The organism is Nocardia sp. NPDC003482 (assembly GCF_053588115.1).
In genome coordinates, this window is record NZ_JBSFPI010000021.1 from 1 (window position 1) to 110,124 (window position 110,124).

At 67.3% G+C, this 110,124-nt stretch carries 119 protein-coding genes, 1 tRNA gene, 1 other RNA gene and 3 pseudogenes (1 of these 124 only partly in view); 66 read left to right on the forward strand and 58 right to left on the reverse strand.

Features of this window, described 5'->3' with window-relative positions; genetic code table 11:
* The first annotated feature begins 75 nt into the window (after positions 1-75).
* The 5 genes from ACWDSJ_RS28450 (at position 76) to ACWDSJ_RS28470 (ending at position 3,919) form a co-directional block, all read left to right on the forward strand.
* A complete protein-coding gene (locus ACWDSJ_RS28450) occupies positions 76-843 on the forward strand; it encodes a DUF4129 domain-containing protein (protein WP_450035514.1) in 768 nt (255 codons plus the stop codon).
* Positions 840-1,334 (forward strand): hypothetical protein, encoded by a 495-nt coding sequence (locus ACWDSJ_RS28455; protein ID WP_450035515.1) that lies wholly within the window; start codon positions 840-842, stop codon positions 1,332-1,334. Before ACWDSJ_RS28450 ends, ACWDSJ_RS28455 begins: the two co-directional genes overlap by 4 nt.
* Positions 1,331-2,608 (forward strand): DUF58 domain-containing protein, encoded by a 1,278-nt coding sequence (locus ACWDSJ_RS28460; RefSeq protein WP_450035516.1) that lies wholly within the window; start codon positions 1,331-1,333, stop codon positions 2,606-2,608. The genes ACWDSJ_RS28455 and ACWDSJ_RS28460 overlap by 4 nt, the downstream gene beginning before the upstream one ends.
* Positions 2,609-2,992, forward strand: coding sequence for a hypothetical protein (locus ACWDSJ_RS28465; protein WP_450035517.1), 384 nt, complete (start codon positions 2,609-2,611; stop codon positions 2,990-2,992). It abuts the gene before it with no gap.
* Between the two features lie 102 nt (positions 2,993-3,094).
* Positions 3,095-3,919: an alpha/beta fold hydrolase gene (locus ACWDSJ_RS28470; RefSeq protein ID WP_450035519.1), complete on the forward strand. Its 825-nt coding sequence runs from the start codon at positions 3,095-3,097 to the stop codon at positions 3,917-3,919.
* 69 nt (positions 3,920-3,988) lie between these two features.
* Here ACWDSJ_RS28470 and ACWDSJ_RS28475 read toward each other — a convergent pair whose 3' ends face one another.
* Positions 3,989-4,420 (reverse strand): hypothetical protein, encoded by a 432-nt coding sequence (locus ACWDSJ_RS28475; protein ID WP_450035520.1) that lies wholly within the window; start codon positions 4,418-4,420, stop codon positions 3,989-3,991.
* 26 nt (positions 4,421-4,446) lie between these two features.
* A complete protein-coding gene (locus ACWDSJ_RS28480) occupies positions 4,447-5,481 on the reverse strand; it encodes an alpha/beta fold hydrolase (RefSeq protein ID WP_450035521.1) in 1,035 nt (344 codons plus the stop codon).
* A gap of 233 nt (positions 5,482-5,714) precedes the next feature.
* Between ACWDSJ_RS28480 and ACWDSJ_RS28485 the strand changes: the two genes are divergently transcribed.
* Positions 5,715-6,389 carry an AIM24 family protein gene (locus ACWDSJ_RS28485; RefSeq protein WP_450035523.1) on the forward strand — a complete coding sequence of 225 codons (675 nt, stop codon included), beginning with the start codon at positions 5,715-5,717 and terminating at the stop codon, positions 6,387-6,389.
* A 38-nt stretch (positions 6,390-6,427) separates the two neighbouring features.
* Entirely contained in the window at positions 6,428-7,108 is a 681-nt protein-coding gene (locus tag ACWDSJ_RS28490) for a hypothetical protein (RefSeq protein ID WP_450035524.1), read from the forward strand.
* Here the strand turns inward: ACWDSJ_RS28490 and ACWDSJ_RS28495 are convergent, their stop codons facing one another.
* Positions 7,109-8,521 carry a DHA2 family efflux MFS transporter permease subunit gene (locus ACWDSJ_RS28495; RefSeq protein ID WP_450035525.1) on the reverse strand — a complete coding sequence of 471 codons (1,413 nt, stop codon included), beginning with the start codon at positions 8,519-8,521 and terminating at the stop codon, positions 7,109-7,111.
* An 86-nt stretch (positions 8,522-8,607) separates the two neighbouring features.
* Here ACWDSJ_RS28495 and ACWDSJ_RS28500 point away from each other — a divergent pair, with 86 nt between their 5' ends.
* The 3 genes from ACWDSJ_RS28500 to ACWDSJ_RS28510 all read left to right on the forward strand — a co-directional run bounded on the left by ACWDSJ_RS28500 (position 8,608) and on the right by ACWDSJ_RS28510 (position 10,157).
* Positions 8,608-9,042 carry a MarR family winged helix-turn-helix transcriptional regulator gene (locus ACWDSJ_RS28500; RefSeq protein ID WP_450035527.1) on the forward strand — a complete coding sequence of 145 codons (435 nt, stop codon included), beginning with the start codon at positions 8,608-8,610 and terminating at the stop codon, positions 9,040-9,042.
* Positions 9,043-9,149: 107 nt separating this feature from the next.
* Positions 9,150-9,284 carry a hypothetical protein gene (locus ACWDSJ_RS28505; protein WP_450035528.1) on the forward strand — a complete coding sequence of 45 codons (135 nt, stop codon included), beginning with the start codon at positions 9,150-9,152 and terminating at the stop codon, positions 9,282-9,284.
* A 72-nt stretch (positions 9,285-9,356) separates the two neighbouring features.
* Positions 9,357-10,157 carry a TetR/AcrR family transcriptional regulator gene (locus ACWDSJ_RS28510; protein ID WP_450035529.1) on the forward strand — a complete coding sequence of 267 codons (801 nt, stop codon included), beginning with the start codon at positions 9,357-9,359 and terminating at the stop codon, positions 10,155-10,157.
* Between the two features lie 11 nt (positions 10,158-10,168).
* On the opposite strand, the gene ACWDSJ_RS28515 is transcribed toward ACWDSJ_RS28510, so the two are convergent.
* On the reverse strand, positions 10,169-11,041 hold the full coding sequence (locus ACWDSJ_RS28515) for an NAD-dependent protein deacetylase (protein WP_450035531.1): 873 nt from the start codon (positions 11,039-11,041) through the stop codon (positions 10,169-10,171).
* 29 nt (positions 11,042-11,070) lie between these two features.
* On the reverse strand, positions 11,071-11,313 hold the full coding sequence (mbp1, locus tag ACWDSJ_RS28520) for a microaggregate-binding protein 1 (RefSeq protein ID WP_450035708.1): 243 nt from the start codon (positions 11,311-11,313) through the stop codon (positions 11,071-11,073).
* Positions 11,314-11,432: 119 nt separating this feature from the next.
* On the opposite strand from mbp1, the gene ACWDSJ_RS28525 reads away from it, so the two are divergent.
* Entirely contained in the window at positions 11,433-12,914 is a 1,482-nt protein-coding gene (locus tag ACWDSJ_RS28525; RefSeq protein WP_450035533.1) for a phosphatase PAP2 family protein, read from the forward strand.
* Between the two features lie 169 nt (positions 12,915-13,083).
* The gene (ald, locus tag ACWDSJ_RS28530) at positions 13,084-14,208 is read left to right on the forward strand and encodes an alanine dehydrogenase (protein WP_450035535.1); all 1,125 of its coding nucleotides are present in this window, start codon (positions 13,084-13,086) and stop codon (positions 14,206-14,208) included.
* Positions 14,209-14,300: 92 nt separating this feature from the next.
* Here the strand turns inward: ald and ACWDSJ_RS28535 are convergent, their stop codons facing one another.
* Positions 14,301-14,786 (reverse strand): Lrp/AsnC family transcriptional regulator, encoded by a 486-nt coding sequence (locus tag ACWDSJ_RS28535; RefSeq protein WP_450035536.1) that lies wholly within the window; start codon positions 14,784-14,786, stop codon positions 14,301-14,303.
* Between the two features lie 79 nt (positions 14,787-14,865).
* Here ACWDSJ_RS28535 and ACWDSJ_RS28540 point away from each other — a divergent pair, with 79 nt between their 5' ends.
* On the forward strand, positions 14,866-15,195 hold the full coding sequence (locus ACWDSJ_RS28540; RefSeq protein WP_450035537.1) for an MmcQ/YjbR family DNA-binding protein: 330 nt from the start codon (positions 14,866-14,868) through the stop codon (positions 15,193-15,195).
* Position 15,196: 1 nt separating this feature from the next.
* On the opposite strand, the gene ACWDSJ_RS28545 is transcribed toward ACWDSJ_RS28540, so the two are convergent.
* Positions 15,197-16,180 (reverse strand): ABC transporter substrate-binding protein, encoded by a 984-nt coding sequence (locus ACWDSJ_RS28545; protein ID WP_450035539.1) that lies wholly within the window; start codon positions 16,178-16,180, stop codon positions 15,197-15,199.
* 898 nt (positions 16,181-17,078) lie between these two features.
* On the opposite strand from ACWDSJ_RS28545, the gene ACWDSJ_RS28550 reads away from it, so the two are divergent.
* A complete protein-coding gene (locus tag ACWDSJ_RS28550; RefSeq protein WP_387370589.1) occupies positions 17,079-17,603 on the forward strand; it encodes a cysteine dioxygenase in 525 nt (174 codons plus the stop codon).
* A 10-nt stretch (positions 17,604-17,613) separates the two neighbouring features.
* Positions 17,614-18,006, forward strand: a complete 393-nt coding sequence (locus tag ACWDSJ_RS28555; RefSeq protein WP_450035541.1) for a rhodanese-like domain-containing protein — start codon at positions 17,614-17,616, stop codon at positions 18,004-18,006.
* 242 nt (positions 18,007-18,248) lie between these two features.
* Here the strand turns inward: ACWDSJ_RS28555 and ACWDSJ_RS28560 are convergent, their stop codons facing one another.
* Together ACWDSJ_RS28560 and ACWDSJ_RS28565 are read right to left on the reverse strand one after the other, a co-directional pair.
* Positions 18,249-19,298, reverse strand: a complete 1,050-nt coding sequence (locus ACWDSJ_RS28560; RefSeq protein ID WP_450035542.1) for an aminotransferase class V-fold PLP-dependent enzyme — start codon at positions 19,296-19,298, stop codon at positions 18,249-18,251.
* A gap of 278 nt (positions 19,299-19,576) precedes the next feature.
* Positions 19,577-20,485, reverse strand: a complete 909-nt coding sequence (locus ACWDSJ_RS28565) for an MBL fold metallo-hydrolase (RefSeq protein WP_450035543.1) — start codon at positions 20,483-20,485, stop codon at positions 19,577-19,579.
* 92 nt (positions 20,486-20,577) lie between these two features.
* Between ACWDSJ_RS28565 and ACWDSJ_RS28570 the strand changes: the two genes are divergently transcribed.
* Together ACWDSJ_RS28570 and ACWDSJ_RS28575 are read left to right on the forward strand one after the other, a co-directional pair.
* Positions 20,578-20,961 (forward strand): MerR family transcriptional regulator, encoded by a 384-nt coding sequence (locus ACWDSJ_RS28570; protein ID WP_450035545.1) that lies wholly within the window; start codon positions 20,578-20,580, stop codon positions 20,959-20,961.
* A 66-nt stretch (positions 20,962-21,027) separates the two neighbouring features.
* Positions 21,028-21,732 (forward strand): SDR family NAD(P)-dependent oxidoreductase, encoded by a 705-nt coding sequence (locus ACWDSJ_RS28575; RefSeq protein ID WP_450035547.1) that lies wholly within the window; start codon positions 21,028-21,030, stop codon positions 21,730-21,732.
* Between the two features lie 3 nt (positions 21,733-21,735).
* Here ACWDSJ_RS28575 and ACWDSJ_RS28580 read toward each other — a convergent pair whose 3' ends face one another.
* Positions 21,736-22,311 carry a TetR/AcrR family transcriptional regulator gene (locus ACWDSJ_RS28580; protein ID WP_450035548.1) on the reverse strand — a complete coding sequence of 192 codons (576 nt, stop codon included), beginning with the start codon at positions 22,309-22,311 and terminating at the stop codon, positions 21,736-21,738.
* A gap of 126 nt (positions 22,312-22,437) precedes the next feature.
* On the opposite strand from ACWDSJ_RS28580, the gene ACWDSJ_RS28585 reads away from it, so the two are divergent.
* The 3 genes from ACWDSJ_RS28585 to ACWDSJ_RS28595 all read left to right on the forward strand — a co-directional run bounded on the left by ACWDSJ_RS28585 (position 22,438) and on the right by ACWDSJ_RS28595 (position 25,816).
* A complete protein-coding gene (locus ACWDSJ_RS28585; protein WP_450035550.1) occupies positions 22,438-23,865 on the forward strand; it encodes an MFS transporter in 1,428 nt (475 codons plus the stop codon).
* A gap of 122 nt (positions 23,866-23,987) precedes the next feature.
* On the forward strand, positions 23,988-24,986 hold the full coding sequence (locus ACWDSJ_RS28590) for an isopenicillin N synthase family dioxygenase (RefSeq protein WP_450035551.1): 999 nt from the start codon (positions 23,988-23,990) through the stop codon (positions 24,984-24,986).
* A gap of 65 nt (positions 24,987-25,051) precedes the next feature.
* Positions 25,052-25,816 (forward strand): alpha/beta fold hydrolase, encoded by a 765-nt coding sequence (locus ACWDSJ_RS28595; protein WP_450035552.1) that lies wholly within the window; start codon positions 25,052-25,054, stop codon positions 25,814-25,816.
* A gap of 702 nt (positions 25,817-26,518) precedes the next feature.
* On the opposite strand, the gene ACWDSJ_RS28600 is transcribed toward ACWDSJ_RS28595, so the two are convergent.
* Positions 26,519-27,040: a dihydrofolate reductase gene (locus ACWDSJ_RS28600; protein ID WP_450035554.1), complete on the reverse strand. Its 522-nt coding sequence runs from the start codon at positions 27,038-27,040 to the stop codon at positions 26,519-26,521.
* 127 nt (positions 27,041-27,167) lie between these two features.
* Between ACWDSJ_RS28600 and ACWDSJ_RS28605 the strand changes: the two genes are divergently transcribed.
* The 4 genes from ACWDSJ_RS28605 to ACWDSJ_RS28620 all read left to right on the forward strand — a co-directional run bounded on the left by ACWDSJ_RS28605 (position 27,168) and on the right by ACWDSJ_RS28620 (position 31,291).
* Positions 27,168-28,127, forward strand: coding sequence for a DMT family transporter (locus ACWDSJ_RS28605; protein WP_450035555.1), 960 nt, complete (start codon positions 27,168-27,170; stop codon positions 28,125-28,127).
* A 77-nt stretch (positions 28,128-28,204) separates the two neighbouring features.
* Positions 28,205-28,924, forward strand: coding sequence for a methyltransferase domain-containing protein (locus ACWDSJ_RS28610; RefSeq protein ID WP_450035556.1), 720 nt, complete (start codon positions 28,205-28,207; stop codon positions 28,922-28,924).
* A gap of 127 nt (positions 28,925-29,051) precedes the next feature.
* Positions 29,052-30,563 (forward strand): mannitol dehydrogenase family protein, encoded by a 1,512-nt coding sequence (locus ACWDSJ_RS28615; RefSeq protein WP_450035557.1) that lies wholly within the window; start codon positions 29,052-29,054, stop codon positions 30,561-30,563.
* On the forward strand, positions 30,560-31,291 hold the full coding sequence (locus ACWDSJ_RS28620; RefSeq protein WP_450035559.1) for an HAD family hydrolase: 732 nt from the start codon (positions 30,560-30,562) through the stop codon (positions 31,289-31,291). The genes ACWDSJ_RS28615 and ACWDSJ_RS28620 overlap by 4 nt, the downstream gene beginning before the upstream one ends.
* On the opposite strand, the gene ACWDSJ_RS28625 is transcribed toward ACWDSJ_RS28620, so the two are convergent.
* Positions 31,214-31,687, reverse strand: a complete 474-nt coding sequence (locus ACWDSJ_RS28625) for an SRPBCC family protein (protein WP_387368682.1) — start codon at positions 31,685-31,687, stop codon at positions 31,214-31,216. The two genes, ACWDSJ_RS28620 and ACWDSJ_RS28625, sit on opposite strands and share 78 nt — an antisense overlap.
* 160 nt (positions 31,688-31,847) lie before the next feature.
* Complete coding sequence (locus ACWDSJ_RS28630) at positions 31,848-32,909, reverse strand: glucose 1-dehydrogenase (RefSeq protein ID WP_450035561.1); 1,062 nt, start codon at positions 32,907-32,909, stop codon at positions 31,848-31,850.
* 133 nt (positions 32,910-33,042) lie between these two features.
* Here ACWDSJ_RS28630 and ACWDSJ_RS28635 point away from each other — a divergent pair, with 133 nt between their 5' ends.
* The 3 genes from ACWDSJ_RS28635 (at position 33,043) to ACWDSJ_RS28645 (ending at position 35,044) form a co-directional block, all read left to right on the forward strand.
* Positions 33,043-34,170, forward strand: coding sequence for an NAD-dependent epimerase/dehydratase family protein (locus ACWDSJ_RS28635; RefSeq protein WP_450035563.1), 1,128 nt, complete (start codon positions 33,043-33,045; stop codon positions 34,168-34,170).
* A 101-nt stretch (positions 34,171-34,271) separates the two neighbouring features.
* Positions 34,272-34,835 carry a hemerythrin domain-containing protein gene (locus ACWDSJ_RS28640; RefSeq protein ID WP_450035565.1) on the forward strand — a complete coding sequence of 188 codons (564 nt, stop codon included), beginning with the start codon at positions 34,272-34,274 and terminating at the stop codon, positions 34,833-34,835.
* Between the two features lie 26 nt (positions 34,836-34,861).
* Positions 34,862-35,044 (forward strand): hypothetical protein, encoded by a 183-nt coding sequence (locus tag ACWDSJ_RS28645; RefSeq protein WP_450035567.1) that lies wholly within the window; start codon positions 34,862-34,864, stop codon positions 35,042-35,044.
* On the opposite strand, the gene ACWDSJ_RS28650 is transcribed toward ACWDSJ_RS28645, so the two are convergent.
* Complete coding sequence (locus tag ACWDSJ_RS28650) at positions 35,041-36,333, reverse strand: diguanylate cyclase domain-containing protein (RefSeq protein ID WP_450035569.1); 1,293 nt, start codon at positions 36,331-36,333, stop codon at positions 35,041-35,043. The genes ACWDSJ_RS28645 and ACWDSJ_RS28650 overlap by 4 nt on opposite strands.
* 30 nt (positions 36,334-36,363) lie before the next feature.
* Positions 36,364-37,173, reverse strand: a complete 810-nt coding sequence (locus ACWDSJ_RS28655; protein ID WP_450035571.1) for an SAM-dependent methyltransferase — start codon at positions 37,171-37,173, stop codon at positions 36,364-36,366.
* 116 nt (positions 37,174-37,289) lie between these two features.
* Between ACWDSJ_RS28655 and ACWDSJ_RS28660 the strand changes: the two genes are divergently transcribed.
* Genes ACWDSJ_RS28660 through ACWDSJ_RS28675 form a run of 4 tightly spaced genes read left to right on the forward strand, consistent with a single transcriptional unit; the run spans position 37,290 to position 39,112 of the window.
* A complete protein-coding gene (locus ACWDSJ_RS28660; RefSeq protein WP_387368670.1) occupies positions 37,290-37,436 on the forward strand; it encodes a ribbon-helix-helix domain-containing protein in 147 nt (48 codons plus the stop codon).
* 25 nt (positions 37,437-37,461) lie between these two features.
* Positions 37,462-37,809, forward strand: a complete 348-nt coding sequence (locus tag ACWDSJ_RS28665) for a VOC family protein (protein WP_450035574.1) — start codon at positions 37,462-37,464, stop codon at positions 37,807-37,809.
* Positions 37,806-38,645 carry a class I SAM-dependent methyltransferase gene (locus ACWDSJ_RS28670; RefSeq protein ID WP_450035576.1) on the forward strand — a complete coding sequence of 280 codons (840 nt, stop codon included), beginning with the start codon at positions 37,806-37,808 and terminating at the stop codon, positions 38,643-38,645. Before ACWDSJ_RS28665 ends, ACWDSJ_RS28670 begins: the two co-directional genes overlap by 4 nt.
* Before the next feature lie 50 nt (positions 38,646-38,695).
* Positions 38,696-39,112 (forward strand): ester cyclase, encoded by a 417-nt coding sequence (locus ACWDSJ_RS28675; protein WP_450035578.1) that lies wholly within the window; start codon positions 38,696-38,698, stop codon positions 39,110-39,112.
* Here the strand turns inward: ACWDSJ_RS28675 and ACWDSJ_RS28680 are convergent.
* Positions 39,109-39,894 carry a DinB family protein gene (locus ACWDSJ_RS28680; protein WP_450035580.1) on the reverse strand — a complete coding sequence of 262 codons (786 nt, stop codon included), beginning with the start codon at positions 39,892-39,894 and terminating at the stop codon, positions 39,109-39,111. The genes ACWDSJ_RS28675 and ACWDSJ_RS28680 overlap by 4 nt on opposite strands.
* 96 nt (positions 39,895-39,990) lie before the next feature.
* Here ACWDSJ_RS28680 and ACWDSJ_RS28685 point away from each other — a divergent pair, with 96 nt between their 5' ends.
* The gene (locus ACWDSJ_RS28685) at positions 39,991-41,211 is read left to right on the forward strand and encodes an oxygenase MpaB family protein (protein WP_450035710.1); all 1,221 of its coding nucleotides are present in this window, start codon (positions 39,991-39,993) and stop codon (positions 41,209-41,211) included.
* Positions 41,212-41,425: 214 nt separating this feature from the next.
* Positions 41,426-42,205 carry a DUF6319 family protein gene (locus tag ACWDSJ_RS28690; RefSeq protein WP_450035582.1) on the forward strand — a complete coding sequence of 260 codons (780 nt, stop codon included), beginning with the start codon at positions 41,426-41,428 and terminating at the stop codon, positions 42,203-42,205.
* Here ACWDSJ_RS28690 and ACWDSJ_RS28695 read toward each other — a convergent pair.
* Positions 42,202-43,683: a diguanylate cyclase domain-containing protein gene (locus ACWDSJ_RS28695; RefSeq protein ID WP_450035584.1), complete on the reverse strand. Its 1,482-nt coding sequence runs from the start codon at positions 43,681-43,683 to the stop codon at positions 42,202-42,204. The two genes, ACWDSJ_RS28690 and ACWDSJ_RS28695, sit on opposite strands and share 4 nt — an antisense overlap.
* Before the next feature lie 405 nt (positions 43,684-44,088).
* Here ACWDSJ_RS28695 and ACWDSJ_RS28700 point away from each other — a divergent pair, with 405 nt between their 5' ends.
* Both ACWDSJ_RS28700 and ACWDSJ_RS28705 read left to right on the forward strand, forming a co-directional pair.
* Positions 44,089-45,804, forward strand: coding sequence for a sodium:solute symporter family protein (locus tag ACWDSJ_RS28700; protein ID WP_387368656.1), 1,716 nt, complete (start codon positions 44,089-44,091; stop codon positions 45,802-45,804).
* A 12-nt stretch (positions 45,805-45,816) separates the two neighbouring features.
* Positions 45,817-46,074: a hypothetical protein gene (locus ACWDSJ_RS28705; RefSeq protein WP_450035586.1), complete on the forward strand. Its 258-nt coding sequence runs from the start codon at positions 45,817-45,819 to the stop codon at positions 46,072-46,074.
* A 55-nt stretch (positions 46,075-46,129) separates the two neighbouring features.
* On the opposite strand, the gene ACWDSJ_RS28710 is transcribed toward ACWDSJ_RS28705, so the two are convergent.
* The 7 genes from ACWDSJ_RS28710 to ACWDSJ_RS28740 all read right to left on the reverse strand — a co-directional run bounded on the left by ACWDSJ_RS28710 (position 46,130) and on the right by ACWDSJ_RS28740 (position 52,232).
* Positions 46,130-46,732: an SMI1/KNR4 family protein gene (locus tag ACWDSJ_RS28710; RefSeq protein ID WP_450035588.1), complete on the reverse strand. Its 603-nt coding sequence runs from the start codon at positions 46,730-46,732 to the stop codon at positions 46,130-46,132.
* A 47-nt stretch (positions 46,733-46,779) separates the two neighbouring features.
* Entirely contained in the window at positions 46,780-47,988 is a 1,209-nt protein-coding gene (locus tag ACWDSJ_RS28715; RefSeq protein WP_450035590.1) for a hypothetical protein, read from the reverse strand.
* A 29-nt stretch (positions 47,989-48,017) separates the two neighbouring features.
* Positions 48,018-48,611 (reverse strand): MspA family porin, encoded by a 594-nt coding sequence (locus ACWDSJ_RS28720; protein ID WP_450035592.1) that lies wholly within the window; start codon positions 48,609-48,611, stop codon positions 48,018-48,020.
* Between the two features lie 141 nt (positions 48,612-48,752).
* Positions 48,753-49,223: a DUF1360 domain-containing protein gene (locus ACWDSJ_RS28725; protein WP_450035593.1), complete on the reverse strand. Its 471-nt coding sequence runs from the start codon at positions 49,221-49,223 to the stop codon at positions 48,753-48,755.
* 88 nt (positions 49,224-49,311) lie between these two features.
* The gene (locus ACWDSJ_RS28730) at positions 49,312-49,998 is read right to left on the reverse strand and encodes a hypothetical protein (protein ID WP_450035594.1); all 687 of its coding nucleotides are present in this window, start codon (positions 49,996-49,998) and stop codon (positions 49,312-49,314) included.
* A 130-nt stretch (positions 49,999-50,128) separates the two neighbouring features.
* Positions 50,129-51,589, reverse strand: a complete 1,461-nt coding sequence (locus ACWDSJ_RS28735; RefSeq protein ID WP_450035595.1) for a PepSY-associated TM helix domain-containing protein — start codon at positions 51,587-51,589, stop codon at positions 50,129-50,131.
* Between the two features lie 214 nt (positions 51,590-51,803).
* Positions 51,804-52,232 carry a hypothetical protein gene (locus ACWDSJ_RS28740; protein ID WP_450035596.1) on the reverse strand — a complete coding sequence of 143 codons (429 nt, stop codon included), beginning with the start codon at positions 52,230-52,232 and terminating at the stop codon, positions 51,804-51,806.
* Between the two features lie 85 nt (positions 52,233-52,317).
* Here ACWDSJ_RS28740 and ACWDSJ_RS28745 point away from each other — a divergent pair, with 85 nt between their 5' ends.
* On the forward strand, positions 52,318-52,467 hold the full coding sequence (locus ACWDSJ_RS28745) for a hypothetical protein (RefSeq protein ID WP_450035598.1): 150 nt from the start codon (positions 52,318-52,320) through the stop codon (positions 52,465-52,467).
* Between the two features lie 70 nt (positions 52,468-52,537).
* Here the strand turns inward: ACWDSJ_RS28745 and ACWDSJ_RS28750 are convergent, their stop codons facing one another.
* From ACWDSJ_RS28750 to ACWDSJ_RS28760, 3 genes are all read right to left on the reverse strand, one after another.
* Entirely contained in the window at positions 52,538-54,196 is a 1,659-nt protein-coding gene (locus ACWDSJ_RS28750; protein ID WP_387368635.1) for an acyl-CoA synthetase, read from the reverse strand.
* A gap of 171 nt (positions 54,197-54,367) precedes the next feature.
* On the reverse strand, positions 54,368-56,035 hold the full coding sequence (locus ACWDSJ_RS28755) for an acyl-CoA synthetase (RefSeq protein ID WP_450035600.1): 1,668 nt from the start codon (positions 56,033-56,035) through the stop codon (positions 54,368-54,370).
* 113 nt (positions 56,036-56,148) lie between these two features.
* Positions 56,149-56,487, reverse strand: a complete 339-nt coding sequence (locus tag ACWDSJ_RS28760) for a hypothetical protein (RefSeq protein ID WP_450035602.1) — start codon at positions 56,485-56,487, stop codon at positions 56,149-56,151.
* Between the two features lie 180 nt (positions 56,488-56,667).
* Between ACWDSJ_RS28760 and ACWDSJ_RS28765 the strand changes: the two genes are divergently transcribed.
* A complete protein-coding gene (locus ACWDSJ_RS28765) occupies positions 56,668-57,585 on the forward strand; it encodes an HNH endonuclease (protein WP_387368629.1) in 918 nt (305 codons plus the stop codon).
* 165 nt (positions 57,586-57,750) lie between these two features.
* Here ACWDSJ_RS28765 and ACWDSJ_RS28770 read toward each other — a convergent pair whose 3' ends face one another.
* Complete coding sequence (locus ACWDSJ_RS28770) at positions 57,751-58,989, reverse strand: acyl-CoA dehydrogenase family protein (protein WP_450035603.1); 1,239 nt, start codon at positions 58,987-58,989, stop codon at positions 57,751-57,753.
* 27 nt (positions 58,990-59,016) lie between these two features.
* Positions 59,017-60,408, reverse strand: coding sequence for an acyl-CoA dehydrogenase family protein (locus ACWDSJ_RS28775; RefSeq protein WP_387368611.1), 1,392 nt, complete (start codon positions 60,406-60,408; stop codon positions 59,017-59,019).
* Between the two features lie 261 nt (positions 60,409-60,669).
* Between ACWDSJ_RS28775 and ACWDSJ_RS28780 the strand changes: the two genes are divergently transcribed.
* Positions 60,670-61,446, forward strand: coding sequence for a hypothetical protein (locus ACWDSJ_RS28780; protein WP_450035605.1), 777 nt, complete (start codon positions 60,670-60,672; stop codon positions 61,444-61,446).
* The gene (locus ACWDSJ_RS28785; protein WP_450035606.1) at positions 61,362-62,411 is read left to right on the forward strand and encodes a glycosyltransferase family 39 protein; all 1,050 of its coding nucleotides are present in this window, start codon (positions 61,362-61,364) and stop codon (positions 62,409-62,411) included. The genes ACWDSJ_RS28780 and ACWDSJ_RS28785 overlap by 85 nt, the downstream gene beginning before the upstream one ends.
* A gap of 1 nt (position 62,412) precedes the next feature.
* Here ACWDSJ_RS28785 and hisN read toward each other — a convergent pair whose 3' ends face one another.
* Both hisN and ACWDSJ_RS28795 read right to left on the reverse strand, forming a co-directional pair.
* Positions 62,413-63,198: a histidinol-phosphatase gene (gene hisN, locus ACWDSJ_RS28790; RefSeq protein WP_450035607.1), complete on the reverse strand. Its 786-nt coding sequence runs from the start codon at positions 63,196-63,198 to the stop codon at positions 62,413-62,415.
* A gap of 257 nt (positions 63,199-63,455) precedes the next feature.
* Positions 63,456-64,046: an NADPH-dependent FMN reductase gene (locus tag ACWDSJ_RS28795; RefSeq protein WP_450035608.1), complete on the reverse strand. Its 591-nt coding sequence runs from the start codon at positions 64,044-64,046 to the stop codon at positions 63,456-63,458.
* 146 nt (positions 64,047-64,192) lie between these two features.
* Here ACWDSJ_RS28795 and ACWDSJ_RS28800 point away from each other — a divergent pair, with 146 nt between their 5' ends.
* From ACWDSJ_RS28800 to ACWDSJ_RS28845, 10 genes and pseudogenes are all read left to right on the forward strand, one after another.
* Positions 64,193-65,050: a helix-turn-helix domain-containing protein gene (locus ACWDSJ_RS28800; protein WP_450035610.1), complete on the forward strand. Its 858-nt coding sequence runs from the start codon at positions 64,193-64,195 to the stop codon at positions 65,048-65,050.
* Between the two features lie 62 nt (positions 65,051-65,112).
* On the forward strand, positions 65,113-66,231 hold the full coding sequence (gene prfB, locus ACWDSJ_RS28805) for a peptide chain release factor 2 (protein WP_387368601.1): 1,119 nt from the start codon (positions 65,113-65,115) through the stop codon (positions 66,229-66,231).
* Positions 66,232-66,368: 137 nt separating this feature from the next.
* Positions 66,369-67,229 carry a mechanosensitive ion channel family protein gene (locus ACWDSJ_RS28810; RefSeq protein WP_387368599.1) on the forward strand — a complete coding sequence of 287 codons (861 nt, stop codon included), beginning with the start codon at positions 66,369-66,371 and terminating at the stop codon, positions 67,227-67,229.
* Positions 67,230-67,423: 194 nt separating this feature from the next.
* A complete protein-coding gene (gene ftsE, locus ACWDSJ_RS28815) occupies positions 67,424-68,113 on the forward strand; it encodes a cell division ATP-binding protein FtsE (RefSeq protein WP_387368597.1) in 690 nt (229 codons plus the stop codon).
* Positions 68,113-69,018 (forward strand): permease-like cell division protein FtsX, encoded by a 906-nt coding sequence (ftsX, locus tag ACWDSJ_RS28820; RefSeq protein WP_387368595.1) that lies wholly within the window; start codon positions 68,113-68,115, stop codon positions 69,016-69,018. Before ftsE ends, ftsX begins: the two co-directional genes overlap by 1 nt.
* Positions 69,019-69,356: 338 nt before the next feature.
* A pseudogene (gene recQ, locus ACWDSJ_RS28825) lies at positions 69,357-71,228 on the forward strand (DNA helicase RecQ); the annotation flags it as partial.
* A 725-nt stretch (positions 71,229-71,953) separates the two neighbouring features.
* Positions 71,954-72,184 carry a hypothetical protein gene (locus ACWDSJ_RS28830; RefSeq protein WP_387368593.1) on the forward strand — a complete coding sequence of 77 codons (231 nt, stop codon included), beginning with the start codon at positions 71,954-71,956 and terminating at the stop codon, positions 72,182-72,184.
* A gap of 83 nt (positions 72,185-72,267) precedes the next feature.
* Positions 72,268-72,513, forward strand: coding sequence for a hypothetical protein (locus tag ACWDSJ_RS28835; RefSeq protein ID WP_387368591.1), 246 nt, complete (start codon positions 72,268-72,270; stop codon positions 72,511-72,513).
* Positions 72,514-72,742: 229 nt separating this feature from the next.
* Positions 72,743-72,816, forward strand: a tRNA-Arg gene (locus ACWDSJ_RS28840).
* Positions 72,817-72,950: 134 nt separating this feature from the next.
* The gene (locus ACWDSJ_RS28845) at positions 72,951-73,598 is read left to right on the forward strand and encodes a slipin family protein (protein ID WP_450035613.1); all 648 of its coding nucleotides are present in this window, start codon (positions 72,951-72,953) and stop codon (positions 73,596-73,598) included.
* A gap of 168 nt (positions 73,599-73,766) precedes the next feature.
* Here ACWDSJ_RS28845 and ACWDSJ_RS28850 read toward each other — a convergent pair whose 3' ends face one another.
* Entirely contained in the window at positions 73,767-74,645 is an 879-nt protein-coding gene (locus ACWDSJ_RS28850) for an SDR family oxidoreductase (RefSeq protein ID WP_450035614.1), read from the reverse strand.
* 84 nt (positions 74,646-74,729) lie between these two features.
* On the opposite strand from ACWDSJ_RS28850, the gene ACWDSJ_RS28855 reads away from it, so the two are divergent.
* From ACWDSJ_RS28855 to ssrA, 4 genes are all read left to right on the forward strand, one after another.
* Positions 74,730-75,293 (forward strand): TetR family transcriptional regulator, encoded by a 564-nt coding sequence (locus tag ACWDSJ_RS28855; protein ID WP_450035615.1) that lies wholly within the window; start codon positions 74,730-74,732, stop codon positions 75,291-75,293.
* Positions 75,294-75,352: 59 nt separating this feature from the next.
* Positions 75,353-75,826: an SsrA-binding protein SmpB gene (gene smpB, locus ACWDSJ_RS28860; RefSeq protein WP_387368583.1), complete on the forward strand. Its 474-nt coding sequence runs from the start codon at positions 75,353-75,355 to the stop codon at positions 75,824-75,826.
* On the forward strand, positions 75,823-76,665 hold the full coding sequence (locus tag ACWDSJ_RS28865) for an EamA family transporter (RefSeq protein WP_450035616.1): 843 nt from the start codon (positions 75,823-75,825) through the stop codon (positions 76,663-76,665). Before smpB ends, ACWDSJ_RS28865 begins: the two co-directional genes overlap by 4 nt.
* A 138-nt stretch (positions 76,666-76,803) precedes the next feature.
* Positions 76,804-77,174, forward strand: a transfer-messenger RNA (tmRNA) gene (gene ssrA, locus ACWDSJ_RS28870).
* 874 nt (positions 77,175-78,048) lie between these two features.
* Here ssrA and ACWDSJ_RS28875 read toward each other — a convergent pair.
* From ACWDSJ_RS28875 to ACWDSJ_RS28930, 12 genes and pseudogenes are all read right to left on the reverse strand, one after another.
* A pseudogene (locus tag ACWDSJ_RS28875) lies at positions 78,049-78,858 on the reverse strand (recombinase family protein); the annotation flags it as partial.
* Positions 78,818-80,332, reverse strand: coding sequence for a tyrosine-type recombinase/integrase (locus ACWDSJ_RS28880; protein ID WP_450035618.1), 1,515 nt, complete (start codon positions 80,330-80,332; stop codon positions 78,818-78,820). The gene ACWDSJ_RS28880 and the pseudogene ACWDSJ_RS28875, both read right to left, overlap by 41 nt.
* Positions 80,329-80,712: an excisionase family DNA-binding protein gene (locus tag ACWDSJ_RS28885; protein ID WP_450035620.1), complete on the reverse strand. Its 384-nt coding sequence runs from the start codon at positions 80,710-80,712 to the stop codon at positions 80,329-80,331. Before ACWDSJ_RS28885 ends, ACWDSJ_RS28880 begins: the two co-directional genes overlap by 4 nt.
* 47 nt (positions 80,713-80,759) lie before the next feature.
* Positions 80,760-81,101 carry a helix-turn-helix domain-containing protein gene (locus tag ACWDSJ_RS28890; RefSeq protein WP_450035621.1) on the reverse strand — a complete coding sequence of 114 codons (342 nt, stop codon included), beginning with the start codon at positions 81,099-81,101 and terminating at the stop codon, positions 80,760-80,762.
* 261 nt (positions 81,102-81,362) lie between these two features.
* Positions 81,363-81,710, reverse strand: coding sequence for a hypothetical protein (locus ACWDSJ_RS28895; RefSeq protein ID WP_450035622.1), 348 nt, complete (start codon positions 81,708-81,710; stop codon positions 81,363-81,365).
* Between the two features lie 84 nt (positions 81,711-81,794).
* Positions 81,795-82,814, reverse strand: coding sequence for a DNA-methyltransferase (locus ACWDSJ_RS28900; protein WP_450035623.1), 1,020 nt, complete (start codon positions 82,812-82,814; stop codon positions 81,795-81,797).
* Positions 82,811-83,833 (reverse strand): replication-relaxation family protein, encoded by a 1,023-nt coding sequence (locus ACWDSJ_RS28905; protein ID WP_450035625.1) that lies wholly within the window; start codon positions 83,831-83,833, stop codon positions 82,811-82,813. Before ACWDSJ_RS28905 ends, ACWDSJ_RS28900 begins: the two co-directional genes overlap by 4 nt.
* Positions 83,830-86,016, reverse strand: coding sequence for a type IV secretory system conjugative DNA transfer family protein (locus tag ACWDSJ_RS28910; protein WP_450035626.1), 2,187 nt, complete (start codon positions 86,014-86,016; stop codon positions 83,830-83,832). Before ACWDSJ_RS28910 ends, ACWDSJ_RS28905 begins: the two co-directional genes overlap by 4 nt.
* A gap of 382 nt (positions 86,017-86,398) precedes the next feature.
* On the reverse strand, positions 86,399-86,548 hold the full coding sequence (locus ACWDSJ_RS28915; protein ID WP_450035627.1) for a hypothetical protein: 150 nt from the start codon (positions 86,546-86,548) through the stop codon (positions 86,399-86,401).
* A 50-nt stretch (positions 86,549-86,598) separates the two neighbouring features.
* Positions 86,599-86,889 (reverse strand): hypothetical protein, encoded by a 291-nt coding sequence (locus ACWDSJ_RS28920; RefSeq protein WP_450035628.1) that lies wholly within the window; start codon positions 86,887-86,889, stop codon positions 86,599-86,601.
* Complete coding sequence (locus ACWDSJ_RS28925) at positions 86,889-87,176, reverse strand: hypothetical protein (protein ID WP_450035629.1); 288 nt, start codon at positions 87,174-87,176, stop codon at positions 86,889-86,891. The genes ACWDSJ_RS28920 and ACWDSJ_RS28925 overlap by 1 nt, the downstream gene beginning before the upstream one ends.
* A gap of 90 nt (positions 87,177-87,266) precedes the next feature.
* On the reverse strand, positions 87,267-87,569 hold the full coding sequence (locus tag ACWDSJ_RS28930) for a hypothetical protein (RefSeq protein ID WP_450035631.1): 303 nt from the start codon (positions 87,567-87,569) through the stop codon (positions 87,267-87,269).
* Between the two features lie 165 nt (positions 87,570-87,734).
* On the opposite strand from ACWDSJ_RS28930, the gene ACWDSJ_RS28935 reads away from it, so the two are divergent.
* Positions 87,735-88,292 (forward strand): hypothetical protein, encoded by a 558-nt coding sequence (locus ACWDSJ_RS28935; RefSeq protein ID WP_450035632.1) that lies wholly within the window; start codon positions 87,735-87,737, stop codon positions 88,290-88,292.
* Positions 88,293-88,328: 36 nt separating this feature from the next.
* Complete coding sequence (locus tag ACWDSJ_RS28940) at positions 88,329-90,155, forward strand: hypothetical protein (protein WP_450035634.1); 1,827 nt, start codon at positions 88,329-88,331, stop codon at positions 90,153-90,155.
* A gap of 321 nt (positions 90,156-90,476) precedes the next feature.
* Here the strand turns inward: ACWDSJ_RS28940 and ACWDSJ_RS28945 are convergent, their stop codons facing one another.
* Together ACWDSJ_RS28945 and ACWDSJ_RS28950 are read right to left on the reverse strand one after the other, a co-directional pair.
* Positions 90,477-90,674, reverse strand: a complete 198-nt coding sequence (locus ACWDSJ_RS28945) for a hypothetical protein (RefSeq protein ID WP_450035635.1) — start codon at positions 90,672-90,674, stop codon at positions 90,477-90,479.
* Between the two features lie 2 nt (positions 90,675-90,676).
* On the reverse strand, positions 90,677-90,946 hold the full coding sequence (locus ACWDSJ_RS28950; RefSeq protein ID WP_450035637.1) for a hypothetical protein: 270 nt from the start codon (positions 90,944-90,946) through the stop codon (positions 90,677-90,679).
* A 119-nt stretch (positions 90,947-91,065) separates the two neighbouring features.
* Between ACWDSJ_RS28950 and ACWDSJ_RS28955 the strand changes: the two genes are divergently transcribed.
* From ACWDSJ_RS28955 to ACWDSJ_RS28970, 4 genes are all read left to right on the forward strand, one after another.
* Entirely contained in the window at positions 91,066-91,533 is a 468-nt protein-coding gene (locus ACWDSJ_RS28955; protein WP_450035638.1) for an NUDIX hydrolase, read from the forward strand.
* A 2-nt stretch (positions 91,534-91,535) separates the two neighbouring features.
* Positions 91,536-92,462 carry a carbohydrate kinase family protein gene (locus ACWDSJ_RS28960; protein WP_450035640.1) on the forward strand — a complete coding sequence of 309 codons (927 nt, stop codon included), beginning with the start codon at positions 91,536-91,538 and terminating at the stop codon, positions 92,460-92,462.
* 53 nt (positions 92,463-92,515) lie between these two features.
* Entirely contained in the window at positions 92,516-92,803 is a 288-nt protein-coding gene (locus ACWDSJ_RS28965; RefSeq protein WP_450035641.1) for a hypothetical protein, read from the forward strand.
* A gap of 132 nt (positions 92,804-92,935) precedes the next feature.
* On the forward strand, positions 92,936-93,067 hold the full coding sequence (locus ACWDSJ_RS28970) for a hypothetical protein (protein WP_450035642.1): 132 nt from the start codon (positions 92,936-92,938) through the stop codon (positions 93,065-93,067).
* A gap of 62 nt (positions 93,068-93,129) precedes the next feature.
* Here ACWDSJ_RS28970 and ACWDSJ_RS28975 read toward each other — a convergent pair whose 3' ends face one another.
* The 3 genes from ACWDSJ_RS28975 to ACWDSJ_RS28985 are packed head-to-tail and all read right to left on the reverse strand — an operon-like array spanning position 93,130 to position 95,614.
* Entirely contained in the window at positions 93,130-93,783 is a 654-nt protein-coding gene (locus ACWDSJ_RS28975) for a hypothetical protein (RefSeq protein ID WP_450035643.1), read from the reverse strand.
* Positions 93,784-93,788: 5 nt separating this feature from the next.
* A complete protein-coding gene (locus ACWDSJ_RS28980) occupies positions 93,789-94,934 on the reverse strand; it encodes a radical SAM protein (protein ID WP_450035644.1) in 1,146 nt (381 codons plus the stop codon).
* Positions 94,931-95,614, reverse strand: coding sequence for a hypothetical protein (locus tag ACWDSJ_RS28985; protein ID WP_450035646.1), 684 nt, complete (start codon positions 95,612-95,614; stop codon positions 94,931-94,933). The genes ACWDSJ_RS28980 and ACWDSJ_RS28985 overlap by 4 nt, the downstream gene beginning before the upstream one ends.
* A gap of 290 nt (positions 95,615-95,904) precedes the next feature.
* Between ACWDSJ_RS28985 and ACWDSJ_RS28990 the strand changes: the two genes are divergently transcribed.
* Positions 95,905-97,251, forward strand: coding sequence for an XRE family transcriptional regulator (locus tag ACWDSJ_RS28990; RefSeq protein ID WP_450035647.1), 1,347 nt, complete (start codon positions 95,905-95,907; stop codon positions 97,249-97,251).
* Between the two features lie 2 nt (positions 97,252-97,253).
* On the opposite strand, the gene ACWDSJ_RS28995 is transcribed toward ACWDSJ_RS28990, so the two are convergent.
* The 4 genes from ACWDSJ_RS28995 to ACWDSJ_RS29010 form a co-directional block, all read right to left on the reverse strand.
* Positions 97,254-98,072 carry an alpha/beta hydrolase gene (locus ACWDSJ_RS28995; RefSeq protein WP_450035648.1) on the reverse strand — a complete coding sequence of 273 codons (819 nt, stop codon included), beginning with the start codon at positions 98,070-98,072 and terminating at the stop codon, positions 97,254-97,256.
* 154 nt (positions 98,073-98,226) lie between these two features.
* The gene (locus ACWDSJ_RS29000) at positions 98,227-99,258 is read right to left on the reverse strand and encodes a UvrD-helicase domain-containing protein (RefSeq protein WP_450035649.1); all 1,032 of its coding nucleotides are present in this window, start codon (positions 99,256-99,258) and stop codon (positions 98,227-98,229) included.
* Positions 99,245-100,840 carry an ATP-dependent nuclease gene (locus tag ACWDSJ_RS29005; protein ID WP_450035650.1) on the reverse strand — a complete coding sequence of 532 codons (1,596 nt, stop codon included), beginning with the start codon at positions 100,838-100,840 and terminating at the stop codon, positions 99,245-99,247. The genes ACWDSJ_RS29000 and ACWDSJ_RS29005 overlap by 14 nt, the downstream gene beginning before the upstream one ends.
* A 348-nt stretch (positions 100,841-101,188) precedes the next feature.
* Positions 101,189-101,482, reverse strand: coding sequence for a helix-turn-helix domain-containing protein (locus ACWDSJ_RS29010; RefSeq protein ID WP_450035652.1), 294 nt, complete (start codon positions 101,480-101,482; stop codon positions 101,189-101,191).
* Between the two features lie 83 nt (positions 101,483-101,565).
* On the opposite strand from ACWDSJ_RS29010, the gene ACWDSJ_RS29015 reads away from it, so the two are divergent.
* Positions 101,566-102,003 carry a DUF488 domain-containing protein gene (locus ACWDSJ_RS29015; RefSeq protein WP_450035654.1) on the forward strand — a complete coding sequence of 146 codons (438 nt, stop codon included), beginning with the start codon at positions 101,566-101,568 and terminating at the stop codon, positions 102,001-102,003.
* A 12-nt stretch (positions 102,004-102,015) separates the two neighbouring features.
* Here the strand turns inward: ACWDSJ_RS29015 and ACWDSJ_RS29020 are convergent, their stop codons facing one another.
* Positions 102,016-102,699, reverse strand: coding sequence for a DUF899 domain-containing protein (locus ACWDSJ_RS29020; protein ID WP_387368577.1), 684 nt, complete (start codon positions 102,697-102,699; stop codon positions 102,016-102,018).
* 152 nt (positions 102,700-102,851) lie between these two features.
* On the opposite strand from ACWDSJ_RS29020, the gene ACWDSJ_RS29025 reads away from it, so the two are divergent.
* Together ACWDSJ_RS29025 and ACWDSJ_RS29030 are read left to right on the forward strand one after the other, a co-directional pair.
* Positions 102,852-103,682 carry a hypothetical protein gene (locus ACWDSJ_RS29025; RefSeq protein WP_450035655.1) on the forward strand — a complete coding sequence of 277 codons (831 nt, stop codon included), beginning with the start codon at positions 102,852-102,854 and terminating at the stop codon, positions 103,680-103,682.
* A gap of 9 nt (positions 103,683-103,691) precedes the next feature.
* A complete protein-coding gene (locus tag ACWDSJ_RS29030; RefSeq protein WP_387368571.1) occupies positions 103,692-103,880 on the forward strand; it encodes a hypothetical protein in 189 nt (62 codons plus the stop codon).
* A 1-nt stretch (position 103,881) separates the two neighbouring features.
* Here ACWDSJ_RS29030 and ACWDSJ_RS29035 read toward each other — a convergent pair whose 3' ends face one another.
* The 4 genes from ACWDSJ_RS29035 to ACWDSJ_RS29050 form a co-directional block, all read right to left on the reverse strand.
* Positions 103,882-105,468, reverse strand: a complete 1,587-nt coding sequence (locus ACWDSJ_RS29035; protein ID WP_450035712.1) for a putative glycoside hydrolase — start codon at positions 105,466-105,468, stop codon at positions 103,882-103,884.
* A 438-nt stretch (positions 105,469-105,906) separates the two neighbouring features.
* Entirely contained in the window at positions 105,907-106,668 is a 762-nt protein-coding gene (locus ACWDSJ_RS29040) for a 3-hydroxyacyl-CoA dehydrogenase (protein ID WP_450035657.1), read from the reverse strand.
* A 136-nt stretch (positions 106,669-106,804) separates the two neighbouring features.
* A complete protein-coding gene (locus tag ACWDSJ_RS29045) occupies positions 106,805-107,236 on the reverse strand; it encodes a type II toxin-antitoxin system Rv0910 family toxin (protein ID WP_450035659.1) in 432 nt (143 codons plus the stop codon).
* 21 nt (positions 107,237-107,257) lie between these two features.
* Positions 107,258-108,124 (reverse strand): serine hydrolase, encoded by an 867-nt coding sequence (locus ACWDSJ_RS29050; RefSeq protein WP_450035660.1) that lies wholly within the window; start codon positions 108,122-108,124, stop codon positions 107,258-107,260.
* Positions 108,125-108,244: 120 nt separating this feature from the next.
* Between ACWDSJ_RS29050 and ACWDSJ_RS29055 the strand changes: the two genes are divergently transcribed.
* From ACWDSJ_RS29055 to ACWDSJ_RS29065, 3 genes and pseudogenes are all read left to right on the forward strand, one after another.
* Positions 108,245-108,940, forward strand: coding sequence for an ABC transporter ATP-binding protein (locus tag ACWDSJ_RS29055; protein WP_387368563.1), 696 nt, complete (start codon positions 108,245-108,247; stop codon positions 108,938-108,940).
* Positions 108,937-109,707: pseudogene (locus ACWDSJ_RS29060) on the forward strand (ABC transporter permease); the annotation flags it as partial. The gene ACWDSJ_RS29055 and the pseudogene ACWDSJ_RS29060, both read left to right, overlap by 4 nt.
* Positions 109,708-110,099: 392 nt before the next feature.
* Positions 110,100-110,124 carry the start of a TIGR03557 family F420-dependent LLM class oxidoreductase gene (locus tag ACWDSJ_RS29065; RefSeq protein ID WP_450035661.1) on the forward strand. The gene runs 929 nt beyond the window's last position, so the window shows 25 of its 954 coding nt (coding positions 1-25); it begins with the start codon at positions 110,100-110,102; the stop codon falls past the right edge of the window.

A 110,124-nucleotide genomic window follows, 5' to 3' on the forward strand; every position in this document is an offset into this window, starting at 1 on the left:
CGTATTCGCGGACCTGGGTGGTCTCGCACTGGCTGGGCAGCCCGGGCCGGCGCACCCCGGTCCGCGGCGCCGCTGGTGGCCCTCGCGGCCATCGCGGGTCTGACGATCGTGGTGGCGCTCGCGGGTTTTCTCCGACGGGTCCGCCACGACCCACCGGAAGGCGCTGTGCCGCAATCGGATCGGGCCGCGCTCCCGCGCCCCACCCGCAGGCAGCTGGTGGCCGCGGTCGGCGTGGCGCTGGTACTCGCCGGAATTGCTTGCGCGGCACCGTTTCTCGGGGTGCGGGTCCCGTGGGCCGAACGACCGGCGGTCACCGAGCGGAGCGCGGACCCGACGGGTACGGCGGTCCGCGAACGCCCGGACCCGGTCCCGCCCCCGCACACGGACCTCGCCGAGGCCGGCATCGCGGCGGGCGCGCTCGGGGTGCTCGCGCTCGCCGGTCTCGGCATCGTGACGGTCCGGTCCTCCCGGCGGCGGACCGACGCGGCCGCGGATCCGTCGCACCACGACGCGCACGAGGTCGTGCGACGGGTGATCGAGCGGGGACTCGACCAGGTGCGGCAACCCGATCAGGACCCGCGGCAGGCCATCATCGCCTGCTATACCCAGATGGAATACGCGGTCGCGCAGGCGGCGCGGACGGTGTTCAGCGCGTCCGACACGGCCTACGAGGTGCTGGCCAAGGCGGTGGACGTGGGCGCGGTGCAACCGCAGATCGCCTCGGAGCTGGTGGATCTGTTCGCCGAGGCTCGTTACAGCGAACACCCGATGACCGACCTGGACCGGGCCACCGCGGCGGCCCTGCTCGCCGGAATCCTCGACGACCTGGAGAGCCGGACATGAGGTTGGCATCGACGCTGTGGACGGCGATCGTGGTGGTCGCCGGCGCCGAGTCGATCGCGTTGCTGATCGCGCGGCCGCTCCTGCTGCCGGTGAGCGGATGCGCGCTGGCGGCGGCGGCGTTTCTGCTGGGCCGCGAGATCGCCCGTCGCGCACCGGAACCCGAGTTGGACACCGCCGAGACGACCGTCGTGGAGCAGCGCCTCGCGCGGGTGGCGACCCTGGCCGCCCGCGCCGACGGCACCCGGGGCGACTGGGATCGCCATGTGCGCCCGTTGGTCTCGCGCGAATTCGAGTTGACCCTCGGCGTCCACGCCGGCGATCGGAGCGCCGCCGCGCGCGAGATCGGCCCGGGGTATTTCGGATCGGAGCTGTGGCGGTGGGTCGATCCGGCGAATGTGGCCGGGCCGCACGGCGACCGCGACGCACCCGGACCGGGCCGTGACACGCTGTGCCGCATCATGGACCGTCTGGACGGGCAGCCGGTGTCATGAGCGACCGGTTCACCTCCGACACCGCGCGCGTCCGGTGGCGGCTCTCCGCCGCGGCCGTCGCCGTCATCTGGTGCGCCGGAACGGTTTTCGCCATGGCCGTCGCGCTGAACCGCCCGCAGCTGGTGGTCTTCGCCGCGCCGCTGGCCGGGGTCGTGCTGGCCGCGCAGTGGCGGCCGCCCGAGACCGTCGTGCGCGTCGTGGCCGACCCCGCCGACGATCTGGGACACGGTATCGCGCACTGTTTCGAGACCGACACGATCGTCGTGCGGCTGCGCCTCGTGTCCGGCGGCAATCCGGGCGGGGTGGCCCTGGAACTGCCGGTGGTCGAGGGCCTGCGCTCGCGGGTGATCGACGAGGAGGCGGCGCGGACGACGGTGGTGCGGGTCGAATGCGTTCGCTGGGGCCGCCACCGGCTCGCGGTGCGGGTGCACGCGCGCGCGAGATGGGGTCTGCTGCGCGGCGCCGAGGTCGTGCGCCCGATCGAGGTGCGGGTGTTCCCCCGGGTGCACCCGCGGCGCTTCGATCCGGTGCGCTCCACCCCGGCGGTGCTGCGACATTCCGGGACCCACCCCTCGAACCGGTCGGGTTCCGGCGTGGAATACGCGGATCTGCGCCAATTCTCGCCGGGCGACAGCCTGCGGACGATCAATTGGCCGGTCAGCGTGCGGCAGGGCAGCCTGTACGTCACCGACCGCCGCGTCGAGCAGTCCGTGGATCTCGTGGTGCTGCTCGACACCCACGCCGGGCCCGACGGTCCCGTCGCGCGCGCACACGATCGGTCGGTGCGGGGCGCGGTCGAGATCGTGGCGAACGGGCTGCGCAGCGGGGATCGGGTCGGGCTGGTCTGCCTGGGCGCGGACGTGCGCTGGATCGAGGCGAAAGGCGGCCGCTCCCAATACTTTCGGGCGCTGTCGATGATCCTCGGCGTCGACGACGCGGGGGCCGCCCGGTGCTCGGGTTCGCTGCCGCCCCGCGCCGCCGCGCCGCCCGGTGCCATCGTCATCGCCTTCTCGACGCTGATCTCCACCGCGTTCTTCCTCGCCCTGATCGAACTGCGCAAGCGTGGTCATCCGATCGTGGTGGTCGATGTGCTCGCGGGCGCGGATCTGATCCGGCCGTCGGATGATCCGCTGTGCCGCAAGCTCTGGGACTTCGAACGCCGGGGCATGTATCGGGACATGCGCAGCTCCGGGCTCGAGGTGGTGGCCTGGCCGCCGGAACACGCGTTGACCGAGGCGCTGACAGCGCGCGGGCCACGCCGGGGGAGGCCCTAGATGGCGATCGGCCCCGTGCTGTCCGTCCTCGCCGTCGCGCTCGCCGTCGCCGGGCTGCGGTACCGGATCGTCGCGATCGCCGCCGTGGTCTGCCTGGCCGCGGCGCTCACGCTGTCCGGGCACGTCGATGTGTGGACCTACGCGGCGGCCGGGGCGGCCGCCACGCTGTATCTGGTGCTGGCGCACGGCGGTTCGCGCCGTTCGGCGGGCCGGGACGTCCTGGTTCCCATCGCCGCCGCGCTGGCCACCCTGGTGACGGCCCTGGCGTTCGTCGTACCGATCCGCCTGCCCTGGCTGGGGGCCGTCGCCCCGCCCGCGGTCCTGCTGCTCATCGCGCTGCCGTTGCTGGCCGGGGGAACCGACGAGGACCCGCGCGACCCCTGATCCGATTACGTCGAACCGACCGTCACCCGACGGACGCCGCCGGTCACCCTCGCGACGCACAGTGGACGGCATCATCCCACTCGCTCGAAGGACGGAAAACCCATGGCCCCCAACGAATCCCGTCGCACCCGGGTAGTGTTTGCGCTCGCGGCAGCCGTCGCCGCGGGCGGCCTGGCCGTCGCGTGCACCGCGAGCACCACCGAGGCGAATCCGACCCCGGACGGCCCCCGGCCGACGGTCGTCCTCGAACACGGCGCGTTCGCCGACGGTTCGAGCTGGAACGACGTGATCGAGAAGCTGCGCGCCGACCACTATCCGGTCGTGGCCGCCGCGAACCCGCTGCGCGGTCCGGCCGCGGACGCCACCACCCTGCGCGCGCTCATCGATCACCTAGACGGGCCCGTCGTCCTGGTCGGCCACTCCTACGGCGGTTCGGTGATCAGCGCGGCGGCGGCGGGCAGCGACAAGGTGAAGGCGCTCGTCTACGTCGCCGCCTTCCTGCCCGCGCCCGGTGAGACCGCGCTGGAGCTGACCGGCCGCTTCCCCGGCTCGACCCTGCCCGCCGCGCTGGATCCGGTGCCCTACAACGGAAACGGCGGCGCGGGCACCGACCTCTACATTCAGCGGGACAGGTTCCGCGACCAGTTCGCCGCCGACGTCCCCGCCGATCGGGCCGCCCTGATGGCCGCGACCCAGCGCCCGATCGCCCGATCCGCGCTCGAGGAGCGGGCGACCGCGGCCGCGTGGACCGAGAAGCCCAGCTGGGACGTGATCACCACCGAGGACCGCAACATCCCCGTCGCGGCGCAACGCTTCATGGCCGAGCGCGCGCACGCCCACGTCACCGAGGTCCCCGCCTCCCATTCGGTCGCCGTCTCCCACCCCGATCGGGTGGCCGAGGTGATCGAGGCGGCCGCCCACTCCTGAACACCTGGCCGGACCGCGAAAACCCGCCCCCTGCAAGACTTCTCGCGGGGGCGGGTTTCGTGTCGAATGTCAGCGCACGGCGCGCAACGGCCCCCGGAAGGACTTGCGCAGCGACGACGGTCCGACCAGCGGGAGCAGCGCCGCCAGCAGTCTGCCCCGCAGCGTGGTCGGGGTCCGGGTCAGCTCGATGTCGACGCGGCTGCCGGTCGCGTCGGGGGAGGCCCGGAAGACCCAGCCGCCGCCCGCGCCGAACAGCTTGGAGTCCAATGTCGTCACGGTCACCGTGTCCCCGGCCGGATCCCACTCGTAGCGCGCCCGTTCCCACGCCGCCGCGGTGCCCTCGGTGACCTCGGCCCAGCCGTCGCCGCGATCGTGCACCACGAAGTGCTCGGCGTCGATCGACGACCAGGCGTCCGGGCGCCCGGGCCCGAAGTCGGTGAGCACGCGCACGACCTCGGCGGGGGTCAGCGTGGACAGCAAATGGAAACGGACGGTGGTCATGGGAAGCGCTCCTTCGGAATCGGTGGTCACAGCTGGTCGGCGTCGATTACGGCCCGCGCGAACGGATGCGGCGCCTCCTGCGGGACGTTGTGCCCGATGCCGTCGAGGACGCGGTGCTCGTACTTGCCGATGAACTTGGCGCGGTAGGCCGCCCCGTCCTCGGCCGCCCCGTCGAAGTCGCTGCCGATGGTGATGGTCGGGACGCCGACGGTCGCGCCGTCGAGCCGCCGCTCGTACTCGTCGTACCGCGGTTCGCCCGGCGCGAGCCCGAGCCGCCACCGATAGTTGTGGATGACGATGTCGACGTGGTCGGGGTTGTCGAAGGACGCGGCCGTGCGGTCGAAGGTGGCGTCGTCGAATGTCCACGCGGGCGAGGCGCGTCGCCAGATCAGCTTGTTGAAGTCGTGCCGGTTGCGGCTGTAGCCCAGCCGCCCGCGCTCGGTCGCGAAGTAGTACTGGTACCACCAGCCGAGTTCGGCCTCCGGCGACAGCGGCTGTTGATTGGCGGGGATCGAGCTGACGAGATATCCGCTCACCGATACGAGCGCCTTGCACCGCTCCGGCCACAGCGCCGCGACGATGTCGGCGGTCCGCGCGCCCCAGTCGTATCCGGCGAGCACGGCCTTGTCGATACGCAGCGCGTCCATGAGGTTCACGAGGTCCTCGGCGATCGCGGTCTGCTGACCGTTGCGCACGGTCCCCGGCGACAGGAACGTCGTCGGCCCGTACCCCCGCAGATACGGCACGATCACCCGGTACCCGGCGGCGGCGAGCAGCGGCCCGACGTCGGCGTAGCTGTAGGCGTCGTACGGCCAGCCGTGCAGCAACACGACGGGTTGTCCGGTGGTCGAACCGAATTCGGCGTAACCGACGTTCAGCACCCCGGCATCGACGTGTTCGATCGGGCCGAGCGTGGTGTGCAGTCCCGCACCCGCGCGCGGGTCCGCTCCCGGCGCGGGCCGTGGTTCGTCGTCGGCGCAGGCCGCGAGCGACCCCGCCGCCAATCCGGCGGCGCCCACCGCCAGCGCCCCGCCGAACAGTCCTCGTCTGCTGAGTGTCATCGCGCCTCCTGCCACCTGTCCGCATGCCGTGGATCCGGGCCGATCCACCGCACCGACGTTATGGCGCACCGTCGCGCCCCCGCGTCCGTCGGATGACGTAGTCGACGACGGTCGTCCGGGCTCGGCCGCCGGAATCCGGGGCGAGCGTCCGGCCACCGGTCCCGGATACCATCGGTGCCGACTGCGGTGAGCGCCGCACGGCGGCAAGGGAACACGAGGAGGGCCGAGCGGCGATGCGGAGCGCGTTTTTCGGGAACTTGGATCAGGGACAGCCGGGGCAGTTCGCCCTGCAGAACTCGAAGATGCTGCGGGTGCAGCTGAACGGGGACGTGTTCGCGCGGCAGGGGTCGATGGTCGCGTTCCAGGGGCAGATGGACTTCCACTATCAGGGCGCCGGGGGGATCGGGAAGTTCATCAAGAAGGCGCTCACCGGCGAGGGTGTGGAGCTGATGCGGGTGTCGGGGCAGGGGGCGCTGTTCCTCGCGCACGACGCGCACGACATCCACCTGTTCTATCTGGAGAACGAGGGCATCACGGTCAACGGCGAGAACGTCCTCGCCTATGAACCGCACCTGGACTCCGACATCAAGCGGGTGCAGGGGGCGGGGATGGTCACCTCCGGTCTGTTCAACACCACGCTCACCGGCACCGGCTGGGTCGCGGTCACCACGCACGGCGCGCCCGTGCTGCTCGACGCCGGGCGCGCGCCGACCTTCGCCGACGGGCAGTCGGCCGTCGCCTGGAGCACCAGCCTCCAGGTGGGCGTGAACCGGACCTTCAAGGTGGGCGCGCTGATCGGGCGCGGCAGCGGGGAGGCGGCGCAGCTCGCCTTCCGCGGTCAGGGTTTCGTACTCGTGCAGGCCAGCGAGGGGCCGACGGTGCCGCCGCACACCCACGCGGGCTCGTAGTTTCCTGGCGGGCAAGGCAATTCGATAACGTTGATCGAGTGATCCGCACGTTCCTGGTGTTGCCGCTCGATGCCGCCCCCGCCGAATCGGACCTCGCCGCGTACCTGGAATCGCAACAGCCGCTACCCGTCTCCGACGACGACCCGTCCGCCGCGATCCGCTCGACGGTCGAGGCGTGGAACCGGCAGGTGGTGCTGGCGGGCCGCGGCGAGGCCCTGATCCGCTGTGACCCCGCCGGAACCATTGTCCGCGTACGGATTCCGCACCAGTTCCTCGCCCGCGTCCTGCCCCTCCTGCGCGACCACGCCCGCCCCGCCGCCTTCTACGACGCCGACCGCCGCACCCTGCACCGCTTCGGCCCCCGCCGCCCCGCCACCCTCCGCATCGACGATCACCCCGTCGCCCGGACCATCGCCCTGGACGAACTCCGCTCCTACATCGAGACTTTGACCACCCCCCAGGTCCTCACCGTCACCAAACCCGACGAGGACCCCGCCACCTTCATCCAGACCTACCCCACCCCACCCGAACCAACCGAAACCCCCACCTACACAGTCGAAATCAGCGACGCCTCCGCCGCCCGCCGCTACCGCACCCGCCTCGACACCCCCACCATCGTCGCCGACCTCATCTGGGACTGGCTCGACGCCCGCTGGAACCGCCTCTACCAACACACCTGGCGCCTCGACCCCTCCGCCCGCGACACCCACCTGCCGTGATCACGGACGAGTCCGCTGATTGCGCCGCAACTCCGTCGACACCGCCGCCCCGACGAGGGACAGTGCGGCGATGGCGCCGAAGGCCAGGTGGTAGCCCGACAGGGCGGCCCAGCCGGAAAGGGCTGCGCGGGAGAGGATTACCGCGACGATCGCCACTCCGACCGCCCCGCCGATGCGCTGGAGGATGTTGACGAAGGCGGCGGCGTCGGGGAGTTGGTCGGGGCGGACGGCGGCGTAGGCGGCGGAGACCAGGGGCATTCCCGACAGCGCCGTGGCCACGCCCGCCGCGAACAGAAGCGCCTGCACCACAACGGGATTCGCGTCGGCGGGGAGGAAGGCGAAGGGCAGTAGGGTGGCGGTCACCGCCAGGCCGCCGCAGATCGCCACCGCGCCGCCGCCGATGCGGTCGGTGAGGCGGCCGCCGAGGGGAAGGGTGATGACGCCGCCCGCGCCGAAGGAGATCAGGGCGACGCCGGTGCGAATCAGGCCGTAGCCGTGCAGTTCCTGGAAGTACAGCGGGAGCAGCACCATCACCCCGAACATGGCCGCGCCCGCGAAGAAGCTCGCGGCATTGGCGGCGGCGAACACCGGATCGGCGAACATGCGCACATCCAGCAGAGCGCGCGCACTGCGCACCGACCGCGCGACGAAACCCGCCACCCCCACCGCGCCGAGCGCCACCGGCAACCACACCGACACCGCCCCCACACCCCCGCGCTCACCGATCTCCGACAACCCGTACACCACCGCCGACACCCCGCCCCCGGCCAGCACCAACCCGAGCACATCGAACCCCTGCCCGGCCACCCCCTTGCCCAGCGGCAGATACCGCAGCCCGAGCCCCAACCCGATCAACCCCAGCGGAATATTGATCAGGAACAACCACTCCCAGCCCCAGTGCGCCAGCATGAGCCCGCCCACGGTCGGCCCGATCGTCGGCGCGCCGACCACGGCGATCCCGACCACGCCCATCGCTCGGCCCATCCGCCGCGGCCCCGCCGCCTGACCGAGGATGGTCTGCCCGGCCGGAAGCATCACCCCGGCGGCGAGCCCCTGCAGAATCCGCAGCGCGATCAACCACCCCGCCGACCCCGCGAGCGCGCACAGCCCCGACGTCACCGTGAACGCCACCAGCGCCCCGATCCACAACCGTCCCACCCCGACCCGGCGGGCCAGCCAGCCGCAGACCGTCAGCGAAACCCCCAGTGCCAGTAGATAACCGCTGGCGATCCACTGGATCGTGGCCAGATCGGCGCCCAGATCCGCGCCGATCTCGTGCAGGCCGATGTTCACCAGCGAGGTGTCGAGCATCCCCATCACCGCCCCGAACACCACGACGGCGGCGGTGCGCCACACGTGCGCCGGAATCGTGTCGGACGTGGGGGACGCGGTGTCCGTGCGCGTCTGCGTCATCGGACCCCTCCTTCACTTTCGATTGAGCAACCCAATTGCGGAGAGTAACAATGATTGGGCTACTCAACAATAGTTAGAATCGAAAGGTGACCGAAGACCGCGAGCTGCACCCACGTGGACTGCTGCGCTACCCGACCTATGCCCTGGGCAAGCTGCACAAGGCCATCCACGCCGAGGTCGGCACCTCGCTGCGCGAGCACTGGGTCCTCACCCACCTCGCCGAACGCAGCGAGATCTCGCAGCAGGAGATGGCCGAGGCGCTGAGCATCGACCGCAGCGAGGTGGTCCGCCTCATCGACGCGCTCGAGAAGGCGGGCCTGGTCACCCGCACCCGCGATCCGGAGGACCGCCGCCGCTACCGCCTTGCCATCACCGCCGCGGGCCAGAAGCTGCGCGCCGAGACCGACACCCGGATCGAGGCGGCCACCGACGGCGTCCTCGCCCGCCTCACCCCCGCCGAACGTCGTACCCTGCACCGCCTTTCGCTCAAGGCCCTCGGCTTCGACGACGAGAACCTCTGAGAAGCGGCGGACGTGGCGCGCGCCACTGTCGGCCACGCCGCTGTAATGACGAATCCGGGGTAGTCGCCTTGTGACGGAACCACACTCGAATTCGAAGGGGGCCTGTCATGGGTGCGACCCACGCGTTTCGGCAAACCGGCGGGGAGGCGCCGGATCTCGACACGCCACGCTCGGCGCGTCAACTGCTCGTCGTCTGGGTACTGCTGGTCGCGACGGCGGCGACGCTGCTGGTGCTGCTCTGAATAACAATGGAAACGTTCCTCCGTTAACGATGGAATTAACGTCGCTAACGGGGTGGTGTTACCGTTGAAAACATGGACACCGTTCGGTCCGCCGCTGCGGATAACACCCGGGAGCGCATCATCGCCGCGGCCATCGAGCTGCTGGCGGAGGGGGGCCGCGACGCCGTCTCCACCCGCGCGGTGAGCGCGGCCGCCGGAGTGCAGGCGCCGACGATCTACCGGCTGTTCGGCGACAAGCAGGGCCTGCTGGACGCGGTGGCCTCACACGGCTTCCGGGCCTACCTGAACAGCAAGACCGCGGTGAACAAGGATCTCGATCCGGTCGACGATCTGCGCGCGGGCTGGGACGCGCACGTCGAATTCGGCCTGGCCAATCCGGCCCTGTTCGCCCTCATGTACGGCGAGGCGCGGCCCGCGGAGTCGCTGCCGCCCGCGGCGGTCGCGGCGCTGAAGGTGTTGGGCCGCAAGGTCAAACGGGTCGCCGAGGCCGGGCGCCTGCGGGTCGAGGAGGAACGCGCCACCCACCTGGTCTACGCGGCCGGACTCGGCACCACCCTCACCCTGATCTCCATGCCCGACGAGGCCCGCGATCCGGCGCTGTCCGAACTCACCCGCGAGGCCATCGTCGCCGCCATCACCGCCGACGCCCCGGCGGCTCCCGTCGCGGGCCCGATCGGCGCGGCCGTCGCTCTGCGCGCGGTGCTACCCCAGACCAACGCCCTCACCGACGGCGAACGCAGCCTCATGGAGGAGTGGCTCGATCGCATCGCGGGCCGCCCCGACGCCGCCAAACCCCGTCGCGCGCACGGTATCTCGCCGCGCGAGGTCACGGCGCCCACGCGGCGGGGGGCCGTGCTGCCCACCCCGCGCTGAGGTGCTCTCGCCTACGCGGGTACGGAAACTCTTGCGTCCCAACCGGATCGGTCCAGGACCCGCGCCAGACCGGTGAGCATCGCCGAACACCCGTTGTCCAGCTTCAGGGTGGCGTACTCGTCGCCACGGGTGGGACCGCGGTTGATCACGACGACCGGGCGACCCGTCTTCGCCGCGTGCCGGACGAAGCGCAAACCGGACATGACGGTCAGCGAGGATCCGGCCACCAGCAGCACCTCGGCGTCGTCGACCAGCTCGAACGCGGCGGCGACGCGCGGCTTGGGCACGTTCTCGCCGAAGTACACGATGTCGGGTTTGAGCATGCCGCCGCAGCGGGCGCAGTCGACCATCCGGAAGGAGGCGGTGTCGGTGAGCACCGCGTCGGCGTCGGGCGCGACCTCGAGTCCGTCGGTGATCGCGGCCTCGGCGAATCCGGGATTGGCGGCCTCGAGCCGGTCCGCGAGCGACATGCGCGAGACGAGCCCGTCGCAGGACAGGCAGCGCACCCGCGCGTAGGTGCCGTGCAGATCGATCACCCGCCGATGTCCGGCCTTGGTGTGCAGCAGGTCGACGTTCTGGGTGATCAGGCCGCCGATCACGCCGAGCCGCTCGAGGCGGGCCAGCGCCCGGTGACCGTCGTTGGGGCGGGCGGCGTCCATGCGCCGCCAGCCGACGTGGTTGCGGGCCCAATACCGTTGCCGGAACACGGGATCCGCGACGAACTGCTGATAGGTCATGGGCGTGCGCGGCGGCGAGCCGGGCCCGCGATAGTCGGGAATTCCGCTGTCGGTGGAGATTCCCGCGCCGGTCAACACCGCCACGCGTCGGCCGACGACCAGATCGGCCAGCCGATCGAGGCCGGGTAGCCGGGAGGGATCGCACATGAGACCAGCGTACGACCCCTCCGATCCGGCTACCGATCCTGGAAACCGGCCTGCCGCGCCTTGTTCACCTCGGCCTCGGTGCGGGCCTTCTCGGCGGCCGCCTCCTTCGCGGCGGCGGTGCGCTCGGCCTCGGCCTTGTCCTGCTGGGCGCGTCCCTCGCCCTTCAGATTCTCGTTGCCGGTGATGATCCCGGCGACCTCCTTGGCCTTGCCCTTGACGTCCTCGACCACGCCCTCGACGGCTTCCCGGGGTCCACTTCCGTGCTGGGACACTTCCACCTCCGAAATCGGAACTACACGAGACGTTTCCGGCTTACCCGCCGCGCCGCCGTCGAATCGGGCGGCGCGCGTCACAGCCGGGGCGGCGCGATCGGGCCGGTAGGGTCGATTCGGTGAGTGGCTGGTTGCGACGCAGATTCTTCCTGGTGGGCCGATGGGATCGGGCCGTGAGCGCCGGTGTCGCGCGGCTGCCGGTGACCCCTTTCGACGAGGGCATGAAACGGCTGACGCATACGGCGGATCACGGCGTGCTCTGGTTCACCGTCGCCGCGGTGCTGGCGAGCCGCAAGGGCGCGCCGCGCCGGGCCGCCGTGCGCGGTGTGGCGTCGCTGGCCGGGGCGAGCTTCGTGGCCAATGCCGTGTTGAAGTCGGTGTTCGCGCGTCGCCGCCCCGCCGCCGAACTGCTGCCCGAGCGGCGGCGGCTGGTGCGCAGGCCCACCTCGTCGTCGTTCCCGTCCGGGCACAGCGCCTCCGCGGCGGCGTTCGTCACCGCGGTCGCCATGGAGTCCCCGCGCAGCGCGGTGGCGGTCGCGCCGCTGGCCGCGACGGTCGCCTACTCGCGCGTGCACACCGGGGTGCACTGGGGTTCGGACGTGCTCGTCGGCGCGTCGGTCGGCGTGGGGGTGGCCCTGGCGTCGCGGCGCTGGTGGCCGCTGCGCGAATCGGCCACCCATGCCCGTCCGGTGCGCGAGGTGCCGCGGCTGGTCGACGGCAAAGGGCTTGTGCTGCTGGTGAATCCGAACTCCGGCGATCCCGGGCAGGATCCGGCCGACGAACTCGCCGCGGTGTTCCCGGCCGCGCGGATCCTGCGCACCGAACCCGACCGCGACTGCGTCGAGCAGTTGGAGCAGGAGCTGGCCGAACGGACCGAGCACACGGCGGCGATCGGCGTCGCGGGCGGCGACGGCACGGTGGCGGCCGTGACGGGAGTGGCGCTGCGCCACGGGCTGCCGCTGGTGGTCGTGCCGACCGGAACCCTCAATCACTTCGCCCGCGATGTCGGCGTGGACACCGTCACCGAGGTCGCCGCGGCCACCGAGGCGGGCGAGGCGGTGTCGGTGGACGTGGCCAGCGTGCGACTCGACGGGGGCGAACCGCGCTGCCTGATCAACACCGCCAGCGTCGGCGCGTATCCCGAACTCGTGCGCCTGCGCGAGCAGTGGGAGGACCGCTGGGGCAAGTGGCCCGCCTTCGCCGCGGCGCTGCTGGTGACGCTGCGCCGGGCCGAGCCGATCCGGATCCGATTCGACGAGCGCTGGCACGACGTGTGGTTCCTGTTCGTCGGCAACGGGCCCTATCACCCGCACGGCGCGGTGCCCGCGTTCCGGCCGCGCATGGACTCCGGGCTGCTCGACATCCGTTGGCTGCGTGCGGATCTGCGGTTCTCCCGCGCCCGCGCGATGATCGCCCTGCTGCTGGGCGCGATCGGGCACAGCAACGTCTACGGCGAACGCATCGTCCGGGAGTTGACCGTCGATCTGTCCACTCCGCAGGCGCTCGCGACCGATGGCGAGGTGGTCGGCGAGGCGCGTCGTTTGAGGTTCGGGGTCGCCGGGTGCCTGGCGGTCTATCACCAGCACGAGCCGGGGGACTGAGGCCCGGCCCGAAGATGCTTCGGCCGCAAGCCCTTCGACACCGACGATTTCGATGATTCGAATGATCGAGCGGCGCGCCTGAGAATTATCTTCGAGGAACTGGACCGCTCGCCGCACGAAATTCATACTCGCTTCCGAGACCCTTCCGACCGGAACACGAGGAGCGCAGGTGAAGATCGGGATTCCCCGCGAGGTGAAGAACCACGAATACCGCGTGGCGTGCACGCCCGCGGGCGCGCGCGAGCTGGTGTCGCGCGGGCACGAGGTGTTCGTCGAGTCCGGGGCGGGTGCGGGTTCGGCCTTCGACGACGACGCCTACACCCTGGTCGGCGCGCGGGTGCTGCCGACCGCGGCCGAGGTGTGGGCGGTCGCCGATCTGGTGCTGAAGGTGAAAGAGCCGGTGGCGCAGGAGTATTCGCGGCTGCGCGAGGATCAGGTGCTGTTCACCTATCTGCATCTGGCCGCGTCCGCCGAATGCACCGATGCCCTGCTGGCCTCGGGCATCACCGCGATCGCCTACGAGACCGTCACCGGCCGCGACGGTTCGCTGCCGCTGCTGGCCCCGATGAGCGAGGTCGCCGGTCGCCTCGCCCCGCAGGCGGGCGCCTACCACCTGATGCGTTCGGGCGGCGGCCGCGGCGTGCTCATGGGCGGCGTGCCCGGCGCGCGCCCGGCGAAGGTCGTGGTCATCGGGGCCGGGGTCGCCGGCCGCAATGCCGCCGCCGTCGCGGTCGGCATGCGCGCCGACGTGACCGTCCTCGACCTGAACATCGCCCCGCTGCGCGACCTGGACGCCCAGTATCAGGGCCGGGTGCGCACGGTCGTCGCCAACGCCCAGGAGGTCGAGAACCGCGTCCGCGAGGCCGATCTGGTCATCGGCGCCGTCCTCGTCCCCGGCGCCAAGGCCCCCAAACTGGTCTCCAATTCCCTTGTGGCGCAGATGAAGCCGGGTTCGGTCCTGGTCGACATCGCCATCGACCAGGGCGGCTGCTTCGCCGACTCCCACCCCACCACCCACGACGACCCCACCTACCGCGTCCACAACTCGGTCTTCTACTGCGTCGCCAACATGCCCGGCGCCGTTCCCTACACCTCGACCGTCGCCCTCACGAATGCCACTCTGCCGTACGTGATCTCGCTCGCCGACCGAGGTTGGCGCGCGGCGACCGCGGCCGATCCCGGGCTGGCGTCGGGGTTGAGCACCCATCGGGGGCTGCTGCTGTCCGAATCCGTCGCTGCCGCACATGGTTACACGGCGCATTCGGTGTCCGAGGTGGCGGCTGTCGAGGGGTGACTCCGGTTGGCGAGATGGCCTGTGCCGCTGAGGGTTCGGCGGTGGTCACCGTGCGATACCGTTCGTGCGAATGGCGGGGTGGTCGGCCCGGTTCAGGTGCGGGTGGGTGGGGTGCGGGGGCGGACGTGTTCGAAGATGAGGATGGTTTCGGTGCGGGCGACGGCGGGGTGGGCGCTGAGGTGTTCGAGGACGAACAGGCGGAGGGCCTCGGTGTCGGCGGTGGCCACGTGCACGAGGTAGTCGTCCGCCCCCGCGATGAAGTAGACGTTGAGGACCTCGCCGAGGGCGGCGAGGCGTTCGCCGAAGGCGGCCAGTTGCGGGCGTGCGTTGGCGTGCACCCGGACCGAGATCATCGCCTGGAGGCTGCGGCCGAGGGCGGCGGGGTCGATGTCGGCGTGGAAGCCGCGGATCACCCCGCGCTCGACGAGCGCGCGTACCCGGCCCAGGCAGGTCGACGGCGCGATCCCGGCCGCGGCGGCCAGCGCGTTGTTGGTGATGCGGCCGTCGCGGGCCAGCTCCTCGAGCAGGATGTGGTCGATCTCGTCGAGCGCCGGGCGATTGTTCCTCACCCGGCCCAACGTACCGAACGTGATTCGGCCCAGCGCGGGCCTCGAGGAATTATCTTCGCGGTGGCCCGGGTCTGGAAAGATTGCCCGGGTGAGTGCCACCGGCGATGATGTTCGTAGTCTCGCGTTGTCCCTGCCGGAGACGACGGAGCAATTCCAGTGGGGGATGCCGACTTTCCGGGTCGCGGGCAAGCTGTTCCTCACGCTGCCGGAGGAGGAGTCCTCGATGGCGGTGCGCTGCCCGATCGCCGACCGCGACGAACTGGTGCTCGCCGAGCCCGACAAGTTCTGGATCGCCCCGCACGAGGCCGGCAACGCGTGGGTGCGGGTGCGGCTGGCCGCCCTCGACGATCACGACGAACTCGCCGACATCGTGCGCGATTCGTGGCAGCAGGCCGCGCCCCGGCATCTGGTGCAGTGAGCTACCCGGTCTTCTTCGGCAGGCCCGGCGGGTTGATGCGGGTCTCGGTGACGGCCTCGCTCTTCAGGCCCCAGTGCTCGAGCACCTTCTGGTAGGTGCCGTGCTCGATGGCGTATTGCAAAGCCTCGTGAACCGGTCCGATCAGGCCGTTGTCCTTGCGGGTGAGCACCGCGATCTCGGCCTGTAGGGCATCGCCCGCGCCGGAGAAGTTCGCCACGATCTTGGTCTGGTTCGCCGTCGCGACGTGATAGACCGCGACCGGGTTCGGGCCCAGGTAGCCGTCGAGCCGATGCGAGGCCAGCGCGAGATAGTAGTCGGTCGCCTGCTGGTAGTAGGCGATGTCGATCTTCGGCAGCCCCTCGGCGACATTGCGATCGTTCCACTGCACCAGCAGCTGCTCCTGATTGGTCCCGCTGCCGACGCCGATCCGCTTGCCCGCCAACGACTTCCGGTCGGTATAGGTCCAGTTCGCGTCCTTGGCCACCTCGAGCGCCAGATTGTCGAGCCGATAGGTCGCGAAGTCGTACTTCTCCTTGCGCTCCTCGGTGACGGTCACATTGGAGATGAAGGCGTCCACCGCCCCGGAATCGATCGCCACGAAGTTCTGCGCCCAATCCGCCGCCCGCAGTTCGACTTTCAGCCCCAGCGTATCCGCGATCAGATACGCGAAGTCGACCTCGGACCCGATCAACGTCCGATCATCATTGGCGAAGAACCGCAGCGGCCCACCGGTATTCGCCGCCCCGGTGACAATCAGCGTCCCCCGATCCCGAATAGCCTGCGGCACCTTAGCCGCGATAGCGTCCACCTTCTCCCCCCGCACCCGCCCCGGCTGCTGCGGCGTCAAATCAAACGTCTGCCCATTGACCGCCCGAACCTCGGTCTCCGGCTCCGACCCCCCACACCCCCCAACCACCAACGCCGCCGTAACCAGCGCGACAGCAACCACCACCGCGCGGCGACGACCCCTGCGATTTCCGAACATGACCACGCCCTCCTACCACTAAGGCGAGGAAACCCCCACGCCCAAACCAACTTCGGCGACCGTAGGCCCTCCCCACCCCCATGTCCCCCCTCTGACTCGCCCTGAATCCAATCCTTGTAGTCCCCACCCCCACCCCATACCCGAATTCGCCCCGCTTCCAGCGCCTCTCAACCCCAGCACCCCATCCAACGCCTCCCAATGCAGCGCCGCACAACCGACGACCTCACAACCAAGGGCCTTCTCACCGAGGGCCTCCTCACTCAGGGTTTTCTCGCCGAGCGCTTCCCCACCGAGGACCTCCCAACCGAGGGTCTTCTCACGGAGGGCCTCCTCACTCAGGGTTTTCTCGCCGGGCGCTTCCCCACCGAGGACCTCCCAAATGAGGGCCTTCTCACCCAGGGCCTTCTCGCCGAGCGCCTCCTCATCGAGGGTTTCCTCACCCAGGATCTTCCTCGCCGAGCGCTTTCCCACCAAGGGCCTCTCAACCCAGGGCCTCCCAACCTGGGGCGAGCCTCGCAATCCAGGACCCCCCAATGAGGGGGCCTCCCAAAAGGTGCGGCTTCCGTGGTCCGGGCAGCCCAGCCGCACCCCCTATTCGAATCCGCACCCGTTGCAGGGCTCTACAAACGGTGCGGATCCCAACAAGGGGTGCGGCTGCGTTGCCACCCTCGAGGGACGGCCACCTCGGAGAAGCCAGCCGCCTCACCGTGCGCGAACACAGCCGCACCCTTTATTCGGATCCGCACCCTCTGCAGGGCTGTGCAAGGGGTGCGGATCCCAACAAGGGGTGCGGCTGGGGTGCGCGGTGGTTTCGCTCACGCTGATCGTGGAGGGTGGCAAGGGGGCGGTGGGGGAGCAGAATTCGTGGGAAAAACCAGTCGACCGAGGCAGGAGCGCAGTGACCACGTCGGTGCCGGTGAATCTCAAGCACGCCAAGGACATTCATCCCGCGGTGGATGTGCCGTGCTTACACGAGGCGATCCGGCCGGAGCGCACTCTCTGGTCGCCCGCCGAGCTGCACGAGCTGGTCGGCGAGGTTGCCACCACCCTGGCGACGCCGCTACTGGATCTCGTGCGCTTCGATCCGACCCAGCGTTGGTGGGCGCGGCTGGCGCTGACCATGGGCGTTGAGCTGTGGTTGCTGTCGTGGGCGCCGGGCCAGGGCACCGAACCGCACGATCACGGCGGCGCATCTGGAGCGTTCGCCGTCACCATCGGCGAGCTGCACGAGCGGTACCTGCACGCGGGCGCGACCCCGCGCACGGCGACCTGGTCGGCGGGCGATACCGTGGCCTTCGGCCCGCAGCGCGCCCATCAGCTCGGCAACGCCACCACCCGCCCCGCCGCATCGGTGCACGCGTACTCCCCGCCCCTGCGGCCGGTCCGCGAGTACCGCGAGCTGACCGATTTCACCGGACTGTGAAGGAGCCCCCGTGACCGCCGAGGACCTCCTCGCCCGCGCCCGCGCCCGCCTGCTGCGCGTCGACCCGCAACAGGCCGCCGCCCTGCAATCCGACGGCGCCCTGCTGATCGACCTCCGCCCGCACGCGAATCGCGCGGCGGAGGGCGAGATCCCCGGCGCGCTCATCGTCGAACGCATCGTCCTGGAATGGCGCCTCGACCCCACCGGCGACCACCGCCTCCCCGGCTTGGCCCCCGACACCCCGGTGGTCCTGATCTGCAACGAGGGCTACGCCTCCAGCCTCGCCGCGGCCGACGCCCAGCACCTTGGGCTCACCCATGTCACCGATGTGATCGGCGGTTTTCGAGCATGGCGGGCCGAGGGGCTGCCGGTGGTTCCGGGAGGGTCTCCGGCGATACCGTAATTCATTCTGCTTCAAGGGAGTTCGGCTCCCTACCGCGGTTTCGGTCCTGGTAGCCGCATGTAACATTGTCGTTGTCGACTGGTCGATTCAGTACTGTGCCTAGGCTTTCGGAGCCCAGTAGTCGGTCTCGTCGCGGATGTGGAAAGAGCGTCGCCGATTCCTAGTTGCCCCAAGGCTTTTGGTCCCAGGGCCTACGTCGTAGATCCCGTCGCGTGTATGGATCGGAAGCCGCAGCCGCCGAATCAACGCTGCGCCAAGGCTTTCAGTGCTCGATCCACATCATCGGACCCATTGTGAATATGGAACGAGAACCGCAACCCCCCATCCCGCGCCGAGGTGATGATGCCGGAATCATCCAGCCGCCTGGCGAATTCGCCCGCGCCCGGAAGCGTGACGATAGGGGAGTCGCCCGGAACCGGCGTCAGCCCGAGATCGGCCAGCCCGCGACGGAATCGGTCGGCGAGGGCACGATCGTGGCGCCCGACGGCCTCGACGGTCAGCTCCTCGATCAGGCTCAGTCCCGCGACGGCGGCCACCACACCGAGCCAGTCCGGGGTGTCGTCGAAGCGGCGAGCCGTGCGCGCGAGTTGTTGTGGCGCATACATTTCCGCCCACTTGTCCGCGGCCGCGTACCAGCCCGGCGTCACGGGCCGGACGACGTCGGCGAGGGCGGGTTGCACCGCCATCAGGCTCACGCTGCGGGCGCCCAGCAGCCATTTGAACGTCCCGCAGACCCAGAAGTCCGCATCGTCGAACCGCAAGGGCAGCCACCCCGCGGCCTGCGTGGCATCGAGCAGCAACCACGCGTTGTGCGCCCGCGTCGTGGCGCGCAACGCGGCCGGATCGATGGCCCGCCCGTCCGCCGACTGCACGACGCTCGTCGCCACCAACGCCGTCCGCGGCCGCACCTCCTCGGCCAACCGCTCCAGCGGCACCGCCCGCACGCTCAGATCCCCGCGATACCGAAAGGGATTGGGCACCGAGGCGAACTCCCCCTCCGGAACCAGCACCTCCGCCCCCGGCGGCAACGCGGCCGCCGCCGACCCCACCAGCGACCCCACCCCGTGTCCCACCGCCACATCCGCCCCCGTCGCCCCCGTCAACAATCGCGCGAACGCCGCCCGCAACCCATCCACCTGATCATCGTGAACCGACGGAGCCCCCGCCCCGACCGCCCACCGCTCGGTGACCTCCCGCACCGCGGCCAGCCCCCGCTCCGGCGGCAACCCATAAGACGCCGTATTCAGATAGACACTCTCGACCCGAAACTCGCCACCCGCCAACGCATCCATCCCCGAAGTCTGACCCCACCCCACCCCCACCGTCCATAGCCACCCCACCCCCAATGGCCTGCAACCCAGCCGCACCCCTTATCCGGATTCGCACCTCTTTCAGGGCCCCCCAAGGGGTGCGGATCCGAATAAAGAGTGCGGCTGGGTTGCCCCCCACCAGTGGGCGTGCGCATTTGGTGGCCAGTGGGCCATCGCAGCCGCACCCCTTGTTCGAATTCGCACCGGGTGCATGGCTTTACAACGGGTGCGGATCCGAACAAGGGGTGCGGCTGGGTTGGTCAGAGTTGGTGGGCGGCGGTGTGGTCGTGGGTGGGGATGATGCGAACGTGGGGCCGGGCGAGGTGGAGGCGGTGGAGGGTGTGGTAGGTGGCGTCTCGGTCGTGGTCGGCGAAATTGCCTGGGTAGGCGGATTTTTGGCGGATGTCGTCGATTTGGAGGTGGTGCCAGGCGGCGTCGCCGGCGAGGAGGATCCAGCCGGTGGGGGTGTGGGCGAGGATGCCTATGCTGCCGGGGGTGTGGCCGGCCAGGTCGACGAGGGTGACGCTGGCGTCGCCGAACAGGTCGTGGCTGCGGGGGAAGGTGAGGACGGGTGGGCCGTCGAGGTCGTAGCGGATCAGGGGGCGGTCGCGCAGGGAGTCGCGGACGCCGCCGACGGGGGCGACGGCGCCGGACATGATCCAGTCGTGTTCGGGGCGGTGCAGGTGGACCGGGAGGTTCGGCAGGTCGAGCAGGCCGCACACGTGATCCCAGTGGGCGTGGGTGGGGAGCGCGAAATCCGGGACGATCGATCCCAGCGCGTCGATCGTGGGGATGGTGTCGGCGGGTGGGCGCACGGCGACGCGCAGCACCGCGGGGAGTTGAGCGATGGCACGGTGCTCGGCGGCGCGGCAGACGGCCGGGTCGACGACGAACGTGGCCTCGGGATGCCGAATCACGAACGAGGTCAACGCGTTCGCGATGCGCCGCGGCCGGAAGCGGCCCTCGACCACCGCGCCCGTCGGCACCCACCGCGGGGTCTGCGGGAGCGCGGTCACCGTCACCGTCACCGAGGCGGCGGGCAGACCGGCGTTGGTGATGGACCGCAGCAACCGCTCGTCGGGTCGCCGCGACCGCGCCATGCCGGATACGAAACCCACTGCGGCCCCGCAACATTCGAGCAGTGAAGGACGGCGCACCGGATCGGACATGAATCCTCCTGTTCTCCACCGGCAACCTGGACCGTCGCCGGGAACCGTGGCACCGTAATACTTCAGGTCGACATGAAGTAAAGAGGTGGACCATGACCGAAGCGTTCAAGATCGGCGACGCCGCCGCCGAACTCGGCATCGAGGCGCACGTGCTGCGGCACTGGGAATCGGTGGGCCTGCTCACCCCCGCGCGCACCCCGTCCGGGCACCGCGCCTACGACCGCGACACCCTCGATCGCGCCCGGCTCGTCCGGACCCTTCAGCGCGCCGGGATGTCGCTGCCCGAGATCCGCGACCTGTCCCGCGCCGACCCGCCCGACCGCCTCGCGCTGGTCGCCGCCAAACGGGCCGAACTGCACACCCGGCTCACCCTGCTGCGAGCCACCGATCGCTTCCTCGCGCACGTCCTGGAATGCCGTCACCCGGTCATCGCCGACTGCCCGGACTGCGCGACCTTCGCCGGTCGCCGGGATTAAGTTGAGAAGAGGCTCAATTTACCGCTACGCTCCGAAGTCGAGATACCACTCAACTTTGGAGAGCATATGTCCGACAACAAGACCGCGGTAGTGATCGGCGTCGGCCCGGGCCTCGGCATGTCCATGGCCCACCGCCTCGGCCGCGAGGGTTTCCGCGTGGCGCTCGTCTCCCGCAACGCCGCGCGGCACGAGAGGTACCTCGCCGAACTCGCCGCCGCGGGGATCGAGGCCACCGCCCACGCCGCCGACGTCACCGACGCCGACGCATTCGACCGGGTGCTGGCGCGGCTGGGCGAGGTCGACTTCGCCTACTACGGTCCCGGACCCACCGATACCGTCATCGTCCCGATCGCCGAAATCGACGTTCCCACAGCGCAATCCGCGTTCACCTGGGTCTGGCCCGCCGTTCGACTCGCGCACGCCGTGCTACCCGGGATGACGCGTCGCGGCCGCGGCGGCTTCGTGATCGCCGGGGGACTGTCCAGCGTGCGGCCCATGCCCATGCTCGGGCAGCTGGCCCTGGCCGCCGCGGCCCTGCGCAACTACGCCCTCACCCTGCACGCCGCCCTCGCCGACAAGGGCGTCTACGCGGGCACACTCACCATCGGCGGCTTGGTCGAACGCGGCGACATCCATGCCATGGTCACCGCCGACACCGCCAAAGCCGCTGCCGCGCAAGGACATACGCTCGATCCGGATCGCATCGCCGACGCGGCGTGGGAACTCTACCGCGCCCGTGACCGCGCCGAACGGGTCTTCGACGCGCTGTAGGACTCAGCGCTTGGTGGTTCGCAAACCGTCCATGGCGACGGCCAGCAGGCGGTCCGCCGCCTCGCGCCCCGCGGATTCGCACGACGCCCCGATGCCGTGACCCAGCCGCAGAATGTCGCGCGGTTCGACATCGGACCGCACGACGCCCGCCTCCTGGGCCGGTTTGAGCACGGCCGCGGCGGCCTCGCCGACCAGCGACGAGCAGAGCCGGAACGTGGGGGAGCCGTGATCGATGGCGGCCTTGAGGGTGAGCGCGAGACCGCGCTGGTGCCAGACGAAGTCGATCTGGGCGTGCATCCACTGCTCCAAAGCCTCATCGGGCGGACACGTTTCGACCAACTCGTAGGCGCGCTGGGCGAGCCCCTCCACGGCCGAGCGGTACACAGCCTCCATCAGCGCCTCCCGATTGGGGAAGTGCCGGTACAGCGTGCCCGCGCCCACGCCCGCGCGGCGCGCGATGTCGTCCAGTGGCGCCTCCGGACCGTGTTCGGAGAAGGCTTCCCGCGCGACCGCCACGATGCGCTCGTAGTTGCGCCGGGCGTCGGCGCGCATGGGTCGCTGCGTCGGCGATGCGTCCACTGCTCCTCCACTGGAAACGGATGAACTCTCCGCTTAGTCTTGCGTAACCGGAGGTCTTCTCCATATGCTAACTCCATCGGAAACGGAGAATGTCTCCGTTTGATTCCTCGACCGCTGGAGCCCCCTTTGACCACCACCACGCTCAGTGCCCCGCCCCGCGCGGACACCGGCTCACCCCGGGTCCGCCCGGGAATCGCGCTGGTCACGCTGCTGACCTGCCAGCTCATGATCATCCTCGACGTCACCGTCATGAATGTGGCGCTGCCGCGCATCCGCGCCGATCTCGACTTCAGCCCCACGGGACTGTCCTGGGTCATGGACGCGTACACCCTGGTGTTCGGCGGACTGCTGCTGCTCGGGGGTCGCGCCGGGGACCTGTTCGGCCGCAAACGGCTGTTCCTCGCCGGAACGGTCGTGTTCACCGTCGCCTCCCTCGCGGGCGGTCTGGCGCCGACGGCCGGGTGGCTGATCGCGGCCCGGGTGGCGCAGGGGATCGGCGGCGCGATGGCCGCGCCCAACACCCTCGCCCTGCTGACCACGACATTCACCGAACCCAAGGCGAGAATCCGGGTGCTCGCGCTGTTCTCGGGCATGTCCAGCGCCGGATTCGCGGTCGGCCTGCTGCTCGGCGGGCTGCTCACCGAATGGCTGAGCTGGCGGTCGGTGCTGTTCATCAATGTGCCCTTCGGGCTGGTCGTCGTCGCGCTGGCGCTGCGCTATCTGCCCGACGCGCCGCGCCGGCCCGCGGCGCTGGACCTGCCCGGCGCGGTGACGGCCACCGCGAGCGTGGGCGCGCTGGTCTACGGCTTCATCAGCGCGGCGACCGACGGCTGGGGCAACCTCACCACCGCGTTGTCGCTGAGCGCCGGGGTCGTGTTGCTGCTGGCGTTCCTGGTGGTGGAGCGGCGGGCCGCCGCGCCGCTGCTGCCGCTGCACCTGTTCGCCGACCGCTCCCGCGCCGCCGCCTACGCCAATATGTTCCTCGGGCCGATGGCCGGGATGTCCATGTTCTTCTTCCTCACCCAGTACCTGCAAGAGGTGCGTGGAATGAGCGCGCTCGCAACGGGTTTCGCGTTCCTGCCCACGGCCGTGCTCATGTTCGCCATCATCCGTCTCATTCCCCATCTGCTGCCGCGCTTCGGCCCCAAACCGCTCACCGTGATCGGCACCCTCGCGATGCTGGCCGGACTGCTGCTGTTGACCCGGCTGACGACCGACAGCGGCTACTTCCCGCTCCTGCTGGCCGCGATGGTGTTGATGGGCTGCGGGATCGGGTTGGCGTTCTCCCCGCTGAACGTGATCATCATGGCCACCGTGCCGCCGGCCGAGGCCGGTGCCGCCGGGGGCGCGCTGCAAACCTTGCAGCAGACCGGCGGGGCGCTGGGTCTGGCCATCCTGGTGACGGTCTTCGGCACCGCCGCCCGCTCGGCCTCCGGTTCACCCGCCCAGGTGCTGGTCAGCGGAACCACGGCGGCCTTCGCCACCGCGGCGGTGATCGCGGTTCTCACCTTCCTGGTCGCGCTCACCTTCCCGAAGGTGCGGCAGCCGAACTGACTGGGGCGCAGCGGGTTCCGACGCGCAGATGCACCGGAACCCGCTCCCGCCGAGGCGGTCCGTCCGAATCAGCCCGAGCGCAACCCTGTCCGAGACTCGTCCCCGAACCCTAGGATCCGCCCATGACCGCCCGTCTGCCGCTCATCGACATCTCCCGATTCCGCGGTCCGGATCGGGCCGAGTTCCTCGCCGAACTCCGCGCGGCCGCACATGAGATCGGATTCTTCTACGTCGTCGGCCACGGCGTGCCGAAGTCGTTGACCGACGGCGTCTTCGAGGTGGCCCGGGAATTCTTCGCGCTACCGCTGGCGCAGCGGCGCGAGATCGACAATGTGCGCTCGCCGCAGTTCCGGGGCTACACGGTCACCGGCAACGAGTACACCGGCGGTGCGCCGGATCGCCGCGAGCAGATCGATATCGGCCCCGAGCGCGAGGCCCTCGAGCTCGGCCCCGACGATCCGCCCTGGCTGCGTCTGATCGGGCCGAACCAGTGGCCCGCGGCGCTGCCGCGATTGCGGGAGATCACCCTCGCCTGGCAGGCCGAGGCGCTGCGGGTGAGTCGAGAGGTGTTGCGGGCCTTGGCCGCCGCGCTCGGACAGGACGAGGGGTACTTCGACCGGTGGTTCGACGAGGAGGCGTCGGCCCACGTGAAGATCATCCACTACCCGGGCCGCGCGGCGGGGGAGTCCGATCAGGGCGTGGGCGCGCACAAGGACTACGGGTATCTCGCGCTGCTGCAACAGGACGAGGTCGGCGGCTTGCAGGTGCAGGGGCCGGACGGGTGGATCGACGCCGTGCCGGTGCCCGGCAGCTTCGTGTTCAATATCGGCGAGATGCTCGAAATCGCCACGGGCGGTTACCTTCTCGCGACGCGGCATCGGGTGGTGAGCCCGCCCGCCGGGGTGGACCGGTACTCGGTGCCGTTCTTCCTGGGCCCGCGCTTGGACGCGGTGGTCGAACCGCTCACGCTGCCACCGGAATTGGCGGCGCGCGCCCGCGGGGTCAGCGACGAGGCCGACAATCCGCTGCACGCCCGGTACGGCGAGAACGCGCTGCGCGGCTGGCTGCGGTCGCATCCGGAGGTGGCGCGGCGCTGGTGGTCGGCTTCCCTCCCCTCGTGATCGGCGGCTGATACCGTCGCGGGGGATTGTCCGGCGGGATCGGGGCCAGCGTGCGCGGTGAACAGTTGAACGACGGTCTGTCGGTGGTGGCCGTGGGGTCCGGGCCGCCGCTGGTGGTGCTGCCCGGTCTGGGGCAGGGCGCCGATCTGTCGGTGCGGGTGCCGCGCGTGGCCGCCTGGTCCAACAGCGCGCTCGCCACCGGACTGAAGCGCCGGATCCATCTCATCCATCGTCCCGTCGCCCCGCCCGCAGATATGACCGTCGCCGATCTGGCCGGATGGCACGCCACCGCGCTGGCCGAACGGTTCGGCGAACCGGTGGATGTCATGGCCGTCTCCGGCGGCGGCATCACCGCCCTGCAATTGGCCCTCGACCACCCGGAAGTTGTTCGCCGCCTTGCCCTCTGCGTCACCGCGAGCACCGTCAGCGAGCACGGCAAGCGCGAACTCCGCCACATCATCGAGCGCGAGGGCCTGGGCCGATCCGCCGCCCGCAGCGGCAGCCGCCTCATCGCCGACGGCCCACTCCGGCTCCTGACCCTCCTCAACTTCCTCACCCGCCGCAGCCGTCCCCGCGCCCCCGGCGAAGCCGCCCTCGTCTACGCGGTACAGGACTGGGACGTCACCGACCGCCTCCCCGAGATCACCATCCCCACCCTCCTGATCGGCGGCTCCCGCGACACGATCTTCCCCCCGGAGTTGGTGCGCCGCACCGCCTCCGCCCTCCCCGACGCCCGCCTACTCCTCCTACGCGGCCGAAGCCACACCTCGGCCCTCTTCGACCCACGCACGAAGTCGGCCATCGCGACCTTTCTGAATCAGCAGGTGTGAAGGGCCATTCGCGCGGGGGACCGCTCAGCCGGGTGCGAGCGGCCGCTCGCGCGCGAAACTGGGCATCAGCCGGGTGTGAGCGGCCGCTCACGCGGAACTCGGCATCAGCCGGGTGTGGGGGCCGCTCGCGCGCGGAACTCGGCATCGGCTGGCTGTGAGGCTGCCGCTCGCGTGGGGGACTCGGCCGAGTGTGAGAGGGTCGCTCGCGCGCGGAATTTGGGATTAGCGGGGTGTGAGGAGCCATTCGCGCGGGGGGACTCGGCATCAGCCGGGTGTGAGGGGTCCGTCGCCCCTGAAGGTTCCGGCCAAGTGATGCGCCGCAGGTTTGTAGACGACAAGGCAGGGGCGGCGAAGGCTTGGCCGCCTGCTGCTTCGATGACGGCGACTGCCTCGTCGGCGCGATCCTTGCGCCCGGCGTAGCCGACGACGACGGCGAAACCATCGGCGGTCAGGCCGATGGCGTTCCCGCGCAAGGGCCAGGCCCTGGCGCTGTCCTACACCAAGGGCGTCGGCGGCACCCGCGCGGACGTCATCAAGACCACGCTCCACTCGCGCGAAACTCCGCATCAGCCGGTGCGAGGGGCCACTCGCGCAACTCGGCGTCAGCCGGGTGCGAGGGGCCATTCACGCGCCGAGCTCGGCGTCAGCCGGGTGTGAAGGGGCTACTCGCGCGGAACTCCGCATCAACCCGGCTGTGAAAACTCACTTGCGCGCGTAACTCCGCAGCACGAAATCGTCGCGCCCGTTGCCCGAACGCCGGTTGCCGATCGTGTACGTCATCATGAACCGATCGGCCGGGATCACGGGTGCGTGCGCGTCGCCCGGGTATTCGGACTGGACCTCGGTGACCGCGATGACCGTCGCGACATCCAGTGCGCCGCTGAAGGTTTCGGCGCCACCGAGCACCCAGACCTCCTGCGGATCAGTGAGGGCGAGGGCCTCGTCCAGGGAGCCGGCGCGTTCGGCGCCGTCGGCGAACCAGTCGGGGTCGCGGGTGAGAACGATCTTGCGGTTGTGCGGGAGGGGACCGAACAGCTCCGGCAGTGCCGCCCATGTCTTGCGGCCGATGACGAGGGCGGAGTCGGAGACGGTGTCCAGCACGTGTTGGCGGTACTCGGGCAGGTCCCAGGGGATGTGGCCGTCGGCGCCGAGGACGCCGTCCCGGGTCTGGGTCCAGATCAGTCCGACCGTGCGCTTGCTGGTTTCGATCCATTCCGAACTCATACGTCCAGCGTAATAGGTAGTTGCCGGTGCTAACTTTCTCGAGAGAACGCCGGGAATGCTGTCGTACCCGTCCGGCATAGTCCTTTCGTGTGGACGGAATGACGGCGCGAGCGGGCGGGGTGCGGGGATGACGCGACGCGGGTGGGTGCTGTTTCTCGCGATGGGGGTGATCTGGGGTGTGCCCTATGCCATGATCCGCGTCGCCGTGCGCGACCTCGATCCGGTGGTGGTGGCGGGCGGGCGGACCGCGATCGGGGCGCTGCTGCTGTTGCCGATCGCGCTGTCGGGCCGTTCGCTCGGTCCGGTGCTGCGGCGCTGGCCCTGGCTGCTGGCCTACACCCTCGTCGAGATCAGCGGGCCGTGGCTGCTGCTCGGGCACGCGGAGACGCGACTGAACAGTTCGACGGTCGGGCTGCTGGTGGCCGCGGCGCCGCTGGTGTCGATCGTCGTCGTCACCGCCGCGGGATTCGAGCCGTTCGACGCGCGGCGGCTGGTCGGCCTGCTCATCGGGTTGGGCGGGGTGGTCGCCCTGGTCGGGCTGGATCTCGATCTGTCGGACCTCGGGGCGTTGGCGGCGGTCGGGGTGACCGCGGTGGGTTACGCGGTCGGCCCGATCATCGTCAACCGCAAGCTCGCCGATCTCCCGCCGATGGGCGTGGTGACCGCGTCGCTGCTGGCCGCCGCGCTGATGTACGCGCCATTCATGGCGTGGCGCTGGCCCGCCCGGGTCACCGCGCCCGCGGCCTGGTCGGTGCTCGGGCTGGCCGTGCTGTGCACGGCGACGGCCTTCCTGCTGTTCTTCGCGCTGATCGGTGAGGTCGGCCCGGCGCGCGCCACGGTCATCACATACCTCAACCCCGCCGTCGCCCTCGCCATCGGCGTGACCATGCTCGGCGAGCCGATCACCGCCGGAATGTCCCTCGGCTACCCCCTGGTCGTCCTCGGCTCCATCCTCGGAACCCTCCGCAGCCCAGCCGCACCCCTTGTTCGAATCCGCACCCCCTTCAGAGGTACGAAAAGGGTGCGGATCCCAACAAAGGGTGCGCCTGGGGGTGAGCCGGAGGTGGTGGACGACAGGGCGGGGTGAAACGGCTGGTTCGGGAGTGCGCGCGGGGGTACCCGGCAGCTGGTGTATGCCTGTCCCGCTGTGAAGGAGGACCCGCGATGACCCTGCCGTTCACCGAGATGTCCCCGCGCCGTTGGCAATTGCGCGACGAGCAGTTGACCGGGGCGGCCGAGGAACTGCTCCGGCACGACGAACGGGTGCGCGGGCTCGAGGTGAGCGTGGAATTCGATCGCGGGGTCGCGCATGTGACCGGGCGGGTCGACGAACCCCGCCAGCTGCTGACCGTGCGCGAACTGGTCGGCCGACTCGCGGGCGTGCTCGCGGTATGGGACCGGGTGCGAATCGACGGCACCGAACCCCGCGTCCTCGACGTCGGTTGCGGCGGCACCAAACAATATCCGGGCAATATCGGCATCGATATGCGTCCCGCGCCCGGCGTCGACGTCGTCGCCGATCTGCAATACGGAATCCCGTTCGCCGACAACAGCTTCGATCGGGTATTCGCTGTCCATGTGCTGGAACATCTCGTCGATTTCCTGCCGCTGGTCGACGAATGCCATCGGGTATTGCGTCCCGGCGGGGTGCTGCACGTCCTCTCGCCGTGGTGGCGGTATGTGAACGCGGTGGCCGACCCCACCCATGTGCGGCTGCTGGACGTGCAGACCTTCAAGGGCATCTGCGCCCGCCCGGACAGTGATCGACGCTGGTATCCGCTGCACGCGAGCTGCGACGGCGCGAGCGTGTTCGCCGATCTGCAACCCCTGGAGCCGGACGCGGAGGCCCCCTCGGACCGGCAATTGGCCCGCTTCTTCGATTAACCGCGCACCGCTAGGAAATCGTCAAGACCCTCGCGAGGTCTTCCTCACCGAGGCTACCGTCTGGAAAGTTGCCGAGTCAGTGTCGACGGGCGACGAAATCCCTTCGACAACAGACGGAGGCTCGCGCATGCGCACGGCACGCGATACCGTTGTCGCCGAACCGGATTCGGTTCCCCGACTCACCCCGGAACGATTGCCCACCCTGCCGCCGGGCGTGCGGCGGCCGCCCTTCCGCCCCGCCGAACTCGGCACCGGAATCGTGCACCTGGGTTGCGGCGCCTTCCACCGCGCCCATCAGGCGCTGATCACCCAGCACGCCATCGCCGCCACCGGGGACCGCCGCTGGGGCATCGCCGCGGTCGCCATGTCGCGGCCCGACATCGTGAAATCCCTTCGCGCACAAGGCAACCTGTACACCGTCCTGCTCCGCGAGGGCGACCGCGTCCGCGCCGAATCGGTCGGCGCGATCCGCGCGGCCGTGCACGCCCCCTCCGATCCGCTCGGCGTCGCCCGCCGCATCGCCGATCCCCGCGTGCGCGTGGTCACCCTGACCGTCACCGCGAGCGGCTACTGCGTCTGCCCGGCCACCGGCCGCCTCGACGCGGACTGCGATCCCGTGGTCCACGATCTGCGCCGCCGCCACGAGCCGTACAGTCCGATCGGCATCCTCGTGGAGGGCCTGGCCGCGATCCGTCGCGGCGGCGGCCGCCCGCCGACCGTGCTCAGCTGCGACAATATGGCCGCCAATGGACACCGATTGCGCCGGGCCGCAATCGAATTCGCCGCCCTGCGCGACGAACGGCTCGCCGACTGGATCGATCGCAACGTCCAATTCCCGTGCAGCGTCGTGGACCGCATCGTCCCACCGGCCACCGCCGCCGACATCGCCGTGACCCGGACCTGCCTGGGCGGCCTCGAGGATCGCGTCCCCGTCTGCGCCGAGCCGTATCTCGCCTGGACCATCGAGGACTTCGACGGGGAGCGGCCCGCCTGGGAACTCGGCGGCGCCGAATTCGTCACCGACGTCGCCGACCGGGAACGCGCGAAACTGCGGCTGCTCAACGGAACCCATCTGCTGCTGGCCTATCTCGGCGGCCTCGCCGGGCACGCCACGGTCGCCGACGCCTGCGCGGATCCGTCCCTCGGCGCGCTCGCCCACCGGTTCCTGTGCGCCGAACAGGGACCGACGGTCCGGCTGCCGGAAGCCGAAATCCGCCGTGCCGCGGACCGATTGCTGCGTCGTTTCCGCAATCGGGCCATCCGTCACGACCTGTCCCGCGTCGGCCGCGACGGCTCGGACAAACTCTTCCCTCGGATCGTCGCGCCCATGCTCGACAACATCGCCGCGGGCCGCCCCACCCCGATCGCCGCACTGGTCATCGCCGCCTGGATCCACGGATTCGCCTCCGCCACAGCCCCACTGGATCACCGCGCCGCCGACCTGATCGAACTGGCCCGCGTCCCGGATCCGCATCGCCGGGCGAGCGCGGTCCTGGCCCGAGGCGATATCTTCGGCGAGTCGCCGGATCACGCGCGGGTGCGCGCGGTCGGTGACGCGCTGGCCGAGCTGGCCCGCGACGACCTCACGACGGTCGTGCGCCGACGGCTCGGACCCGACTGGGAAGGGAGTGACCGATGAGCGCCGACGCACCCGTGCGGGCCGTGGTCTTCGACATGGACGGACTGCTACTGGATTCCGAACGGCTGGCCCTGGAATCGCTGACCCTGGCCGGGGCCGAACTCGGCTACGACATGCCGGTCGAGTTCTGCCACAGCCTGATCGGCATGCCCGCCGACCGCTGCCGGGAACTGACCGCCGCCGCGTTCGGCGCGGCCTTCCCCCTCGAGGACTACTTCGCCCGGCACGAGACCACGCTCGCGGGCCTGGTCACGGCGGGCCGCCTGCGCACCAAACCCGGTGTGCCCGAACTGCTGGACGCCCTCGACACGCGCTCGATCCCGCGCGCCATCGCCACCTCCTCCGGCCGCGAACGCACCCGGCACCACCTGACCGCCGCCGGACTCGCCGACCGCTTCGACGCGGTGGTGACCCGCGCGGACGTCAGCCGCGGCAAACCGGATCCCGAGCCCTACCGCACCGCCGTCGCCGCGCTCGGCGCGGATCCGGAACTCACGGTCGCCGTGGAGGATTCGCCCAACGGACTGCGCGCCGCCCACGCCGCGGGACTGCGCTGCCTGCACGTCCCCGATCTGGTCGCCCCCACCGACGAGACCCGCCGCCTGGCCCACCGCGCCTTCCCCGATCTGCACGCGGTGCTGGACTACCTCTCACCCCTGCTCGACGAGCCGTTTGACGGCCGCGAGATGGGCGTCGTGCCAGGCGTTTCCGTCGAACAGGTCCAATAGCGGGCGCGGGACACGGGATTCGACGTCCAGGGCGGTGACCATCGAACGCCGCAGCAGCTGCCGCCGGTCGTCGGTCTCGGTCACCGAGTAGATGACGGTCATGGTCGCGGTGAACCCGCCCAGATGCGCGGCCACGGGCGTGCGGGAACTGATCACCCAGCGGGTCGGGCGGCGGCAGCTGTCGACCCGCCAGCGCACCGTGAGGGTGTCGCGGTCGCAGGCGATGGTCTCGGTGAAATCGTCGTTGGCGGCGGCCGGTCCGATGGCGTCCCGCTCGACCTTCAGGCTGACCGGATGGGTGTGCGGCCACCGGTCGGGGTCGGTGACGGCGTCGAAGATCGCGGCGGGGGGAGCGGAGATCGCGAGCTGGGATCGAGTCTGGAAGATCCGGGGCATCGTCAACATCTCGCACGATTCGCCCGCGGGCGGCAACGGACGGGAACGGAAGTCTGCGGGCCGCGGTTGTGACATATCGGAGAAGCGCTGGTGACGCGGGCCGCGCGCGGCACACAGCGGGATCTAGGGGGATGAGCGCGGGCTAGGGGGAGGATTTGTCTCACATGTGAACATCGTCCAGGGCCACAACAAGTTTCACATCGCCCTGCTCGGCCTGGAATCCGGCGGGTATCTTGTCGAGCCCGATCCGCCGGGTGACCAGCGCTTCCAGCCAGTGCGGATCGGCCGCGGCGAGGGCCTCGACGGCCTGGTGGTAGTGGTCGTGGCTCGCGTTCACCGACCCCACCACGACCTCGTTGTCCAACACCATGGTCCGGTTCACCGCCCCCGCGTCCACGGTCAGCGTCCGCCCGCGCGGCGACACGCCCGTGAGACAGACGATGCCGGTCGGGCTGGTGTGCGCGATCATGTCGAACACCACCTGCCCGACGCCGGTGGCCTCGATGACGACGTCGGGGTCGAGCCGGTCGGCCACCTCGGCCGGGTCGTCGTGGTGATAGGTCGCGCCCAGCCGGCGCACGAGGTCGGGTTTGATCCCGTCGGTGACGCGGTCGAGCACGTGCACGTCGAGCCCGCGCTGCGCGCCGATCATGGCCGCCAGCAGGCCGATCGGTCCCGCACCCGTGATCAGCGCGCGCTCGGGCGCGAAGTAGCTGCGCTGCCCGATGCGGTCGATCTGGTCCCACGCCTTGGCCACGACGCTCGTCGGTTCGGTCAACACGCCGGTGCGTTCCAGCTCCGGCGGCAGCCGCACCGCGTAATCGGTTTCCACACACCACAATTCGCTGCCGTAACCGTCGGCGTCCTTGATGCCGCGCTCGGTGTAGCGGCCGTTGCGGCACATGTCGAAGCGGCCGTGCGCGCACGCCGAGCACGGCACCGGATCCGGGCGGCGCACGATCCCGACGACCAGATCGCCCGCGGCGAATCCGCTGTCCGCGGGCGCGTGCTCGACCCGGCCCAGCGACTCGTGCCCGAGGACCAGATACTCGCGGCCCGCCGGGGCCCAGCCGTAGTCCCCGGCGGCGATCTCCCGGTCGGTGCCGCAGACGCCCAGCGCCAGCCCCCGCACCAGCAACTCACCTGGCCCGGGCCGCGGATCCTCGACCTCGCGGACGGCGAGCGAATCCGCCTTGCCGGGAACGATTGTCAACGCGCGCATGTCTCGGCCGCCTCCGGATTCGGTTGCTCACGGAAGCGTCCGCTTCCTCAGCCGGGTCGTTCCCGGGGACGAATGGACGCAAACCCGGGGGGTAGGCCGCGAGGAACGGCCCGGTCGATGACAGGAGGCGAGCATGCGTGTCGTGGTGACGGGCGCGACCGGCAATGTCGGCAGCGCGGTGGTGTCGGCGCTGCTGCGGGAGCCGCGCGTCGAGTCGATTCTGGGGCTGGCCCGGCGCGAACCGGCCCGGCCCGCCGACAAGACCGAATGGGTCGCCGCCGACGTCCGCTGGGACGATCTGACCGAACTGTGCCGCGGGGCCGACGCGGTGATCCATCTGGCCTGGATGATCCAGCCGACGCGGCGGCCGCTGGACACCTGGCGCACCAATGTCCTGGGCAGCGCGCGGGTGTTCCGGGCGGTCGCCGACGCCGGGGTGCCGAACCTGGCGTACTCGTCCTCGGTGGGCGCGTACTCGCCGGTGCGCGACGACCGTCCGGTCGACGAGAGCTGGCCCACGCACGGCTGGCCCGCGGCCGCCTACACGCGGGAGAAGGCGTATGTCGAACGCCTGCTGGACGGCTTCGAACGCGCCCACCCCGACCGCCGCGTGGTGCGGCTGCGGCCGGGTTTCATCTTCCAGCGCGCCGCGGCCAGCGCCCAACGCCGCCTGTTCCTGGGCCCGCTGCTGCCCAATCCGCTGGTCCGGCCCGGTGCGATACCCGTCGTTCCCGACGTGCCCGGGTTGCGGTTCGACGCCGTGCACGCCGCGGACGTGGCCGAGGCGTTCCGGCTCGCGGTCACCGGCGACGCGCGCGGCGCGTTCAATGTCGCCGCCGATCCCGTCGTGACCCCGCGGCGGCTGGGTGAGCTGCTGCACGCCCGGGTCGTGCCGGTGCCCGCGCGCGCCGCCCGCGCGGCCGTCGCGGCGGCGTGGCGATTGCGCCTGGTACCCGCCCCGCCCGAACTGTTCGACGCGTTCCTGCACCTGCCCCTGCTCGACAGTGCCCGCGCCCGAACCGAATTGGGCTGGACCCCGCGCTTCGACTCCCTCGACGCCCTCACCGCGCTGCTCGACGGCCTGCGCACCGGCGCGGGCGCGGACACCCCGCCGCTCGCGGCGACCGCCGGCGGACCGCTGCGTGTCGACGAATTCCGTTCCGGCGCAGGCGGTTCCGATATCACCGATCGCCGCCGCGGCGTACCGCCCAGCGACGGCACCGAATACGTTCCCGGCCTCGCCTCCGGCGCACCCGTCTGAGGACCCGTCGGGCGGCGAAACCGTTTGCCCCCGCCCGCCCCGGGTAGGGCGACGAGGGGGCGGTCTCAGCCCGGCCGCCCGTTCCGACCAGGAGGTACGAAATGGCACATCGCATCGACAGCACCGCCGACGTCGTCGAATTCCTGCTCGAACAGCACAACCGGATCAAGCAGTTGTTCGCCGAGACCGCCGACGCGGCCACGTCCGAGGAGCGGGAGCGGAAGTTCTACGAGCTGCGTCGCCTGCTGGCCGTGCACGAGACCGCCGAGGAGGAGATCGTGCACCCGCGTGCCCGCAAGGTCATCGACCACGGCTCCGACATCGTCGACGCCCGGCTCGCGGAGGAGAACAAGGCCAAGCGCGCCCTCGCCGAGCTCGAGAAGGTCGACGTGAACTCCCCGGAGTTCACCGTCGCCCTCGCGAAACTGCGCGACGACGTGATCGACCACGCCGGGCACGAGGAGAGCGAGGAGTTCCAGCAGCTGCGCGCCCAGCTCGATCACGAGGATCTGGAGCGGATGCGCGGCATCGTCGAATTCGCCGAGAAGACCGCGCCCACCCGCCCGCACCCGGGCGTGGAATCGCCCGCGGCCAATATGCTCGCCGGGCCGTTCGCGGCCATGCTCGATCGCACGCGCGATCTGATCGCCAAACCGCGCGGCTGACAACCAATTTCGGTACGGAGGTCACTATGTCGATCCGGGAAACCATCCGGGACGGATTCCAGCGGCTGAAGGCGAATCTCGCCGGGCCGTCGGGTCGCCGCTCCGACGTCGGCGACGAACACGGTTCGGTCACCGCGGAGCCGCGGGGGAAACAGGAGCCGGGCGAACCGGAGTCCTCGCCGCGCGGCATCGGCGGAATGGACTTCTAAAGTCCTTGCGGGGAGCGCGGTCTCGGCCGCTGCCGCCGCGACTTGTCGCGGTACATGGCCTTGTCCACGGTGTGCATGAGGTCGTCGACCGCCTCGGGCCGCCGCGGCACCAGCGTGGTCCCGGCCGACGCGCCCACCGAGATCGCTTGTCCCGCAATGGTGATCGGCTCGGTGAGCGCGGACAGCAGCCGCGCCGACAGATCCACCAGCCGATCCTCGTCGGCGCAGTGCTCGACCAGCACGATGAACTCGTCGCCGCCCAGCCGCGCCACCAGGCCGTCGCCGCCCGCGGCCGCGCGCAGCCGGGCGGCGACCACCGCGAGCACCTGATCGCCGACGGTGTGGCCGTAGTCGTCGTTGACCTCCTTGAACCCGTCCAGGTCCAGGTAGCACAGGCCGATCGGCGGGGTGGCGTGCGCGAGCCGGTCGAAGAACAGCATCCGGTTGGCCAGCCCGGTGAGATTGTCGTGATGCGCGTCGTGCCAGAGCCGATCGGCCAGCGCCTTGCGTTCGGTCACGTCGACCGCGACCCCGATCAGGAAACGCATCCGGCCCTCGGCGTCGTGGACCGCCGACATCGACAGGTCGATGGTGGTGTGGCTGCCGTCGGGGCGGCTGATCTCGGTTTCCATCCGGAACCGGTCGTTGACCCCGAGCAGCAGCTGCTGGAACTCCCCGAACGCGGGCCCGAGATTGCCCACGCCGAGGATGTCGACGACCGTGCGCCCGGGAATCCGCTCGGCGGGAACGCCGAGCATATCGGCGAAGGCGGCGTTCACCTCGAGCACGGTTCCGGTGCGCACGTCGATGGTCCCGATGCCGACCGAGGCCCCGGCGAAGATCGCCTCGAACCGGGCCTCCGACAGTTGCCGCTGCTTCTCCGCCTCGCGCACGGCGGCCAGGGCGGCGGTGAGCGTCGACTCCTGTTCGGACAGCGCCGCGGTGCGCAGCGCGGCGGTGAATCCGGCGGCGAATTCGGCCGCGAGGGTGATCGCGCGCTCGCGCACCCGCTCCCGATCGGCTCCGGACGGGCACCCCGCCGCGACCAGATCCCGGCAGATGAACGCCACCGACCGGCTGACCGCGGCCTCGTCGCGATAATTGACGGCCACCAGCGTCGACGCGGCCAGCCGGGCCGTCTCGACGCCGTCGTCGGCGGTCAGCGCCGCGAGCAGTTCGGCCGCGAGCCCGGCGAGCACGGACTCGATCTGGGTGCGGGTGAGAGTCGGCGCCACGATGCCGTCGAGCGCGTCGGCCCAGCGCGCCGCCAGCTCCTTCGCACTCGACATCGGTCCCTCCGCCTCCTCGGTGGCCCCGGCTCAGACTCTTCGTCCGACGCCCGCCAAACCCAATGAGCGGCCGGGTGTTTCGTGTAGGTCGCGCTCGGACTCCGGATGCCACAGCGGCAGTTCGACCACGCCGGGCTCCACCAGTTCCCAGCCGTCGAACATGGCGGTGATGGCCGCGCGATCGCGGAACCGGATGCCGACGCGGGTCACATTGGCCGAGTTCGCGCCGAGTTTGGCCGCGTCCTCGGGCCGCTGCGCGGAGGTCAGGTGCGAGATGGCCACGTACGAGCCGACGGGCAGCGCCGCGCGCAGGGCCCCGACCATCGCCGCGGGTCGCTCGTCGTCCTGGAGCAGATGCAGCACCGCGACCAGCAGCAGCCCGACCGGCTGGGAGAAGTCGATGAGCCCGGTGTCCCCGGCGAGGGTCAGCAGTTCGTCCGGTCGGCGCAGATCGGCCTGGATGGCCCCGGCGCGATCGTTGCCGCGCAGGATCGTCCGCGCGTGCGTCACGGCCACCGGGTCGATATCGGCGTAGAGCACCCGGATCTCGGGGTCGAGCGCCTGGGCGACCTCGTGGACGTTGCCCGCGGTCGGAATGCCCGAACCGACGTCGAGGAACTGCCGGATGCCCGCGGCGGCCAGATACCGGACCGCGCGGCGCAGGAACGCCCGGTTGCTCAGCGCCAGCCGCGGCAGGTCCGGAACCAGCTTCCGTCCCATCGCGGCGGCCTGGCGGTCGATCTCGAAATTGTGCGAACCGCCCAGCAAGGCGTCGTACATCCGCGCCGGGCTCGCCTGTGTCATATCCACGCCCTCGGGCGCCCACGCCGGCCTGTCCACTCGAAACCCCTCTGATGTTGCTGTACCCGAGCATCCTAGTCGCGCCGCGGACGGCCGGGAGCGGCGACGCGTCGGTGCCCTAGCCATTAGCTTGCTAGGATGCTAGCATCGGCCGCGTGGGCGACGAGGAAGTGAAGCAGTTCAACGTCTACCTGCCGATCGGACTGATCAAGCGGGTCAAACATCACGCCATCGAGCACGGCACCTCGCTGTCGGCGCTGGTCGCCGACGCGTTGCGCGCGTATCTGGACGCCCACGAATGACCGAGCCGACAGTTGGAGGATCACCATGAGCACCGAGGGCTTCGAGGCCGTCTTCGTCGAAACGCACAATTGGGGAAAGTCGGCCCGGTTCTTCCAGGCCCTGGGCTTCGAACCGGAATTCACCACCGACCACAACTCGGGCCTGTTCCGCAACGGCGACGGCCCGTACCTGTTCATCGCGGAGGTCCCCCCGACCGAGCCCACCGGGGTGCGGTGCGTGCTGAAAGTGGCCGACGCGCAGGCATTCTCGGTCGACGGGGACGTCGAGGTGGTGCAGCCGTTCACCGAAACCCATTACGGCACACAGGAGATGCTCGTCCGCGACCCCGACGGGAACGTCTGGAACCTGCAAGCGCCGGGGAAGCAGCCGTGACACCCGACAACACCGCCGTCCGCACCGCCCTGTGGCGGGCCCTGCACCTGCTCGTCGACGCGCCGCCGCCCGTGCTGCGCGACGAGATCGGCCTCGCGCTGGCCGCGCCCGATCCGGACTGGCGGCGGCGTCCCGATATGGACCCGGAGGGAACGCGACGCACCCGCGCGAGCATCGTGGGCCGGGCGCGCTTCCTCGACGATCTCGTGGCCGAGCGGGCGGCCGCCGGGGTGGACCAGTACGTCGTGCTGGGCGCCGGGCTCGACACCTTCGTCCAGCGCAATCCCGAGATCGCCGCGCGGACAACGGTATTCGAGATCGACCAGCCGGAGACCCAGCAATGGAAGCGGCGGCGGCTCGTCGAACTGGGCTACGGCGTTCCGGATCGGTTGCGGCTCGTCCCGGTCGATTTCGAGACCGACGACTCCTGGCGGGATCGGTTGCTGGACAACGGCTTCGATCCGCGACGCCCGGCCGTGGTGTCGTCCACCGGGGTCAGCATGTATCTCACCCGGACGGCCATCGCCGCCACCCTGCGCCAGATCGCCTCGCTCGCACCGGGTTCCACGCTCGCGATGACCTTCCTGCTCCCCATGGACCACCTCGATCCGGAACTGCGCCGGGAATTCGAACCGGCGCTGCGCGGGGCTCGGGCGGCGGGAACGCCCTTCATCAGCTTCTTCACCCCCGAGGAGATCGTGCGCCTCGCCCGCGAATCGGGCTTCCGCACGGCCGAGGTGGTCAGCGGAACGGATCTGGCCGCCCGCTACTTCACCGGCCGCGCGGACGGCCTCGCGCCGCTGCGCGGCGAGGAGTTCCTGCTCGCGACCACCTAGCGGACCGCGCCGCTTCTGGCTAGAGTCAGCTAAAGCCAGAAGGAGGATCGATGATGACGACGCGGCGGGCCTACGACGAGGTGCAGCGCACCTGGAGCGCTCAGCGCTGGGACGACTGGGCGGCCACCTGCGCCCCGGCCTACGAATTCGACACCGGCTCCGGCCTGCGCCTCGACCTGGCGGGCACCCTGGCCTGGAACCGCGCCTGGTTCACGGCCTTCCCGGACTACACCGAGGAGATCGTCGCGGTGCACGTCACCTCCGACACCGCCGTCGCGGAACTGTCCGGGCGAGGCACCGCCACGGCCGAATTCGCCTTGGGCGGAAGGACTCTGCTGCCCGCGACCGGCCGCGTCTTCGAACTCGCCTACGCCAAGGTGCTGATCTTCGACGCCGAGGGCAAGGTGGTGCGCGACCGGCAGTACCAGGACCGGCTCGGGCTCTACCTGCAGCTGGGCGTCGGTTAGACCAGATTGATCGAATCCAGCACGCGCGCACCGAGTTCCGCGTCGCCCGTCACCGCGACCGCGCACGCGCGCCACGGCGTCCGGCGCGTGCTCCACTGCGGGAACTCCGGGGCCAGCCCCGCGATGTGGGCGGCGGCGCCGGTGGCCTGACCGGGGCGCACCCGCAGGCGGCCGCCACGGGGTTCGATGCGCCAGGTGCCGCCGCCCTGTCCGGTCAGGGTGAGGGCCACGGGGGCGTCGAGCCAGCTCAGGGCCTCGCGGTGCGAGCGGGCGAGCAGGGTGGTCAGCCAGACCAGGACCGTGCGCATGCGGTGCGGATCGGTCGGCGGGGGTTCGCGGTCCACGGCGGGAGCGATGTCGTGGCGCAGATGGATGTGCCAGTCCGCGACGAACATCGCGGGCACGAGACGCAGTGGGTACCAACCCAATTCGCCGAGGGGGAGGCGGATCAGGCCGGGTCCGGGGGCGGTCGCGACGCGGAGGGCGCGGCAGGCGCGTTCGCTCCAGCGGGCGTAGTCGTCGAGCAGGTGTTTGGTGCTGTGCGAGCGGGCCTCGTCGACCCACTGGTCGTTGAGGCGTTCCAGATCGCGGCTGGTCATGACCGCGGCGAGGGCCGGGGTGACCAGGGCGCGGGCCGCGGTGGTCAGGTGGAGGACGACGTCGCCGATCGACCAGCCGGTCGCGGCGCTGGCCGCCGCCCATTGCGCCGCGTCCAGGTCACGGCAGAAATCGAGCACCGCCCGGCGTTCCTCGCGCATCGCGAGCAGATGCGGCGAACTCATCGACCGGACGTTACCGGCTCGGGAGGGGAAACGGGCATCACCGACACCGCATTGACGCAATGAGAGAAAGTTGGATACATTCTTTCAGTGGATACAGTGTCGAATCCCACCGTTCCGCGCCGGCATCCGGCGACACCGCGCAAGGTGCCGGGGCTGCGTCCGTTCGCCGTCCTGCTGGGCATCGGACGGCCCGACGCCCAGCGGTGGCGGGAGCTGGGGGAGGCGCTGCTGATCGGCGACGAGCCGATGGACCGGCTCGTCGAGTGGATGTCCGCCGAGGGCATGGCGCACACCCGCCCGCTGTTCGAGCGGGCGCTCGCCGAGGGCGTCGACGCGGTTCCCGACGCGCCCGAACCGCTGCGCGCGTTCTTCCTCCGCTACGAGACCCCGCCGGACTGGGTGGACTGGGAGCGAATTCGGCGCGCCGAGAAGGTGCTTCGCGTCGGCGGCACCGACGGGCTCTACATCGCCCGCGACGTCGCGCTGCTGGGCGGCTATCTGGCCTCGGGCTTCAACAAGACCCTCATCCGCACCGGCGCCCTGGAGAAGGGTCCGGCCAAGCGCTTCGCCGAGACCATGCAGTGGGCCCTGGACGTCGCCTCCGACGACGGGATGCGCCCCGGCGGGCTCGGCTACCGATCGACCCTGCGGGTGCGGCTCATCCACGCCCTCGTGCGCAGGCATGTGGCCGCGCTGCCCGACTGGGACGAGGCCGAGTGGGGCGTGCCCATCAATCAGACCGATATGGCCGCGACCCTCGTCGGCGCGCTCATCTCGCCGTTCGTGGGCGCCATGCCGATGGGCATCGTGCCCGCGCCCGGCGATCTGGACGCCGCCGCGCACCTCACCCGCTACGTGGGCTGGCTGATCGGCGTGCGAGAAGACTGGCTGCCCAACGGTTTCCGCGACGCGGTGCGCATCCTCTACCACTCCATGTGCGCCATCACCAATCCCGACGAGACCACCGCGCAGCTGGCCATGCCCATGGGCGACGACCCGCTGGGCTGGCACTACCGCAATCTGGCGGGGCTGCGCGGGCGCGTCGCGCGCGCCCAGCACCTGTCGATCGCGTCGGCCTTCCTCGGTCCGAAGGCGATGCGGCAACTCGGTCTGCCCGCCTACATGCCGCCGTGGTATCCGCTGCTGCGGATCCCGGTCAACCTCACCCGAAGCGGTGCCGCGTTGTTGCTGCCCGGCGGATTCGAGCGGGCGGCGGTGCGCGGACGGCGGGAGCAGGAGGCGTTCCTGCGCACCCTCATCGGCGAGCGCGACGCCGTGATCGGCGACTCCGCGCAGCACGTGACCCACGCCGCCTGAATCCCTTTCGGGGACGGACAAATCCGGCAAGTGCGTACGCGAGACCGTTTCCACGCCTAAGATCCTGCTGGGCCGAACGGCGCGAACGACCGGGTAACCCAACGGTTGCCGTGGTGGGCGGCGCGGTGCCGCGGAACCGGGCGATGTGGACTTGTCGGTGGCATGGGGCATGCTCTTGACACGCAGCTGTCTACGAACCCGCCCGGAGTGCACCATGTCGTCCCGTCGAACCAAGCCAGACCCGCTGTCGGACACCGAGATCCGGCGGATCGCCGCGGAGATCGCCAGCGGCCGTCCGCCGATGGTGTGGTTCACCGCGGCGGCCGTCGGCGTGCCCGAGGGACGATCGGGAAAGGTGGTGGCGCTCGGCGAACCGGCCGAGGGCGACTTCCTCCAGGTCCGTCCCACCGGATCCAAGGACGTGCTGTCGTTCTCGCCCACCGAGGTGACGCTGACCAAACCGGCCCGCCGCACCCCCGCGGCAGCGCAACCGCCCGCGAAGCAGACCAAGGCAACAAGGAAGGACACCGCTGTGACCCTGCCGTCGACCGTGCCCACGTCCGTCGCCCCGGCGCCGACGCCGCCGAGCCCCGCTCCGGCCGAAACCGCTGTCGCCGAGCCGAAATCGGCCCCGAGCGCGCCCGCCACCGCGGCGGCCGACAAACCCGCGCCCAAACCCGCCCCCGCCCGGCCCAAGGACAAACCCGCCACCGGCGCTCGCAAGACCAAGACGGTCGAGGTCACCGTCACCCTGTCCGGCACCGCCGACGGCGAGTGGACCGTCGACGTGGTCAACGGCAAGAAGCGCACCGTGCGCGGTCTGGCCGTCGCCGGTTCGGCCGTCGCGCAGGCCGCCAAGCTGCTGCACCCCGAAGTGGCCGAGGTGGTCGACTCGGTGCTCGAGTCGGTGCGCTCCACCCAGCGCGCCAAGGTCGAACAGTTGCAGGCCGAACTCGAACAGGCCCGCAGGATGCTCGACGAGCTGTCCGGCTAACCGGCGTCGCGCACCGCGGCGTCGCGCCGCCAGCCCCGCCGTGCCGCCTCGACGGGTTTGGGGTGGGGCGCGTCGTCGTGGAAGGCGTAGCCCAGCCCGTACGCCTTCGCGTGGTACATGGCCGAATCCGCCTCGCGCAGTAGGTCGTACACGGAGCGCTCGTCGCCGCGCGGGCCGTCGCAGGCGATGCCGATGCTGGCGCTGACCGACACCTCCCCGATGCTGAGTTCGAACGGGGTCGCGAAGGCGGCCAGCAGGCGTTCGGCCAGGACGGTCGCCGCGGCGCGGTCGGCGGCGGCGAGGACCACGAACTCGTCGCCGCCGTACCGCGCGGCGGCGTCGTCGCGGGGGATGATGCGCCGAATCCGGGCCGCCGCGTTGGCGATCAGCTCGTCGCCGACGCTGTGGCCGTGCGTGTCGTTGATCGCCTTGAAGCCGTCCAGATCGAGGAACAGCATGGCCAGCGCGTGCCCGACCCAGTGCTCGCGATTGCGGCCGGGGGTGCGCAGGAGGGCCGAGCGGTTGAGCAGACCGGTGAGCATGTCGTGGTCGGCCTGATACTGCGCGCGGCGCTCGCTGCGGGCGCTGCGCAGGATGGCCCGTTCGCTGCGCACCAGCACCCCGATGAGCAACACCGCCAGCAGCGACGACACCACCAGCCGATCGATGCTGCCCAGCCGCGAACCCACGCTCGGCACCAGCGAGGCCACCACCAGCGCCACCGCGATGACGCTCGCCCGTCGCCGCGACTGCTGCGCGAGGATGCGCCGCGGCCGCCCCAGGGTCACCATCGTCGGATGCAGTGCCGCCAGCCCCAACAGGACGTACGCGATCAGCATGGGCGGCAACACCATTGGGGTGTCGGCCCGCAGCGTGCCCGCCCGGACCAGGCCGCGGACCACATCGGCCAGCAGCAGCGCCAGCAGGCTCAGATGCACCAACCGCAGCGAGATCTCCGAGCGGCTCGAGGCCACCACCGAATGGGTGACCAGCGTGAGCAGCAGGGCGTCGAGCACCGGATAGGCCGCGCCGAGCAGCACCGACGCGGTCGGTGCGCTCGCGTCGTGCAGCACCGGCGAGATGAGGAACGTCCACGACGCCAGCAGCGCGCCCAGTCCGATGAGCCCGGAATCGAGGAGCTGGTCCGGCGTGCAACTGTGGCTGCGGCGCGGGCGCAGCCACAGGAACGCCGCGACCCCTACGCCCGCGTACCCGGCCAGGGTGGCGGCGTCGGCGATGGGATGGGCCGGGCCGTCGATCCGATCGCGCGGCAGCGCGCCGAGCGCGAACAGCGCGGCCGAGGCGGCGAGCGAGTACCAGGCCGCGGGTACCGGCGGCCGATACCGGCGCACGCCGATGGCGATCACGGTCAGCGTCGCGAGCACGACGAGGGCGGTCACGGTTCTGGCGCCACCGTCGTGGATCGGCGGTAGGGCCAGGTGGCTGGTGCCGACCACGGGTGTTTCGTCGAAAAACATCGCGCCCCCCTTGTCCGCTCCGTGAATCCTGCACAGCGACTTTCACGTTCGCGCGTTCGACGACGTGCCCTTTCGTCGCGAACGTGATCCGAGAGGTGGTGTCCCCACAGACGCGGCGACGGTCGAACCGTCGTCAGAATCTGGACAACCGACTTGATCATGTCACGAAAACCCGCGCGGCGGGGCCGATTTCCCATCGACACGCCTGTCGTTCCGGATGGAAACGTCTGGCGGGTCGCGGGTTTCGATCCGGCCGGGCGGGGAATGCTCCTCCCGGCATCGACGACATCGTCGCGGACACGCTCGACGGGGGAACGAACTGGCCCTGTGAGCGCTAACAACCCGCTAGTATCCGGACGACGACCCGACCGGTCGTCCGATTGATCCCCCCGACAGGAGAGCTGTATGCCGCCCGCTGCTGCGCCCCCAGGTCTTTTCGATACGGTGCTGGCCGAAGGCGCCACCCTGCGGCTGGACGCCGCACCCGTCGACTATGTCCTCGTCGCAATCTATTTCGTGTTCGTGCTGGGCATCGGCCTGCTGGCCCGGCAACGGGTGTCGTCGAGTATCGACTTCTTCCTGTCCGGCCGCTCGCTCCCGGCCTGGGTGACCGGCCTGGCGTTCATCTCCGCCAACCTCGGCGCGGTCGAGATCATGGGCATGTCCGCCAACGGCGCCCAGTACGGCATGCCGACCATGCACTACTTCTGGATCGGCGCGGTTCCGGCCATGCTGTTCCTCGGCGTGGTGATGATGCCGTTCTACTACGGCTCCAAGGTCCGCAGCGTGCCCGAGTTCATGCGGCGGCGCTTCGGCACCGGCGCGCATCTGGTGAACGCCGTCAGCTTCGCGCTCGCGCAGGTGCTGATCGCGGGCGTGAACCTGTATCTGCTGGGCTCGATCGTGAACGTGCTGCTGGGCTGGCCGCTGTGGGTGTCGGTGATCGTGGCCGCGGTGATCGTGTTGTCCTATATCACCCTCGGCGGGCTGTCGGCGGCGATCTACAACGAGGTGTTGCAGTTCTTCGTGATCGTGGCGGCGTTGCTGCCGCTCACGCTGGTCGGCCTGCACCGCATCGGCGGCTGGGGCGGCCTGACGGACAAGGTGACCGCGCTGCCCGACGGCGATCAGCAGATCCACTCCTGGCCCGGCAACGAGCTGTCCGGCTTCTCGAACAACTTCCTGTCGGTCATCGGCATCGTGTTCGGTCTGGGCTTCGTGCTCTCGTTCGGCTACTGGACGACCAACTTCGTCGAGGTGCAGCGCGCGCTGGCCACGCATTCGATCTCCGCGGCCCGGCGCACGCCGATCATCGGCGCGTACCCGAAGATGTTCGTGCCCTTCATCGTCGTCATCCCCGGCATGGTCAGCGCGCTGCTGGTGCCGCAGATCCGCGACTACAAGGCGACCGGTCAGGGCGACGTCACCTACAACCAGGCGTTGCTGTATCTGATGAAGGACGTGCTGCCCAACGGTCTGCTCGGCGTGGCGCTGGCGGGTCTGCTGGCGGCGTTCATGGCCGGTATGGCCGCGAACATCTCGGCGTTCAACACGGTGTTCAGCTACGACCTGTGGCAGCAGTACGTGGTCAAGGACAAGCCGGACGGCTACTACCTGCGCATCGGCCGCCTGGCGACGGTCGGGGCGACGGTGATCGCCATCGGCACCGCGTTCATCGCCGGGAACTTCTCGAACATGATGGACTACCTGCAGACGCTGTTCTCCTTCTTCAACGCGCCGCTGTTCGCCACGTTCATCCTCGGCATGTTCTGGAAGCGGATGACCCCGACCGCCGGTTGGGTGGGCCTGGTCTTCGGAACCCTGTCCGCGGTGGTCATTTTCGTGCTGCACCAGTCCGACGTGTTCCACCTGTCGGGTCAGGGTTCGAGCTTCCTCGCCGCCGGCGTGGCGTTCGTGGTCGACATCGTCCTCAGCGTCGTCGTCAGCCAGGTCACCGCCCCCAAACCCCACGCCGAACTCGTCGGCCTGGTCTACTCCGAAACCCCCAAGGCCCAACTCACCGACCCCGACGCCGCGTCCCTGCCCTGGTACCAGCGCCCGGTCCTGCTGGCCGGAATAGCCCTGGTCATCGTCATCGCGCTGAACATCTTCGTCGGATAAGGAAGTGACGCAATGCTTTTCGACATCCGCACCATAGTCGGCACCCTACTCGGCCTCTACGGCCTCATCCTCCTCGTCACCGGCCTGGTAGCCGACGACGCCACCGACCAGGCCCGCTCCGGCGGCTGGAACACCAACCTGTGGGCGGGGGTGGGCATGCTCGTCGTGGGCGTGGCCTTCCTGGCCTGGGTGCGCTTGCGTCCGGTGAAGGAGTTGGTGCACGCGGCTCCGGAGAAGCCGGAGGAGCCTACGGCGGAAACTGCTGTCTGACAGGCGAATTCGAGAACGCGGCGGGCGGGTGCCCGTCGCGTTCTCGCTCGACGCCCTATCGAAGACGCTCGATTCTACGCTGGATGAAAGTTTTCAGATCGTCGTAACGTGCGAAATCACCGTGTGAGAACTCGAAGACCGGCATGCCGGGAACATCCGCATCCGATGTCTGCAAGACGATGAAGTACGCATCGCCGTCGACCGACCCGCCGATCACGATCAACCGCTCGAGCGAGTCGACCCCTACCTCGGCTGGAGTGAACTCGCCCGCATCGAGAAACGTCGAAAAGTTCTGCGCTGCCCGGGAATCCCGGCTCACCTGCTCCACGGGAAAGAAGTCGCTGGCACTCGCGAACGATTCCCATCCGTTCACGTGCCGCAACCACTGCGTGTACTGCTGATCGAACCGCACCCCGAGCCTGCTCTGCGCCTCCCGGATCGCCGCATCGCTCGCGGGCGGTCCCGGCCGGGTCAACAACCACGGCTTGTCGTTCCCCTGGGCTTTGTCCCGCTCGTACTTGTCGCGTTGCGCCTTACTCAGCTCATCGATCGCGACCCGGCACCAGTCGTCCGCGGGCACCGCCTGCGTCGGATGCGTGGTCGAACACGCCGCGGCGACGGCCGCGACGAGGAGCAGCGATGTCCGGATGAGGCGCACTACTCGTCTCCTTCCCAGACGGAACACGTTGCGCGAGTTCATGTTATTCAGCCCCCGTACGGTGGCGCGGTCGCGAGGTCGTAGGGTCCTTCGGCGGGTTCGCAACCGCTGGGTCCCCACGTTCCGGGGACGAACCCGATGGCCCGATACCCGTAGGGGTAGGTCCTGGCTTGGGCGCCGATGGAGGAATTCAACTTGCTGTCCATCGCCTCCCAACGATATGGCTCGGCCTTTCCCGGAAGAGGGCCCGACCACGTGGTGTCGGGAACGTGCCCGGCGACCGCGCCGTTGGGAAATTGGACCGGATCGACCGGGTACTTGCCCGGATTGGTTTGACGTTCCCTCCTGGCCGCGTCACCGGCGTCGTCCCCGAGTTTGCTTCCGCTGACCGGTATGCGGATCGCCGGATACCCCTGATGCCGAATGTAGTCGTTGGCCCCCGTGATGTATCGGTCACGCTGCTGGGTGATGGGCGGCGTGACCGGTTCACCGTTCTTGTAGCACACGGGCACCAGCCCCTCGCAATCCTTGGACCGATTCTTGCCGTCGCATTGTGCGTTCCTGTCCCGGCGGAGGAATCGGTCGCGATAGACCCGGTACCACTCGGCGCGGGTCTCGTTCCAGACCTGCTGCTTGATCTGATCCTTGTTGCCGAAGCAGGTCTTGTTGAGGCCGTTGACCCTATCGATGACATCGCGGACGTACGGATCGTCGGGACCGAGTTCGGCCTCGAGTGGGCCGACGATCTCGGTGACGACCTCGTGTACCTCCTCCGGACTCAGAATCCGCAGTCCGGGGACGCCGCAGGCCGGATGGATGAACGGTTCGACCAGTTCTCGCGGATTCGGCGGCGACTCCGATCCGCAGGGCGCGTTGGGCGGATGCCCCGGCAGCGCGGGCGGCACATAGCCGGGAACGGGGATGATCGCCTTGCACGCGTCCGGGGCGGGTTGGGCCGGTGGCGGGGTCAATGCCGCGGCCGGCGGCTGGGTGGGCGTGGTGGTCGGCGCGGACGGTTGCGGAGTGGCGAGGGACGGCGGGGTGAGCTGAGGCGACGGCTCCTCGATCTCCGGGAAGTTGCCCCAGCAGGGCCAGCCCGGATGCAGCTCCTGCCATTGCGGGCAGGGAACATAGGGGTTGATGGGCCGTGCCTCGGCCGCGGGAATTCCGTTGCCGTGCAACACCGAAACGATTCCGGCGACCAATGTCACGACGGCCAGCGCGATGCCGAGGCGACGCCGGAGGAGGGCGCTCACCGCCGATCCGATCGGGCGCATCGCTCGCCTCAGAGATAGATCGGGTCGCCGTAGACCGCGAGCGAACTGTCCGCGGTAGGCGTGGAGATGCTGACCTGAGCGTAGGAACGCAGACTGACGGGACCCATGCAGCCGTCGATCTTGATATGGACCTCGTCGGAGGAGATGGACGCGTGACGGCCCGCGAGCGGTTTGGTGGCGAACGGAATGTCGGTGATCGTGCCGGGCTTGAGGTAGACCGTCGGCGAGATCGACGCGCTCGCACCGACTCCCGAGGTGATGCCGATGGAGATGTTCGGGCCGATGGCCAAACCGATTGCGGCGCCGCTGGTCACGTCGACCTGGCAGCCGATCTGATAACCGAGGGCGAGCGTGCCGGAGTTCACCGGTGCGCTGCCCATACCGTCGACATCCGCGACCGCCTTCAGGCTCACGAAGCCCTCTCGGGTGAACGGCGTGGCCGCGAGATTCGGATAGCGGTCCAGGTTCTCACTCGTTTTCGTGACCCGCATCTGCCAGCCGTCGTCGGTGACGACCTCCCGGGACTTGTCGGTCAGCGGTTCGGCGACAGCGGAGCCGCTCGCGACGAGACCCGCGAGGACGCAGGACAGCGCACCGGTCAAACCTGTTTTCGCACAACGAATACGCATGCAAGCCCCCCGAAACAGCCTGTGCTACAGACGAATCCCCCCGAGAAGACCGCCCCTTCCGCTACGGAACGGTAGCATGACCGGGCGGCGAGGGCCAGAACCTCGTTCGGGTTCTCAGCCCTCCGCCACCCGCTGCGCGGTCGCATAGGCCAGATGCAGGAAATCCGCCCCCGCCAAGGCGGCCAGCCCGTCCACCAACAATCGCGTGGTCCGCGGCGCGAACACATGGCCGATCGTCATCGCCGTCACCACCCACACGTCGAAACAGAACGGGCAGGTCAGAAGCTCGCCCAGGCTTTTCTCGACTCCGGAGTCCGCTTTCGGCTCGTCGTTGACCTCGCCCGGGCCGCCGTCGTCGGCGCGGCGGGCGACGGGGGCGCGGAGGGGTTCGGTGACGGCGGCCTTGGTGACCAGGCGGGAGAGTTTCTGGGCGGCAACGGCGGTGGTGAAGATTTCGCGGAGGGTCATGGCTCGGGGGAGGGGGCGGCCGGTGAGGTGGACCGCTGCGGCGGTCGCGAGGACCAGGGCGGCGTAGACGGTCATGACGAGGCGGTAGCCCGCCAGGCTCGCTCGGTCGTCGCGCACGGATGGGCCTCCTTCGGTCGGCAGCGTCCTCCGGTCCCGGCTTCCCCGCGTGGCTCGCGTGAAACCGGGACCGGGGGATCCGGCGGGGTCAGCGCGCGGGGAAGGGCTGGTTGATCGTCGTGAAGTACTGCGCCGCCGCGGCGATCGCGATGGGGGCGGTGACGAACAACTGGCCCAGCAGGGTGCCGAGGGCGCCGATGGCGACGATGCCGCCGAGGCAGCCGACGACGGCGGCGGGGACGAACGGGCCGAACATGCCGACGAGGGTGGCGGCGGCGACCGTGGCGCCCGCGATTCCGCCCAGGACGCAACCGATTCCGGCCCCGCCGATGCCGCCGACGAGGGTGCCGATGGTCGCGCCCGCGCCGATGGTGCTGGTCATCCGGCTCCACGCGGCCTGTTCCCGCTCGTACGGGGTCTTCCAGGGCGCGCTGTCCTCGAACGGGAGCGCGACCGGGCGGTAGACGGCGTGCGCCGGGTCCAGGCGCGGGGTGAGGGTGGCCGTGCGGTCGGCGATGTCGGCGGCGATGGGGAAGACGAAATCGTCCACGCGGAAGGACAATTCGGTGCCAGCGAGGACGGTGCCGTCCTCGGCTCGGATCGTGAAGACGCCGTCGTCCGCCGCCAGGGAGCCGGAATCGATTGCGACGGTGGTGGATTCGCCGTCGAGGGTCAGGGCGTAGCCGACCGCGCCGTCGGTCGCCGCGCTCGCCGTACCGGTGGTGGTGATCGCCGCGCTCAGGGCGGTGGCCGTGGCGAGCAGGATGGTGCGCATAGGAAGGGAACCTCTTGTGTGTCTGGGTTTTTCGATGTTTGCTGTGGGAATGCCGACGCGCCCGAATCCGGGCATGCGGCGGCACCTCGTCGTCCCGCTCATCGGGCGGGAACGACGCGGAGATCTCCGGCTAACTCGTGGCGGCCCGCCCCCTGATCGCGCCCACGAGCACGTCCACGATCAAGAACCCCACCAGGCTGACGCCGACCAACGGCGCGAACCACCCGACCAGCACGGCCGCCGCCGCGACCGGCAGCACCACGACCACCGGTGTCCGCCGCAACACCCCGCGGCGCGGCGCCCGTCCCACCGCGAAGCCGTCGCGAGTCGGCCTGCGCCGCCACCACATCAGATAGCCGCGTACGATCACCGTGAGCAACGCGACCATCGTCACCAGCAGCAGCAGCTGGTTCGCGAGCCCGAACAGCAGACCCATGTGCAGCGCGATACCCCAGTTGGTGAGCTTGGCCATGAGCGGCCAGTCCGCGTACCGCAGCGTGTCGACCACCGCGCCGGTCGCCCCGTCGACCGCGATGGCGTCCTGGGTGTACTGCCCGGACAGGCGGCGCTCCTTGGCGACGAAGGCCACCCCGTCGCTCGCGGGAATCGAGATCTCCAGCGGTCCGCTCACCTCGTGCTCGCGCGCGACCGCGAACACCTTGTCCAGCTGGGCGATTCGCTCCGCCGACGCGGCGGTCGGCATGGAATGGCCGCCGTGCTCGGCGTGTTCGCCGCCCGTGCCGTGCGGGGCCGGTGCGCCGGGCAGCGCGCTCGACACCGCGGGAGTCGTCCAGCTCAGCCGCGCGCGCAGCGTATCGATGTGCGCCCCGGCGTAGGTCGACCACGTCATGCCCGTCGCGGACAGGAACAGCACCGGCAACAGCACCCACATGCCCACGGCCCCATGCCAATTCAACGTCCGGCGGCGACCGTCGTGGGAGCGGTCCGGCCGCAGCAGCCAGCCCACCGAACGCCGTTCCCGCCGCGACCGCACCCGCCGCCACCACAGCACCAGCCCGGCGAGCGCGACGATCCACAACCACGACGCCGCCAGCTCGCTGTAGAGCCGCCCGGGCTCACCCAGATGCAGGCTCCGATGCAGTTGATCGATCCAGGTGCGCATCGGCAGCGCCCCGGAGCTGCCGTAGACCACGCTGTCGCCGACCGGTCGCGCGGTCGCGGGATCGACGAACACCGCGCGCCGCTCGGATTCGCCCAGCGACGGATCGGTGAACAGCACGCGGGTGGTGTCTCCCGAATTCTGGGCCGGGGCCACCGCGTTCAGCGCGAGGTCCGGCCGGGTGGCGACCGCCGCCGCGACCTGGTCGGCCAGCGGCCGCGCGGGACCGCTCGAATCCACGTGCAGCAGACCGCGATCCACGATCGACTCCAGCGTGGGCGCGATCGAGTACAACGCCCCGGTGAGGGCGGCGACGAGGATGAACGGTGCCACGAAGACACCGGCGTAGAAGTGCAGTCGCAGGGCCAACGCCACGAAGGCGTTGCGCGGCTTGGTTTTCGGGGTACCGGAGGGTTCCGGCGACGGCCGCGACGATTCGTCGTCGACGGCCGGATTCTCGATGATGCTCAAGGGTGATGCTCCTGTTCGAGGGCACCCGTCGGCGCGCGTCGTCCGGGGACGACGCGTGGTTCCGGCAGACGACCACCGGCGTACCCGAGGGACGAGCCGACGACGCCGATGCGAGCGAGCGCCGATGCCCCTCAGGACTCACCGGCGGCACCGGCGGCGGCCGCCGTCGACGACGCGCGCGAAAACCGTTGCTACGGACGGGTGTTGAATGAATTCAGACTCGAACGGAACGCGGCGGCCCGCGCGTGCGGAAGGTGTCGGCCGCGAGGATCCGCAGCACGACCCGATCCCGATGCACCGGCCGCGGCCGCGACGGCCCCTCGGCCGGAATCCGCGGCAGCCCCGGCAGCACGCGCCTCAGCACGGCCGTACCGATCCGATAGGCGGCCTCCGCCCCGAGGATCACCACCGCCGCGCACACTGCCGCCACCACATGCGCCCCGAGCATCGCCGGACTCCACAGCGACCGCTCGTGCGGCATCGACATCATCCCGACCGACAACGCCGCATGCCCGAGCGCCTGCCCCGCCACCAGCGCGCCGACCAGTCCGAACGCCGAATCCCGCAGCCGCCCCACCCCGGCCACCGACGTCCCCACGACGGCCGCCACGGCGACGAGCAGCGCGACCGTCGTCGACGACACCCCCATCCCCCCGGAGGCCCACCCGTGCGCCGCCACGGCCAACGCCCCCGAAACCGCCCCGGCCGACCCACCGCGCAGGTGCGCCGTGGCCGAAACGACCCCGGTCGCCGACGTCCGACGCGTCGGCGCAGTCGCCGAAACGACTCCGGCCACCGAGGTCCGACGCGTCGGCGCGATCGCTGAAACGACCCCGGCCACCGACGTCCGGCGCGTCCGCGCCGACGCCCGCTGGTAACCGGGGTCGATTCTCACCCGCTGATGATAACGGACTGCTTACGCCGTAAATCCCACTCGCTCGGGAGCGGTCAGTCGGCGGCGACCTCCATCTCCACCAGCGGCTTGCGCAGCAGTTTCCCGGTGGCGTTGCGCGGGAGTTCGTCGAGGAAGATCACCTCGCGGGGGACCTTGTAGCGGGCCAGGTTGGCCTTGACGTAGTCCTTGATCTCCTGGGCGTCACGGGAGCTGTCGGGGGCGGGAACGACGAAGGCGCGCAGGCGTTTTCCGAATTCGCGGTCGTCCACGCCGACGACGGCGGCCTCGAGGACGTCGGGCCGGTTGGCGATGAGGTGCTCGACCTCCTGGGGGAAGACGTTCTCACCGCCGGAGACGATCATGTCGTCGTCGCGGCCGTCGATGAACAGCAGCCCGTTCTCGTCGAAATGGCCCACGTCGCCGGAGGACATCATGCCGTCGACCGTCTCCTTGGTGCGGCCGTCGGTGTACGCCTTGAACGAATGCGCGTTCTCGATGAAGATCGTGCCGGTCACATGCGGCGCGGTGATGCGCTTGCGGTTCTCGTCGTAGAGCGCGAGCCGGATGCCCACCGGCGGTTTACCCGCGGTGCTCGGCGCGATACGGAGATCCTGCGGGGTGGCTACGGTGATGATCGCGCATTCGGTGGAGCCGTAGACGTTGTAGAGCACGTCGCCGAAGTAGTCGAGGCTGCGGGTGACCACGTCCGGCGGAATCGCCGAACCCGCCGCGAAGATCATCCGCAGCGACGACACGTCGTACTTGGCGAGCGTCTCCGCGGGCAGATCGAGCATGCGCTGCAACATGGTCGGCACCACGACCAGCGAGGTCGCCTTGTGCTCGGCGATATTGGCGAGCGTCCGCTCCGGATCGAACCGGCGCTGCTGGAAGATCATCCGATTGCCCAGGGCCAGGCCGAGGGTGAACTGCGACAGGCCGGTCGCGTGGAAGACCGGCGCGGCCACCACCATGGAACCGTTGCGCGGCAACGGGATTCGATCGAGGAACTGCGCCGAAATGAACGGGCTGACCTTCTCGCGCGGCGCGCCCTTGGGGGTGCCGGTGGTGCCGCTGGTGAGGATGACCATGCCGCCCGGCTTCTCCGGTGCGGGCATCGGAGCGCCCGACTGCCCGGCCATCAGCGAATCCAGCGTCGGGGTCGCCGGATCCACGCCGTCCTGCTCGTCCACCCAGGTCAGGATGCGCGGGATGTCGGCCGGGATGGCGCTCATCAGCTCCACGAACTCGCTGTCGTGCAGCACCGCCTTGACCTTCTCGCGGGCGGCGACGTCGGCGAACTGCGGTTTGGCGAAACCGGTGTTCATCAGCACCGCGCGCACCCCGAGCTTGCCGGTCGCGGTCAGGGCCAGCACCATGCCCCGATGATCGCGGGCCAGCAGCGCCACCACGTCGCCCTGCCCGAGGCCCTGCGCGGCCAGCGCGCGGGCGAGTTGGTTGGACTTCTCGTCGACCTCGCCGAAGGTCATCTCGCCGTGCTCGTCGAGCAGCGCCGGATTGTTCGGGGTCAGTTGCGCGGCGTGCATGAGCACCCCCGCGAACGGGCCGTACTTGCCGACATTGAGCGCCGAGCGCAGCGCGTGATCCGGCCGCAGGGGATTGAACAGGCCGCGCTTGCGCATGGCGTTGACGCTCAGCGCGAGATCTCCGGCCTTACGGAGCGCAGTGCTTGCTGACGGAAGGACAGCTGACATAGGTACAACCTTCCGCGATACCGCCGGGGGTGGCTGGCGGACCGCAACATCGAGATCCAGTGCAGCGCTAACCCTAGCAAGCACCGCGGTCCGGCTGTGGTCAGCGTCTCTGTAACCGAGAGTAGCGCTATTACCCCGCCGCGATGTGATCCCGAGCCCGTGGCCCCTATCTCATTCCGGGCCGCGCTCCGCCGGAATGCGGTACTCGATCAGCTCGCGGCGCAGCAGTTTCCCGGTGGCGTTGCGCGGCAGGTCGTCGAGGAAGACCACCTCGCGCGGCACCTTGTAGCGGGCGAGGTTGCTCTTGACGTAGGCCTTGATCTCCTCGCCGTCGGGGGTGGCGCCGGGTTCGGGAACCACGAAGGCGCGCAAGCGTTTTCCGAATTCCGCGTCGTCCACGCCGACCACCGCGGCGTCGAAGACGTCGGGACGCTCGAGCAGCAGGTTCTCGACCTCTTGGGGGAAGACGTTCTCGCCGCCGGAGACGATCATGTCGTCGTCGCGGCCGTCGACGAACAGCAGACCGTGCTCGTCGATGTGCCCGACGTCGCCGGAGGACATGAAGCCGTCGATGATCTGCTTGTGCCGCCCGTCGGTGTAGCCCTCGAAGGGCGCGCCCGAGCGGATGAAGATGCGGCCGGGCACGTTGCGCTCGTGGACGCGGCGGTCCTGGTCGTCGAATAGGGCGACCTCGCAGGTGATCGGCGCGCGGCCCGCGGTGCCCGGCGCGAGCGCGAGGTCCTTCGGATTCGCCACGGTCGCGATCGCGCATTCGGTCGAGCCGTAGAGGTTGTAGAGGACGTGGCCGAACGCCTCGGTGGCCCGGACGGTCAGCTCCGGCGAGAGCGCGGAACCGGCCAGCAGCACGGTCTTCAGCGCGGACAGGTCGTATTTCGCGCGGATCTCCGGATCCAGCTCCACCATCCGATGCAGCATGGTCGGCACGGCGACCAGCATCTCGACCTTGTGCTCGGCGAGCAGGCGCAGCGTCTTCTCGGCGTCGAAGCGGCGGGTCAGCACGACGGTGTTGCCGTAGCCCGCGGCCGCGAGCCAGGTCGCCAGGCCGGTGCTGTGGAAGATCGGCGAGACGATCATCATCATGCCCTGGTGCGGGAAGGGGATGCGGTCGATCATCTGCGCGGTCGACAGCGGCGAGATCGTGCTGCGCGGCGCGCCCTTGGGCAGGCCGGTGGTGCCGCTGGTGAGGATGATGAAGCCGCCGGGCGCGTCGGGCAGCGGCAGCGGTTCGGTGGAGTTCGCGGCGATGAGACCGTCCGCGGTGACGGCGTTCTCGGGCAGCTCGACGCCCTCGTCGACCCAGGTCAGCACGCGCGGCAACTCCGGCGGCAGCGCGTCGAGCAGGCCGATGAACTCGCTGTCGTGCAGCACCGCCCTGACCTTCTCGCGCTGGCACACCTCCGCGAACTGCGGTTTGGCGAACCCGGTGTTCATCAGCGCCAGCCGCACCCCGATCTTGCCCGCCGCGACCATCGCCAGCAGCAGCCCCCGATGATCCCGCGCCAGAATCCCGATCACCTGCCCCGGCTCGATCCCCATCCCCCGCAGCCCCCGCCCGAGCGCCGTCGACCGCTCGTCCAGCTCCCGATAACTCATACTCCCGAGCTCATCGATCAGCGCCGCCCGCCCCGGCCACACCCGCGCCGCATGCCGCACCATCGTCGCCTGCGGCCCCAACACCTTCACCTCTTTGACGGTCCGCAACGTCTCCGCCGGATTCCCCAGATCAATGAACCGCCGCTGCTGCAACACCGCCAGCCCCCGCACCGTCTCGACCCCCAGCGCCACCCTGCGCCCCAGCCCACCCAGTACAGAAGCCATCTCGACCACCTTCGACACCACCACTTCCTCCGCCCTTCCCCAGGGCCGTGTGGTGTGGACGGTAGCAGGGGAGTGTGACGAGGGATACAGAAATTCGGCCAACTCGGGCGGCCTCAGCTCCAGGGATGGTGGGGTGCGCCCTTGACTCGGCGGACGCCGTCCCGGTCGTTCAGCCAACTCGTGCGCCGCCGCACGAACGACAGGTCCGTCTGCTCGTGCTCCGCCGCGCGGAGGATCCTTGTCCCCTCCTCGTCGGTCAGGCGAGTGAACCACGAGGTGAGATCGTCGACCCCGCTCGCCCAGTCGGTGTACTCGTGGAACCGATACAGCCAGTAGGCCGCGCATGCGGTACACCGTTGCAGTGCCGCGAGATCATGGCTCGACTCCGACAGCGTGCGGATCCGAACGAGCCGCGGCTCGCGACAGCAGTCGAGGAAACTCGACGAATTCATAACTCCCCCACCAGATTCTGTCCAGACTTTCGGTCCCGAGAACAACCTACTGCCACTGGCACCGGTATGAACCACAATCGGGAATGTCCATGGGAGAACGATTGTGGGCCGCGGAAGGCGCCTCCGTAGGCTCAACCCCCGAGAAGATCTGCGCGAAACAGCTCGAGCGAAAGGGGCGGCATGAAGGCGTGGGCGCTGCTGTCGAATCAGGACGACCGCACGTGGGAGAGCAACGAGGGCTACGAGGACGTACTGGGTTCGCAGTACGCCTATGACAGCGGCGTGGCGAACCATCTGAAAGTATCGGTCGGCCACATCGTCGTGCTCCGGAATTCGACTGTGGTGCATGGTGTCTCGCGGATCGACCGGATCGACTCCGGTCCCGGAACGAAGGTGCGGTACAGCTGCCCGAAGTGCGGCCGAACCGGTTATGTGAAGCGGACGACCAGGACACCGACGTTTCTGTGCCGGCACTCCGATTGTCGACACACGTTCGATGAGCCCCGGCGAGTGGACGTGCCGGTGATCAAATACGTGGCGAGCTATGGCGCGCAATGGGAACCGCTGGACGGTGCGCTGTCGTTCGCTGCCATCGAGCCGGCACTGGATCGTGCGCAGCAGAATGCAATCCGCTCCTGCGATGTCGAGCGACTCGAAAAACTGCTGGCCGGCGTTCGCGCGGTCCTTCCGCCGGCGCCCGCAGTGCGGACGACTCCGCCGAAGGGTGGGCACCGGACCGCCATGGTGAAAGTCCGTAACGGCCAGGCGGCGTTTCGCGAGCAGTTGCTCCAGATGTACGGCCTCGTCTGCGCGATTACCGGGCCGTGTCCGGCGCCGGCGCTACAGGCCGCCCACCTTCGCGAGTTCGCCAAACACGAATCCCACGATCCCGCTGATGGACTGCTGTTGCGATCCGATATCCACCAGCTGTTCGACGCTGGGTTGTTGGCAGTCGATCCGACCACGATGAAGGTTGTGATCGCCCCGTCCCTCGCGCGGTATGCGAATTACAAAGCGCTGGAGGGAATTTCGGTCGCCCAGGGTGTCTACGTCCCTGCTCTGGCCGACCATTTCAACGAGGTGACTGCCAGCTGGTAGCGGCGAAATCGGGTTTGTTCGCTTGCGGCAGCATCTGTGCGTACGCGCATCTGCCCATGACAGTTGCGGTTCGACGTGGTGACGGCCATGGCCGGCGGCGGGTATCGAACGAGAAACCGGTGCCGGCGCTGAAGCGCGCTTGCACCGGTTCCCGTGTCCCACAACCTACTTCAGCTTGTCGCTCCCCAGCCCCAGCACGCGCCGGGCCACGATCAACTGCTGGATCTGCTGCGTCCCCTCGAAGATGTCCAGAATCTTCGAGTCCCGGCTCCACTTCTCCAGCAGCGAGCGCTGCGAATAGCCGATCGTGCCGGCCAGTTCCACGGCCTTGAGGGTGACGTCGGTGCCCATGCGGCCCGCCTTGGCCTTGGACATGGAGGCTTGCAACGAGTTGGGCTTCTTGTTGTCGGCCATCCAGGCGGCGCGTAGGGCCAGGAGGTAGGCGGCCTCCCAATCGGCTTCCATGCGAAGGAATTCCGCGGCGGCGGCGTGTTGGTCGTTGGCGGGCTTGTCGTAGTCGATCTCGACGCCCGCGTCGGACAGGACCTTGCGGAGTTCCTCGAGGGCGGCGCGGCCGACGCCGATGGCCATGCCCGCGACGAGGGGACGGGTGTTGTCGAAGGTCTGCATGACCCCCGCGAACCCCTTCTCCACGTTGACTTCCGGGCTGCCGAGGATGTTGTCCTTCGGGATGCGGCAGTCCTCGAGGCGCAGCTCGGCGGTGTCGGACGCCTTGATGCCGAGCTTGTGCTCGAGGCGGGCGACGGTGAGGCCGGGGGCGTCCCGCGGCACGACGAAGGACTTGATGGCGGCGCGGCCCGCGGACTTGTCGACCGTCGCCCACACCACGATGTGGGTGGCGCGCGACCCGGCGGTCACGAAGATCTTGGTGCCGTTGAGCACCCACTCGTCGCCGTCGAGCACCGCAGTGGTGCTCACGGCCGCGGAGTCGGAGCCGAACGACGGCTCGGTGATGGCCATCGCGGCCCACACCTTGCCGAACCGCGACAGCTGCTCGTCGGTGGCGACCGCGGCGATGGCCGCGTTGCCCAAACCCTGATAGGGGATCGACAGCATCAGGCCGACGTCGCCCCACGAGGTCTCCAGGGCGTTCATGAGCGCGGACATGTTGCCGCCGTTGGTGTTTCCGAGCAGCTCGGTGGCGTGCCCGTTACCCGCCTCCGCACCGGCCTCGGCCTTGCGGCCGCCGGTGGCGCCGCTGATGTCCTGGGTGCCCGAGTCGGCCAGACCCTCGACCATGGCGGCCATGGTGTCCAGCTCGACCGGGTACTCGTGCTCGGCGAGGTCGTACTTGCGCGAGATCGGGCGGAAGATCTCCTGCGCGACCTGATGGGCCTGATTGGCGCTGGCCCGCAGCTTCTTGGGGAGTTCGAGGTTGATCATGGCAAATCTCTCCGTAGTGAAGTGGGGTCAGACCAGGACGACGCCCTCGGCCACGCCGACGGCCCGCAGATCGCGGTACCAGCGCTCGACCGGGTGCTCCTTGGTGTAGCCGTGGCCGCCGAGCAGCTGCACGCCGTCGAGGCCGATCTGCATGCCCTTGTCGGCGGCGAACTTCTTGGCCAGCGCGGCCTCGCGGGCGAACGACAGCCCCTGCTCGGCGCGTGAGGCGCCGCGCAGCGTGATCAGCCGCAGGCCGTCCAGTTCGATCGCGATATTGGCGACCATGAACGCCACCGCCTGCCGATGCGCGATCGGTTCGCCGAACGCCTCGCGTTCCTTCACATAGGGGGTCACGTAGTCGAGCACGGCCTGCCCGGTGCCCACGGCCAGCGAGGCCCAGCCCAGCCGGGCCAGCCGCACCGCGTCGGCGTAGTCCTCGGCGCGCTGGTCGGCGTCGGCGTCGCCCAGGATCGCCTCGGTGGGGACCGCGACATTGTCCAGGATCAACCGGCCCAGACCCGCCGCGCGCAGACCCATGCTCGGATCCGCCTCGATCACCACACCCGGGGTGTCGGATTCGACCACGAAAAGCGCTGGGCGGCCGTCGAGTTCGGCGCCGACGATGAACAGTTCGGCGTCGCCCGCGGCGGGCACCAGGGACTTCACGCCGTTGAGGCGGTAGCCGCTGGGGGAGCGAGTCGCCTTGGTCTGCAACGCGAACGGATCGAACAGCGCGCGCGGCTCGGCGAGCACCACCGAGGACTGCGGCACGTTCTCGCCGGTGTAAGCGCTCAGGTAGGTCTTCTGCTGGGCGTCGCTGCCCCACTGCGACAGCGCGACGGCCACGCCGGAGGGGGCCAGGATCGGCAGGGCCAGACCCATGTCGCCGTGCGCGAGGGCCTCGGCGACCAGCGAATTGGTGACCGCGCCGCGCTCGGTGGCGGCGCCCTCGAGCTCCTCGGGGACGTTGATGAGCGTGATGCCCAGTTCGGCGGCGCGCTCGAGCAGATCGCGCGGCGCCTTGGCCGCGGCGTCGGCCTCGTAGGCGGCCGGGCGCAGGATCTCCTCGGCGAACTCGCGCACCGTCTCGGTGATCATCTGCTGCTCGTCGTTCGGCGTCAGGTCGAAGTAGTCCTTGCCGCGAGACTCGTTGGCGGGCAAGCGCTTCGGCTTACCGCCACCGGCGACCTTGCCGAACGCGCGGGTGGCCGCGCCCAGCGTCCGGAAGCCGGTCTTGGTGCCCTCGTAGGTGATTCGGTCGATGGGCTTGCGCAGCTTGTACTTCTCGGCGAGCTCCGACCCCGTGATGGTCGTCATGACCCGCATGGCCGCGCCCATCCAGTCGCGCTTCTGGGGGTTGAGGCCCACGGCCGAATCCGGACGTCGCTTCTCCGCGGTGTCTCGAGTGCTCATAATCACCAGTCTTCTCGGGTGGTGGGTGATCGGTCCCAGCATCTTACTGTCGAGTAAGGCTATCTTACTCCAGAGTAAGAACGCCGTCGAGCGGCAGCATACACACGGCGATCGGCGGGCGACCAAATCGTGTTACGACGTGCGCTGTTCCAGGTATAGCCGGGGAGCGACGCTCCTAACAGCCCGTGCGGGGGCAAGGGCTTCGGTTGGGGGGTACAGCCCCCCAACCGCCGGGCGCGAACCCGCCCTCGCCGATACCGTGAGCGGGTGCTCGCGCGCGTGGGCACGCTCGCCGCCGATCCGATGCGGCGTCGGGAGTACGGACGGCCCGCGGTTGGCGCGTGGATCACGGCTCGCGTCGGGAGGACGGACGACGGCTGGCGGCGGGGGCAGTGGACCATCCCCGCGTCGGGAGCACGGCTCGTGGCGGGGCAGTGGACCATGCTCGCGTCGGGAGGATGGCCCATGGCTCGCGGTGGGTGCGTGGACCACGGTTCGTGTTGGGCGGGCCACGCCTCGTTGCGGGAGTGTGGATCACGGTTCGCGTTGGGCGCGGACGAGGGCTCGTGGCGGGAGTGCGATGTGTATTGGGTAGCGGCGCTGTACGTGCTGATCGAGCTGGCCTTCGCTGACCGGTACGGCTATCACCGCGACGAGCTGTACTTCCTGGCCGCCGGGCGGCATCTCGACTGGGGATACGCGGATCAACCGCCGTTGGTGCCGGTGATCGCGCGGGCGATGGCGGCGATCGATCCGAATTCGCTGGTGCTGCTGCGGTTTCCGGCGATCCTCGCGGTGGCCGGGGTGATCGTGTGCACGGGGTGGATGGCCCGCGAATTCGGTGGTGGTCGTGGGGCGCGGGCGCTGGCGGCGGGGGTGATGGGGATGTCGATGATCCTGGTGGGCGCCGGGCATCTGATGGGACGACCGCCTTCGACCTGTTGGCGACGGCGGGGATCGTGGTCGCGCTGCTGCGGGTGCTGCGCGCGGACGGGGATCCGCGGTGGTGGCTCGTGGTGGGCGCGCTGGTTGGGGTCGGATTGATGAACAAGGCGCTGCTGGTGTTCCCGGTGGTGGGGCTGGTGGTGGCGTTCGTCGTCTGTGGGCCGCGAAAGATGTTCGCCACCAGGTACTTCGCGCTGGCCGTCGGGATCGGGCTCGTGCTCTGGGCGCCGTATCTCTGGTGGCAGGCGCGGCACGGGTGGCCGCAGTGGGCGTTGAGCCGGGCCATCGCGGGCGGGTCCTCGGGGACCTCGAATTCGCCGCTCGAGTTCGTGCTGGTGCAGTTGGTGCTGGCGGGGTTGTTCGCGGTGCCGGTGTGGGGGTACGGATGGTGGCGGTTGTGGCGGGAGCCGCGGTATCGCGGGTTCGCCGTCGCTTATGTACTGCTGTTCGTCGTCTTCCTGGTGACCGGTGGGAAGGGCTACTACCTCGCCGGAATGTACCCGGTACTGGTGGCGGCCGGGGCGGTGCCGTTCGCGGCGTGGCTGGGCGCGCATGGGAGGGCGTGGGTCGCGGTGGTTCCCGCGGGGTTGGTGAACGCGGCGATGGCCGTGGTGTTGTTCCTTCCGGTGTTTCCCGTTGCGGCGCTGGCGCATTCACCGATCGTCGCGGTGAACTACGACATGGGTGAGACCGTCGGCTGGCCGGATCTCGTGGCGCAGGTGGCCGCGGCGCGCGCCCGGTACGCACCGTCGGCGGGCCTGCTGACCGCCAACTACGGTGAGGCGGGCGCCCTCGAAAGGTTCGGCGCCGCATACGGTTTGCCCACTCCGCGCAGCGGCCACAACTCCTACTGGTGGTGGGGTCCGCTGCCGGACGCCGAGCCCGTTCTCACCGTCGGAATCGACGCCGAGCGGCTCACGGCCCTGTGCGCGGACCTGCGCCCGGCGGGTCGCCTGGACAACGGACTGGATCTCGACAACGACGAACAGCACGCGCCGTTGTCCGTCTGCACCCCGCGCGTACCGTGGGCGACCGCGTGGCCGCGAATGAAGGGCCTGGGCTGACTCAGGACCGCAGGCGAGTCAGAACCTGGTCGTGCACAAGGCCGTTGGTGGCGACGGCACTGCCGCCGTGCGGGCCGGGGGTGCCGTCGAGCGCGGTGAAACGCCCGCCCGCCTCGCGGATCAGGATGTCGAGGGGGGCCAGATCCCACAGGGAGACCTCCGGTTCGGTCGCGATGTCCACCGCGCCCTCGGCGAGCAGGCAGTAGCCGAAGAAGTCGCCGTAGCCGCGCGTCCGCCACACCTCGTCGGTGAGGCCGATGAGCTGATCCCGCAGCCCGAGATCCCGCCAGCCGGACAGACTGGAGATCGCCAGGCTCGCCGCGCTCAACTCCCGCACCGCCGACACCGAAATCCGCCGCGCCCCTTGGGTTTCGAACCGGCTCCACGCCCCCTCGCCCGCCGCGGCCCACCACCGCCGCGCCAGGGCCGGGGCGCTCACCACGCCGACCACCGGAATCCCGTCCTCCAGCAACGCGATCAGCGTCGCCCACACCGGCACCCCGCGCACGAAGTTCTTCGTCCCATCGATCGGATCGATGACCCACTGCCGCCCCCGGAACTCGGCGTCGCCCCCGAACTCCTCGCCCAGCACGGCGTCCCCCGCCCGCTCCCGCCCCAGGCTCGCCCGCACCGCCTCCTCCACCGCCAGATCCGCGTCCGACACCGGCGTCAGATCCGGCTTGCTGTCCACCTTCAAATCCAGCGCCCCGAACCGCCCCCGCGTGATCCCATCCGCCTCATCGGCCAACCGCAGCGCCAATTCCAGATCCGAGGTGTATCGCGTCACGGGGCAACCTTATTGCCCTTCGCTGCGCTCAGGGACAGGGGGAGTGGCGGCCGGGACATGGGAAGTGGCGGCCGGGACGTGGGAAGTGGCGGTCGGGACATGGGGGAGTGGCGGCTGGGACGCGGGGAGTGGCGGCCGGGACGTGGGGAGTGGCGGCCGGGACATGGGAGGCGGCAGGTTGGGACGTGGGGAGCGGGAGGTCGGGTAGTGGGACCGGAAGGCGAGGCGTACTGGGCCGGGGCGGGACACCAGCCGGATTACGCGACGGTCTGACGGGCCGCGGACAAGGCTCGGGCCCACCATTCGAGTTGGTCGAGCATGGTGGTGGCCGCGTCCTCGGGGCCCGCGGGGGCGTGCAGGTTGCCTTCGGGGTCGAAGAGTTCGTAGTAGCGGGGGAAGGCGACGTAGTCGCGGAGGGTGTGGGCGTTGAGTTCGTTGAAGATCTCACGCAGGTGGGAGATGGCGTAGAGGCCGCCGGTGAGGCCGCCGTAGCCGACGAAGGCGATGGGCTTGCGGTCCCATTGGGTGTAGTGCCAGTCGATGGCGGTCTTGAGGGAGGCGGGGTAGCTGCGGTTGATGTCGGGGGTGACCACGACGACGGCGTCGGCGGCGGTGAGGCCCTCGGTGAGGGCGGCCATATCGGCGGGGCGGACGGGGTCGGGGTCCACCTTGGGGGAGGTGGCGGGCAGGGCCAGGGGCAGCGTCGCCTCGGCCAGGTCGATGACGGTCACCTCGAATCCGGCGTGGCGGCGCGCCCGCTCGGCGAACCAGCGGGCGACCACGGGGCCGAAGCGGCCCTCCCGGACGCTGGCCACGATGATCGCGAGACGCAATGGGCTGGTGGACATTTCGAACTCTCCTCGGTCGTAACTCGGCGATCGGTCGATCGCTCGGGATCGACTCTGCCGCCGCGCGAACCCGGCAGGGAGCCCGCGTCGAGAGTGGTAGTGACAGGGCTACGCTCCGGGTCCCCGGCTCGAGTTACCTTCGAGACGTGAGCGACAACGATCTGGGCGTGTTCCTGCGCAATGTGCGCGAACAGGTCACCCCCGCGCGGGTCGGCCTGCCGACGGGACCGCGCCGCCGCACCCCGGGCCTGCGCCGATCCGAACTCGCGACCCTGGCGGGCGTCAGCGTCGAATACCTCACCCGCCTCGAACAGGGCCGTGACCGCCGCCCCTCCGCGGCCGTGCTCGGCGCGCTCGCCGAGGCCCTGGACATGACCCCGGCCCAGCGCGTGCACCTGCACCGTCTGGCCAAGGGCGCCGAACCCGGCTTCAACTGCACCGGCGCCGCCGCACCCAATCGCGTTGTGCGCCCGCCGATTCGGGCCCTGCTCGACCAGCTCGAACCCGCCCCGGCCGCGGTCCGCAACCGGCTCGGCGAGGTGCTGGCCTGCACCGACGGCTATCGCCGCCTGGTCGGCCCGACCGGTCAGCTCGACGGCGGCCTGCCCGCCAACTTCCCGCGCTACCTGTTCACCGATCCGCGCGCCCGCGAGGTCTATCCGGACTGGGACCATCTGGCCGACAAGACCGTCGCCACTCTGCGGCAGGGCCCGTACCGATCCATCCCCGAGGTGGTCGCGCTCATCGAGGAACTCACCCTCACCGCGGGCAAGGCGTTCGCCGACCGGATCGCCACAGTCAACGGCCTGCCCGACCCCCACGGCGTCACCCGCATGAACCACCCCGAGGCGGGCCCGCTGCGCCTGTCCTACGAACGCCTCGATCTCTCGGCCGACGACGACCAATACCTCCTGGTCGACCTGCCCGCCGACGACGCCACCGCCGCCGCGCTCGACGCCCTGATCGGCCGTCGTCCCGGTGGCCTGCGCGCGGTCTCGGGCTGAGCCCCCGGCACGGGCTCGCCGTATTTCACCGCAGCCCAGGCCGACCGGTAGATTGGAGCATCGTGCATCCTGACGTCGCCGCCGATCTCGCCCAACTCGACACCACCCTGAAGACCGTCGAGGCGGTCCTCGATGTCGACGAGCTGCGCCGCCGGATCGACGAACTGGAGCAGCAGGCCGCCGACCCCGATCTGTGGAACGACCAGGAGCACGCGCAGCGGGTCACCAGCGAGTTGTCGCACGCCCAGGGCGAAATGCGCCGCGTCACCGACCTGCGCCAGCGCCTCGACGATATGCCGGTGCTCTACGAACTCGCCGAGGGCGAGGAGGGCGAGGCCCGTGCCGCGGCCCTCGCGGAGGCCGACGCCGAACGCGCGTCCCTGCGCGCCGATATCGAGGCGATGGAGGTCCGCACCCTGCTGTCGGGCGAGTACGACAAGCGCGAGGCGTTGGTCAACATCCGCTCCGGCGCGGGCGGCGTGGACGCCGCCGACTGGGCCCAGATGCTGATGCGCATGTACATCCGCTGGGCCGAACGGCACAAGTACCCCGTCGAGCTCTACGACACCTCTTACGCCGAGGAGGCGGGCATCAAGAGCGCCACCTTCGCGGTCAAGGTGCCCTACGCCTACGGCACCCTCTCGGTCGAGATGGGCACCCACCGCCTGGTCCGGATCAGCCCCTTCGACAACCAGGGCCGCCGCCAGACCTCCTTCGCCGAGGTCGAGGTGCTGCCCGTCGTCGAGCAGACCGACCACATCGACATCCCCGAATCGGAGATCCGCGTCGACGTGTATCGCTCCTCGGGCCCCGGCGGCCAGAGCGTCAACACCACCGACTCCGCGGTCCGGATCACCCACATCCCCACGGGCATCGTCGTGACCTGCCAGAACGAGAAGTCCCAGCTGCAGAACAAGGTCTCGGCCATGCGCGTGCTGCAGGCCAAACTGCTCGAGCGCAAGCGGCAGGAGGAGCGCGCCGAGATGGACGCCCTCAAGACCAACGAGGGCGCGTCCTGGGGCAACCAGATGCGCTCCTACGTCCTGCACCCGTACCAGATGGTCAAGGATCTGCGGACCAACTACGAGGTCAACAACCCCACCGCGGTACTCGACGGCGATATCGACGGGTTCATCGAAGAAGGAATCCGGTGGCGCATGCGACAGGGCGACGACCAGTAATTCCGGATCGACAAGGCGAATATCGGGTACGGCTACCGTATGCAAGATCACGGCACTATCACGGCGTGTGGGCGAGCGGGTCTCCGTAGTAGCCTGTCAAGCGTGCTTTTCGGCGAGGGAAAGGTCTCGGTGCGGGGATGATCGCGGATCTCGCTGCCGCCGGAGACGACGGCGGAGTAGTCACCTGGTTGCGCGGCAACGGCCTCGAGGTCGTGCTGCTGGTCGTCGGCGCGATGCTGTTCAGCCGCTTCGCGACCTACGTGCGCGACCGGATCACCCGCAAGATCGACGCGGGCTTCCAGAGCAGCGATTCGCTGGTCCGCTCCGAGGCGGCCAAGCATCGGCACGCGCTCGCGCAGGTGATCACCTGGGTGCTGCTGTCGATCGTGTACTTCCTGGTGGGCCTGGAAGTGTTGCGGCGCTTCGGTTTCACCGTCAGCGGGCTGGTCGCCCCGGCCGCGGTGCTCGGCGCCGCGCTCGGCTTCGGCGCGCAACGTGTGGTGCAGGATCTGCTCGCCGGATTCTTCCTGATCACCGAGCGGCAGTACGGATTCGGTGATGTGGTTCGCATCGCCGTGACCGGACAGCCCGACCCCGCCGAAGGTACGGTGGAGGACGTCACGTTGCGGATCACCACCCTCCGCAACGCCGACGGTGAGGTGATCACGGTGCCGAACGGCCAGATCGTGAAAGTCACCAATCTGTCGAAGGATTGGGCTCGTGCCGCGATCGACGTCCCGGTACCGGCGACCGCCGACATCACCAAGGTCAACGAGATCCTGCACGACGTGGGCGCCAAGGCGTTCGAGGATCGCAGGCTCAAATCCCTGCTGCTCGACGAGCCCACGGTCATGGGTCTCGAGGACCTCACGGTCGATCAGATGAACATCCGCATGGTTGCCCGCACATTGCCGGGCAAACAATTCGAAGTTGGGCGTGAGCTGCGGGTTCGGGTGGCCGCCGCGCTGCGCCGGGAGGGAATGAGTGAAAACGCGTAGGTCGACGGCGATCCTCGTTGCCGTCTGGGTCGTCACATTTGTGCTGTATCTGTTCGTCAAGCCCACCGCGTCGACGCACTCCGGCTTTCCGCCGATCACGAATTCGATTACGCAATCGGTGATCTCGCCGACGCCGGGCCGATAACCGTCGGGTCACGGGGAGCCGCCGGAAAAGCTGGTTACACTGGCTCCCCGTGATCACCCTGCGGAACGTCACCAAGTCGTACAAGACCTCGACGCGACCCGCGCTGGACAGTGTTTCCGTCGAGATCGGCAAGGGCGAGTTCGTCTTCATCATCGGACCGTCCGGTTCGGGCAAGTCGACGTTCATGCGGCTGTTGCTGAAGGAGGAAGCGCCCACGTCCGGCGAGGTCCACGTCGCCGACTTCCGGGTCGATCGACTACCGGGCCGCCGGGTGCCCAAGCTGCGGCAGCGCATCGGCTGCGTGTTCCAGGACTTCCGGCTGTTGCAGCAGAAGACGGTCGAGCAGAACGTGGCGTTCGCGCTCGAGGTGATCGGCAAGAACCGCAAGTTCATCAACCGCGCGGTGCCCGAGGCGCTGGATCTGGTCGGCCTGTCCGGTAAGGCGGACAGGTTGCCGAGCGAATTGTCCGGCGGTGAGCAGCAGCGCGTCGCGCTCGCGCGGGCGTTCGTGAACCGGCCGCTGGTCCTGCTCGCCGACGAGCCCACCGGCAACCTCGACCCGGAGACCAGTCAGGACATCATGACGCTGTTGGAACGGATCAATCGCACGGGCACCACGGTGCTGATGGCCACCCACGACAACCACATCGTGGACGCCATGCGCCGCCGCGTGGTCGAACTCGACCGCGGCCGCCTCGTGCGCGACGAGGCCACCGGCGTGTACGGGGTGGGCCGGTAATGCGGATCAGCTTCCTGTTCGGCGAGGTCTTCAACGGCCTGCGCCGCAACGTCACCATGACCATCGCGATGATCCTCACCACGGCGGTGTCGCTGACCATGCTCGGCGGCGGTCTGCTCGCGGTGCGGATGGCTGACAAGACCGAGCAGTACTTTCTGGATCGGCTCGAGGTGCGGCTGTATCTGACCGAGGACGTCTCGGCGTCGGATCCGGACTGTTCGAAGGATCCGTGCAAGACGCTCATGTCGGATCTGAAGGCCATGCCCGGCGTGGAGACCGTGCAGTTCCTCAATCGCGACGACGCGATCCGCGAGGCCAAGGAGAAGACCTTCAAAGACCAGCCGGAACTCGCCCAGTACGTGAGCGAATCCCCGCTGCCCGCCTCGCTGCGCGTGAAGATGACCGACGCGGCCGACTACCCGCTGATCTTCCAGAAGTTCCAGGCCCGCCCCGGCGTCGGCTTCGTCCGCAACGACAAGGACATCGTGGACCGCCTGGTCAGCCTGTTCGACGGCCTCCGCAACGCCGCCTTCGGCTTGGCCGTCCTCCAGGCCGTGGCCGCCCTGCTCCTGATCGCCAACATGGTCCAGATCGCCGCCTTCACCCGCCGCACCGAGGTCGGCATCATGCGCCTGGTCGGCGCGACCCGCTGGTACACCCAGCTCCCCTTCCTCCTGGAAGCCGTGGTCGCCGCCCTCACCGGCTCCGCCCTGGCCTTCCTCGGCCTCCTCATCGCCCGCCCACTGGTCATCGACCGCGCCCTCGGAGACCTGTTCGCCTCCAAGGTCTTCCCCCGCATCACCGGCGACGACATCGCCATCGTCACCCTGACCATCGTCCCGGTCGGCATAGCCTTCGCCGCCCTCACGGCCTACGGCACGCTGCGCTACTACGTCCGCGAATAGCCCAGGCCCGCTTCGTCTCCGGGGTGCCATCCCATGCGCTGGGCACTCCAGGCACTGGCACCGCAGGCGCGAGCACTTCAGTCGCGGCGCCCCAGGCTGTGGCTTCAACCCAGGTGCGGGCATCCAGGCTGTGGCGGCAACCCAGCCGCACCCTTTTTTCGAATCCGCACCCTTTGCATGGCCCTGAAACGGGTGCGGCTCCGAACAAAGTGTGCGGCAACTCCAGCCGCACCCCTTGTTGGGATCCGCACCCCTTGTAGTGCCCTGAAGGGGGTGCGGATGCGGACAAAGGGTGCGGGTGTGGATGAGGGCTTTCGCCGGGGCGGGAGATCCGTAGGATGGCCAGGGTGAGTTTCCCCGAGACGCTCGAGACGGCCGCCGATGACTCCGGTGCGGGTGCGAAACCCGATGCGGCACATCAGGTTCTGCGGAAGGTGTTCGGTTACGACACCTTTCGCGGGCTACAGCGCGAGATCGTCGAGCAGGTGGTGTCCGGGGGTGACGCGCTGGTCCTCATGCCGACCGGCGGCGGTAAATCGTTGTGCTATCAGATCCCCGCGCTCGTGCGGCCCGGGGTGGGCGTGGTCGTCTCGCCGTTGATCGCGCTCATGCAGGACCAGGTCGATGCGCTCAACGCGCTGGGCGTGCGCGCGGGCTTCCTGAACTCGACCCAGTTCCCCGACGAACGCCGCACGGTGGAGGCCCAATTCGTCTCCGGCGAACTGGATCTGCTCTACCTCGCGCCCGAACGGCTGCGCCTGGAATCCACGCTGAACCTGCTCGATCGCGCGAAGGTCTCGGTCTTCGCCATCGACGAGGCGCACTGTGTCTCCCAGTGGGGCCACGACTTCCGGCCCGACTACCTCGGCCTGTCGGTGCTGCACGAGCGCTGGCCCGACGTCCCCCGCATCGCCCTGACCGCGACGGCCACCGAGGCCACCCGCAAGGAGATCGCCGAACGGCTCGACCTCACCGGCGCCAAGCATTTCGTCGCCAGCTTCGACCGCCCCAACATCCAGTACCGCATCGAACCCAAGAACCGCCCCGAACAGCAACTGCTCGCCTTCATCCAGGCCGAGCACCCCGGCGACGCGGGCATCGTCTACTGCCTGTCGCGCAACTCGGTGGAGAAGACGGCCGAATTCCTCACCCGCAACGGCGTTCCCGCGGTCCCGTACCACGCCGGGCTCGACAATCGCACCCGCGCCACCAACCAGGCCCGCTTCCTGCGCGAGGACGGCCTCGTCGTGGTGGCGACCATCGCCTTCGGCATGGGCATCGACAAACCCGACGTGCGCTTCGTCGCCCACCTCGACCTGCCCAAATCGGTCGAGGGCTACTACCAGGAGACCGGCCGCGCCGGCCGCGACGGCCTGCCCTCGACGGCCTGGATGGTCTACGGCCTCGCCGACGTCGTGCAACAACGCAAACTCATCGACAACTCCGACGGCGACGCCGCCCACCGCCGCCAACTCCAACTGCACCTGGACGCGATGCTCGCCCTGTGCGAAACGGTCCAATGCCGCCGCACCCAACTCCTGGCCTACTTCGGTCAGCGCGGCGAATCCTGCGGCAACTGCGACACCTGCCAGACCCCACCCGAATCCTGGGACGGCACGGTCCCCGCCCAGAAGGTGCTCTCCGCGATCCTGCGCCTGAAACGCGAACGCGGCCAGAGCTTCGGCGCGGGCCATCTCATCGACATCCTGCTGGGCAAGTCGAGCCCGAAGGTGTTGCAGCACAACCACAACGAACTCAAGGTCTTCGGCGTCGGCGCGGACCTGCGGGATACCGAGTGGCGCGGCGTCATCCGCCAGCTCCTCGCCCAGGGCCTGCTGGCGGTGCAGGGCGAGTACGGCGTGCTGACCCTCACCGAAACCAGCGAGGAGGTGCTGTTCCGCGGCCGAACGGTCATGCTGCGCCGCGAGCCGGAACGCGCCAAACCCGCGAAGGTCTCGCGCACCAAGACCGCCCGCGCCGCGGTCGAACTCGCCCCCGGCGACGCCGACCTGTTCGAGCGATTGCGCGCTTGGCGAGCGTCGGTGGCCAAGGAACAGGGTGTTCCCGCCTACGTCGTCTTCCACGACGCCACACTGCGCGAGATCGCCGCCCGCAAGCCGCGGTCCCTCGCCGAGTTGGGCACGATCAGCGGAATCGGTGAGAACAAGCGGGCCAAGTACGGCGAGGGTGTGCTGGAGACCGTCGGAAGTGGCGCGGACTCGCCCTCGGCCTCGCGGATGGCGGTGGGGGACTCTGGCTCGCGCTCGGTATCCGAGACGGGAAGCCAAGCCTCGAACTCCCGGTTGGGGCGGAGCGAGATGCCCTCGCCCGCAGAGTCGTCGAATGTGGCCGCGAGTGAGACTCGAATGGTGCAGGACGAGTTGCCCACGCCCGCAGGGCTTTCGGATGCGGACAAGCGTGACGCTCGAACGGGGCAGCGCGATATTTCCACATCCACGGGGTCCTCGGATGCGGCCGGGCGCGGGGCTGCAGGGCGTGTCCGGGCGACTGGGGGCCACGCGGATGACCGTGCGGCTCCGACCACGGGCGACGCATCGGCATCTCGGCGGCAACATCAGGCCGGAGCCGCGGGGAGTGCGGCCCGAGCCGGGCAGCGACCGGGTGGCTCCGCATCGAGCGGGGCCGCTGGCACCCGGGCGGCGTCGGGTGGACGCGGCGCGTCCGCGCGCACCGGGTCGCGATTCGCGGCGGCCGAGGACGTCCCACCGCCTCCGGACAACTGGGACCACGAGCCGCCCCCGGATTGGGACTTCGAGCCGCCGCCGGACGATATGTACTGATCGCCGCGAAAACGGTTGCGGGGGAGCGCCTTCCGGCGGATCCGCTCGAAATGGACATCCGACCGAGTCGAAACCTCGAATCGGCCCCGCTGAACTGCGTGTATTCGCGTCTTCTCTGCGGGTACCGTGGTGGTATGGCGCCCGGTGACGACGAGGTGATCCTGGGGGACGGTCTTCCCGTGGACCGTGCCGTCTTCACGGTGTCCATGCCCGCGGCCGAGCCGGTGGTCACCACCGACCCGCCCGCCAAGCGACGGGTGTGGTCACGCAAACTGCTCGGCGGTCCGCGCATCTCGACCATGCTGCTGGCCTCCATCTGGGTCGCCGCCCTGGTGCTCTATCTCCAGGTGCGGCCGGGCGGATAGACGACGGGGGAGAAATGTTCGACACACCAATCGCGCGGTCCGAATCCCGTACTCGCGCAACCCGCTCCGGATAGCGTGCGGCCATGCACGATCATCATGCCCGCAACGACGATCGTTCGGATCAGTCCTCCGACTCCGGCTCCGGCGGCGACGGCCCCGACCTCGTGCGCGTCCGAGCGCGGCGCGTCGACGGCACGGTGGACGCGGGCTGGCTGCGCCCGCAGCACCAGCAGCCGCATCGCGGCCGCCCGCGGGCCTCGACCGTGGCCCTGGTGCTGATCTTCATCGCCGTTCTCCTGGCTTATCTGGAACTTCGGCCGAACGGTTGAGGGCTGCCGGGCCCTTCCGGGAGCCTTCTCGTCACCTCCTTGTCATTGGGCTATTCGTGATCGACCCACCTGGTCCGAACCGGTATCCGCGCGGTCTCTTGCCCAGGGGTGGCTCGTTCGCGGCGCGACTGCGGCGGAAAATCACTGGCACCGAAAGCCGTTGAGCCCGTATCTTTTCGACCGTGGCCGTCATCGAGGGGCGCACCGGAATCTCCGGCCCGCGTTCCCCGTGTCGGAAGCGGCCATGCCATTGGTTGGCGCAGACCTCCTAAGTCTGTCGGGGTTCAAATCCCTTCCGACGCGCCCTGTTCCGATCCTCCGCCGGTGTCGCGGCTCTGCGGGCTCTCCGCCTCGTGCGGGGGACGCCCCCGCCGCGGCATCGTGATCGGGACAGGGCGTGTCCGCGCCGAACCTGTTGTGGGGGAAGGAGTTTCACTGTGCACGTTACTGTCATGGATTGGGAGCGCGCGCTCCTCTACCGCGACGGCAAGCTCGACAAGGTGCTCGAGCCGGGCCGCCACCGCTTCGATCAGCGCCGCAGCACGCTGGTCAAGGTCGACATGCGACCGCGCCGGTTGCAGGTCGGCGGTCAGGAACTCCTCACCCGCGACGGACTGTCCCTGCGCGCCAGCTTCGTCGCGGCGTGGTCGGTGACCGACCCGGTCGCCTTCACCATCGGTGCCCAGTACCCGGAGAACGTGCTGTACTCCGCGGTACAGGACGTCGCTCGCGACAAGGTCGCCGCTCACACCCTCGACGATCTGATCGCCGATCGCGACCTGCTCTCCGGCGCCGACGAGGTGGCCGCGGCCGTCGCCGAACTGGGCATGGCGGTGACGAGCGTGCGCGCCCGCGACCTCATGCTCCCCGGCGAACTCCGCAAGGCCGCCCTGGAGACGGTGCTCGCCAAGGAGCGTGGCCGCGCCGACCTCGAGCGCGCCCGCGCCGAGGCCGCCGCGCTCCGCTCGCTCGCCAACACCGCCCGCCTGCTCGAGGAGAACCCGACCCTGCTCCGGCTGCGCACGCTGCAGGTCGCGTCCACCCCGGGCACCCAGGTGGTGCTCGACCCGCGCGATCGCGCCTGACCCGCTCGGCCCGGCTGTCCCACGACCGCCGGGCCGGGCGACAGCCGCAACTCGCTACAGCCGATCCAGTCGTTGCCCGGTCCGTCGCGATTCGCTGGTCCGTGCGCCAATCGGATTGGCGACTTGTCGATCTCGAATCGACTGCGGCGCAGCGCCTTCCGACCCGGACTACTGCTGAAAGTAATGCCCCTGCTCCAGATCCTCCAGCAGCCCCGGGTGCGTCGGCTTCCACCCCAGAGTCTCGATGGCGGTCTCGTTCGACGTGGCGGCGTCCAGCGAGAAGAACCCGCCGATCCACCCGAAATGCTCGAACGCCTTGTCCGGCGCGACGGAGACGACCGGAACATCGAGATGACGGCCGATCACTTCGGCGATCGTGCGGGTGGGAATACCCTCGTCCCCGACAATGGGCAGAACCGTTGCCGCGGGCGCCGTTTCGAGAGCGAGACGGAACCCCACCGCCGCGTCGAGCCGATGCACGGCGGGCCAGCGGTTCTCGCCCTCGCCGATGTAGCCGGAAACGCCTCTCTCCCGGGCGACTCTGATCAGCTGCGGGACGAAACCGCCGTCGCCGATATCGTGCACCGAGGGCGGCAGCGCGACCACCGACGATCGGACGCCCCGGGCTCCGGCCGCCATCACGGTCCGCGCGCTGGCGACCCGCGGCCCGGCCGGTGACGTGGGCGCGGCCTGGAGGTTCTCGCGCAGCACCAGCACGCCGGAGGCGATGGCCAGCGGACGATCCGATCCGGCGAGCACCTCGGTGAACGTCTCGACCGCCCGCAGATCGATGGCCGCCGATTTGTCGAAATTGTCGAAGTCGTGGACGAAGGCCAGGTGGATGACGCCGTCGGCCTCGTCGGCGGCCGCGCGCAGCACGTCCAGATCCTCGAGCGAACCGCGCCGCACCTCGGCTCCGGCGGCCGTCAACGCCTGAGCGGAGGCCTCCGAGCGAGCGAGCCCGACCACCTCGTGACCGGCTCGCAGCAATTCCGGAACGACGGCCGAACCGATGAAACCGCTTGCGCCCGTGACGAATACACGCATGATGAACCCTTCCAGAAGTTGATGTCAGTCGCTGTCGTCAGCGTAGCACCCATGTCAGTCGCTGTCATCAATTAAGATCGAGGCATGAGTCGATGGGAGCCCAACTCTCGTGGCCGGCTCGAACAGGCGGCGTTGGAGCTCTATCGCGAACGCGGGTTCGACCGGACCACGGTGTCCGATATCGCCGTGCGCGCGGGGCTGACCGAACGCACCTTCTTCCGGCACTTCGCGGACAAGCGTGAGGTCCTGTTCGGTGGTCAGGAGAACCTGCGCGAGGTCCTGGTCGGCACGATCGCCGAGGCCGCGGAGTCCGCCACGCCCCTCGAGATCGTCGCGGCGGCGGTGGTCGCGGTGGCCGAATGGATGCAGGAGGGTCGCGCGCACGCGTTGCGGCGGCGCGAGGTGATCGTCGCCAATCCCAGCCTGCAGGAACGTGAGCTGGCCAAACTCCTCACCCTCGGCTCGGCCACGGCCGACGCGCTGCGCGCCCGCGGGGTCGGCGACCTCGAGGCGATTCTCGCCGCCGAGATCGGCGTGGCGGTCTTCCGCGTCGCCTTCGAACGGTGGTTGGACGATCCGAGCGCCCGTGATTTCGCCGACCACGTGCGGGAGGCCTTCGACCATCTGCGCGCCGTCGTCGACGCCTGATCCGCCCTCGGCGAACGCGCGGAATATTCGATTGCCCCCGCCACTTATTGTTGGTCGTTATGAAGGAGAAGGGGCGCAAGGTCATCGCCACGAACCGCAGGGCGCGGCACAACTACACGATCCTGGAAACCTACGAGGCCGGGGTCGCGCTGGTCGGTACCGAGGTGAAGAGTCTGCGCGAGGGTAAGGCGTCGCTCGTCGACGCCTTCGCCACCATCGACGACGGCGAGGTGTGGCTGCGCGGACTGCACATCCCGGAGTACGGGCACGGGACCTGGACCAATCACGCCCCGCGACGCACCCGCAAACTGTTGCTGCACCGCCGCGAGATCGACAAGCTCACCGGCAAGACCAAGGAGTCCTCGCAGACGCTGGTACCGCTGTCGATGTACTTCTCCGACGGCAAGGTGAAGGTCGAACTGGCCCTGGCCAAGGGCAAGCAGGACTACGACAAGCGTCAGGACCTGGCCCGCCGCACCGCGGAGCGGGAGGTGACACGCGAGCTCGGTCGCCGGATCAAGGGCATGCGTTGACCGCTGTCCTGCTGGCCCTGCTCGCCGCGGTCGGGTACGGGGTGAGCGATTTCGTGGGCGGGGTGGCCGCGCGCCGGGTCGCCGCCCTGCGCATCGTGATCGTGTCCTATCCGCTGTCGGTGCTGCTCATGCTCGTGATCGCGCCGCTGGTCCCGGCGCGGATGGATGTGGTCACGCTCGCGTGGGGCGCCGCCGCGGGCGTGGCGAGCGGGCTGGCCGTGTGGTGGTTCTACGCGGCCCTCGCGAGCGGTCCGATGTCGGTCGTCTCGCCGCTGACCGCGGTCCTCGTCGCCGGAGTTCCGGTGGTGATCGGCCTGCTGTCCGGCGAACGCGCCGACCTCGCTGCCTATATCGGCATCGGATTCGCGGTGGTGGCCGTCGCGCTGGTGAGCAAGGAATCGCCCGGCGAGGAGCGCGACCTGCGCTTCGACGGCCGGGTCGCGCTGCTGACCCTCGGCTCGGGCCTGGCCTTCGGGCTGGCGTTCGTATTCCTCCACGAGTCGTCCGGACCGGCCGGTCTGTGGCCGCTGGTGTCCTCGCGCGCGACCGCGACGGTCGTCGTCTGGGTCGCGGCGCTGGCCACCGGCGACTTCCGCGCGCCGAGCGGCCGCCCGCTGCGCTTGGCCGCCTATGTGAGCGTGCTCGACGTGATCGCCAATGTGGCGATGCTCTACGCCTTCCACGGTTCGCTGCTGTCGCTGGTCAGCGTGATCGGCTCGCTGTATCCGGCGGCGACCGTCCTGCTCGCGATGGTATTGCTGGGCGAGCGCGTGGGCCCGCTGCAACGGGTCGGCATGGCCCTCGCCCTGGGCTCGGTCGCCCTGATCGCCACGGCGTGAAAGCCGGTGCGCCGGAACGACAGTGGCCCCTCCCGTCCACGCCACGCCCGGCGGTCCGGGGGGAATGAACGCTCGCGCGAAGCTGTTATGATGGGTAGCCCGGCCACGGCCGGGGTCATCTGAGTCGGTGACACAGACGGGGCTGAACGGTTTCGACTGCGTACGTTGATTCAGGGGAAGCGTGTCGGTGCAGGCAGGAGACCACCGTAAGCGTCGCTGTAACCCAATAAGCGCCGATTCTCATCAGCGCGACTTCGCTCTCGCTGCCTAAGCAGTAAAGCGAGTCTGTCAGCCCGGGTTCGCCCTCGACCCGGCCCCTGGCATCAGCTAGAGGGCTCTACCGTCCGCCTCGGTCGCGGAGTCGGACGGGACAACCAACAGCGACTGGGATCGCCATCTCGGCTCGTTCGCGTGACCGAGAGATCCGAGTAGAGGCATAGCGAACTGCACACGGAGAAGCCCTGGAAACACGGCGGAGGACCCGGGTTCGATTCCCGGCAGCTCCACAAGGGTGGTCCTACTCGAACCGGGGTCCTTCGGGACCTGGGGGAGAGTAGGACCACTTTCTTCGTTTCTAGACCTTCTACCTGGCGATACATGGCCGGTGATCGCCCGGTGAAAGGTGCGGTCCGCACCAATGGCCTCGTGCAGGTCCCCAAACGGCTCCTTGAGCTGGTCCGTCAGCACCCCTTCGATGTCCAGGTAGAAGCATTCGAAAAACGTCTGGTTGAGATGGCGACGGACGGCATCACTGCCGTCTTCGTACATCCGCTGAGGGTCGCGGAGAAGGTCAAGAGCACTGGTGAGCACTTCGACCCCTACCGTCAGCTCTGCGGTGGTTGCGCTGAGACGTGCCTCGATGTTGGCGCGGTCGTTCTGGATGCGGCGCAGGCGTGCTTTGATCTTGGGCTGGGGGAGAGCCTTGTCCATCGCGAGATCGAGCAATCGCTCTTCCTGGCCATCGAGCTCTTTGAGCTGCCTTCTCAGCGTGCCGTGTATGTCACGCAAGCCGGCCTGTTCGTCGCTCAGCGCCGCCTCCAGGGCTTCGCGAACCTCATCCAGGAACCGCGCAGGGAGTTGAAGCGTGCTGTAGTGGTCGACGATGGCTTGTTCGACCTGTTCGACGGGGAGGTAGGGCAGATCGCACAGACGGTCTTGTCTGCCCCGACACAGGAAGTAGCCGTAGAGACTCCTATTTCGGCTCCGCGCCTCCGTGTAGATCAGCCGGGAGATACGCCCAACTCGACGGCAGCGCTCGCAGAACAGGTCACCCTTCAGGTAGTGCTGAAGTACGCGGTCGCGCTGCCCCAGGCGACTGCGCATATCCATGACGTCTTGCACGCGGTCGAAGAGTTCTTGGGTGACGATCGGCTCGTGGCGGCCGGGGTACAGCTCGCCGTCGTAGTCGATCCATCCCGCGTAGTACGGGTCTTGGAGCATCTGGTGCAGCCGCTTGAACGACACCGGGCGCTCGGGGTGCTTTCCGATTGGCCGTGCTGTCAGTCCAAGGTCTGCCATGGTCGCTTCGAGCTGTTCGAGGCCGTAGCGACCCGTGGCGTACAGCTCGAATGCCTTACGCACCAATGGCGCTCGTCGCTCATCCAGGGCGATGGTGTTGATCAGCTTGCCTTCGTACTCGACTCGCACATTGAGGTACCCGATACGAGCAATGCCGAGCGTGCCGCCGTTGACGGCCTTGGTGCGCATCTTCTCCTGGATGTCCAAGCCTTGCAGCGTGTTCATCAGGTGGTTCATCACGTCGAGCATGCCTTCCATCGCCACGGCATGCGGACCTTCGCCGAAGTCCTCCTTGGCGCTGATGAGGCGGACACCCATCTTGTTGAGCTGGGCTTCGACGATGGCGGCGTCGAAGCGGTTGCGGAAGGCGCGGGAGCGCATGTAGACGATGACGTAGCCGACCTCGGGGTGCTCGGTCAGGTACTTGAGCAGCTCCCGTATGACCGGCCGCTTGTCGATGGTCTTGGCCGAGTAGCCAGGCTCAATGAACTCCTCGACCACTTCCACGCCCATCGCGTCTGCCTTGGCAGTTCCCTGGTCGCGCTGGGTAGCAATCGACAGACCGTCAGGGTCGATGTCGACGGCTGTCTCAAGCTGACGCTTGGTCGAGACTCTGAGTAGCAAGACGGCCTTTTTATGCGTCCGGATCGAAGCCGGGCGGCCACGTTTCGCCAATTGGTCCTCCTAGATAATCGTCATTGTGTGTGATTGTTGGATTAGTGAAGGGCGTCGTGAGCGGTGTCAGGGCTTCCCTCATGGGGATCCACTCCCATAGGACAAGGTTTGCTTCGTCAGGATGACGGCTATTTCTGACGGCAACAGCGCCGAGCACGTACGAGTTTGTGGCAATTCGCAAGCGTTTGAATATAGGGGCAAGACTGGGGTCACGGCGGAGATGGTTGATTTTTGTGGATAACATATTTTCGAGGGCGTCTGCGACTCCTGCTCGCCCCTGGCGCAAGGGAGTGGTAGCGGCCTCCAATACTCGCTTTGACGGCTGAACCTGACGGCTACTGTCCCTGTCGTCTACGCCCAGTAGCAACCTATCCTCCAAGCGGCTCAAAGCATGATGTTGAGTTTCACTGTCGCCGTGTTGATAGATTTCCTGCGTTATTGATATGCGCGAATGGCCGAGAATGAGTTGAATATCGCGATCCGGCACACGATAGTTTTTAAGCAAGGTTGCAGCAGTATGGCGGAGATCGTGGATACGGATGCGGCGTACCCCAGCGCGCTTGCGGATGTCCGAAAAGGTCTTGTATAGCTGAGATTGAGGCAGTGGCTCGCCGCTTTCGGTAACGAAGATGAAGCGACCTGGGTTGGCGCGAGAAGGCCGATCATCAATAGCAGTCTGATACTGGTTCAGTGCTTGACGTACGAAGGTCAGCAAGGGGAGTCGTCGTTTTCCTTTAGCGGTCTTGACTGGTCCAACATGCATCCGACCTCGTATGACCTGACGTTGTTGGCGTATGCGGAAAGCATCCCGATCCCAATCGATATCAGACCATTGCAGCCCGAGTATTTCACCCTTCCTCATGCCGTAGAGTGTCAACATCAGGAATAGGGGGTACAGCTCCTCCGATCGGGCAGCCATCAGAAAACGAGAAGCTTCGTCGGCTGACCACGGTTCGATTTCTTTGCGGTCATGGTGCGGCAGCACAATGAGGCGTGCTACGTTCCTGACTACCAGGTCTTCGCGCATGGCTCGGGTAAGAGCTGCGCTCAGTACGAGCTTTGCCTGCATCGCAGTCGGGACCGTCATACCTCCAGCGATTTCGCCATCGAAGACCTGTTGTAAGCCAGTGACGGTTAACTGAGTGAGCGGGCGCGGTCCGAGCATTGGTTTCAGCTGGCGCTCGATGACATTGGAATAGCCGGATATCGTTGCAGGTCGGAGCGTCTTCGGAGCCACCTCCTGGATGAAGTAGTCCAGGTATGACCTGACCGTCCACGATCGTTCCGGAATCGGAATGCCACGCTTTGCGTCGGCAAGTTGGAGAGTCAGCTTCTCGCTGGTTTCTTTGCGAGTTTTCCCATAGACACGAACTCGGCGCAGTTTTCCGCTCGCAGTAGGAAGATAGGCGGCACCCTCCCAGCGACCATCCTTTCGGAGGTAAATACTGCCTTCGCCCCGACCGCGACGAGTCATAATGTGCCCCCGTCTGCAATGAGAGTCTTCAGAAAGCGCTCGACCTCGCGAAGCGGTACAAACCTTCGGCTGCCGACCTTTACGGTTCGCAGTTCGTCGTTGTGGATCAGCTTGTAGACGCTCCACTTGCTCAGCCGGAGGCGTGAGCATGCCTCTGTGAGCGTAAGTAGGTCGTTATTACCTGCGCGGCGGATATCTAGCTGTGCAAGTTCGGTAGTCAGCCAATCGCGATCGGGAACATCTCCCTCCGACAGCTTCAAGGCAAGCGTGCCGAGGACTCGAAGCAGCGGCTGAGTGTCATGCGGTAGAGTAGGGGAAATAGTACTATTTCGTTGCGCCACCCGTGTCGCAGCCTTGGGTTTCTTCAGTAGTTGATTCATGATCCCCTCCTCTCCTATTATGTCGAAAAATTGGTTTCCGAGTCTTGTTACACGAACGGGTTACGTTCAGACGGGTCGTATGGATCAATATCGAAACTGACGCCATACTGTTCGGTCAACGCCACCAAATAGCCTCTAATCCGCTGGTGAGCCTCGGGCGGCAAGTCGCCGTATCTCGCCTGCAGGTATGGGCTGATGCTTGGCAGTTCATCCGATGGCAACCAGCCGAGCAATGCGAAAAGATCGGTACATGACAGGTCTAGCGCTCGCGCAATTGCGGCGATATTCTCAACCTGCGGTTTGGTTACTACGCCCGTTTCAATTCGCCAATACGTCGTGTGATCGAGTGCGGCCCGTTTAGCAACTTCCTTGCTGCTCAGATGTAGCACTCGCCGTCGTTCGACTAGTACCGGATGCAGTGGTGAGCTGTGGTCAGATTTCATTTTTATTTAATAAATCTCCTTGGTATTGAAATAATATCCAATACCATCGGGTTAATGCAATAGAATTACACAATTCCACAACATCGGCCGGTGGCGATTTCTCCGTTTTTCGTATGTATTTCAGCGTTTGATGTTCACCCGGTCGGGTGGCGCTCGAACCGTCTGGTCCGACCGCCACCCTCCCGGTACACCGAATGCCGGACAGGATCAGCTCTCCGGTGCTCCCTGGTCGCTCTTCTGACCTCGGCGCGGGCGTGCCGGGGTGCTGCCGCTCTTATCGGGGGACGGAGCAGGCAACTCGGTGAAGAGCGCGTCGATTGCTTCCTGCCTGGCGCGGGCTTCGCGCTCGATCTCTTCGCGAACCTTGGCGGCTTGGCTGAGGAGTTCCGGATCTTGCTTCGCTGCCTCAATGTGGGCGTCGATCGCGTCAAGGAACTCCTGCGTCAGCGTATTGCCGCGCAGCTTCGCAACCCAGGACAGTTGCGTATGACGGTAGGGATTGAGTCCGACGGCGAGCTTCTTCTCTTGGCCGTCGGACGATTCCGGTGCAGACATGCCTGCCTCCTCGGTGATGGTGCGGCCGGTAAGCGCGTGGAGCGCTTACGACGACGGCCGCATGACACCGACGAGGCGATGCCTCTACGCAGCGGATGCGCTCGGACCGGCCCGCGGCACCGCCGAGCGTGCCGCTTCGATCCGATCGACTGCCAACTGCGCGAACGCCGGATTGAGTTCGACGCCGATCCAGTGACGCCCCAGGCCTTCAGAGGCGACTGCCGTTGTGCCGCTTCCCATGAAGGGATCGAGAACCACACCAGGTTCGGGTGCTGCACCGCACGTACAGGTGGGGCCGAGGGCCGAGCGACTCGCACGCCCGCCGAACTGACGAATCACCTTGCGTCGCCAAGGACTGAGGCACGTTGAGCACCGCTGTTCGGGGGTGCCGGCGGTGACGGCCCGCTCCGCCAGGGACAGCGGAAAGGTGGCATGGTGGGCACCGCGGAAACTGGATGTCGCCAGCAGCCAGACATCACCTGGATTTTTGCCGAGCGGATGCCCCACGCGGCCTTCGCGTTTCACCACGGCCAAGCCGCCCGTCGAATCAGTATTCGGGCCGCGCCAGGCGCTCGCGGCGGACGGTCTTGTGGGTGTGGGCTTCGGAGCGGGGGAGCGATGCGGCACCCGGATGCTATCGAGGTCGAAGAAATACCGGGGCTGCTTGGCGAGCACGTACACAACCTCATATGTCGTGTTGAGCCGATCACGCGTGTTGCTGGGGATCGGGTTGGACTTTTGCCAGATGACCTTGTTGCGCACGATCCACCCGGCAGCCTGGAGCTGGAGGAGCAGACGTTCGGGCGCAAGCAGCAGGCTCTTGTAGGCCGCTCCCTGACGTCGGTGCGTCGAATAGGTATCGCCGAGGGTCAGCCAGACGGTGCCGGTGGGAACCAGGACACGGTGCAGTTCGCGGCTGACCTCAAGCAGGCGAGCCGCCCACTCGTCGACGTGCGCTTCGAGGCCCAGCTGACCAGGGGCGTCGTAGTCTCGGAGCCGAAAATATGGCGGGCTGGTGAGCACCATGTCGACCGCGGCCGAGGGAAGGCGACGAAGCTGCTCGGCCGCATCTCCTACCAGGAGCGTGTTCAATGGCGCGTTCATGCAGCTCCTCCGCGCGCCACGAGGCCAATCAACTCCTCCGGCGTGATGACATGAAACAGTTCGCTCGGCAGATGCCGGTCCCTGTCGATAGCTTCGCGGAGCGCGATCTTCCGGCGGAGAGCTTTGGCTGGATCTTTGGCACGCATACTCCACACGATGCGGGGAAACGCACCGTCGCTTTGATCCTGTTCGGTGCCCGTGCGCCGGTACGTCTCATAGTCGCGGCATTTCTTGATCAGGCGAGGGATCGGCTCGGTGCCTCTGTCTACTTCAAAGAAGTAGTCATCGACGTATTCGCTTGCCGCGCTCGGCGAGACGCTGGCGAACATGTCAGGCTTCAATATGAGCCGGCCACCGCCAGGTCCGATGAAGCGTCGCCAGCACGACGGCTCCATTTGGTAGTTCAGGAGCTCCAACTCATTGGAACGGTGCGCTTGGCTGAGTTCGACGTGGACATCGGCGACAGCGAGCGTGTGCTTGATAAATGTTTCGCTCGGGTCGGTCAGGTGACGACGGACGGGTTGGCCGGTTTCAGCCCGGAGGAGCCGTTCGCCATTCGTGTCGACGTAGTGCACCATGCCGTCTGAACCGGCTTCCGCTCCACCTCTTCGCCGGTCGATGTCGCCGAGAATGTGAAGGCTGCGCAGGCGTTCCAACGCCCGCTGCGCGTTCCGCAGTCCGTGCCTCGGACTCAAGTCGGAGAAATGCAATTCGAAGACATGCGCGACCGTCAAGAAGCGGTGTTCGTAGACTGATCGAAGGATGGCCCAGTCCCGCTGACTAAGTGCCTCGCCGATGCTCCAGATATCGCGCCGGACAACAACCTTTCGGCGGGGATGGGCTGAGGGTGTGGTGCCCGTATGGGCACCATCAGTCGTTGCGCGAGCGGTCCGACGGAGGCGGCTGACCTGGGGTGATGCTGCGGATTCAGCTGATGCGACATGGTGGTCGATACGGCTGCCTGGTACGGCTCGGATTTTCACTTCTACCTCCAATCCAAAATCGTGAGAGTTGTTCATGCCTGCCTCCGCTTGCGGCGCGTGATTGTTGGCGCATCGCCGATATCGTCCAGCAGCTCGGCGAAGCCGGCCTCAATGTCATCGAGCGGCTGCCCGTACTGCGAGCGACTGAGACGACGGATTTCGTCGGGGTCGCTGGTGATCGGCGGAGGTGGCAGTGTGACGCCGGACACCCAGGGCTGAACGCTGTTGTCCCGGACGAGTCGCGCGTATATATGAAAGGCGGGGAGTTCGCTGAAATCTTCAGGGCTGAGTACGGACTGGCCAGCCGTAGCACTCTTGGCATCGCCCGGCTGAAGCTGAAAGGCAATTCGGTTGCGGGCGTTGTTGCGAAACGCCTCCAGCATCGCCTTTGACAGCTGCGCCTCGTGCTGGTGCGCCAGGTGAAACCCGGCCTTGAGACTGCGTGCCATCGCCAGCGCATCGGGCAGGTCGTTCGAAAATTTGAAGAACTCTTGAGCCTCATCGACGTACACCATGACGGGCGTGCGCTCATGCTCCGGCGTTCCAGCCCGTTCCAAGACGGCGTTCCAAAGTTGGTACAAGACAACGGCGGACAGGAGCTGTGCCGAGTCCGGCCCGATGACACCCTTTTGCAGCGGCACCAAGAGAACCTTGTTCCCGGTAAGCACCTGGCGCACATCGAATTTCGGGCTGCGCTGCGCCAGGACGCCGCGTAACTGCTTGGTCAGCAACGGCCGCAATTTGTTGGATATAGGTGCCACGATGCTCGTCACTGTTTCGGGCGACAGACTGTCGAACTTCTCCCAGAACCAGGCGGCGCTATACGGGTCGTCCTTGATGACGCGCTGCGTGATCGAGCGGCGAAAGCCCGGGTTGGTGAGCAAGATCGGCAACATGATCAGCGAGGCGTTGTCGTGAAAGGCCAAGGCCAAGAGTGCGTTTCGTAGGATGTCCTCGCTGCGGTAGCCCAGGTTGTCGCCGTAAATCGACTTGAACATGCCGAACAGCGCGTCAGCCACGACGTACGGCGTCCGGTTGCCTCGGTAGCGTCCATCGAGCGGGTTGAGGCCGACCGGCGCGCTGTCGAGCGGATCGAGCAGCACCACGTCGTCTTTGCGCTGTTCGGGAATGCGCTGGAGGAGATCGGCGATCAGGTCTTTCGGCTCGATGACGACGACAGGTCGATTCGCTTCGAGATCCTGAACGATCAGGTTGAGCAACAAAGCGGACTTGCCGACACCGGAGGGCCCGCTGATCCAGGTGTGCCGAAGGGCGTCGATGACGTCGTAACCGATTGGTCCGCGCGCCCCCGGAGCATTCGCCAGAGCAATTGTGCGGGTGCCGGTTTGGACGGCGTGGGTCGGCCGGATCGGTTTCGGGTGTACCGGCGGTTGTCCAGGGAACTGGTCACTGTCGTGATCACTGACCGGCCAGGCCACGAGGTAGCTGACCTCGGGCACGCTGAGGTGCTGCGACGGCATCAGCAAGGACCAACCGGCCCGCGGAGCGTTGATGCGGGCCGCCTTCTCGTCAGCGAGACGCAGGCGAACCCCAGCCGATTCGACAGTGCTGATCGCCGCGGTCAGTCCGAGCAGGAGCGTTCGGCGTCGTTCCGACGTTGCAGCATGCACACCGAGCCGAACCACCACCTCGAACCCATGCTGAGCAAGCTTGCGAGCGAGTACTTCCCGGATGTTGCCACGGCGGTCGGACAAGATCCCGTTGAGCACTTTGCTGGTGAGGGACTGATCGTCACGTGCTGGTGCCGATGGGGGTAGCGCCGGCTGGTGCCGAGGCCCGAGCACGGCTTGGATGACGAGGCGTTCATTTTTGCCAACGGCAGTGAGGGCACTCAGGATCGCTCGATGTGACGCAACCGGATTGATCGGTTCCAGCGGCCGGTTCGTGGTGCTGGTGCGAAGACGGCGGGCCGTGCTGACCGTGGCCCGCTCGCTGCTTTCGAATTCTGTGACGATGCTGCCGCGTACCAGCTGCTCAATGGCGCGCCGGACGGTGAGAGCATGGCGAAGCCGACTGCCGACAAGGTATTCCACCCCTGTGACGTCGGCTCTCGCTTCGAGGATCAGGAGCGCGTGCTTCTGCGCCGCCCAACTCGTCAGGAGTGACAGCGCGGCGGCCTCCCGAAAGGGATGCGGCCAGTGCACCTGTTGCCAGACCAAGGCATCGGGTGTCAGGGACGAGGAACGCTCACTGCTCATGGCCGTGTTCCTCGTCGCCCTCTCGGGTGATGCTGTGTGTCCGTTTGGCCTCGGCCATGGCCGCGGTGATGACGGCGCGCCCGAGCTTCCGTAGGTCTGGTGACGGCCGTCGCTCACCGTGAACAGTGATGCGGCGACGTTGATTGCGCTTGGCGCTTCGTCGTAGGTTGGTACGTCCTGTTTTTGACATGCGTCGATCCCTTCGTGAATTGGTTACTTGATTTCTTGGCTCAGGCCGCTGATGGGCCTGGTGTCGGCAACTATTGCATACGTGCAACTGCTACGCACTCACTATGTATTGCGTTGATGCAATAAACAATTGAGGTTGGAATTTCTACAACACCCGATACGGCTGCCAGGCGTTGCGGTCAAAATGCTTGGCTCACCATTTTTGTCGCGTTGTGCGGACGACAACAAAGATCAGCCAGCCTACGCCGCCGAGGCCGATCACGCCGAGAATAGTTAGCAGGACGGGAAGCAGCGAGCGAAGAAGCTGGACGGCGAGGCACAGGCAGATCACCGCCACCAGCAAGTGAACGCTCCCTCTAACGAACTGATCGAACCAACTGCGGGGCGACTCGCTCACGCGCCACCCCTGCTATTGGCCTGCCGCCGCATCTCCTCGCGCGCACACCAATACGCCGCCTCGATTCGTTCCAGACTTGTCGCTGCGTCTTGTTCGATCCGTGCGATCTCTTCGGTAGTTTTCTGGCGCTGCCGTTCCATCGCCCGCCGTCGCCGTTGCCGCTCTTCGATCGCATCGACAATCTCTTCGCAGAGCACCGCGAAAAAGAACAGGCCCAGCAGTACGCCAACGCCCGCAGCGCAGACCACAACCAGCATCAGCAGATCGTGCGGCAGATGGCTGGTCATCACGCTGCCCACTCCTTGATCCACGCCAAGGTCAGTTGCGCTGTCCGCTGAGCGAACTCCATCACGCGGTGCGCAGCCACCGGGGCCATGTCGTGGTGGACATCCACCATCTGCCGCAGTTCCGCCAGCGCATTCGCGGTGACAGTGACGACGCCCGTCGCCAAGTGCTCGGCAACGATCGGGTGATCGCCTGGCGGTGTCAGCTTCAGCAGATCGGCCAGTTCGCGGGCTTGGCGATCGAAATCGTCCGGTTTGTTGGATGCGGGGTCAGAGTTCGGATTGGACATGAAACCTCCTGTAGTGCAAATGGAATTGCGAAACGAAGGAAGGACTCCTCGGTGTCTCGGGCCACCCGGCCCGAGACACCGAGGACACCGTCAGAACTGGAAGCGGCCCACTTCATTACCGACGTAGGCGGCGTACTGGTCCACGATGTGCCCCAACCGGGCAGCGGTGGCGGGATCGCCGTCAGCCTGAAAGGTGGCCTCACGGCTGAGCATGGCCGTGGTCTGGAGCCCGACGGCCGCGACCATGCCGGCGGCTTGCACGCGGGTGGCTGTCACTAAGCCGCGGGCGATCTCCCGGTTCTGGAGGCGCGAGAGTTCCTTGCCCTCCGAACGGCTGAAGCCGTCCGGCACCGCGGGCAAGGATGAGGTGGTGCGGGGAATGAGGTTGGACATTGAAGCGCCTTTCTCGTGAGCGAATTGCTATCGCTCTCGAAATTGCCATTCCAACCCGCTGACCTTCTACGGCTTTAGCCGGTCAGCGCGCTGACCGGCACCCCCGTCAGGCGGTCAGAAGGCATTGACAAAGCACCATGAAAGGCGTTAATTGGGTATTGATATATGTCGCATGAAATACCCCAACAACCAGCGCGAGAAGAGGTCGAACAGACGCCGGAAGTCCGGCTGTTTAATGTGGATGCGATGAGCGGCGAGCAAGTAATTGTCTTAAGTCGAGCCCTATGGGAACATGACGGCCCGTTAGGGGAGGATACCGGTACCTCGGACGAAATGGTTGAAGCATTTTGGGGGGAGTTGCGCGGTATGGTGAAGCGCAGGCCAGAGCATCTGAGAAACATTGTCTGGCAGTGCGTGGAAAGTCAGAATCCTGTCGATTGGCTACTGGCTGGGGAAGTTGCAAACGGGCTTGTTCATTACGACTGGCCATTCTGTCGTGACGTACTCGTGAAGGTCATGAACAAATACAGTTCATCGCTCAACGGGAAAGCCGCCATGGCTGCCGAACATGCCGAGGAGAGTGCTTTCCAGCGAGCGAGCGAGCTGATGCGTGACGAACTCACCCCCGAACAGTCGGCAGAGCTTGTCAACGCCTATGAAGAAGCTGGCAGCGGGCCGTACGGCATCCCGCTCGAACCAGCACACCCCGAGCGGAAGGAGTAGTTCACCCTAGTCTGGCCCACTCGTCATACTGGGAGGGTGGACGATGAGGACATCGACAGCGGCACTCTCAGTGACTTTGGGGCGCTACTGAGGGATCTGACCGTGTTGATGGGCCGACCCATGCGCAACGCCTTTCGCCAAGCCGGTGGCGCTGACGAGAAAAAGATCTTTCCGACGATCGCCCGACTCGTAAAGAGCAGAGTTGGTGAGAAGCGCTGGACAAGCAGTCCCAGCTCGGCTGTAGCTGATGTCATCCTGGAAGCTATCACTCGCGCACCTGAACTGATGACAGGAAGGCAACCCAAAACTGAGCGGCACACGACCGGCAATAGCGAGTGGAAGGGAATGGACGAGCGCAAGTTCGCAGAGATCATCTACGGTTTCCGCGACGATACGGTAAGCAGAGAAATTGGCACGCCTATCGGACAGTTGACCTACAAATCTGACTACTACAGATACGTCCAGCAACTGTCAGAGCTGAAAGATTCTTCCGTAAAGCGCATGCTCACGGTCATCCGCGAAGACATCGCCTACGCCCTCCTCGACATGGAAGCCGATGCGCTAGACCGGAGAGCAGCCGCAGCCGAACCGGCAGAAGACCTCAGCGATGCCCTGAGGTTGTCGCCGCGACCGGCAGATCTGGATCAGGCTCGGACTGAAGAGATCATCCAGGTTGAATTTCTGGAGGCAACCGACGCTGACGTTTATCGACTCGCACTCACACTGCATTTCGACCCCTGCCTGACAAAAGCAGTTTGTTCATACATAAAGGCGAAAGGTATGACGATTGCTGTTGCGTGCCGCATTCTGGCTATAGATACAGCCCTATTTCTAGATTCTCTGGCTGAATACCTGCAGCAACCGTCGGTTACTCGGAGGTATCAAGGTGTACTCGAATCCATTGAGTCTAAGTACAAGAAGAGCATGGATGTTCTCGACCTGCTAGTGCTCACACAACATGATCGCGTGTCTGCCGAATATGTGACATGTTATCTTATGGGTTGGAAAGTGGTTGAGCCCGACATGATTCATCACCATGTTCTCACGTACGAGAGCGCCATCGACCCTCTATTCGATGCAGACCTAGTTCATTGCGACGGCACGTACACATATATGAATCCTCTGGTTCAGACTGTCTGCCGCAACCTCCGCCGACATGCCGCTAGAGGAGTACTCGAACGCATACAGGCGGTAAAGGAAGAGGTCGAGGACATTGACGATCGTATTTATAGTCAGACCTTTTCTCTAATCGTTGCAGGGTGGAGTCCAGTTGTGGCAGCTTCGAGGACTGTCGCTGAGCTGATCGCCTCGCACCATCTCAAAGATATCCTGCTGTACGAATCTGGGTTTTCGAAAGCAGGGAGACGTGCTGGTGCGGAGTGGCTAGAATTCCTGAAAGAGGCATGGCGGGCAGAGCTATATCGCGCAAGCGGCGTGTGGCATGTAATCGAGTTACTCAGACGCTATAATGAATTTGAATCATTCAGGGACGTCATGCATAATGGGCCGAACGCGAAGTCGAAAGTAACCTCCGAGGAACTTATGTCGCTTCCCGATCTCACCTTCTTTGACTGCGATTACAACGAAGCGTACTACCTTAGGAAGGAAATTTCGAGAAGATTAAGGCAGGTGGCTGAAGAGGACTATGAGGTGTACCAATCAACTGGAGTGCGTCCGGAAAGGAACCCGCTTTTTGAGGCACTCTTCTATTATGAACCGAGAGAACTTGATACCCGATTCGGAAAAATAGCGATACTCGACTATGTGGACCCCGCGACTCTGCCGAAAGACGAGTATCTCAAAAGCTCGTACCGGCGTGAGCGGATCGGCTTTCAGAAGGTCGAAGGCCATAAGCATGAATGAGTTTACATCCACGGTGGCCTTTGTATAGGTGTCGATCGAATCGGCGGCCGAACATCCTGCACCCGTGGCAGCACCTCGGTGTCATCGTCGCTCCACCAGCGACGAGCCTGGTCCGGTGCCGGCATCGGGTCGCTTCCTCCTTCAGTCCCGGTTTCGTCGTCCACCACCTCCTCGTCCCAGGGGTCTTCGCTCGGAACTGTGCTCGCCCGATGTCGCCCAACGGTTTCCCCCGAACTCCAATAGGCCCCAATCCGGTAGCTGAGCACCGCAGTAAAGAACACCGAAGCGGGCCACAGTACCCAGACAATCGAGGCCGTCACCTCAGTCGTCCTCGACCATCAGCAGATACGCCGCCTCCAGATGCACCACGCACTCGTCCGGGTGATGTGTCCGGTGTAGAAAACGCAGCTCCTCGGCCCGTTCCTGTGTCAACCCCAGCAGATGTACCTGGCACATGAACTCGGCCAGCTTGCCATCCGCGTGCACGAAAGTCCGGTGCGGCAACGGTTCTGCGGCCATCGTCACTCCCACAATCCGCTACAGGGCAATAGCGGCAGCTCGTCAGTCACCTTGTCGTCAATGCTGACTCGTAGCTCCCACTCCGGCTCGCTGCTGCCCATCAGCTCGTCAGCGACGTTCTGCACCTGTTCGCCCGAACCTCTGTAATCCAGCTTCAACGCGCCGGATTCGATGTGGATGTGGCGCACGTGGTCCATGTCCACCATCTCCGTTCCGTTGTATGGCCAAAATGCCTGGTAACGAGGGTGAATGGTGGGCACGACGGCATCCATACACGGACCCATTGGTCGGTATACGTTCGGCGTATATGACGACGAACGGGAAGGGAATAAGCTCACCCTGCCTTGTCGCAAAACCGCAGGTCAACTACCATAAGAGAGGGGATTTCAACATGACTGAAACAATTTCTACAGAAGCTGCCAGCTCAAAACCGCAGCGTCACAAGGTGACTGGGGACGTGCACCTCGTATTGCGCCGGGGTAGTGACGTGCTCTTCGGACAGCGCCAGAACACCGGTTTCGAGGATGGAGCCTGGCATTTGCCGAGCGGCCACCTCGAAGCCGACGAGTCCGTGGTCGACGCCCTGATCCGTGAAGCTGAGGAGGAGATCGGCGTCACCATCGCGCCTGATGATGTGCACTTCAGTCACATCATGCACAACTCGTCGTCCGGCGGCCGGATGGCCTTCTTCTTCACGGTGCGTACCTGGCAGGGAGAGCCGACGAATCGGGAGCCTGAAAAGTGCAGTGCGCTCGAATGGTTCGCGGCCGATGCTTTGCCGGACCACATGATCGACTACTGTCGCGTGGCTATGGGTCACATCGCCCAGGGTCGTTCGTTTTCCGGCTACGGCTGGTAGTCGTGAGCAGCCCGGCCGGGCCGGTGGTGTGCGTCAGCTACTTGGCGCTGGCGGAACTATGGACGGTGCCACAGTTCCCGCTTGCCAACCACGGGACGGCAATCCGAAGTATCGAATGGTCAATTGCGGCAGACGGGCCGATGACTGCGGCGGCGCTCGCTTCGATGGGAGCGCCAGTTCGCCTGATTACCAACGACATCGGCACAGATCAGCAGGGTGAATTCGTCACACTATGGCTCCGTGAGCGTGACGTGCAATCCGCATTCGCCATCCGCTCGGAGGTCAGTACGCCGCGGATCGTCGTGACTGCCGACGACAATCACACTCGCACATGGTTCGCCCATCTGCCCGAGGTAGTGGCCAGTCTGGAGCGCGCCGACTTGGCACCGATCGCTGAGGCGTCGTTCCTCTACGTGGATTGCTACGAGCTGATCGAGCAAACCGCAGTGCGCGTCATCGAGGCCGGCCGGACCGCCGAGGTGCCGATACTGCTCAACTTGGGCGGCTCGTCACTCTCCGCGCCAGTAGCAGTGGCCATTGCCGGCTACCCACACCTCTTAATTCAGACCAACGTGGATGATGCCGAGCACCAGGAAGCCGTGGCCGTCGCAGCGTCGCTACGAGAGCAGACGGGTGCAGCCTGGGCGATCGTGACGGCCGGTTCCTTCGGTGCCGTGGCAGTGAGCGAGACGGAAGAGGTTGCCGTACTGGCGTTCCCGGTCGAGGTGCGCCATACGCACTGCGCGGGCGCGGCCTTCTCAGCGGGATTACTCTACGGCCAGCGGGCAGGGTGGGCGATAGAGCGCAGTATGGTGCTGGGGTCGGCCAGCGGAGCACTGCGGTGCGCACGACATCACAGCGCTCCGCTGCCGACTCTAGCCGAACTCTTCGCGATGATTCCGACCGAAGAGCATTCAGCGGCAAGTTAATCCGCACTGGGTGTGGTGTCATTGGATGACGCACTACCTCGGGGAGGTTGGCCATGTGCGATCAGATTTACCGCGAGCGGGCGCATTTGGTGGCCCACCTTGCCGCCATCTATCCGAGCGTGCGGGTAACTGACCCTGATGAGCCAGACGCGCCGACGGTGGTCACTGTCTGGCTGCCGACGGGTCCGGCAGGTTGGCATATTCGGCCCTGCGACTTGCCGCTGTTCGATCATGTTCCGTCTGGGGACAACCACTATGACGGCTACAACACCGAAGAGAAGTACCGCCGTCTCGATGAGGCAACCAAGCGGCTGACGGAGAGCAGAAGTGATCTGTCCTAGCAGCGGGCAAACTCAGCGCCAGTCGTTGTCGGTGGCGCGGCGTACAGTTGATCCCGCGCCTGTCACCTCGAAGAGTTTGCCCTGATGGGACGCATAAATTACTGAGTGCTGTTTCGGTCGGAAGGACCAACTATGGCAACGGGTAAGAAGCCCGCCAGCGAGGCTGGCAAGGAGTTGGGCAACAAGAAATCGACCAAGGCGGAGAAGAGCGTCGCGGCGAGCGACCTGGCTCAGGCCAAGAAGGGCAAGGGCAAGAAGAGCTAACTCCGGGACACATCGCCCCTCCTCGACCGCAGACGAGGAGGGGCGATGGTACGCGGAGCGGACTACAGCACCTTCCACTCATCAAGCCACCCAGTGACTTCAGCGAACCGAGCCCGGCTCATCTGCTTCTTCTTGGCATCGGCTTCAGATTCGTCCTTCGCTCCGTACTGCCACCAAGCCTCGTTCGTGTGCCGGTCCATCACCAAGAACTTGTCCTTCACCGCGGGGCCGCGCACTACCAGGCTCACCGTGAATGGCTCGGCGACAACCGCGTGCACCATCGAGTGGTGCAGGGCATACGTCGTGCCCACGGGCTCCTCGCGGACGTGCAGCACAGGCAGTTTGCCCGGCTCCACCTGTTCATCCAGTTCGGCGTTGCCGAACAGGTAATGCCGGTAGTGACCGCGCAAAATTTTGCTGGCGTAGCTCCAGCGATGGTTGTGCGGCCGGTCGAAATAACCTGGCAGGAACACGTGCAGGCGTACCCGTACGCCCGGATCGTCCTCGCTGGCGAGCACGATTTTATCCAGGATGTCGTAGTGCTCGCAGAGGTTCAGCAGCTCCGACCGGTTCGGCAGATCATTCAGCCGGCCCCGGATGATGCTCGGGTGTGCCGCCAGCTGTCCCAATGCCTCCCGGCACATCAGCTCGACTTCGTCGATGTCGTTCCAGTCGATCCAGCACAGTTCTTCGACCACGCGGTCCATATCGTCCATCGGTGTCACTCCTCAGGCTTCGCGCTGGATTTCCACAACCGGCAGACCGGCACGATGTCGTCGTAGGCCGCACAGGAGGATTGACCCATCACGACCTCTTCGGCGGGGCAGCCGCCCATGCAGGCACCCGCTTTGCAACTACCGCAAGCGCTTTCGGTCAGGGGCTGTGTGAACAGATCGAACTCGTTGACGTCGTGGTTGAGCTGGACGTGGCCGTCGACCATCTGCGCGAAGTGCAATTCGGTGTCGAACAGGTACGAGCAGACGTAGCAGCGGCCATCCGGAAAGATCGAGATCCGGTCCAGCGTGCGGCCGATGCACCCTTGATACCCCTCGGCGGCGTAGCGCTCCATCTGATCGCGACGGGCGTACGTCGGCTGATACCAGACCCTCGTCTTGTACTGCGGCGCAACCTCACTCAGCCGATCACAAAAATCCACCCATTCCGGCGGCGTCATGGCCATATCGGCGTTGCCGTGGCCAGTTCCGATGGTCGAGAACACGTGGAACTTCACCAGGGTCACGCCCAAGACGTCGGCAATCGCCAAAAGTTGCAACGCATCTCGCTCGTTGGCTTTGTTGACGGTGCAGATGATCCGGACGTCGAAGCCGCGATCGGCCAACTCCCGCGTGGTTTCCAAGGCTTCATCGAAGGTGCCGCTCCCACGCACGGCGTCGTGCGTCTCCTGGCTGCCACCATCGAGGCTGACCTGTACGTAGGCGAAGTCATCCGGAGCGAGCTGACGGAAGCGGCGGAGCGCGGGCTTCTGAGCATTCGTCGTGGTGATGACATGTTCGTAGCCGAGCTTCCGACTGAGCCGGATCACCTCGCAGTAGTGTGGGTGCAGCGTCGGTTCACCGCCGAGGATGGTTAATTTGCTCCCGCCCAGCCGACGCCAGGTGGTGAGCGTATCCACGATCTTCGGAAGCGGCATCTTCAGCGCTCGCTCTAGCCGCTCGCCCATGTAGCAGTGTTCGCACCGCAGTTGGCACGCCTCGGTGATGTAGAGGTAGACGTTGCGGAATCGCCCATATGCCACGCGGTCGATCTTCTGAGGCTCAGGAACGTTTCCGCCCCTGGGCATCCGGGCGTGGCCGTAGCCATCGCCGTTCAGCTTGAGGGATGGCATGGGGAGGTCAGTGCTGGTCATGAAATCGGACTCCGTGAAATAAGCAGCGGCGCAAGCAGAGTGGCCGCGCCGTCGATGGTGTTGGTGGTGTCGAGCTGGGTGACGGCGAGGCCGGAGCTTTCAAAACCATTCCGGATACCGGCTGCCGTCTGGTGGTAGCGATGGAGGCGCGCTTTGAAGAGCCGCGGCGAATCCCCGCGCCGGGGATGGAGAAGCCCGCCGCAGACGGCGCACTCCCACGGATCGCCTTCGCGAGGGATGGCTGGAAGGCGAGGGTCGTGGATAGGATCGCGTTCGCACTGGTGACAGACCTTCCGATTGCGTGCCCGCTGCCGGAGTGTCTTTTCGTCCGTGACGATTTCGATCGGCTCGATGTGCGGCGTCGGCTCAAGCATGAGCAGTGTGGACAGCAGTTGGTCGACCTGGGCACCGGACCCCGGAAAATTATCGAGGAGCACAGTATGTGTGTTCGAATCCTGCTGTGCGCCTGCGAAATAGGTTCGCAGTGCCTCACCGACGGTGAATTCGTCGATCCAGCCGAGTCGTTCGCTGCTGGTGGCGGTCGTAGCCAGAACATCGGTAGGGACGTGCTCTCGCAGCCGAAACACACGCCGTCCTGGAGATCGTGCGAGGTGCAAGGTCAGCGTCGTTTTTCCTGCGGCCGGTGGGCCGAAGATGGGTACTACCAGACTGAGCGCCATGGCCGATCCCTTCCGTGTGGCAATCCGGGTACTTCATGCCGTCAACGGTCGGATTTCGGCCCGAAACCCACCACGACCACCGTGAATACGGGATATACATGGAACGCATATCGATCATGGCAATCGGTGGTAGCGTTCTCTGACCAGCGCAAATGGGGGTGAGGGGATCCTCACGGGATATCGGGCGGTTCACCATGGCTGAGGCACCGCATGAGCAGCGCTACTGCGCGCGTTGCGGCAGCAGATTGAGCCGCTACAACCCAGCGCCGTTATGTGGTGCCTGCGAAGTCATGGCACGTGGCCAGCGGCACTATCCGCCAGGGCTGCCGCCCGCCTTCTGGGAAACAGACCAGATGCGCGATGCGCTGGCGACGTGGCACATGGGGCGAGTCATCTTCGCGTATCGGTCCCATCCTCATCATGGTCAGCCGTTGCCTCAGGAATTGGTTGCCAACTGGCTGGACATGACCCAGGCACAGCTCAGCCGTATCGAGAAAGGCCCTGCTCCCGAGCAACTTTCGAAGCTCGTGCGGTGGGCGCAGATTCTTCGCATCCCACCGCAACTGCTGTGGTTCAAGCTGCCGGAGGCTGATGCGGCGCTAATGGCACCGCCCACCGAAAACGTCAGCGCCACAGGCAATAACACGCTGGCGCTGGCGCGATGGCTGGCCAGCGACGGGACCGGTACGCCACCGATCAGCCACTGTGACGATCTGGAGCAGGTTGGCCGGGCACTGGAAGATGCGCGCCGTTACTTCGACGGCACGGTGGTCGAATTTCTCCGCGAACAGCTGGACAGATGTAAGCACGACGACGGCACACACGGCCCCGCCGAAGCGTTGCCTCTCACGCTCGCCGTGCTGGGAGCGGTGCGCCGTCACAGCCGGGACGTCCCCTCGGACGTTCGTCGGCAACTGCTTGCGGTCGGTGCTGATGGTGCTGAGTTCGCCGGGTGGCTGTACCGCGATCTTCAAGACCCCCTCACCGCGACGTTCCTCTATGACCGGGCAATGGAGTGGGCGCAGGCCGCGGGCAGTCTGCCGATGCAGGGATACGTCTTGCTCAAGAAATCCCAGATGTCCTACGACTCCCGCGATGCCGGGATACTGCTGTCGCTTGCGCAGGCGGCGAAGGAAGGGCCATGGCAACTGCCAGTACGGGTACAGGCCGAAGTGGTACAGCAAGAAGCGCTCGGGCTGGCCATGACCGGTGAGTCGATGGCGGCCGTGGAGAAGGGTCTCGATACCGCACAGCAGCTGCTGACCCGGGCAAACGGGTCAGCGGATGGCGACGGACTGGTGAGTTACTTCAGCGAAGGGACGCTGTTGGTACGTTCGGCGTGCTGCTACACCGAAGCCGGCAAGCCCCATCGAGCGGCGGAATTGTTCGGACAGGTGTTAGCAGGAGATTCGCTGTCTCGTCGCGACAGCGGCTTTTTCGGCGCTCGCCAGGCCAAGGCCTTCGCGCTGGGCGGCGAACCGGACGAAGCTGCCGCCGTAGCCGAGACATCAGTGGCTGTGGCCCGTGAGACCCGTTCGGAGCGCACGATGAACGTCATCGTGGATGTTGTGCGAACTCTCGACCCGTGGCGGCATCGCCCCAAGGTCAAGCATCTTCGCGACGTGCTGATGCCGTAGCGCTATGCATTCAGCCACCGCGCTACGGTCTCGATAACCTCGGCTTGGTATTCCTGGCTCTTCGGATTCAGGTACTGCGGATCGTCGTGCACGGCGAACCCATGCTGCGAGCCCTCGATTTCAACAAATTCCACGGAAGCCGTGAACTTGGTGGCAGCTTCGCGTGAACCGTCGATCGGCACTAGGGTGTCGGCGTTGCCGTGAATGATGAGCGTTGGAGCCTTGATCTCGCTCAGCACATCCAGCGGCCGGAACCAGAACACCTCGTTGAGGAACGGGCGGCCGTGCTTCAAGTCGGCCTTGAACTGGAGGGCACCGGTGTCGTTGAGTTCCTTCGCGCGCTCGTCGCTGATGACGTCGTTCGACCAGTAGCCCCGGCTATCAATGGTCCGCTGCTTGTAGTCCACCTGCGGGTTCAGGAGCACCAGCCGCGACAGGTCATCCGGCCGCTTGGCGGCGTAGTAGGCGCAGATGCCGCCAGCGAAACTAGCTCCGCACAAGCTGATTTCGTCCGTGTCGGTTGCCTCGCGCAGGTGGGCGATACTGACTCGGATGTCGTTGAGGATGGTGGCCATCGTCAGCTCTTCCTGGCGGCCTTCACTGTCACCGTGGCCACGGAGGTCGAACCGCAGCGACGCTACGCCAGCATCAGCGAGGCCGGCGGCGAGGCGGGTGAAGAAACCGCCCTCCTCGCGGGTGACACCGCCGCCGTGGACCAGAACCACCGCGCGATTTGTCGGCTGATCCGGTGTGACGAGGGTAGCTGCGAGGTTGAGGCCATCGAGGGTACGGACGTGGGTGATGGTGCTGTTCGAGGGCACGGAACCAGTCAACCAGAGGACCACCCGGAGTTCGAGGGCGCTGGGCGGTTCGTCTCAGGTGGTGGAACTTGCTCGAATAAGAAGAAACAAAGACCTCGACTTCTGCGATGTATGCGAGTTATGGACGTCACGGCGTGGGAGGGTTCAGCTCACTCTATAGAACGAACGCTACGCTCGACCGCGCTCGCGTGACTGCAACATAGAATTTCGAAACATCTCCGGCGTCGTCAAGGTTGCCTGTCTTAAAGTATTTTTTCATTGGATTGGTCGGGAAGATTACAACTCGGTTATAGGTACTGCCCTTCGATGCACCGAAATTAACCGCCGGATAACCGCCTGTCTTAGTAGTCTTGCTATACCTCATAGCTATCGGTCTGTACGTTGACATATAGGCATCGAGCTCAGAAGATTGGATGAAGAAGACGCCGTCATGTCCGGTCTCTTCGGTGTTTCGTGATGTTGTTGGCGGCAAGGTGGGGTAGAGGGCGTCGGCAAAATCGCAAATCGCTTGATGACAACGAAAACTTTCGTTCCGCCACTCGATCGTAAGCGCGCCTTCTTTCTCACGTTCGACATACCAGTCGAACAACTTGAGTCTCTGATACGCCTTGTTCTTGCGCGTTTTGCTTGTTGTATACGTGCTTTGACGTGGGTCTCCCACCACGGTAACGGCTATGTCAGACGAGAAAAGTAAGTCAAGCAAATCCAGATCGTATCCAACAAGGTCCTGGATTTCGTCGATATATATCTGATCGTACAGATTCTCCAGACGCGAGACCACTTTGTTCCCGGACTTCTCATTTATTACACACGCGAAGTCCGCTACGTTGTCGGAATAAAGGTTCGAGGCGGGGTCGATATAATAGTCAACTCGGGACCGCTTCACGTATTGATCTGGTCTGTTTGTGAACTCGATAGACTTAACCCGGTTCGTGGATGTGACATAGTTCTGATACGGCTTGACACAGTCTCGAAGCAGGAAAGGAAACCAACCCATAATCGTCACATTCGGCGGAACCGTGCCGAGCGCTTCTGTTATCCGCCGGGTTATCTGCGCCAAGTTCTCATTGGTGTATGTGGTGATCAAAATCCGCGTTACGGGGTCCGATTCGACTACTGCACGGATGATCGTTTCGGTCTTATGCGATCCCGCGGCAGCGAGAATAGCGCGGTTATTTGATTGCATCAAGGATATACTCCGGCATCACCACAGACTCGGAAGTTGTGAACACAGCCATTGCGCAGCTCGTCTTGTTGCCATCGGTCGTCATGTGCTTGATAAGGTCGGCTTCGCTCGTGTAGCTTTTGCCGAGGATCTTATTGGTTTTGTCAAAGCCATTTACGGCCAAAAGATTCTGCTCTAAGCTGGGCAGGCCCTCATCAGGACCCGTATTGACATGAATATTTTGATAGCCAGAAAATTCTTGGAACTTCCGATTGAGGGCTTCCAGGTCTCCGTCGTTGTCAGTTACTACGTGTACGGTCTTACCGAGGATGGCCGCGATCTCCAAGAAGCGCTTGGATGAAAGCCCGCGCACATTGAGAATGTCGACACCCGCTTGGATCGGCAGGCACCCGTGCGTATCCAGGTACGCACGTTGAACCACAAGTTCGTCCGATGGGCCCTCAACGATGATGGTCTTCTTTGCCAGCACGAGGCGAAGCGTGTCGTATCCGGAAAGCTTCATGAAGTAGTCTTGTGTGTCGCTCGCGAGGTCGGTCAGCTTGGCCACCCGCTGCGCGTTGAGCAGAATCAACTTCCCAAGGCCAAGCTTATTGATAACATACGAGCTGTGGGTGGTGATGATTATTTGACGACCATCACATTTCTCCTCAATCTTCGAAATCAGCTTGTTGAGATTTGAGAAGGATAGGTGATTCTCCGGCTCTTCGATCAAAACGACATGCGACTCTTCTATTCTACGGCTGATCGCGAGTAGAATCTTGAGCATATTTTGTTCGCCTGAGCCAATAAATGTAAATGGGAGTTCGTCAAGGTGTGGTACGAGTCCCGACTCCCACCCAGATTGCTGAGAGTGATCGACTGACAGCGAGAGCGATTTGTCGCTGATATCACCTTGCGCGAGATTGAGCGCCTTGTTTATCTCCGCGATTGAGCTGTTCCCGGAGAACGCGACCTTGAGGTCACGGTAGGCGCGCATGAGCTGCACTCGTTGATTGTCTGAGAGCGTGCCATCAATGATATTCTGCAAGTAGTAGTCGGCACCGCTCTGAAGCCGTATCCTGGCCGCGTTAATCATTGAGGCAGACACTGGGATGCTGCGCTGAGTAATGGCCGATCCCGAGAATCCAACCCATTCGACCTGATAGTATTCAACCGGTACTGAAGTTGCTTTGCGCGCATCTACGAAGAGCTTGTATTCGGCTGCAAACTCATCGTTGTATGCAATCCGCAGTCGAACGCCAGGGGCATCTTCTAGAATCTTGTTGTTTCGGCCCTTAAGCCGTGCTGTGTCGCTTGCGTCGGCAAAAAACAAGTCAATAATAATCTCAGGCGGCATCGGGTTTTCGCCAGCGTTTACCTGCTGGAGATACTCCTTTGCTGCCTCTTGGTTGAACAGATGAGGGGAAAGTTCACCCTGGAGCGGCCTACCCATCAACCGGCCAGTCAGTGCAAGGTTGATCGCCTCAAGAAGGGTAGATTTTCCTGCCTCGTTGTCGCCAACGATAATATTGACATCGGAATTAAATTCCAGGGTAAATGATCGGAATATCTTGTAGTTCTGTATAACGATTTTCTGCAGCATCTAATCCACTCTTGAAGTCATTATATGCTAAATGTAGCTGAACTCAACCTACATTGGTCCGTTGGTGGACCGTTGAGCCTTCCCCCTTGGCAATTCTCCTTTATGTGCACCCGATTGGGCCGCACGACGGCATGCGCCTGGCTCGGCGGTAGAGCCGGGTTAGGCCGAACGTCGGCGTGTGTCCGCTTACTGCAACTTCTGGTACTGCTAACTCACTGCGAAGGCTGAGCGCAATGCGACCTACCAGAAGTTAAGCCGGGGAGTCGGCGTGCGCTGGCTTGTTAGGCTACTCTTGCCGCCTCCGAATCTGCGGCATCGTCGCCCGCGTGTCGTGGGTGTGTCGCCGAACTAATACTTTCGCTGCCCGCCGCGCGGCCTAATCGTCACTCCCGCCTCCCGCAGCACCTTTGCCACCGTTCGCTTGGCCATGTGGTGCTCCACCTTCAGCTGAGCCATCGACGCGCCGGCTTCGTACTTGGCCACGATCGTCGCGGCTTCCTCTGGTGTCAGCTGTTTCTTTGGTCCGCCGGATGTGCGGGTGGGTACTAGTGTCGCCCTGCGTGGTCCGGTTGTTTCGAGCTGTTTCCGCAGATCAGCGAAGTCTTCAAGCAGATCGGTCCGGTTCGAGTAAGTTCCCGCCATGTCCACTGAGCAGGCCCGGTCCGAGAGGACCGGGCCTGCGTCATTGTCGCCCTACCCACTCGAGAACCGGGAGCGTCGGGACCATGAGGATCCACACGATCGGCTTCACCAAGAAGACGGCCGAGCATTTCTTCGGTCTGCTGCGCGACTCCGGGGCGACGACGCTGGTCGATGTTCGGCTGAACAATGTGTCGCAGTTGGCGGGTTTCGCCAAGCGGGACGATTTGCGGTACTTCGTTCGGGAGCTCTGCGGGATGGAGTACGCGCACCGGGTGGATCTGGCGCCGACGCAGGAGATTCTCGACGGTTATCGCAAGGGGCGCAGTGGGTTCGGGCCTTTCGAGAAGCGGTTCGTCGGGTTGATGGCGGAGCGGAGGATTCAGGACACCGTGCCGCGGGAGCTACTGGACAATTCGGTATTGCTGTGTGGAGAGGAATCTCCGGAGCATTGTCACCGTCGGCTCGTGGCCGAGTATCTGGCCCGGCATTGGGAGGGCGTCGAGATCCGGCACTTGGTGTGAGGGGCCTCGAATTCAGGCCTCACCGTAAGCCGCCGCGATCTCCTTCGACCCGCTCCACCGGCTGTACGTCGGCGACTGCGGCCACCCCTCCGGCGAATCCTGCCACACCTCCTGCCGCCCGTACGGAAGCAGATCGATCAACGCGAACGTATGGCTGAGCTGTTCGGTCCCACGCCCGTTCGTATGCCACGTCCGATACACCTTATCCCCGTCGCGAAGAAAGACATTGACGGCGAAACCCCCGCCCAACGGCGCCCCGACATCGGCACCGAAGGAACTGTTCGCCGTCGAATACCACGTCATCTTGTTCCCGACCCGCCGCTTGTACGCCAGCGCCTCCTCGATCGGGCCCTGAGTCACGATGACGAACCGGGCATCGTAGTTGTCCAGGAATTCCAATCGGGTGAACTGCGAGGTGAATCCGGTGCACCCGCTGCACTGCCACTCCTCGTTCGGAAACCACATGTGGTTGTAGACGATCAACTGCGGCTTCCCGTCGAACACATCAGCGAGCCGCACCGGCCCCTCGGCCCCCTCGAGAACGTAATCGGGCATCTCGACCATCGGCAGTCGCCGTCGCTGAGCGGCGATGGCGTCGAGCTCACGCGTCGCGGCCTTCTCGCGGACGCGCAGGGCGTCGAGTTCCTTCTGCCAGGTCGCGGCGTCGACGATGGGGGGGAGGGCGTTGGCGGTCATGGGGTGTCCTTTCCTGCCTGTTCGCTGTTCGCATATGGAGACGACCCGCGCTCGCCGAAATCATCGGTCGTCTCGGACGGCTTTCAGCCGCCGTGTTGAGCGGTGACGTTCGCTGCGGCAACCTGAGTGCGACACCGCTCGACGAGAGGCACGTGTCCGACGTGGACGATTCGAGTTCGATTCTCGACCTGACGGTCTGGGCGCTACCGGAATTCGTGTCCGACGGCACCAACGGATTCCTCAGCTGGACCGGACCGGTGGTGAGTACACCTGCGGGACTCGGCTTTTCGCTCTACACCCGGGCGATCGCCGCCGCCGCTCCCTCCCTGCGGCACTGTGACGTCGCCGCCACCGCACGGATCGACGGCGAGGAGACGCGAATCGGATGGGCGCGCGAATCCTCGGACGACCACGCGGTGACGACCTTCTCCCTGCCCGATCTCGATCCGCACGAGGCTCCGCTCGAATTCGAGATGACCTTGTCCGACATCACCACGGACGGCGTCTGGACCGGCCGGTGGTCGCGGCCGATCGATACCCGTGTCGTCGCTCCGGCGAGCGATCCTCGCGGTCGACTGGCCATGCTTACCGACCCGGCCTTCATCAGCTCCGAGAAATCGCTCCGGACATGGCTCTCGCCCGTGACCCTCGACCCTGACGGCCTCGAATTCGACTACACCGCAATGTCTTTCGGTGATACATCACTCTCGATGTGGGATTACGACGTCACCGCGGTCCTGCGTTCGAGCTTCGGGACGCTGGAACTCGCTCGGGGCGAAAGCACCTCGGCGTCGCGAACGCGGATGGTCTACCGGGCGAGAGTTCCGCACGATATCGCCAATCCGCCTTGGGATTTCGAGTTGATCATTCGCGACCACACCGCGGAGACCGAGTGGTCGACGACATTCTCATGGAACGGTCCCGGCCCGATCCGCCAACCCCCCTTACACATTCCCATGGTGCAAAACCGGCACGCTGGGTAAGCCCCCACCATGCTAGCCATAGTTGCCGCCGTACTGTTCGCCATCGCCCTGCTCCTGGAACTCGTCAATCAGGCCGTGACCACCGGAGTCTGGGGTTTCGTCATCGCCGGACTGCTCGCGCTCGCCCTGCATCAGGCCGGGCTCAGCGAGCGGGTTCCGCGGGGGCAGTGGAGGTCTCGGTCCTGGCGGCGGCGGTAGGTCAGCGTGGGGTGAGCGCCTCGGTGTGGTAGCTCACCTGGGGGCTCCACAGGAAGTAACCGTCGATTCCGGTCGCCGTCGCCGCGTCGATTTGGGCTCGCACCTCGGCGTCGCCGTAAGGGACGCCGAGGGTGAAGTCCTGGAGCCAGGGGAGAATGAACGCGCCCGTGCCCGCGGTGTGGTCGCGGAAGTCCTGGAGGGATCGCAGGACGATGTCGTAAGGGTGCGCGTCGGGGGAGGGGACGTCGTATTCGCCCGAATTCCAGTGCGACGGGTAGACCATGGGGGCGATGTAATCGACCGTGCGGGCGATGGACGGAACGTCCTGGGCGATTTGGTCCGGGCGATTCACCGCGATGCCGAAGACCGCCGCGCCGAGGTGGGCACCCGCGTTGTGAATGGGATCGCGCCCGCGGCGCAGGAAGTCGGTGACCGCGGCGGTCGGGGTGTCCGCGAGTCCGGGGAAGACCATGGACGACAGGGCGCCGTCGGGGCGGCGGACGTAGTCGTACATGATGCCGTCGAAGCCGAGGTTCGCGGCCTCGACCGCCAGGGCGATGTTGTAGTCGCGGACCTCGGGGGAGGCGAGGTTGGTGAAGGCGCTGGGTCCGTACTTACTCGCGTACGGGTTTCCTACGGAATTCTGGACGACCCAATCCCGGTGTCCCGCATGCCAAGCCCACGTCGCGAGCGCCGGGTCGCGGAAGGCGACGATGCGGCCGACCACCTGGAGTCCGAGGTCGTGCAGTTCGCGCAGGGCGGCGGGGGCGTCGTAGAGGTTCTCGACGGCGTCGGCGTCGTGGGCGAGGGGGACGCGGGTGTCGTAGCCGACCATGCCGTCCTCGTCCTTGATGTCGAGTTGGACGGTGTTGATGCGGTGTTGGCGGGCCAGGTCGAGGACGGCGTCACGCATCGGGGCGTAGGACCAGGCGTGCGCGGTGACGTGGACCGCGCGGAGGTGGCCGAGGTCGGGGGTGGCGGTTACGGGGCGAGTGGTCTCGTTACCCGCGTCGTCGGTGGCGACGACATTCGCGCCGACCATGGGGTGCGGCAGGGTCAGCTCGAAGTTGCCGTCCTTGCCGGGCCGGGTCGATTGAGTGCCCACGGCGACCTTCTCCGCTCCGATCGCCTTGCCGCGCACCACGATCGGCTCGCGGAAGGAGTTCGACGGATTCGACGGGGTGAGGTCGAGTTCCGGCGGCGTGGTGTCGACGGTGAACGTCGCCGACGCGCCCGGGCCGCTCCAGAGCAGGCCGAAGGGAGCGTGCGGTGGGATCTCCGCCATGAAGGTGTGTGTGCCCTCGGGCAGCCGTTCCGGGTGATAGACGACGTCATTGCCGTCGACGCGACCCGACACCGCGCGACCGTCGAGCGTCAGCCGCACATCAGCCGAATCGTGCCCGCGCGCATCCACCCGAAGCTCCAGCCCGTTCAGCGCCTTTGCCCCCACGCGATCACCCGTCAATCCACGCAGTGGCAGACCCGTAGGCTCCCCGCGCCCCGCCCCGATCACCAGCGACCCGACCAGCAGAACCAGCACCGCGCCGATCGCCATGAACGCCATCTGCCGCCGGTCGACCGACCGCATCCGCACGAGCAACGCACACCACCTTCCCCTGGACCCGCCTCGCTGATTTTGTCCACTATGTCCGCTGCGAGGCAGCTGGTGGTTCATTTCCGACTGCCAAATCGGAACGTCTTGCGCCCCACAACCCTTCAAACGACACGCCGCAGCCAGGATCCGACCCGATCAACGCCCTAACGCAACCCAGCCGCACCCCTTATTCGGATCCGCACCCGTTTCAGGGCCCTACAAGGGGTGCGGATCCAAATAAAGGGTGCGACTGGGTTGCCGTACCTGGGGATGTAGTCGTTGGTGTCCGATCAGCACAGCCTCGGCGGGTGTACCGACATCTCGTAACGAGCCCAGCCGCACCCTTTATTTGAATCTGCACCCGTTTCAGGGCCCTATAAGGGGTGCGGATCCGAATAAAGGGTGCGGCTGGGGTGGCGTACCTGGGGAGGCTCAGCGGGGGGACATGCGGATGGCGCCGTCGAGGCGGATTGTTTCGCCGTTCAGCATGGGGTTTTCGATGATGTGGCGGGCCAGGGCCGCGTATTCCTTCGGGTCGCCGAGGCGGGAGGGGTGGGGGACCTGGGCGCCGAGGGAGGCGATGGCCTCGTCGGGGAGGGTGGCGAAGAGGGGGGTGTGGAAGAGGCCGGGGGCTATGGTGAGGACTCGGATCTTCAGGGTGGCCAGGTCGCGGGCCACGGGGAGGGTGAGGCCTACGATGCCGCCCTTGGAGGCGGAGTAGGCGGCCTGGCCGATCTGGCCGTCGAAGGCGGCTACCGAGGCGGTGTTGATGATGACGCCGCGTTCCTCGCCGACCGGCTCGGTGGCCGAGATGCGTTCGGCGGCAAGGCGGATGACGTTGAAGGTGCCGATCAGGTTGACGTTGATGATCTTGGTGAAGTCGGCGAGGGGGAAGGCGCCCTTCTTGCTCACCGTCTTGATGGCGTTGCCGATGCCCGCGCAGTTGACCGCGACGCGCAGGTCGCCGAGTTCGGCGGCGGTGTCGAGGGCGGCGGTGACCTGCTCCTCGTTGGTGACGTCGGTGGGGGCGAAGACGACGTGCTGGCCGAGTTCCTTGGCGATGGCCTCGCCGTCGGAGGACGGCAGGTCGAGGATGACGACCTTGGCGCCCTGGCCGTGCAGTTCGCGCACGGTGGCCAGGCCGAGGCCGGAGGCGCCGCCGGTCACCACGGCAACGGCGTTGTTGATCTGCATGTGACGATCCCTTCTCGCTCTACGTCCGCTCGACAGTAACCGTCACGCGGCGGTTAAGTAAGTAGCGGTTCGCTCAGTGAGACAGCCGAGAAGGGCGGTGTACTGGCCGTTCAGGGGAAACGGTTCGCCGGGGTTCTCACGCGTAGAGCTCGACGAACCGGGCCAGGGACTTGTCGATATCGCCCTTGAGCGCCCGCGCGACCGTCGAGCCGATCGGCCCGAACAGCGGGCGGCCCCCGAGGTCGATGTCCACGGTGACCTCGGAACCGTCGCCCTTCGGCGCGACGAGCAGTTGCAGCCCGAACTTGGTGCCGCCCTTGCCGTTCCCGCTGAGCTCGAGGCGGCGCGGCGGTTCGGCCTGCCGAACGGTCCAGCGCACCCGGTTGCGCAGGCCCTTCACCGAGGCGACGCCGACCAGTTCGGTGCCGGGCGTGAGGGTTTCGGGCACCTCGCCGCGCCACGCCTCGTGCATGATCAGCCACTTGTCGAGGTCGCGCAGATTCGACACGTGCGACCACGCCTGCTCGGGGGAGAGGGGGACGTCGAGGGAGACCTTCAGCTTCGCCACATCCGAAATGCTAGCGGTTGATCATGATTCCACCAGGGCGGCCAGGGCCGAGATGCCCGCCGTGAGCGCCGCGCCGCCCGCGTCCCAGCCGGTTCCGGCGGGCTGGGTGGTCAACACCACGACCGCGTAGCGCTGCGGATCGTCGGGCGGGCCGACCAGTCCGGTGCTGTTCAGGGTCGTCGACGAGTCCAGCGTCATCCAGCCGGGTTTGACGAACCAGTCGGCGCCGGGCAGCGCGGCGGGGATACCGAAGAACTCGTCGGTGCCGTCGGCGGCGATCTCGCTGACCGAGCCGAGGGCGTCGAGGATCAGCGCGCGTTCGAACGGGGGCGCCGCGGTCGTCAGGTAGCGGTAGATCGTCACGACATCCCTTGGCGTGGTGCGGGTTTGGCCCCACTGCGCCGGATCGTCCGGCGGTGCGGTGCCGTCGAGGCCGAGCAGAGCCGCGGTGCGCCGCACGATGTCGGCGCCGCCGTCGGCCTCCCAGAGCGCGTCGGCGGCGGAATCGTCACTGGCGGAGAGCATCTGCCGGATTCGATCGGCGTCGACGCTCTCGCCGGAGGTCTCGATCGCGTCGATCGCGATGAGCAGTTTGACGACCGAGGCGGTGTAGAACTGCCGGTCGGCGTCGAGCGCGGCCAGTTCGGCGCCCGTCTCGGTGTCGACCACGTCGATGCCGGAAACCGTTCCGGGCGAGGCGGTTTCGATCGCGGACCGGATCTGTTGGACCAGCGCCGGTCCCTGTTGCGCGGCCGCCCGCAGCGTGGGCTCGGCCCCCGACGCGGTCTCCGTATTGCGCGCGTGCGCCGTCACCGTCACCAGATGCCCCGAAACACTCAGCGCCAGCGCGCACCCGGCCAACCCCAGCCACCGAACCTTCCCGTTCACTCTCTACAGAGACCGCTCGAAGCTGTGAATACCTCGAGGAGGAATTGGTAACTGGCTGTCGGTACGCCCGGACGGTGACCGGACACAACCCGTACCCGGCCCGTTCGTGAGGGGTCCGTGATGCGGGCGAAGCGGATGTACGGCATGGTTGGGGCCGTGCACAGCATCGTTCTGGAAGGGATCGGGGTGAGCCGCGGCGGGGCTCCGGTCTTCGCCGAGATCGACGCCGTCGTGCCGGGCGGCCGGTGCACGGCCGTGATCGGGCCGAGCGGGGTCGGCAAGACGACCCTGCTGCGCCTGCTGAACCGGCTCGACGAGCCGACCACCGGGCGCATCCTCATCGATGGCGTGCCGATCACCGAGATCGATGTGCTCGCGTGGCGCCGCCGCGTCGGGCTGGTGCCGCAGGGCGCGGTGTTGCTGACCGACCTCGTGAGCGACGAGTTGCGGGTGGGCTGCCCGGACCTGACCGAACAGCAGGTGGCCGAGTTGCTGACGGCCGTGGGACTGCCCCCGGCGTTCGCGCATCGGCGGTGCGCCGAGCTGTCCGGCGGTGAGGCACAACGGGTTTGCCTCGCGCGGGAGCTGGCGGTCGAGCCCGAGGTGCTGGTGCTGGACGAGCCGACCTCGGCGCTGGACGAGGCCGCGGCCGCGGTGATCGCGGAACTGATCCGCACCCATTGCCGCAGGGGCGGGACGGTGGTTCTGGTCAGCCACGACAGCGGGTTCGTGGGCACGGTGGCCGACGACATCTGGATGCTCGAGGGCGGGCGGCTGTCCCGCCTGGGCGCGCTGGACGAACGGAATTCGCAGTGACAGAGGGACTTTCGGTACCGGGCTGGGGCGGGGTCGCGGCCTCGCTGGTGCTGGTCGCGCTGGCGGCCGCCATCGCCTACCGGCAACGCCTGCGACTGACCACCGAGCTGGTGATCGCGGCGGTGCGGGCCGGGGTGCAGCTGGTCGCGGTGGGGGCGATCCTGGTGATCGTGTTCCGGCACACGGGATTACCGGGCGCGCTGGCCTGGGTGGTGCTCATGGTCGTGATCGCGGGTCAGGTCGCCGGGCGGCGCGGGGCGGGGCTGCCGCACGCGGTGTGGGCCGCGACGATCGGGGTCGCCTTCGGGGCGGCCCTCACCCTCGGGGTGCTGATCGGGTTGCGGATCATCTCCACCGAGGCGCGGGTGGTGGTGCCGGTGGGCGGGATGGTCGTCTCCGGGGCCATGCAGGCCACCGGGATCGCGCTGCGGCGGCTGCACGAGGACGCCCGCGGCTCGCGCGCGGCGGTGGAAGCCCGCCTGTGCCTTGGTCTTTCGGCCCGCGAGGCGTTCCTGCCGTTCCGTCGTTCGGCCCTGCGCACGGCCCTCGTCCCCGCCATCGACGCGACCAAGGTCGTCGGCCTGATCAGCCTCCCCGGCGCCATGACCGGCCTCATCCTCGCGGGCGTCGACCCCCTCACCGCCATCCGCTACCAGATCGTCGTCATGTACATGCTGCTCGCCGCCGCGGCCCTGGCCGCCCTGGCCGCCGCCCGAGTCGCCGAACGCTACCTCTTCGACCCCTCCCACCGCCTGGTCCCCCTCCCACCCACCGGCCCGGCCACCCCGCTCCCGGGCCCGGCCGCCCCGCCCCCGGGCCCGGCCACCCCGCTCCCGGGCCCGGTCGCCGGTCCAGTTGGCCCGTCCACGGGATCGGTTGGCCCACCCACAGGTCCGGTTGGCCCGCCCAGCGCCGGTACTCCCGAGCGAGCCCCGGGCCCCGGCGAGCGCTGAAGTCCCGTCGCCACCGCCCGCTTCCTCCAGCCAGTCGCCGTGTGGTCACACCCCACGAGGCCGTCGGTCTGCGCACGGGTCAGTCGGCCCACCCACGGAACCGGTCGGTCCGCGCACCGCCGCTACTCCGAGCACACCCCAGGACCCGCCGACCACTGAAGCCCGGTCGCTCGTGTAGCCCACCACCCCCCGGGTAGCCGACCACCATGACGACCATCGGATACTTTCTAG

Bases quoted from the DNA above. Each gene is read 5' to 3' on its own strand.
- ACWDSJ_RS28455 (WP_450035515.1), top strand. From the start codon at position 840: ATGAGGTTGGCATCGACGCTGTGGACGGCGATCGTGGTGGTCGCCGGC.
- ACWDSJ_RS28460 (WP_450035516.1), top strand. From the start codon at position 1,331: ATGAGCGACCGGTTCACCTCCGACACCGCGCGCGTCCGGTGGCGGCTC.
- ACWDSJ_RS28465 (WP_450035517.1), top strand. From the start codon at position 2,609: ATGGCGATCGGCCCCGTGCTGTCCGTCCTCGCCGTCGCGCTCGCCGTC.
- ACWDSJ_RS28470 (WP_450035519.1), top strand. From the start codon at position 3,095: ATGGCCCCCAACGAATCCCGTCGCACCCGGGTAGTGTTTGCGCTCGCG.
- ACWDSJ_RS28475 (WP_450035520.1), bottom strand. From the start codon at position 4,420: ATGACCACCGTCCGTTTCCATTTGCTGTCCACGCTGACCCCCGCCGAG.
- ACWDSJ_RS28480 (WP_450035521.1), bottom strand. From the start codon at position 5,481: ATGACACTCAGCAGACGAGGACTGTTCGGCGGGGCGCTGGCGGTGGGC.
- ACWDSJ_RS28485 (WP_450035523.1), top strand. From the start codon at position 5,715: ATGCGGAGCGCGTTTTTCGGGAACTTGGATCAGGGACAGCCGGGGCAG.
- ACWDSJ_RS28495 (WP_450035525.1), bottom strand. From the start codon at position 8,521: ATGACGCAGACGCGCACGGACACCGCGTCCCCCACGTCCGACACGATT.
- ACWDSJ_RS28505 (WP_450035528.1), top strand. From the start codon at position 9,150: ATGGGTGCGACCCACGCGTTTCGGCAAACCGGCGGGGAGGCGCCGGAT.
- ACWDSJ_RS28510 (WP_450035529.1), top strand. From the start codon at position 9,357: ATGGACACCGTTCGGTCCGCCGCTGCGGATAACACCCGGGAGCGCATC.
- ACWDSJ_RS28515 (WP_450035531.1), bottom strand. From the start codon at position 11,041: ATGTGCGATCCCTCCCGGCTACCCGGCCTCGATCGGCTGGCCGATCTG.
- ACWDSJ_RS28545 (WP_450035539.1), bottom strand. From the start codon at position 16,180: ATGTTCGGAAATCGCAGGGGTCGTCGCCGCGCGGTGGTGGTTGCTGTC.
- ACWDSJ_RS28560 (WP_450035542.1), bottom strand. From the start codon at position 19,298: ATGGATGCGTTGGCGGGTGGCGAGTTTCGGGTCGAGAGTGTCTATCTG.
- ACWDSJ_RS28565 (WP_450035543.1), bottom strand. From the start codon at position 20,485: ATGTCCGATCCGGTGCGCCGTCCTTCACTGCTCGAATGTTGCGGGGCC.
- ACWDSJ_RS28570 (WP_450035545.1), top strand. From the start codon at position 20,578: ATGACCGAAGCGTTCAAGATCGGCGACGCCGCCGCCGAACTCGGCATC.
- ACWDSJ_RS28575 (WP_450035547.1), top strand. From the start codon at position 21,028: ATGTCCGACAACAAGACCGCGGTAGTGATCGGCGTCGGCCCGGGCCTC.
- ACWDSJ_RS28590 (WP_450035551.1), top strand. From the start codon at position 23,988: ATGACCGCCCGTCTGCCGCTCATCGACATCTCCCGATTCCGCGGTCCG.
- ACWDSJ_RS28600 (WP_450035554.1), bottom strand. From the start codon at position 27,040: ATGAGTTCGGAATGGATCGAAACCAGCAAGCGCACGGTCGGACTGATC.
- ACWDSJ_RS28605 (WP_450035555.1), top strand. From the start codon at position 27,168: ATGACGCGACGCGGGTGGGTGCTGTTTCTCGCGATGGGGGTGATCTGG.
- ACWDSJ_RS28610 (WP_450035556.1), top strand. From the start codon at position 28,205: ATGACCCTGCCGTTCACCGAGATGTCCCCGCGCCGTTGGCAATTGCGC.
- ACWDSJ_RS28615 (WP_450035557.1), top strand. From the start codon at position 29,052: ATGCGCACGGCACGCGATACCGTTGTCGCCGAACCGGATTCGGTTCCC.
- ACWDSJ_RS28620 (WP_450035559.1), top strand. From the start codon at position 30,560: ATGAGCGCCGACGCACCCGTGCGGGCCGTGGTCTTCGACATGGACGGA.
- ACWDSJ_RS28625 (WP_387368682.1), bottom strand. From the start codon at position 31,687: ATGCCCCGGATCTTCCAGACTCGATCCCAGCTCGCGATCTCCGCTCCC.
- ACWDSJ_RS28630 (WP_450035561.1), bottom strand. From the start codon at position 32,909: ATGCGCGCGTTGACAATCGTTCCCGGCAAGGCGGATTCGCTCGCCGTC.
- ACWDSJ_RS28635 (WP_450035563.1), top strand. From the start codon at position 33,043: ATGCGTGTCGTGGTGACGGGCGCGACCGGCAATGTCGGCAGCGCGGTG.
- ACWDSJ_RS28640 (WP_450035565.1), top strand. From the start codon at position 34,272: ATGGCACATCGCATCGACAGCACCGCCGACGTCGTCGAATTCCTGCTC.
- ACWDSJ_RS28645 (WP_450035567.1), top strand. From the start codon at position 34,862: ATGTCGATCCGGGAAACCATCCGGGACGGATTCCAGCGGCTGAAGGCG.
- ACWDSJ_RS28650 (WP_450035569.1), bottom strand. From the start codon at position 36,333: ATGTCGAGTGCGAAGGAGCTGGCGGCGCGCTGGGCCGACGCGCTCGAC.
- ACWDSJ_RS28665 (WP_450035574.1), top strand. From the start codon at position 37,462: ATGAGCACCGAGGGCTTCGAGGCCGTCTTCGTCGAAACGCACAATTGG.
- ACWDSJ_RS28675 (WP_450035578.1), top strand. From the start codon at position 38,696: ATGATGACGACGCGGCGGGCCTACGACGAGGTGCAGCGCACCTGGAGC.
- ACWDSJ_RS28680 (WP_450035580.1), bottom strand. From the start codon at position 39,894: ATGAGTTCGCCGCATCTGCTCGCGATGCGCGAGGAACGCCGGGCGGTG.
- ACWDSJ_RS28690 (WP_450035582.1), top strand. From the start codon at position 41,426: ATGTCGTCCCGTCGAACCAAGCCAGACCCGCTGTCGGACACCGAGATC.
- ACWDSJ_RS28695 (WP_450035584.1), bottom strand. From the start codon at position 43,683: ATGTTTTTCGACGAAACACCCGTGGTCGGCACCAGCCACCTGGCCCTA.
- ACWDSJ_RS28700 (WP_387368656.1), top strand. From the start codon at position 44,089: ATGCCGCCCGCTGCTGCGCCCCCAGGTCTTTTCGATACGGTGCTGGCC.
- ACWDSJ_RS28705 (WP_450035586.1), top strand. From the start codon at position 45,817: ATGCTTTTCGACATCCGCACCATAGTCGGCACCCTACTCGGCCTCTAC.
- ACWDSJ_RS28730 (WP_450035594.1), bottom strand. From the start codon at position 49,998: ATGCGCACCATCCTGCTCGCCACGGCCACCGCCCTGAGCGCGGCGATC.
- ACWDSJ_RS28750 (WP_387368635.1), bottom strand. From the start codon at position 54,196: ATGTCAGCTGTCCTTCCGTCAGCAAGCACTGCGCTCCGTAAGGCCGGA.
- ACWDSJ_RS28755 (WP_450035600.1), bottom strand. From the start codon at position 56,035: ATGGCTTCTGTACTGGGTGGGCTGGGGCGCAGGGTGGCGCTGGGGGTC.
- ACWDSJ_RS28760 (WP_450035602.1), bottom strand. From the start codon at position 56,487: ATGAATTCGTCGAGTTTCCTCGACTGCTGTCGCGAGCCGCGGCTCGTT.
- ACWDSJ_RS28765 (WP_387368629.1), top strand. From the start codon at position 56,668: ATGAAGGCGTGGGCGCTGCTGTCGAATCAGGACGACCGCACGTGGGAG.
- ACWDSJ_RS28770 (WP_450035603.1), bottom strand. From the start codon at position 58,989: ATGATCAACCTCGAACTCCCCAAGAAGCTGCGGGCCAGCGCCAATCAG.
- ACWDSJ_RS28795 (WP_450035608.1), bottom strand. From the start codon at position 64,046: ATGTCCACCAGCCCATTGCGTCTCGCGATCATCGTGGCCAGCGTCCGG.
- ACWDSJ_RS28810 (WP_387368599.1), top strand. From the start codon at position 66,369: ATGATCGCGGATCTCGCTGCCGCCGGAGACGACGGCGGAGTAGTCACC.
- ftsX (WP_387368595.1), top strand. From the start codon at position 68,113: ATGCGGATCAGCTTCCTGTTCGGCGAGGTCTTCAACGGCCTGCGCCGC.
- ACWDSJ_RS28830 (WP_387368593.1), top strand. From the start codon at position 71,954: ATGGCGCCCGGTGACGACGAGGTGATCCTGGGGGACGGTCTTCCCGTG.
- ACWDSJ_RS28835 (WP_387368591.1), top strand. From the start codon at position 72,268: ATGCACGATCATCATGCCCGCAACGACGATCGTTCGGATCAGTCCTCC.
- ACWDSJ_RS28850 (WP_450035614.1), bottom strand. From the start codon at position 74,645: ATGCGTGTATTCGTCACGGGCGCAAGCGGTTTCATCGGTTCGGCCGTC.
- ACWDSJ_RS28855 (WP_450035615.1), top strand. From the start codon at position 74,730: ATGAGTCGATGGGAGCCCAACTCTCGTGGCCGGCTCGAACAGGCGGCG.
- smpB (WP_387368583.1), top strand. From the start codon at position 75,353: ATGAAGGAGAAGGGGCGCAAGGTCATCGCCACGAACCGCAGGGCGCGG.
- ACWDSJ_RS28880 (WP_450035618.1), bottom strand. From the start codon at position 80,332: ATGACTCGTCGCGGTCGGGGCGAAGGCAGTATTTACCTCCGAAAGGAT.
- ACWDSJ_RS28885 (WP_450035620.1), bottom strand. From the start codon at position 80,712: ATGAATCAACTACTGAAGAAACCCAAGGCTGCGACACGGGTGGCGCAA.
- ACWDSJ_RS28895 (WP_450035622.1), bottom strand. From the start codon at position 81,710: ATGTCTGCACCGGAATCGTCCGACGGCCAAGAGAAGAAGCTCGCCGTC.
- ACWDSJ_RS28900 (WP_450035623.1), bottom strand. From the start codon at position 82,814: ATGAACGCGCCATTGAACACGCTCCTGGTAGGAGATGCGGCCGAGCAG.
- ACWDSJ_RS28905 (WP_450035625.1), bottom strand. From the start codon at position 83,833: ATGAACAACTCTCACGATTTTGGATTGGAGGTAGAAGTGAAAATCCGA.
- ACWDSJ_RS28910 (WP_450035626.1), bottom strand. From the start codon at position 86,016: ATGAGCAGTGAGCGTTCCTCGTCCCTGACACCCGATGCCTTGGTCTGG.
- ACWDSJ_RS28920 (WP_450035628.1), bottom strand. From the start codon at position 86,889: ATGACCAGCCATCTGCCGCACGATCTGCTGATGCTGGTTGTGGTCTGC.
- ACWDSJ_RS28925 (WP_450035629.1), bottom strand. From the start codon at position 87,176: ATGTCCAATCCGAACTCTGACCCCGCATCCAACAAACCGGACGATTTC.
- ACWDSJ_RS28930 (WP_450035631.1), bottom strand. From the start codon at position 87,569: ATGTCCAACCTCATTCCCCGCACCACCTCATCCTTGCCCGCGGTGCCG.
- ACWDSJ_RS28935 (WP_450035632.1), top strand. From the start codon at position 87,735: ATGTCGCATGAAATACCCCAACAACCAGCGCGAGAAGAGGTCGAACAG.
- ACWDSJ_RS28945 (WP_450035635.1), bottom strand. From the start codon at position 90,674: ATGGCCGCAGAACCGTTGCCGCACCGGACTTTCGTGCACGCGGATGGC.
- ACWDSJ_RS28950 (WP_450035637.1), bottom strand. From the start codon at position 90,946: ATGGATGCCGTCGTGCCCACCATTCACCCTCGTTACCAGGCATTTTGG.
- ACWDSJ_RS28955 (WP_450035638.1), top strand. From the start codon at position 91,066: ATGACTGAAACAATTTCTACAGAAGCTGCCAGCTCAAAACCGCAGCGT.
- ACWDSJ_RS28965 (WP_450035641.1), top strand. From the start codon at position 92,516: ATGTGCGATCAGATTTACCGCGAGCGGGCGCATTTGGTGGCCCACCTT.
- ACWDSJ_RS28970 (WP_450035642.1), top strand. From the start codon at position 92,936: ATGGCAACGGGTAAGAAGCCCGCCAGCGAGGCTGGCAAGGAGTTGGGC.
- ACWDSJ_RS28975 (WP_450035643.1), bottom strand. From the start codon at position 93,783: ATGGACGATATGGACCGCGTGGTCGAAGAACTGTGCTGGATCGACTGG.
- ACWDSJ_RS28980 (WP_450035644.1), bottom strand. From the start codon at position 94,934: ATGACCAGCACTGACCTCCCCATGCCATCCCTCAAGCTGAACGGCGAT.
- ACWDSJ_RS28985 (WP_450035646.1), bottom strand. From the start codon at position 95,614: ATGGCGCTCAGTCTGGTAGTACCCATCTTCGGCCCACCGGCCGCAGGA.
- ACWDSJ_RS28990 (WP_450035647.1), top strand. From the start codon at position 95,905: ATGGCACGTGGCCAGCGGCACTATCCGCCAGGGCTGCCGCCCGCCTTC.
- ACWDSJ_RS29000 (WP_450035649.1), bottom strand. From the start codon at position 99,258: ATGCAATCAAATAACCGCGCTATTCTCGCTGCCGCGGGATCGCATAAG.
- ACWDSJ_RS29005 (WP_450035650.1), bottom strand. From the start codon at position 100,840: ATGCTGCAGAAAATCGTTATACAGAACTACAAGATATTCCGATCATTT.
- ACWDSJ_RS29010 (WP_450035652.1), bottom strand. From the start codon at position 101,482: ATGGCGGGAACTTACTCGAACCGGACCGATCTGCTTGAAGACTTCGCT.
- ACWDSJ_RS29015 (WP_450035654.1), top strand. From the start codon at position 101,566: ATGAGGATCCACACGATCGGCTTCACCAAGAAGACGGCCGAGCATTTC.
- ACWDSJ_RS29020 (WP_387368577.1), bottom strand. From the start codon at position 102,699: ATGACCGCCAACGCCCTCCCCCCCATCGTCGACGCCGCGACCTGGCAG.
- ACWDSJ_RS29030 (WP_387368571.1), top strand. From the start codon at position 103,692: ATGCTAGCCATAGTTGCCGCCGTACTGTTCGCCATCGCCCTGCTCCTG.
- ACWDSJ_RS29035 (WP_450035712.1), bottom strand. From the start codon at position 105,468: ATGCGGTCGGTCGACCGGCGGCAGATGGCGTTCATGGCGATCGGCGCG.
- ACWDSJ_RS29040 (WP_450035657.1), bottom strand. From the start codon at position 106,668: ATGCAGATCAACAACGCCGTTGCCGTGGTGACCGGCGGCGCCTCCGGC.
- ACWDSJ_RS29055 (WP_387368563.1), top strand. From the start codon at position 108,245: ATGCGGGCGAAGCGGATGTACGGCATGGTTGGGGCCGTGCACAGCATC.